The 112,132-nt window shown below is 67.7% G+C and carries 108 protein-coding genes, 1 tRNA gene and 1 pseudogene (2 of these 110 only partly in view); 68 read left to right on the top strand and 42 right to left on the bottom strand.

What is annotated here, in order from left to right; genetic code table 11:
* Positions 1 to 1,251, top strand: the 3' portion of a protein-coding gene (locus tag AC6EUH_RS03865) for a phosphoketolase family protein (protein WP_499737972.1). 1,170 nt of this gene lie to the left of the window's left edge; only the last 1,251 of its 2,421 coding nucleotides appear in the window; its start codon lies beyond the left edge, outside the window; it ends in the stop codon at positions 1,249 to 1,251.
* 22 nt (positions 1,252 to 1,273) lie between these two features.
* On the opposite strand, the gene AC6EUH_RS03870 is transcribed toward AC6EUH_RS03865, so the two are convergent.
* The 3 genes from AC6EUH_RS03870 to AC6EUH_RS03880 form a co-directional block, all read right to left on the bottom strand.
* Positions 1,274 to 2,056 carry a DUF429 domain-containing protein gene (locus tag AC6EUH_RS03870; RefSeq protein ID WP_499737868.1) on the bottom strand — a complete coding sequence of 261 codons (783 nt, stop codon included), beginning with the start codon at positions 2,054 to 2,056 and terminating at the stop codon, positions 1,274 to 1,276.
* Positions 2,057 to 2,101: 45 nt separating this feature from the next.
* Positions 2,102 to 3,427 (bottom strand): carboxylesterase family protein, encoded by a 1,326-nt coding sequence (locus tag AC6EUH_RS03875; protein WP_499737869.1) that lies wholly within the window; start codon positions 3,425 to 3,427, stop codon positions 2,102 to 2,104.
* Positions 3,428 to 3,581: 154 nt separating this feature from the next.
* Positions 3,582 to 4,070 (bottom strand): inorganic diphosphatase, encoded by a 489-nt coding sequence (locus tag AC6EUH_RS03880; RefSeq protein ID WP_056428296.1) that lies wholly within the window; start codon positions 4,068 to 4,070, stop codon positions 3,582 to 3,584.
* A gap of 153 nt (positions 4,071 to 4,223) precedes the next feature.
* Here AC6EUH_RS03880 and dacB point away from each other — a divergent pair, with 153 nt between their 5' ends.
* From dacB to AC6EUH_RS03955, 15 genes are all read left to right on the top strand, one after another.
* The gene (gene dacB, locus AC6EUH_RS03885) at positions 4,224 to 5,741 is read left to right on the top strand and encodes a D-alanyl-D-alanine carboxypeptidase/D-alanyl-D-alanine endopeptidase (RefSeq protein ID WP_499737870.1); all 1,518 of its coding nucleotides are present in this window, start codon (positions 4,224 to 4,226) and stop codon (positions 5,739 to 5,741) included.
* A 67-nt stretch (positions 5,742 to 5,808) separates the two neighbouring features.
* Complete coding sequence (locus tag AC6EUH_RS03890; protein WP_499737871.1) at positions 5,809 to 6,927, top strand: zinc-dependent metalloprotease; 1,119 nt, start codon at positions 5,809 to 5,811, stop codon at positions 6,925 to 6,927.
* A 125-nt stretch (positions 6,928 to 7,052) separates the two neighbouring features.
* Positions 7,053 to 8,090 (top strand): tRNA lysidine(34) synthetase TilS, encoded by a 1,038-nt coding sequence (gene tilS / locus AC6EUH_RS03895; RefSeq protein WP_499737973.1) that lies wholly within the window; start codon positions 7,053 to 7,055, stop codon positions 8,088 to 8,090.
* Positions 8,091 to 8,119: 29 nt separating this feature from the next.
* Complete coding sequence (gene hpt / locus AC6EUH_RS03900) at positions 8,120 to 8,671, top strand: hypoxanthine phosphoribosyltransferase (protein ID WP_056428288.1); 552 nt, start codon at positions 8,120 to 8,122, stop codon at positions 8,669 to 8,671.
* Between the two features lie 215 nt (positions 8,672 to 8,886).
* Positions 8,887 to 10,953 carry an ATP-dependent zinc metalloprotease FtsH gene (gene ftsH, locus AC6EUH_RS03905; protein ID WP_499737872.1) on the top strand — a complete coding sequence of 689 codons (2,067 nt, stop codon included), beginning with the start codon at positions 8,887 to 8,889 and terminating at the stop codon, positions 10,951 to 10,953.
* A gap of 9 nt (positions 10,954 to 10,962) precedes the next feature.
* Positions 10,963 to 11,604: a GTP cyclohydrolase I FolE gene (folE, locus tag AC6EUH_RS03910; RefSeq protein WP_499737873.1), complete on the top strand. Its 642-nt coding sequence runs from the start codon at positions 10,963 to 10,965 to the stop codon at positions 11,602 to 11,604.
* A gap of 11 nt (positions 11,605 to 11,615) precedes the next feature.
* Entirely contained in the window at positions 11,616 to 12,548 is a 933-nt protein-coding gene (gene folP / locus AC6EUH_RS03915) for a dihydropteroate synthase (protein WP_056428282.1), read from the top strand.
* Between the two features lie 15 nt (positions 12,549 to 12,563).
* The gene (gene folB / locus AC6EUH_RS03920; protein ID WP_056428277.1) at positions 12,564 to 12,932 is read left to right on the top strand and encodes a dihydroneopterin aldolase; all 369 of its coding nucleotides are present in this window, start codon (positions 12,564 to 12,566) and stop codon (positions 12,930 to 12,932) included.
* On the top strand, positions 12,929 to 13,456 hold the full coding sequence (folK, locus tag AC6EUH_RS03925; protein WP_499737874.1) for a 2-amino-4-hydroxy-6-hydroxymethyldihydropteridine diphosphokinase: 528 nt from the start codon (positions 12,929 to 12,931) through the stop codon (positions 13,454 to 13,456). The genes folB and folK overlap by 4 nt, the downstream gene beginning before the upstream one ends.
* Positions 13,456 to 13,977, top strand: coding sequence for a DUF3180 domain-containing protein (locus AC6EUH_RS03930; protein ID WP_499737974.1), 522 nt, complete (start codon positions 13,456 to 13,458; stop codon positions 13,975 to 13,977). Before folK ends, AC6EUH_RS03930 begins: the two co-directional genes overlap by 1 nt.
* Positions 13,958 to 14,470: a PH domain-containing protein gene (locus AC6EUH_RS03935; RefSeq protein WP_499737875.1), complete on the top strand. Its 513-nt coding sequence runs from the start codon at positions 13,958 to 13,960 to the stop codon at positions 14,468 to 14,470. The genes AC6EUH_RS03930 and AC6EUH_RS03935 overlap by 20 nt, the downstream gene beginning before the upstream one ends.
* Before the next feature lie 36 nt (positions 14,471 to 14,506).
* Complete coding sequence (locus AC6EUH_RS03940; protein ID WP_499737876.1) at positions 14,507 to 16,120, top strand: PH domain-containing protein; 1,614 nt, start codon at positions 14,507 to 14,509, stop codon at positions 16,118 to 16,120.
* Positions 16,113 to 17,021, top strand: coding sequence for a Rossmann-like and DUF2520 domain-containing protein (locus tag AC6EUH_RS03945; protein ID WP_056429261.1), 909 nt, complete (start codon positions 16,113 to 16,115; stop codon positions 17,019 to 17,021). The genes AC6EUH_RS03940 and AC6EUH_RS03945 overlap by 8 nt, the downstream gene beginning before the upstream one ends.
* Positions 17,022 to 17,035: 14 nt before the next feature.
* Positions 17,036 to 17,935: a pantoate--beta-alanine ligase gene (panC, locus tag AC6EUH_RS03950; RefSeq protein WP_499737877.1), complete on the top strand. Its 900-nt coding sequence runs from the start codon at positions 17,036 to 17,038 to the stop codon at positions 17,933 to 17,935.
* Between the two features lie 205 nt (positions 17,936 to 18,140).
* On the top strand, positions 18,141 to 19,634 hold the full coding sequence (locus tag AC6EUH_RS03955; protein WP_499737878.1) for a DHA2 family efflux MFS transporter permease subunit: 1,494 nt from the start codon (positions 18,141 to 18,143) through the stop codon (positions 19,632 to 19,634).
* Positions 19,635 to 19,743: 109 nt separating this feature from the next.
* On the opposite strand, the gene AC6EUH_RS03960 is transcribed toward AC6EUH_RS03955, so the two are convergent.
* The 3 genes from AC6EUH_RS03960 to AC6EUH_RS03970 form a co-directional block, all read right to left on the bottom strand.
* Positions 19,744 to 20,577, bottom strand: coding sequence for an alpha/beta fold hydrolase (locus AC6EUH_RS03960; protein WP_056428258.1), 834 nt, complete (start codon positions 20,575 to 20,577; stop codon positions 19,744 to 19,746).
* A gap of 80 nt (positions 20,578 to 20,657) precedes the next feature.
* Positions 20,658 to 21,284 (bottom strand): thymidine kinase, encoded by a 627-nt coding sequence (locus AC6EUH_RS03965; protein ID WP_056428255.1) that lies wholly within the window; start codon positions 21,282 to 21,284, stop codon positions 20,658 to 20,660.
* A 47-nt stretch (positions 21,285 to 21,331) separates the two neighbouring features.
* Positions 21,332 to 22,276, bottom strand: a complete 945-nt coding sequence (locus tag AC6EUH_RS03970) for an alpha/beta fold hydrolase (protein ID WP_056428252.1) — start codon at positions 22,274 to 22,276, stop codon at positions 21,332 to 21,334.
* An 84-nt stretch (positions 22,277 to 22,360) separates the two neighbouring features.
* Here AC6EUH_RS03970 and lysS point away from each other — a divergent pair, with 84 nt between their 5' ends.
* The 10 genes from lysS (at position 22,361) to dhaM (ending at position 33,346) form a co-directional block, all read left to right on the top strand.
* Entirely contained in the window at positions 22,361 to 23,893 is a 1,533-nt protein-coding gene (gene lysS, locus AC6EUH_RS03975) for a lysine--tRNA ligase (protein WP_056429259.1), read from the top strand.
* A gap of 2 nt (positions 23,894 to 23,895) precedes the next feature.
* Positions 23,896 to 24,084, top strand: a complete 189-nt coding sequence (locus tag AC6EUH_RS03980; protein ID WP_056428250.1) for a hypothetical protein — start codon at positions 23,896 to 23,898, stop codon at positions 24,082 to 24,084.
* Positions 24,085 to 24,221: 137 nt separating this feature from the next.
* Complete coding sequence (locus AC6EUH_RS03985) at positions 24,222 to 24,548, top strand: histone-like nucleoid-structuring protein Lsr2 (RefSeq protein WP_056428247.1); 327 nt, start codon at positions 24,222 to 24,224, stop codon at positions 24,546 to 24,548.
* 459 nt (positions 24,549 to 25,007) lie between these two features.
* Positions 25,008 to 27,500 carry an ATP-dependent Clp protease ATP-binding subunit gene (locus AC6EUH_RS03990; RefSeq protein WP_056428245.1) on the top strand — a complete coding sequence of 831 codons (2,493 nt, stop codon included), beginning with the start codon at positions 25,008 to 25,010 and terminating at the stop codon, positions 27,498 to 27,500.
* Positions 27,501 to 27,662: 162 nt separating this feature from the next.
* A complete protein-coding gene (locus AC6EUH_RS03995; RefSeq protein WP_499737879.1) occupies positions 27,663 to 29,795 on the top strand; it encodes a S9 family peptidase in 2,133 nt (710 codons plus the stop codon).
* Between the two features lie 171 nt (positions 29,796 to 29,966).
* Positions 29,967 to 30,476, top strand: a complete 510-nt coding sequence (locus tag AC6EUH_RS04000; RefSeq protein WP_056428239.1) for an amino-acid N-acetyltransferase — start codon at positions 29,967 to 29,969, stop codon at positions 30,474 to 30,476.
* A gap of 206 nt (positions 30,477 to 30,682) precedes the next feature.
* A complete protein-coding gene (locus AC6EUH_RS04005) occupies positions 30,683 to 30,901 on the top strand; it encodes a hypothetical protein (protein ID WP_156367527.1) in 219 nt (72 codons plus the stop codon).
* 143 nt (positions 30,902 to 31,044) lie between these two features.
* Positions 31,045 to 32,046, top strand: a complete 1,002-nt coding sequence (dhaK, locus tag AC6EUH_RS04010) for a dihydroxyacetone kinase subunit DhaK (protein ID WP_056428237.1) — start codon at positions 31,045 to 31,047, stop codon at positions 32,044 to 32,046.
* 2 nt (positions 32,047 to 32,048) lie between these two features.
* On the top strand, positions 32,049 to 32,675 hold the full coding sequence (gene dhaL / locus AC6EUH_RS04015; RefSeq protein WP_056429257.1) for a dihydroxyacetone kinase subunit DhaL: 627 nt from the start codon (positions 32,049 to 32,051) through the stop codon (positions 32,673 to 32,675).
* Complete coding sequence (gene dhaM / locus AC6EUH_RS04020) at positions 32,672 to 33,346, top strand: dihydroxyacetone kinase phosphoryl donor subunit DhaM (RefSeq protein ID WP_499737880.1); 675 nt, start codon at positions 32,672 to 32,674, stop codon at positions 33,344 to 33,346. Before dhaL ends, dhaM begins: the two co-directional genes overlap by 4 nt.
* A gap of 10 nt (positions 33,347 to 33,356) precedes the next feature.
* Here dhaM and AC6EUH_RS04025 read toward each other — a convergent pair whose 3' ends face one another.
* The 3 genes from AC6EUH_RS04025 to AC6EUH_RS04035 all read right to left on the bottom strand — a co-directional run bounded on the left by AC6EUH_RS04025 (position 33,357) and on the right by AC6EUH_RS04035 (position 35,478).
* The gene (locus AC6EUH_RS04025) at positions 33,357 to 34,055 is read right to left on the bottom strand and encodes a hypothetical protein (protein WP_056428231.1); all 699 of its coding nucleotides are present in this window, start codon (positions 34,053 to 34,055) and stop codon (positions 33,357 to 33,359) included.
* A gap of 24 nt (positions 34,056 to 34,079) precedes the next feature.
* Positions 34,080 to 34,577: a hypothetical protein gene (locus AC6EUH_RS04030; RefSeq protein ID WP_056428227.1), complete on the bottom strand. Its 498-nt coding sequence runs from the start codon at positions 34,575 to 34,577 to the stop codon at positions 34,080 to 34,082.
* Positions 34,578 to 34,641: 64 nt separating this feature from the next.
* Positions 34,642 to 35,478: an iron-sulfur binding domain-containing protein gene (locus AC6EUH_RS04035; RefSeq protein ID WP_326951972.1), complete on the bottom strand. Its 837-nt coding sequence runs from the start codon at positions 35,476 to 35,478 to the stop codon at positions 34,642 to 34,644.
* Between the two features lie 249 nt (positions 35,479 to 35,727).
* Between AC6EUH_RS04035 and AC6EUH_RS04040 the strand changes: the two genes are divergently transcribed.
* Positions 35,728 to 36,507, top strand: coding sequence for a hypothetical protein (locus AC6EUH_RS04040; RefSeq protein ID WP_056428225.1), 780 nt, complete (start codon positions 35,728 to 35,730; stop codon positions 36,505 to 36,507).
* Positions 36,508 to 36,626: 119 nt separating this feature from the next.
* Here the strand turns inward: AC6EUH_RS04040 and disA are convergent, their stop codons facing one another.
* A complete protein-coding gene (gene disA / locus AC6EUH_RS04045) occupies positions 36,627 to 37,703 on the bottom strand; it encodes a DNA integrity scanning diadenylate cyclase DisA (RefSeq protein WP_056428223.1) in 1,077 nt (358 codons plus the stop codon).
* Positions 37,704 to 38,171: 468 nt separating this feature from the next.
* On the opposite strand from disA, the gene AC6EUH_RS04050 reads away from it, so the two are divergent.
* Positions 38,172 to 39,785 carry a peptide chain release factor 3 gene (locus AC6EUH_RS04050; RefSeq protein ID WP_056428222.1) on the top strand — a complete coding sequence of 538 codons (1,614 nt, stop codon included), beginning with the start codon at positions 38,172 to 38,174 and terminating at the stop codon, positions 39,783 to 39,785.
* A 239-nt stretch (positions 39,786 to 40,024) separates the two neighbouring features.
* Positions 40,025 to 41,389 carry a GAF domain-containing serine/threonine-protein kinase gene (locus AC6EUH_RS04055; protein ID WP_056428220.1) on the top strand — a complete coding sequence of 455 codons (1,365 nt, stop codon included), beginning with the start codon at positions 40,025 to 40,027 and terminating at the stop codon, positions 41,387 to 41,389.
* A 45-nt stretch (positions 41,390 to 41,434) separates the two neighbouring features.
* Here AC6EUH_RS04055 and AC6EUH_RS04060 read toward each other — a convergent pair whose 3' ends face one another.
* Entirely contained in the window at positions 41,435 to 42,637 is a 1,203-nt protein-coding gene (locus AC6EUH_RS04060) for a PucR family transcriptional regulator (protein WP_056428217.1), read from the bottom strand.
* 99 nt (positions 42,638 to 42,736) lie between these two features.
* Between AC6EUH_RS04060 and AC6EUH_RS04065 the strand changes: the two genes are divergently transcribed.
* Complete coding sequence (locus AC6EUH_RS04065) at positions 42,737 to 43,807, top strand: ferredoxin reductase (protein WP_056428214.1); 1,071 nt, start codon at positions 42,737 to 42,739, stop codon at positions 43,805 to 43,807.
* Between the two features lie 13 nt (positions 43,808 to 43,820).
* A complete protein-coding gene (locus AC6EUH_RS04070; RefSeq protein WP_056428212.1) occupies positions 43,821 to 45,023 on the top strand; it encodes a fatty acid desaturase family protein in 1,203 nt (400 codons plus the stop codon).
* Positions 45,024 to 45,137: 114 nt separating this feature from the next.
* On the opposite strand, the gene AC6EUH_RS04075 is transcribed toward AC6EUH_RS04070, so the two are convergent.
* From AC6EUH_RS04075 to AC6EUH_RS04100, 6 genes are all read right to left on the bottom strand, one after another.
* Positions 45,138 to 45,710: a class I SAM-dependent methyltransferase gene (locus AC6EUH_RS04075; protein ID WP_499737881.1), complete on the bottom strand. Its 573-nt coding sequence runs from the start codon at positions 45,708 to 45,710 to the stop codon at positions 45,138 to 45,140.
* A gap of 79 nt (positions 45,711 to 45,789) precedes the next feature.
* Positions 45,790 to 47,940, bottom strand: coding sequence for a heavy metal translocating P-type ATPase (locus tag AC6EUH_RS04080; protein ID WP_499737882.1), 2,151 nt, complete (start codon positions 47,938 to 47,940; stop codon positions 45,790 to 45,792).
* Positions 47,941 to 48,024: 84 nt separating this feature from the next.
* On the bottom strand, positions 48,025 to 49,503 hold the full coding sequence (locus tag AC6EUH_RS04085; RefSeq protein WP_499737883.1) for a multicopper oxidase family protein: 1,479 nt from the start codon (positions 49,501 to 49,503) through the stop codon (positions 48,025 to 48,027).
* Entirely contained in the window at positions 49,503 to 49,832 is a 330-nt protein-coding gene (locus tag AC6EUH_RS04090) for an SHOCT domain-containing protein (RefSeq protein WP_499737884.1), read from the bottom strand. Before AC6EUH_RS04090 ends, AC6EUH_RS04085 begins: the two co-directional genes overlap by 1 nt.
* 124 nt (positions 49,833 to 49,956) lie before the next feature.
* Complete coding sequence (radA, locus tag AC6EUH_RS04095; protein WP_499737885.1) at positions 49,957 to 51,330, bottom strand: DNA repair protein RadA; 1,374 nt, start codon at positions 51,328 to 51,330, stop codon at positions 49,957 to 49,959.
* A 47-nt stretch (positions 51,331 to 51,377) separates the two neighbouring features.
* The gene (locus AC6EUH_RS04100) at positions 51,378 to 52,505 is read right to left on the bottom strand and encodes an FUSC family protein (protein WP_499737886.1); all 1,128 of its coding nucleotides are present in this window, start codon (positions 52,503 to 52,505) and stop codon (positions 51,378 to 51,380) included.
* A 253-nt stretch (positions 52,506 to 52,758) separates the two neighbouring features.
* Between AC6EUH_RS04100 and pstS the strand changes: the two genes are divergently transcribed.
* The 4 genes from pstS to pstB all read left to right on the top strand — a co-directional run bounded on the left by pstS (position 52,759) and on the right by pstB (position 56,906).
* Complete coding sequence (pstS, locus tag AC6EUH_RS04105; RefSeq protein ID WP_499737887.1) at positions 52,759 to 53,877, top strand: phosphate ABC transporter substrate-binding protein PstS; 1,119 nt, start codon at positions 52,759 to 52,761, stop codon at positions 53,875 to 53,877.
* Between the two features lie 150 nt (positions 53,878 to 54,027).
* On the top strand, positions 54,028 to 54,960 hold the full coding sequence (gene pstC / locus AC6EUH_RS04110) for a phosphate ABC transporter permease subunit PstC (protein ID WP_499737888.1): 933 nt from the start codon (positions 54,028 to 54,030) through the stop codon (positions 54,958 to 54,960).
* Positions 54,961 to 56,070 carry a phosphate ABC transporter permease PstA gene (gene pstA, locus AC6EUH_RS04115; protein WP_499737889.1) on the top strand — a complete coding sequence of 370 codons (1,110 nt, stop codon included), beginning with the start codon at positions 54,961 to 54,963 and terminating at the stop codon, positions 56,068 to 56,070.
* Between the two features lie 56 nt (positions 56,071 to 56,126).
* The gene (gene pstB, locus AC6EUH_RS04120; protein ID WP_056428179.1) at positions 56,127 to 56,906 is read left to right on the top strand and encodes a phosphate ABC transporter ATP-binding protein PstB; all 780 of its coding nucleotides are present in this window, start codon (positions 56,127 to 56,129) and stop codon (positions 56,904 to 56,906) included.
* Positions 56,907 to 56,936: 30 nt separating this feature from the next.
* Here pstB and AC6EUH_RS04125 read toward each other — a convergent pair whose 3' ends face one another.
* On the bottom strand, positions 56,937 to 57,953 hold the full coding sequence (locus tag AC6EUH_RS04125) for an inorganic phosphate transporter (protein WP_056428178.1): 1,017 nt from the start codon (positions 57,951 to 57,953) through the stop codon (positions 56,937 to 56,939).
* 1 nt (position 57,954) lies between these two features.
* A complete protein-coding gene (locus AC6EUH_RS04130) occupies positions 57,955 to 58,572 on the bottom strand; it encodes a DUF47 domain-containing protein (protein ID WP_056428177.1) in 618 nt (205 codons plus the stop codon).
* A 393-nt stretch (positions 58,573 to 58,965) separates the two neighbouring features.
* Between AC6EUH_RS04130 and arsA the strand changes: the two genes are divergently transcribed.
* Complete coding sequence (gene arsA, locus AC6EUH_RS04135; RefSeq protein ID WP_499737890.1) at positions 58,966 to 60,729, top strand: arsenical pump-driving ATPase; 1,764 nt, start codon at positions 58,966 to 58,968, stop codon at positions 60,727 to 60,729.
* A 53-nt stretch (positions 60,730 to 60,782) separates the two neighbouring features.
* On the opposite strand, the gene AC6EUH_RS04140 is transcribed toward arsA, so the two are convergent.
* Positions 60,783 to 61,016: a hypothetical protein gene (locus AC6EUH_RS04140; RefSeq protein WP_056428175.1), complete on the bottom strand. Its 234-nt coding sequence runs from the start codon at positions 61,014 to 61,016 to the stop codon at positions 60,783 to 60,785.
* A gap of 146 nt (positions 61,017 to 61,162) precedes the next feature.
* On the bottom strand, positions 61,163 to 61,903 hold the full coding sequence (locus tag AC6EUH_RS04145) for an aquaporin (RefSeq protein WP_499737891.1): 741 nt from the start codon (positions 61,901 to 61,903) through the stop codon (positions 61,163 to 61,165).
* A 45-nt stretch (positions 61,904 to 61,948) separates the two neighbouring features.
* Between AC6EUH_RS04145 and AC6EUH_RS04150 the strand changes: the two genes are divergently transcribed.
* The 5 genes from AC6EUH_RS04150 to AC6EUH_RS04170 are packed head-to-tail and all read left to right on the top strand — an operon-like array spanning position 61,949 to position 65,254.
* A complete protein-coding gene (locus AC6EUH_RS04150; protein ID WP_056428173.1) occupies positions 61,949 to 62,623 on the top strand; it encodes a metalloregulator ArsR/SmtB family transcription factor in 675 nt (224 codons plus the stop codon).
* 54 nt (positions 62,624 to 62,677) lie between these two features.
* Positions 62,678 to 63,100, top strand: a complete 423-nt coding sequence (locus AC6EUH_RS04155) for an arsenate reductase ArsC (RefSeq protein ID WP_056428171.1) — start codon at positions 62,678 to 62,680, stop codon at positions 63,098 to 63,100.
* A 33-nt stretch (positions 63,101 to 63,133) separates the two neighbouring features.
* Positions 63,134 to 64,126, top strand: coding sequence for a thioredoxin-disulfide reductase (trxB, locus tag AC6EUH_RS04160; RefSeq protein ID WP_056428169.1), 993 nt, complete (start codon positions 63,134 to 63,136; stop codon positions 64,124 to 64,126).
* A 31-nt stretch (positions 64,127 to 64,157) separates the two neighbouring features.
* The gene (locus tag AC6EUH_RS04165; RefSeq protein ID WP_499737892.1) at positions 64,158 to 64,835 is read left to right on the top strand and encodes an arsenate reductase ArsC; all 678 of its coding nucleotides are present in this window, start codon (positions 64,158 to 64,160) and stop codon (positions 64,833 to 64,835) included.
* Positions 64,832 to 65,254: an arsenate-mycothiol transferase ArsC gene (locus AC6EUH_RS04170; protein WP_056428163.1), complete on the top strand. Its 423-nt coding sequence runs from the start codon at positions 64,832 to 64,834 to the stop codon at positions 65,252 to 65,254. Before AC6EUH_RS04165 ends, AC6EUH_RS04170 begins: the two co-directional genes overlap by 4 nt.
* A 248-nt stretch (positions 65,255 to 65,502) precedes the next feature.
* Here the strand turns inward: AC6EUH_RS04170 and AC6EUH_RS04175 are convergent, their stop codons facing one another.
* Positions 65,503 to 66,159, bottom strand: coding sequence for a hypothetical protein (locus tag AC6EUH_RS04175; RefSeq protein ID WP_499737893.1), 657 nt, complete (start codon positions 66,157 to 66,159; stop codon positions 65,503 to 65,505).
* Between the two features lie 214 nt (positions 66,160 to 66,373).
* Between AC6EUH_RS04175 and AC6EUH_RS04180 the strand changes: the two genes are divergently transcribed.
* The 4 genes from AC6EUH_RS04180 (at position 66,374) to AC6EUH_RS04195 (ending at position 68,297) form a co-directional block, all read left to right on the top strand.
* A tRNA-Lys gene (locus AC6EUH_RS04180) sits at positions 66,374 to 66,446 on the top strand.
* Positions 66,447 to 66,568: 122 nt separating this feature from the next.
* Positions 66,569 to 67,078: a MarR family winged helix-turn-helix transcriptional regulator gene (locus AC6EUH_RS04185; protein WP_056428161.1), complete on the top strand. Its 510-nt coding sequence runs from the start codon at positions 66,569 to 66,571 to the stop codon at positions 67,076 to 67,078.
* A gap of 50 nt (positions 67,079 to 67,128) precedes the next feature.
* Positions 67,129 to 67,401 (top strand): hypothetical protein, encoded by a 273-nt coding sequence (locus AC6EUH_RS04190; protein ID WP_156367526.1) that lies wholly within the window; start codon positions 67,129 to 67,131, stop codon positions 67,399 to 67,401.
* Positions 67,398 to 68,297, top strand: coding sequence for a serine/threonine-protein kinase (locus AC6EUH_RS04195; protein WP_235500162.1), 900 nt, complete (start codon positions 67,398 to 67,400; stop codon positions 68,295 to 68,297). Before AC6EUH_RS04190 ends, AC6EUH_RS04195 begins: the two co-directional genes overlap by 4 nt.
* 30 nt (positions 68,298 to 68,327) lie before the next feature.
* Here the strand turns inward: AC6EUH_RS04195 and AC6EUH_RS04200 are convergent, their stop codons facing one another.
* A complete protein-coding gene (locus tag AC6EUH_RS04200; protein ID WP_499737894.1) occupies positions 68,328 to 69,500 on the bottom strand; it encodes a GGDEF domain-containing protein in 1,173 nt (390 codons plus the stop codon).
* Positions 69,501 to 69,681: 181 nt separating this feature from the next.
* On the opposite strand from AC6EUH_RS04200, the gene AC6EUH_RS04205 reads away from it, so the two are divergent.
* On the top strand, positions 69,682 to 70,701 hold the full coding sequence (locus AC6EUH_RS04205; RefSeq protein ID WP_499737895.1) for a PHP domain-containing protein: 1,020 nt from the start codon (positions 69,682 to 69,684) through the stop codon (positions 70,699 to 70,701).
* Between the two features lie 174 nt (positions 70,702 to 70,875).
* Here the strand turns inward: AC6EUH_RS04205 and AC6EUH_RS04210 are convergent, their stop codons facing one another.
* A complete protein-coding gene (locus tag AC6EUH_RS04210) occupies positions 70,876 to 73,836 on the bottom strand; it encodes an alpha-amylase family glycosyl hydrolase (RefSeq protein WP_499737975.1) in 2,961 nt (986 codons plus the stop codon).
* Positions 73,837 to 74,320: 484 nt separating this feature from the next.
* Positions 74,321 to 75,427 carry a lactonase family protein gene (locus AC6EUH_RS04215; RefSeq protein ID WP_235500161.1) on the bottom strand — a complete coding sequence of 369 codons (1,107 nt, stop codon included), beginning with the start codon at positions 75,425 to 75,427 and terminating at the stop codon, positions 74,321 to 74,323.
* Positions 75,428 to 75,492: 65 nt separating this feature from the next.
* Here AC6EUH_RS04215 and AC6EUH_RS04220 point away from each other — a divergent pair, with 65 nt between their 5' ends.
* A complete protein-coding gene (locus AC6EUH_RS04220) occupies positions 75,493 to 76,335 on the top strand; it encodes a putative protein N(5)-glutamine methyltransferase (RefSeq protein WP_056428153.1) in 843 nt (280 codons plus the stop codon).
* Here AC6EUH_RS04220 and AC6EUH_RS04225 read toward each other — a convergent pair whose 3' ends face one another.
* From AC6EUH_RS04225 to AC6EUH_RS04245, 5 genes and pseudogenes are all read right to left on the bottom strand, one after another.
* Complete coding sequence (locus tag AC6EUH_RS04225; RefSeq protein WP_056428150.1) at positions 76,336 to 76,809, bottom strand: YtxH domain-containing protein; 474 nt, start codon at positions 76,807 to 76,809, stop codon at positions 76,336 to 76,338.
* Between the two features lie 99 nt (positions 76,810 to 76,908).
* Positions 76,909 to 77,172, bottom strand: a complete 264-nt coding sequence (locus tag AC6EUH_RS04230; RefSeq protein WP_056428147.1) for a GlsB/YeaQ/YmgE family stress response membrane protein — start codon at positions 77,170 to 77,172, stop codon at positions 76,909 to 76,911.
* A gap of 361 nt (positions 77,173 to 77,533) precedes the next feature.
* Positions 77,534 to 77,674, bottom strand: a pseudogene (locus tag AC6EUH_RS04235) (aldo/keto reductase); the annotation flags it as partial.
* A 43-nt stretch (positions 77,675 to 77,717) separates the two neighbouring features.
* Positions 77,718 to 77,927 carry a dodecin gene (locus AC6EUH_RS04240; protein WP_056428140.1) on the bottom strand — a complete coding sequence of 70 codons (210 nt, stop codon included), beginning with the start codon at positions 77,925 to 77,927 and terminating at the stop codon, positions 77,718 to 77,720.
* A 110-nt stretch (positions 77,928 to 78,037) separates the two neighbouring features.
* A complete protein-coding gene (locus AC6EUH_RS04245) occupies positions 78,038 to 78,970 on the bottom strand; it encodes an SGNH/GDSL hydrolase family protein (RefSeq protein ID WP_499737896.1) in 933 nt (310 codons plus the stop codon).
* Between the two features lie 171 nt (positions 78,971 to 79,141).
* Between AC6EUH_RS04245 and AC6EUH_RS04250 the strand changes: the two genes are divergently transcribed.
* Positions 79,142 to 79,399 carry a metal-sensitive transcriptional regulator gene (locus tag AC6EUH_RS04250; protein WP_056428136.1) on the top strand — a complete coding sequence of 86 codons (258 nt, stop codon included), beginning with the start codon at positions 79,142 to 79,144 and terminating at the stop codon, positions 79,397 to 79,399.
* Positions 79,400 to 79,451: 52 nt separating this feature from the next.
* On the opposite strand, the gene AC6EUH_RS04255 is transcribed toward AC6EUH_RS04250, so the two are convergent.
* Entirely contained in the window at positions 79,452 to 80,162 is a 711-nt protein-coding gene (locus AC6EUH_RS04255; RefSeq protein WP_056428133.1) for a FadR/GntR family transcriptional regulator, read from the bottom strand.
* Between the two features lie 147 nt (positions 80,163 to 80,309).
* Here AC6EUH_RS04255 and AC6EUH_RS04260 point away from each other — a divergent pair, with 147 nt between their 5' ends.
* The 9 genes from AC6EUH_RS04260 (at position 80,310) to AC6EUH_RS04300 (ending at position 89,194) form a co-directional block, all read left to right on the top strand.
* On the top strand, positions 80,310 to 81,857 hold the full coding sequence (locus tag AC6EUH_RS04260; protein WP_499737897.1) for a four-carbon acid sugar kinase family protein: 1,548 nt from the start codon (positions 80,310 to 80,312) through the stop codon (positions 81,855 to 81,857).
* Positions 81,858 to 81,880: 23 nt separating this feature from the next.
* Positions 81,881 to 82,774 (top strand): NAD(P)-dependent oxidoreductase, encoded by an 894-nt coding sequence (locus AC6EUH_RS04265; protein ID WP_056428127.1) that lies wholly within the window; start codon positions 81,881 to 81,883, stop codon positions 82,772 to 82,774.
* Positions 82,775 to 82,888: 114 nt separating this feature from the next.
* Entirely contained in the window at positions 82,889 to 84,355 is a 1,467-nt protein-coding gene (locus AC6EUH_RS04270; protein WP_499737898.1) for a GntP family transporter, read from the top strand.
* Positions 84,355 to 85,230, top strand: a complete 876-nt coding sequence (locus AC6EUH_RS04275) for a class II fructose-bisphosphate aldolase (protein ID WP_499737899.1) — start codon at positions 84,355 to 84,357, stop codon at positions 85,228 to 85,230. The genes AC6EUH_RS04270 and AC6EUH_RS04275 overlap by 1 nt, the downstream gene beginning before the upstream one ends.
* 46 nt (positions 85,231 to 85,276) lie before the next feature.
* Complete coding sequence (locus AC6EUH_RS04280) at positions 85,277 to 85,669, top strand: DUF1304 domain-containing protein (RefSeq protein ID WP_499737900.1); 393 nt, start codon at positions 85,277 to 85,279, stop codon at positions 85,667 to 85,669.
* 135 nt (positions 85,670 to 85,804) lie between these two features.
* Positions 85,805 to 87,142, top strand: a complete 1,338-nt coding sequence (locus AC6EUH_RS04285) for an acyltransferase family protein (RefSeq protein WP_499737901.1) — start codon at positions 85,805 to 85,807, stop codon at positions 87,140 to 87,142.
* On the top strand, positions 87,139 to 87,483 hold the full coding sequence (locus AC6EUH_RS04290; RefSeq protein ID WP_056428114.1) for a GNAT family N-acetyltransferase: 345 nt from the start codon (positions 87,139 to 87,141) through the stop codon (positions 87,481 to 87,483). The genes AC6EUH_RS04285 and AC6EUH_RS04290 overlap by 4 nt, the downstream gene beginning before the upstream one ends.
* 114 nt (positions 87,484 to 87,597) lie before the next feature.
* Positions 87,598 to 88,380, top strand: coding sequence for a hypothetical protein (locus AC6EUH_RS04295; RefSeq protein ID WP_499737902.1), 783 nt, complete (start codon positions 87,598 to 87,600; stop codon positions 88,378 to 88,380).
* A 25-nt stretch (positions 88,381 to 88,405) separates the two neighbouring features.
* On the top strand, positions 88,406 to 89,194 hold the full coding sequence (locus tag AC6EUH_RS04300; RefSeq protein ID WP_056428110.1) for an SDR family NAD(P)-dependent oxidoreductase: 789 nt from the start codon (positions 88,406 to 88,408) through the stop codon (positions 89,192 to 89,194).
* Positions 89,195 to 89,202: 8 nt separating this feature from the next.
* On the opposite strand, the gene AC6EUH_RS04305 is transcribed toward AC6EUH_RS04300, so the two are convergent.
* Positions 89,203 to 90,693 carry a helix-turn-helix domain-containing protein gene (locus AC6EUH_RS04305; protein ID WP_499737903.1) on the bottom strand — a complete coding sequence of 497 codons (1,491 nt, stop codon included), beginning with the start codon at positions 90,691 to 90,693 and terminating at the stop codon, positions 89,203 to 89,205.
* 121 nt (positions 90,694 to 90,814) lie between these two features.
* Between AC6EUH_RS04305 and pxpA the strand changes: the two genes are divergently transcribed.
* The 6 genes from pxpA to AC6EUH_RS04335 all read left to right on the top strand — a co-directional run bounded on the left by pxpA (position 90,815) and on the right by AC6EUH_RS04335 (position 96,525).
* Positions 90,815 to 91,594, top strand: coding sequence for a 5-oxoprolinase subunit PxpA (gene pxpA, locus AC6EUH_RS04310; RefSeq protein ID WP_082492627.1), 780 nt, complete (start codon positions 90,815 to 90,817; stop codon positions 91,592 to 91,594).
* A 50-nt stretch (positions 91,595 to 91,644) separates the two neighbouring features.
* Entirely contained in the window at positions 91,645 to 91,890 is a 246-nt protein-coding gene (locus AC6EUH_RS04315) for an acetyl-CoA carboxylase (protein ID WP_056428100.1), read from the top strand.
* Complete coding sequence (locus AC6EUH_RS04320) at positions 91,887 to 93,242, top strand: acetyl-CoA carboxylase biotin carboxylase subunit (RefSeq protein WP_056428097.1); 1,356 nt, start codon at positions 91,887 to 91,889, stop codon at positions 93,240 to 93,242. The genes AC6EUH_RS04315 and AC6EUH_RS04320 overlap by 4 nt, the downstream gene beginning before the upstream one ends.
* The gene (locus tag AC6EUH_RS04325) at positions 93,239 to 94,150 is read left to right on the top strand and encodes a 5-oxoprolinase subunit B family protein (RefSeq protein ID WP_056428094.1); all 912 of its coding nucleotides are present in this window, start codon (positions 93,239 to 93,241) and stop codon (positions 94,148 to 94,150) included. The genes AC6EUH_RS04320 and AC6EUH_RS04325 overlap by 4 nt, the downstream gene beginning before the upstream one ends.
* Entirely contained in the window at positions 94,140 to 95,099 is a 960-nt protein-coding gene (locus AC6EUH_RS04330; protein ID WP_056428091.1) for a 5-oxoprolinase subunit C family protein, read from the top strand. The genes AC6EUH_RS04325 and AC6EUH_RS04330 overlap by 11 nt, the downstream gene beginning before the upstream one ends.
* A gap of 94 nt (positions 95,100 to 95,193) precedes the next feature.
* On the top strand, positions 95,194 to 96,525 hold the full coding sequence (locus tag AC6EUH_RS04335; RefSeq protein WP_056428090.1) for a purine-cytosine permease family protein: 1,332 nt from the start codon (positions 95,194 to 95,196) through the stop codon (positions 96,523 to 96,525).
* Between the two features lie 94 nt (positions 96,526 to 96,619).
* Here the strand turns inward: AC6EUH_RS04335 and AC6EUH_RS04340 are convergent, their stop codons facing one another.
* Both AC6EUH_RS04340 and AC6EUH_RS04345 read right to left on the bottom strand, forming a co-directional pair.
* The gene (locus tag AC6EUH_RS04340; RefSeq protein WP_056428089.1) at positions 96,620 to 97,663 is read right to left on the bottom strand and encodes an FUSC family protein; all 1,044 of its coding nucleotides are present in this window, start codon (positions 97,661 to 97,663) and stop codon (positions 96,620 to 96,622) included.
* A 205-nt stretch (positions 97,664 to 97,868) separates the two neighbouring features.
* Entirely contained in the window at positions 97,869 to 99,473 is a 1,605-nt protein-coding gene (locus tag AC6EUH_RS04345; protein ID WP_056428088.1) for an MFS transporter, read from the bottom strand.
* A gap of 411 nt (positions 99,474 to 99,884) precedes the next feature.
* Here AC6EUH_RS04345 and AC6EUH_RS04350 point away from each other — a divergent pair, with 411 nt between their 5' ends.
* Entirely contained in the window at positions 99,885 to 100,118 is a 234-nt protein-coding gene (locus AC6EUH_RS04350) for a hypothetical protein (protein WP_056428085.1), read from the top strand.
* 96 nt (positions 100,119 to 100,214) lie between these two features.
* On the top strand, positions 100,215 to 100,472 hold the full coding sequence (locus AC6EUH_RS04355) for a hypothetical protein (protein WP_056428082.1): 258 nt from the start codon (positions 100,215 to 100,217) through the stop codon (positions 100,470 to 100,472).
* A 104-nt stretch (positions 100,473 to 100,576) separates the two neighbouring features.
* On the opposite strand, the gene AC6EUH_RS04360 is transcribed toward AC6EUH_RS04355, so the two are convergent.
* Positions 100,577 to 103,057, bottom strand: coding sequence for an ATP-dependent DNA ligase (locus AC6EUH_RS04360; protein ID WP_499737976.1), 2,481 nt, complete (start codon positions 103,055 to 103,057; stop codon positions 100,577 to 100,579).
* A 97-nt stretch (positions 103,058 to 103,154) separates the two neighbouring features.
* Between AC6EUH_RS04360 and ku the strand changes: the two genes are divergently transcribed.
* Positions 103,155 to 104,195, top strand: coding sequence for a non-homologous end joining protein Ku (ku, locus tag AC6EUH_RS04365; protein ID WP_056428079.1), 1,041 nt, complete (start codon positions 103,155 to 103,157; stop codon positions 104,193 to 104,195).
* A gap of 32 nt (positions 104,196 to 104,227) precedes the next feature.
* Here ku and AC6EUH_RS04370 read toward each other — a convergent pair whose 3' ends face one another.
* The 7 genes from AC6EUH_RS04370 to AC6EUH_RS04400 form a co-directional block, all read right to left on the bottom strand.
* Positions 104,228 to 104,515 (bottom strand): DUF7218 family protein, encoded by a 288-nt coding sequence (locus tag AC6EUH_RS04370; protein ID WP_056428077.1) that lies wholly within the window; start codon positions 104,513 to 104,515, stop codon positions 104,228 to 104,230.
* Positions 104,516 to 104,517: 2 nt separating this feature from the next.
* Complete coding sequence (locus tag AC6EUH_RS04375) at positions 104,518 to 105,018, bottom strand: SRPBCC family protein (protein WP_499737904.1); 501 nt, start codon at positions 105,016 to 105,018, stop codon at positions 104,518 to 104,520.
* 223 nt (positions 105,019 to 105,241) lie between these two features.
* Entirely contained in the window at positions 105,242 to 105,520 is a 279-nt protein-coding gene (locus AC6EUH_RS04380; RefSeq protein WP_056428072.1) for an HPr family phosphocarrier protein, read from the bottom strand.
* A gap of 57 nt (positions 105,521 to 105,577) precedes the next feature.
* A complete protein-coding gene (locus tag AC6EUH_RS04385) occupies positions 105,578 to 107,638 on the bottom strand; it encodes a PTS fructose transporter subunit IIABC (RefSeq protein ID WP_499737905.1) in 2,061 nt (686 codons plus the stop codon).
* 2 nt (positions 107,639 to 107,640) lie between these two features.
* Complete coding sequence (locus tag AC6EUH_RS04390; RefSeq protein WP_056428066.1) at positions 107,641 to 108,627, bottom strand: 1-phosphofructokinase family hexose kinase; 987 nt, start codon at positions 108,625 to 108,627, stop codon at positions 107,641 to 107,643.
* Positions 108,624 to 109,427: a DeoR/GlpR family DNA-binding transcription regulator gene (locus tag AC6EUH_RS04395; RefSeq protein WP_499737906.1), complete on the bottom strand. Its 804-nt coding sequence runs from the start codon at positions 109,425 to 109,427 to the stop codon at positions 108,624 to 108,626. Before AC6EUH_RS04395 ends, AC6EUH_RS04390 begins: the two co-directional genes overlap by 4 nt.
* Positions 109,428 to 109,902: 475 nt before the next feature.
* Complete coding sequence (locus AC6EUH_RS04400; RefSeq protein WP_056428060.1) at positions 109,903 to 110,166, bottom strand: DUF6458 family protein; 264 nt, start codon at positions 110,164 to 110,166, stop codon at positions 109,903 to 109,905.
* 433 nt (positions 110,167 to 110,599) lie between these two features.
* Between AC6EUH_RS04400 and AC6EUH_RS04405 the strand changes: the two genes are divergently transcribed.
* Both AC6EUH_RS04405 and AC6EUH_RS04410 read left to right on the top strand, forming a co-directional pair.
* Positions 110,600 to 111,820 carry a beta-ketoacyl-[acyl-carrier-protein] synthase family protein gene (locus AC6EUH_RS04405; protein ID WP_056428058.1) on the top strand — a complete coding sequence of 407 codons (1,221 nt, stop codon included), beginning with the start codon at positions 110,600 to 110,602 and terminating at the stop codon, positions 111,818 to 111,820.
* Between the two features lie 9 nt (positions 111,821 to 111,829).
* Positions 111,830 to 112,132: the start of an alpha/beta hydrolase gene (locus AC6EUH_RS04410; RefSeq protein ID WP_499737907.1), read on the top strand. Its footprint extends 339 nt past the window's final position; 303 of the gene's 642 nt are visible here — the first part of the coding sequence; the start codon lies at positions 111,830 to 111,832; its stop codon lies beyond the right edge, outside the window.

Here is a 112,132-nt window from a genome sequence, read left to right on the forward strand (position 1 = left end):
CTCAAGCTGCCGGAGTATGAGGACCACGCGGTGGCGGTGGCACGGCCGGGAGTGGAGCGGGTCAGTGCCATGATCACGCTGGGCTCCTGGCTCCGCGATGTGATCAGCCAGAACCCGGAGACGTTCCGTCTGTTCGGTCCGGACGAGACCGCATCCAACCGGCTGCAGGACGTCTACGAGGTCACGGACAAGGTGTGGCAGTACCGGATCGATGAACTCGACGAACACCTTGCCCGGGCCGGACGCGTCATGGAGGTCCTCAGCGAACACCTGTGCCAGGGCTGGCTTGAGGGCTACCTGCTGACCGGGCGGCACGGCGTGTTCAGCTGCTATGAGGCCTTCATCCACATTGTCGACTCGATGTTCAACCAGTACGCCAAGTGGCTCAAGGTGCACCGGGAACTGGCGTGGCGCCGGCCGGTGGCCTCGCTCAACTACCTGCTGTCCTCGCACGTCTGGCAGCAGGACCACAACGGTTTCTCGCACCAGGATCCCGGCTTCATCGACCATGCCGTGAACAAAAAGGCCGAGGTCATCCGCGTCTACCTTCCCCCGGACGCGAACACCCTGCTCTCGGTGATGGAGCATTGCCTCGGCTCGCGGGACTACGTCAACATCGTGGTCAGCGGCAAGCAGCCCTCGCCGACGTGGCTGGGCCCCGCCGAGGCAGCGCACCACTGCCAGCGCGGCCTGGGGATCTGGGAGTTTGCCGGCTCCGAAATCCCCGGCGAGGAGCCCGACGTCGTGCTGGCCTGCGCCGGAGACGTGCCCACGGTGGAGACGGTCGCCGCGGCGGAACTGCTGAAGGCCGGTGCCCCGGGGCTGAAGATCCGGGTGGTCAACGTGGTGGATCTGATGCGGCTCCAGGATGCCAACGAGCATCCGCATGGCCTGACGTCACGGGACTTTGACGGGATTTTTACGGCGGACAAGCCCATCATCTTCGCCTACCACGGCTATCCGTCGCTGATCCACCGGCTGTCGTACCGGCGGACGAACCAGGACGGGCTGCACGTCCGCGGCTACAAGGAAGAAGGCACCACCACGACCGCGTTCGACATGGCCATGCTCAACGGGATCGACCGCTTCCAGCTCGCCATCGACGCAATCGACCGGGTGCCGGGCCTGGCGGAGAAGCATTCGCTGCTGCGCCAGGCGCTGCAGGACAGCCGCATCCGGGCGCACAACCACACCCGGGACCACGGCGAGGACTCGGAGGAAATCAGCGGCTGGACCCTCGGCGTCGAGTAGCCCCTGCTACAAGGGCGCCCCGCTACGGCCGGGTTCCGGGGAGCCCGTCCAGCCCGCCGGTAAGTTCGTCCAGCCCGCCGGCGGGCACGTGGATCCAGCCCTCAGTCACGGCCGCCCGGGCATGCCCGGCATCCGGGCGGAGCGTCGCGCCGATGGCCACGGCCCGCGCAGTGAGGGAGGCGATGAGCGCGTCGAACATGTCATCGGAGCCGGCCAGCTGCTCCCGGTGTCCGGCCAGGTCAAGCCACGGCGCAGCCGCCGTCAGGCCGTCCAGGATCTCGGCCAGCCGCTGCGCCTCGGCGCCGCCGCGCCCCTTGTAGCCGCGGGCCGGCAGACCCCAGGACTTCAGCGTCGCCGCCGGATACACCTCCGCGAGCCGGCCGCCGCCGTCCCTGGCCTGCGGTCCGTGAACCACTGCGATTTTGGCTTGGATGACGGCGCAGCGCATCGCGGGATGGGCCAGCCGGTCGGCGGAGACGCTCAGCGGGATCAGCCCGGTCCGGGCGGTGACGAAGCGGTCGGTGTCCCGGTACGCCAGCAGCCGGCGGCCCTCGATTCCGTCGTAGTCCAGCACGGGTTGCGGCTGAAAGGCCAGATGCCCGGCAAGGAAAGGCAGGAAGGCGTCGGGCCAGCCCACGGGGCAGTCGATCCCGGTCATGTCGCTGGCACCGAAGAGCCGCACGATCTCCGCGTCGCCGACGTCGAGGGCCAGGTGCTCCAGGCGGGCGGTGCCGTTGCCCCAGACGATGACGGCGGCCGCGGTTTTCCGGGTCGCCGCGGCAAGGTCGACGCCGAGTGTCCTCACCGCGTCCCGCCCCCGAAGGCAACCGGAACCATGACCGTCACCGGACTAAACCGAGTGGTACCGCAGGGTACCGGGCAGACCGCCGCGGCTGTCCAGGCCGTCTCCCGCGGCAAAGCGGGCCCAGACGGCGCGGAGGGCCCGGCCCTGGGCGTTGATTTCCTCCCATGAGGCACCCGCCAGCAGGCCGGCTCCCGCCCAGGTTTGCTTGTTTCCGAACAGGAGCGGCAGGTCCACGGTGTGCGCGGCGCCGTAGACGTTTCCCGGCGCCGCCCAGCTCAGCACGTAGCTGTAGGCCGTGCCGCCCGCTTGGGCGTGCCGGCGGGCGAACTTCCGGGCGGACCGGCCGTAGACCGCCTCCGTCACGGCCCAGTTGATGGCTTTGACCGCGGCGGCCCCGAGCACCGGGACCCTGGTCAGGAGGCTGACCGCGCGGTTGCGCGGCAGGAACAGCCGGGCTTCCTCGGAGGTGTGGCCGATCAGGACCTCGATCCCGGTGGCCGTGGCATTCCAGGCGTCGTCAATACCGGATTCCGGCGGCAAGGGGGCGTGCCCATACTGGGTGCCGAACGGCATGGCCGCGATCAGCCCGAACTTCCGGGCCACCTGCGATACGTGCCCTTCGATTTCGACGACGTCCATCGCCGGAGTGTCTTCGGTGACGGTTTCAGCGGCGATGCCCATGGCGGTGCTCATCTTTCCCCGGCCCCGGGCAATGCCCAGCGGTGCGCTTTGGATGATGGCGCGCTGGAAGAGGGCGGGGGCCTCCGGCGTCGCCATGAGGTGGGCGACGGCGTCGCCGCCGGCGGACTGGCCGAAGGCCGTGACCCGTCCCGGATCGCCGCCGAAGGCGCCGATATTGCGCTGGACCCAGCGGAACGCCTCAAGCTGGTCCAGCAGGCCGAGGTTCGCGGGCCGGCCGGTGCCGGTGGCGAGGTAGCCGAACAGGCCCAGACGGTACGTCACGGACACCACAATGACCCGGTTTTCCGCGACGAGTGCGCGGGGGTCGAAGATGGCGAGGTCGCCGGAGCCCGAGGTGTAGGAGCCGCCGTGGAGCCACACCATGACCGGGACGCGCTCGTTCGCGGTGAGGCCGGCCGGCATGGTGATCGAGAGCCGCTGGCAGTCCTCGCTGCCGGGGAGCTCTCCGTAGCGGGTGCCGAGGATGTCGTCCAGGAACGGGACCGGTCCCTGCGGGCAGGCCGGGGACAGGGCGGTGGCCGCCAGGACTTCGGTCCATTCGGGGGCGCTCGCGGGCGGCTGGAAACGCCCCGCCTTGGCGTAGGGGATTCCGGTGGCGCGCACCACGTCACCGTCACGCCATCCGGTGACCGGACCGCAGGGAGGGCTAAAAGCAGGGGCGACGTTCATGAGCCCACGATTTCATACATTCCTGACCCGGGACTGGCAGCCGCCGTCGTCGCTTAACGGCAACAGCACGGTTAACGGCAACACGGGGTCACTTACCGCCCGTATCCGTTGGCCGGATAAGCGGTAGGTGACCCCGCGTTGGAGTTGAAAAACGCTAGTGCGTGTGCGGGACGTAGCGCTTGATGGAGGCTTCGAGTTCGGCCTCGGCGGCGGCGCGGTCACCCCAGCCCTCGGCCTTGACCCACTTGCCGGGCTCCAGGTCCTTGTACCGGGTGAAGAAGTGCTCGATTTCCCTGATGAGGAACTCGCTGACGTCGCTGATCTCGTTGATGTGATCAAAACGGGCGTCGGCCGGCACGCAGAGGACCTTGGCGTCGCCGCCGCCGTCGTCGGTCATGTTGAACACGCCGATGGGGCGGGACTCAACGATGACACCGGGGTGCAGGTCGAAGTCCTGCAGCAGCACCAGGGCGTCCAGCGGATCGCCGTCTTCACCGAGGGTGTTTTCGAAGAAACCGTAGTGCGTGGGGTACTGCATGGAGGTGAACAGGACGCGGTCCAGGCGGACGCGGCCCGTCTCGTGGTCGACTTCGTACTTGACGCGTGATCCCTTGGGGATCTCGATGGTCACGTCATGCTTCATGGACTGCTCCTTGACGATTTCAGGGGGTTCGCGGCACCCGAGACATCCACAAAAAGCAGCGCCGGTGCCGCCGACTACTATTGAGGATATAGCGAGAGGCCCTGGTTTCAGGAACTAATGGGGACATTTCAGGACTAAAGGACCAGCAGCAGCATGAAACGCAGAACGAGCCCCGCGGGCACGGACCCGGTGACCGGGCCGCTGCGGCGGAGCCTTCCGCTGCTGCTCCAGACCCTGCTGGTCGTGGCGCTCGCGCTCCCCGCGGGCCTGGCCGTCGCACCGGGCTTCTTCGGCGCCCCAGCTCCCGCAACCGCGGGGCCGTCCGCCCCGCCCTGGCACCAGGTCCCCGGCACACTGTCCGCCGGCGGCGCCCAGAGCGGCGACCCGGACAGTATCGAACCGCTCACTGCCACGGCCCCCGTCCCGGAGCCCGGCTCCCTCGCGGCGCAACTCAACCAGACCCTGAAGGTCGACGGCGCCGGGAGCTTCACCGGAGTGGTGCAGGACGCCGCCACCGGGGAGGTCCTCTTCGACCGGTCCGGCGACGCTGTCCGCGTGCCGGCCTCCAACATGAAGCTCCTCACGGCCGTTGCGGCCCTGCGCACGCTAGGCCCGGATCGCCGCTTCAGCACCACGGCCGTGGCAGGCGACACCCCCGGATCGGTGGTGCTCACGGGCGGCGGAGACGTGCTCCTCGGCGCCGGCGAATCAGCCCCGGAGGCCGTGCTGGGCCATGCCGGGCTCGCCAGCCTGGCAAAGGCGACAGTCCGGGCACTGAAGGACGACGGCGTCTCAGTCCCCGTGAAGGTGCTGCTGGACGATTCCCTCTTCACCGGCCCCGCGCTGAGCCCCGCCTGGAGCCCGGAGGACGTTGCCGCCGGCGAGGTCGCTCCGCTGTTCCCGCTGGCACTGAACTCGGCCCGCTTCGACCCCGCCAAGACCACCGGTCCCCGGCCCCAGGACTCCGCGATGAGCGCCGCCAAGGCGTTTTCGGCCGAGCTTGCGGCCGCCGCCCCCGCGGCCGGGCTGACTGTCGCGCCGGGCGTCACGCGGGTTCCGGCCGGATCGCAACGCGACGGCGGGACGGCGGGCAGCGGCTCAGGCAGGGTCCTGGCCGAGGTGCAGTCCGCTACCGTCGGCCAGCAGGTGGACCTGCTCCTGCGCACCTCGGACAACTACCTCACCGAGGCGATCGGTCGCATGGCCGCCGTCGCTTCCGGCCGGCCCGGGAGCAACCAGGGCGCCGTCGCAGCCGTGCTGCAGCAGCTCGAACAACTGAAAATTCCCGCCGGCACACTGCGTGCCGCCGACGTCTCCGGACTGGCGCTCGCCAACCAGGTCTCCGCCCGGCAGCTCTCCGAAGTGGTCCGGGCCATCACCTCGGGCGCGGACACCCGGCTGCGTGCCGGCCTCGCCGGGTTCCCGGTTGCCGGGCTCACCGGAACCCTGGGGGACCGCTACCTGGACGCGGCGACGGCCCGCGGCGCGGGGTTCGTCCGTGCCAAGACCGGCACCCTGAACACGGTGATCGCGCTGAGCGGGTACGTGGTGGACGCCGACGGCCGGCTCCTGGTGTTTTCCTTCATCGGCAACGGCCTGACCCCCGGTGCGGCGAACAAGGCCGCGCTGGACCGCACCGCCTCCGTCCTGGCCGGCTGCGGCTGCCGCTGACGGGTCTGCGGCCGGCGCCCGACGAATTTAAGGCGCATTGTCCTGCCCTTGTGATCTGATGGAGCGTATGGAGTCCTCTGCCGGCGAGACATCAGCCCAAGCCCAAGCCCTCATCAACTGGGAGCTTGCCGCTTCCACCGCCGCACGGCTGACACCAGCCGGGCCCACCCTCAGCTCGGCGGAGATCGGCGCCGCCGTGGACAACCTGCGGCTCATGGCAGACATTTCCGTGCCGCACGTCCATGACATCACCGGGCTGGAGGCCGCCCGCGACCTGCGCGATTCCTCGGTCCTGGTGGTGGACCGCGCGTCCTGGTCCAAGGCCAACACTCAGAGCTTCGCCGTTATGCTCCAACCGGCGATGGAAAAGATGCTCGAGGGCCGCCGCGGCACCCTGAATCCCGGCGCGGCCAGCGTCAGCGGCGCCATCACGGGCAGCCAGCTCGGAGCCATCCTGGCCTTCCTTTCGAGCAAGGTACTGGGCCAGTACGACCCCTTCTCGGCGCTCGCCGAGAACTCCACGGCCCCCGCTGCCGGACGCCTGCTCCTCGTGGCGCCGAACATCATCTCCGTCGAGCGTGAAATCAACGTTGAACCAGAAGATTTCCGGCTCTGGGTCTGCCTCCACGAACAGACCCACCGGGTGCAGTTCGCCGCGGCGCCGTGGCTGCGGCACCACATGCTGGACGAGATCGAAAACCTCAGCGGCCAGTTGCTCGGCAACATGGACTCCCTGATGGAGCGGGCGTCCGCCGCGGCGAAATCGCTCAAGGACCGCACGGCGACCGGCGCAGCCCCCAGCCGGGGCGCCATCGTCGACCTGCTGCAGAACCCCGAGGAGAAGGCCGCCATCTCCCGGCTGACCGCGCTGATGAGTCTGCTCGAGGGGCACGCCAATGTGGTGATGGACGCGGTCGATGCCAGCATCGTGCCGTCCGTGAAGACCATCCGGCAGCGCTTCAACTCCCGGGCGAAGGACCGCGGCGTGATCGAGAAGTTCATCCGCAACCTGCTCGGGCTGGACGCCAAGATGCGCCAGTACAGCGACGGCTCAAAGTTTGTCCGCGAAGTGGTGGACGTGGCCGGCATGGAGGGGTTCAACAAGGTCTGGGAGTCCGCCGACCACCTGCCGAGCGAGGCCGAAATCCACGACTCCAGGCTCTGGCTCGAACGGATGGGGCACTGACTCCCGTGACTTCCAGTCCCGTCTCCAGCGGACAGCTCTCCGACGGACGGCATTCCAGCGGACAGCTATCCAGCGGACGGCGCCGGCCCGGCCGGCTCGCGCCGGTGGTCGGCACCGCGCGCAAAATGCTGCAGGACGCGCTGGCCGACGCAGGCTACCCGGAACGGGTCCTGGTCGCCTGCAGCGGCGGGCCCGACTCGCTGGCCCTCGCCGCCGTCGCCGCCTACTTCGCCCGCCGCGGACACGTGGACGGCCACCCCGTTACTGTCGGAGCCGTCGTCGTGGACCACCAGCTGCAGCCCGGATCCGCCGACGTCGCAGCTGCCGCGGCGGCCGCGCTGCGGGAACTGGGGCTCTCGCCCGTGCAGATCAGGACCGTCGACGTTGCGTCCACCGGGATGGGCCCGGAAGCGGCGGCCCGGGACGCCCGCCACGCTGCCCTGGAAGCTGCCGCCGACGACACCGGCGCCGGGGCCATCCTCCTCGGGCACACCCTCGACGACCAGGCCGAACAGGTGCTGCTGGGGCTCGCCCGCGGCTCCGGAACCCGTTCCCTGGCCGGCATGCGGCCCGCCCGGGACCGCCTGCTGCGGCCGTTCCTGGGACTGCGCCGCGCGGACACCCTCGCGATCTGTGAGGTTGAAGGCCTGGACCCCTGGCACGACCCGAGCAACGCCGATCCGGCGTTTGCGAGGTCCCGGACCAGGGTTGAGGTTCTGCCGCTGCTGGAGGAGAAGCTGGGGCCGGGGGTGGCCGAATCGCTCGCGCGCACCGCCGCCATCCTGCAACTTGACGCCGACTACCTCGAAGACGTGGCGGAAGGTACCTATGCCCGGCTCCGGGAACAATCCGGTGCCACCATCAGCCTCCCGGAGGGAACCCTGCGCGAACTGCCGCCGGCTATACGGTTCCGCGTCATCGCGAAAGCCGCGGCCGCCGTCGGAGGCCAGCAGCCCGGCTACCAGCGCCTGCTCGCCGCGGAAGCACTGCTCCGCCGGCAGGGGTCGGCAGGTCCCGTGGAGCTCCCCGGCGGGGTCAGCGTCTACCGTCTCTCCCTCGCCCAGCTCCTCGCCGAGGGGAAGCCGGGGCCCGAAGGGGTTCCCCGCGAAGCGGCCCGCTGTGGGAAGCTTGTATTCCGGCCTCAAAAACCGCCCCAAATATAGTCGCCCCCGCATCTACACAGGAGTTATTGGTGGATTCAAACGACGTCCAGTCAGATCTCAAGCATGTTCTGTATTCCAGGGAACAGATCCAGTCACGGATCACCGAACTCGCTGCCCAGATCGACAAGGACTACGAAGGCCGCGATCTGCTGATCGTAGGCGTGCTCAAGGGCGCCGTGATGGTCATGGCCGACCTCGCCCGTGCTCTTCACAGCCACGTGTCAATGGACTGGATGGCCGTCTCGTCCTACGGTTCCGGCACCCAGTCTTCCGGCGTGGTCCGTATCCTCAAGGACCTCGACACGGATCTCATGGGCAAGGATGTGCTGATCGTCGAAGACATCATCGACTCCGGCCTCACCCTGTCCTGGCTCAAGACCAATCTGGAGTCACGCGGCACGGCCTCGGTGGAAATCTGCACGGCGTTCCGCAAGCCGACGGCCGCGAAGGTCCAGATCGATGTCAAGTACGTCGGCTACGACATCCCCAACGAGTTCGTTGTGGGCTACGGCCTGGACTACGCCGAGAAGTACCGCAACCTGGACTTCGTCGGCACCCTGGCGCCGCACGTCTACGAATAGCGGCCCCCGCCAGGCGGGACAGGTCCGGCAGGACGGGCCCGGCGCAGTCCGGGCCGGTCCTCTCCTGTGCCCGCTACGCCCTCAGGGAACTTTTGATCCATTCCGTGCGTGACTTACAGCGACGGTGTATAGCTAGAACCTGACGCAGCACCCCACGCGCGCAGATCAGTCGCCGTGCAGCACTACCAGGAGGGACGGGGCCTGGCCCCGAACAGATGAAAGCTAAGAGTTTCTTCAAGGGCCCGGGCATCTGGATTGTCGTTGTTATCGGCATGCTCCTGCTGGCCTTTGCCACCCTATCCCCGGGCGGATCAACCCGGGTCGATACCGACAAGGGTCTGGCGCTGCTGACCGAGGGCGGCAAAGTCGAACAGGCCAAGATCTTCGATGCGGAAAACCGTGTGGACCTGGTCCTGAAGGAAAACTACCAAGTTGACGGCCAGGACAAGGGCAAGAACATCCAGTTCTACTACGTCAACGCCCGCGCCGAGAGTGTGGTCCAGGCCGTCACGGACTCCCGGCCGCCGAGCGGCTACACCGACCAGCCGGTCGAGAACAACTGGTTCGCCGGACTGTTCTCCCTCCTGATCCCGGTCCTCCTCCTGGGCGTCCTCTTCTGGTTCCTGCTTTCCCGGATGCAGGGCGGCGGCTCCAAGGTCATGCAGTTCGGCAAGTCCAAGGCCAAGCTGGTCAACAAGGACATGCCCCAAGTCACGTTCAGCGACGTCGCCGGCGCCGACGAAGCCGTCGAGGAACTCGAAGAGATCAAGGAATTCCTCCAGGAACCCGCGAAGTTCCAGGCCGTCGGGGCGAAGATCCCCAAGGGTGTGCTGCTCTACGGCCCGCCCGGCACCGGCAAGACCCTCCTGGCCCGAGCCGTAGCCGGCGAGGCCGGCGTTCCCTTCTTCTCGATTTCCGGTTCCGACTTCGTTGAAATGTTCGTCGGCGTCGGCGCCTCCCGCGTCCGCGACCTGTTCGAGCAGGCCAAGTCCAACGCCCCGGCCATCATCTTCGTGGATGAGATCGACGCCGTCGGCCGCCACCGCGGCGCCGGCATCGGCGGCGGCAATGACGAACGCGAGCAGACCCTCAACCAGCTCCTCGTTGAAATGGACGGCTTCGACGTCAAGACGAACGTCATCCTGATCGCCGCCACCAACCGCCCCGACGTCCTCGACCCGGCACTGCTGCGGCCCGGCCGCTTTGACCGCCAGATCTCGGTGGAAGCCCCTGACCTGATCGGACGCGACCAGATCCTGAAGGTCCACGCCAAGGGCAAGCCGATGGCTCCCGGCGTCGACCTGAAAGCCGTCGCGAAAAAGACTCCCGGCTACACCGGCGCGGACCTCGCCAACGTCCTCAACGAGGCGGCCCTGCTGACGGCCCGCTCCAACGCCAACCTGATCGACGACCGCGCCCTCGACGAAGCCATTGACCGAGTGATGGCCGGCCCGCAGAAGCGGAGCCGCGTTATGAAGGAACACGAACGCAAAGTCACCGCATACCACGAAGGCGGGCACGCCCTCGTGGCCGCGGCGCTGCGGAACTCGGCCCCGGTCACCAAGATCACCATCCTGCCCCGCGGCCGCGCCCTGGGCTACACCATGGTGGTTCCGGAGAACGACAAGTACTCCGTGACCCGCAACGAACTGCTCGACCAGATGGCCTACGCCATGGGCGGCCGGGTCGCCGAGGAGCTGGTCTTCCATGACCCGTCCACCGGCGCGTCCAACGACATCGAAAAAGCCACCGGGATCGCCCGCAAGATGGTCACCGAGTTCGGCATGAGCGAACGCGTCGGCGCCGTGCGCCTTGGCCAAGGCGGCGGCGAGCCCTTCCTGGGCCGCGACGCCGGACACGAGCGCAACTACTCCGACCAGATCGCCTACATCGTCGACGAGGAAGTGCGCCGACTCATCGAGGGCGCCCACGACGAGGCCTACGCGATCCTGATCGAGAACCGCGACGTCTTGGATGAGCTGGCCCTCGAACTGCTGGAACGCGAGACGCTTAACCAGGCCGAAATCGCCCAGGTCTTCACCAACATCCGGAAGCGCGATTTCCGCGAGATCTGGCTCTCCAAGGAGACCCGCCCGATCCAGGAGATCGGCCCGGTGGAATCCCGCATGGAGAAGGCCGAACGGGAAGCCCAGGAAGAAGCCAAGGAAGCCCGCCTTGAGGAACCGCTGGATACGTTCCCGCCGCACGCCCAGGGTGTCTCCGGACAGGAGCCGTTCCAGGGCGGTGTAACGGATCTCGGGCCCGACGGTCATCCCGGCTAGGCTTCTTCAGTGACTTCTTTCTTCAATGACGACGACGACGCTCCCGCCACCGATGATTTGGCGGCGGGAGGGTCCGCTCCCGGCACCGTTGTGGACCAGCCCCGGATCCAGGCGGCAGTCCGCGAGATCCTCCTGGCCATCGGCGAGGACCCTGACCGCAGCGGCCTCCTGGACACCCCGAAGCGGGTTGCCAAGGCCTACACCGAAATGTTCGCCGGACTGCACCACGATCCGGCGGAAATCCTTGCCACCACGTTCGACCTGGACCACGAGGAACTGGTCCTGGTCAAGGACATTCCGTTCTACTCCACCTGCGAGCACCACCTGGTGCCGTTCCACGGGGTGGCCCATGTGGGCTACATTCCCTCGCACGACGGGAAGGTCACCGGGCTGAGCAAACTGGCGCGGCTGGTGGACATGTTCGCCCGCCGCCCCCAGGTCCAGGAACGCCTGACCACCCAGATCGTCGAAGCCCTTGTCACCCACCTCAAACCGCGCGGCGCGATCGTCGTCGTCGAATGCGAACACCTGTGCATGTCCATGCGCGGCATCCGCAAGCCGGGCGCCAAGACCGTCACCAGCGCGGTGCGCGGGCAACTCCATGACCCGGCCACCCGCGCCGAGGCCATGAGCCTCATCATCGGAAGGTAAGAACACAGACTATGGATTCCCTCGCCGCAGCCCCTGGCACCGGACCCGCGACCTCGCCCCTGCCCGTACTGCGCAAGTCGCGCCCGGCAGCGCAATTCAAGGATCTCCCCACGGACCGGACGCTCGTGATGGGGATCCTGAACGTCACCCCGGACTCCTTCAGCGACGGCGGCAAGCACGCCACCGCGGACACCGCCATCGCCGCAGGCCTGCGGATGTTCTACGGCGGAGCGGACATCATCGACGTCGGCGGCGAATCCACCCGCCCGGGAGCGGTCGAGGTGGGCGTCGAGGAAGAGCAGCAGCGGGTCCTGCCCGTGATCCAGGCGCTGGTCAAGGCGGGCGCGCTGGTCAGCATCGACACGACACACGCCGTCACCGCCGCAGCCGCCCTGGACGCGGGGGCCGCGATCATCAACGATGTCTCCGGACTGACTATGGAGCCGGAGATGGCCGAACTGGTGGCCCGCAGCAAGGCCCCGTACATCCTCACGCACCGCCGCGGCAACGCCAGCACCATGGACTCCCTGGCCGAGTACGGGAACGTCGCGGACGAAGTAGCCGCGGAGCTGGCCGGTGTCCGCGACAAGCTGTACGCGGCCGGCGTCGCCCCGGACCAGATCATCCTGGACCCCGGACTGGGCTTCTCGAAGAACGAGGAGCAGAACTGGGAACTGCTCCAGCGCCTGGACGTCCTGCAGGCCATGGGCCACAGGGTCCTGGTGGCTGCCTCCCGCAAGCGTTTTCTTGGGAGCCTCCTCACCGTGGCGGGCAAGGCAGCCCCGCCGGCCGGACGCGACGACGCCACCGCCGCCGTGAGCGCCATCAGCGCCTACCGGGGCGCCTGGGCGGTCCGCGTGCACGACGTCGGCCCCAGCCTCGACGCCGTCAAGGTCGCCGCCCGCATGTCGCCGGCTCATCCGGCCGCCCCCGGCCGCAGCTGAACCGACAGACTACCCATGGACCAGATCACGCTGAGCGGCGTCACCGCCGTCGGCCACCACGGAGTGTTTGATTTCGAGCGGCGGAACGGCCAGCCGTTTGTGGTCGATGCCGTCCTGCACCTGGACTTCGGCCCCGCCGCAGCCTCCGACGACGTGCTGGACACCGCCCACTACGGCGAGGTGGCCGAGTGCATCCGGACCTGGATCACGGGGGAACCGCTGAATCTGATCGAGGCGCTGGCCGTCCGGATCGCCGAGGACGTGCTGCTGAAGTTCCCCGTCGCCGCGGTGGACATTACCGTGCACAAACCCAAGGCTCCGATCGAAGTCGAGTTCGGCGACGTCTCTGTCAGCGTCCGGCGGACCCGGCAGGACCAGCGATGAACTACACGCGCGCCGTGCTCGCGCTCGGCAGCAACCTGGGGGAGCGCAGCGACACGCTCTCGGCAGCCGTCGCGGACATCGTTGACCCGCCCGAGGTCCGCCTCCTGGCGATCTCACCGATCGTCCAGACCAAAGCCGTCGGCGGGCCGGCCGGCCAGCCGGACTTCCTTAACATGGTGATCGCCGTCGAGACCACGCTTGCGCCCCTTGAGCTGCTGCGGCACTGCCACGCGGTGGAACAAAAGCACCTGCGGGTCCGTGACGTGCACTGGGGCCCGCGCACCCTCGACGTCGACATCATCACTTACGGGGAGCTGGTCAGCTCCGACCCGGAGCTGACCCTGCCGCACCCGCGGGCGGCTGAGCGGGCATTTGTGCTGTACCCGTGGTCGCTCATCGACCCCGCGGCGGAACTGAACGGCGAACGCGTGGGGGAACTGGCCGCCAGGGCCGCTGACTTCGCCGACCTCGTGCCCTTCGACGGCTTCGAAAACCTCCACGGCGTGGCCGGAGCGGTGGAATGATGAAGCTGACCAACCCCCTGACGCTTATTGTGATCGGCTCGGCCGTGGGGGTCCTCGGCTGGCTCGCCGCCGTGCTCACCACCCGCTACGGCCTCAACACCCCGGTACTGCCGCTCAACGCACTGATCACGATGGGTGTGATCGTTGTGCTCACCCTCGTGCTGGGCATCAGGGTGCTGCGGTGGCGGAACGGCAACAAGAAGAAAATGCTGAACCCCATCCTGGCCGCCTGGACCTTGGTCCTCGCCCAGGCCTGCGCCTACACCGGCAGCGTGCTGCTGGGCTGGCACGCAGGGATCTTCGTTGACCAGCTGCGGCTCTGGAACCTGCGCAGCGACCAGGCCCTCGCCTGGCAGGCTGTGGCCATGGCCGGCGGCGGCCTGGTGATGATCGTGGTCGGCCTGATGGTGGAAAGGTTCTGCCGGATACCCCCCGAAGACGGCGAGGGTGAGTCGGCCCCGGGCCGCCAGGAAAAGCGTAAGCCCAAGTCGGAAGGCGAGTATGCGTACCGAGGCGATTGACCCTCCGGGCATCACGTGGCTGCGCGTCTCACCGAAGTACGTCACGGTGCGCCTTGCCGGCTGGGCGCTGGGCACCCTCTTCCTGGTGGCGGTGCTGTGCCTTCCGCTCGTTCTTGTCCTGAACGGCGTGTGGCAGACGTTCCCGCTCTGGCTGGCCGTCGCCATCCCTGCGGTGATGCTGCTCCTGGCCCTGTGGCGGCTCCTGCTCATTCCGCGCCAGGTGCGGGCCATCGGCTACGCCGAGCGTGAGGATGACCTGCTCATCCGCCGCGGCATCTTCTTCCAGCGCACCCTCGTGGTCCCCTACGGCCGCATGCAGTACGTGGACATCGGCGCCGGGCCCGTGGAACGCGGCCTGGGGCTGTGCACGCTGAAACTGCACACCGCCTCCGCCGGCACCAGCGCGGAAATCCCGGGCCTGCCCGCAGCGGAAGGTGCGCGGCTCCGCGAGCAGCTCTCCGCCCGCGGTGAAGCCCGCCTGGCCGGACTGTGACGGGTTCGCCGTGACGACCTCCGGTATGGGAGCTCAGTGAAGCCGGGTGCCGCCCCGGAGGCCTCTGCCGGCGCCGAGGCGGGAGCCCCCGACGGCGCGTGGCTTCGCGTGCACCCCGCGTCACCCTTCGTGCGCGGCTGGGTGGCGCTGGCCGCGATCGTCTTCTTCTTCTTCCGGGATACGTTCGAACGGGTGCTCCAGGGCGGCCCCCTGGTCGATGAACGGCTCGCGGACCGGGCCCCGTGGCTGCTGCTCGGCGGCGGCGGGGTGTTGCTGCTCACCGTCCTCGGCTACGTCCTGAGCTGGTACTTCACCCGCTATCAAGTGGCAGACGGATATGTCCGGCTGAACACGGGATTCCTCTTCAAACAGCAGCGCCAGGCCCGGCTGGACCGCGTCCAGGCCATCGACATCGTGCAGCCGCTGCTGGCCAGGATCTTTGGGCTGGCCGAGCTCAAGTTCGAAGTGGCCGACGCCGGGGAATCCGCGGTGCGGCTCGCCTACCTCCGTATGGACGAGGCGCGGCTGCTCCGGGCCGCGATCCTGGCGCGCGCTGCCGGTGCGGTGCAGGACCAGGCGCGCCCGGGGGAGGCCGCTGCGGAGGCCCCCGAACATGTTGTCCTGACCGTCCCGCCGCGGCGCCTGATCGGGTCGCTGCTCCTGAGCGAGCAGAGTATGTTCGTGGTCGTCGGCGGCGTCGTCTCCGTGGTGCTCTCCGCCCTCACGGAGAACCGCAGTTTCTACCTCTTCCTGATCCCGGCTGTGCTCGGCATGGTGGCCGCGTACTGGAACTCCATCAACCGGGGCTACAACTTCACCGCCGCCATTTCCCCGGACGGCATCCGGCTGCGGTACGGCCTGCTGGACACGCAGGCACAGACCCTGCCGCCGGGCCGGATCCAGGCGCTGCGGGTCAGCCAGCCCCCGCTCTGGCGGAATTTCGGCTGGTACCGGATCCAGGTCAACGTCGCCGGGTACGGCGCCGCGGGAAGCGACGGCGGGGGCTCATCCCGGACCACGCTGCTGCCGGTGGGGACCTTCCCGGACGTGCTCACCATGCTCTCCCTTGTCCTGCCCGATCCGGGCACCCCGGACCCGGTGGGGATCTTCAGGGCCGGCATCAACGGCCTCGCCGGCCCGGCGGGGGTTCCGGCAGATCCGGCTGCCCCCGCTCCGGCGGATCCCGGCGCGGACGACGGCGGTTTTGTCACCACGCCGCGGCGCGCCCGGCTGCTGGCACCGCTGGGATGGCGCCGCAACGGCTTCACCGCCACCGGCACGGCCCTGCTGATCCGCTCGGGCCGCTGGTGGCGCCACCTCGTGGTGGTCCCGCACCAGCGCACCCAATCCATGGCGCTGGAGCAGGGCCCCCTCGCGCGGCGCTTCCGCGTGGTGGACCTGGTCCTGCACACCACGGCCGGGCCGGTGTCCCCGCGGCTGGTCCAGGCCGGCCTGGACGAGGGGCGGGCGCTGCTGGACGCCCAGGCGGCCCGGGCCCGGACCGCGCGCAAACGGCAGACCAGCGAGCACTGGCTGGACCAAGTCCGGGCGCTCGCAGCCGACCCCAACAGCACCGGAGCGCCTAACAGCACCGAAGAACCTTCAAACACCGAAGAACCCAACAGGCAGGATGACCGGCAGCATGGCTAAACCAGGACGACTCGGCATCGGAATCGTCGGCGCAGGGAAGGTCGGAGCCGTCCTGGGGGCGGCGCTGCGCGGCGCGGAGCACGCCATCATCGGAGTCTCCGCGGTCTCTGACGCCAGCCGGGAGCGTGCGGAAACCCTGCTGCCCGGTGTCCCGGTGCTCGACGTGCAGGACATCGTCGAACGCGCCGAACTGGTGCTCCTGGCTGTCCCCGACGACGCCCTCGGCCCGCTCGTGGAGGGCCTGGCGAAGCTCGGCGCCTGGCAGCCCGGCCAGCTGGTGGCCCACACGTCCGGCCGTTTCGGCGTCGGAATCCTGCATCCCGTCCGGGCCGCCGGCGCCGTCCCGCTGGCGCTGCACCCTGCGATGACCTTCACCGGGATGAGCCTGGACCTTACCCGGCTGCTGGACTGCACCTTTGGCGTCACGGCGGATGCTGCAATGCTGCCCATCGCGCAGGCCCTCGTGGTGGAGATGGGCGCGGAGCCCGTCGCCATCGCCGAGGCAGACCGCACGCTGTACCACGCTGCCCTCGCCCACGGCTCGAACCACCTCGTCACCCTGGTGGCCCAGGCCTCGCAGCTGCTCCGGGAGGTCGGCGTCGAGGCCCCCGAACGTATGCTCGGCCCGCTGCTGCGCGCAACGCTGGAGAACGCCCTCGCCTCCGGCGAGTCGGCCCTGACCGGGCCGGTGGCCCGCGGCGATGTCGGAACCGTGGCCGCGCACGCTGGGTCGCTGCGGGAGCACGACGGCGGCGCCGGCGGCGATATTCTGGAGGCGTACCTGGCCATGGCCCGGGCGACGGCCCGGCGGGCCGGACGCCGGGGTCTGCTGAAACCGGACCAGCTCGATAGCATCACGCAGGCCCTCGAGGGCCCGGACCACGACGGCCCGCAACCCTAAGGAAGGTCCATACCTTGGCGATCCAACTCGTGACCACGGCCGCCGCGCTCCGCATCGAAAGCGCCCGGCTGATCAGGGAGAAGGGTGGCACCTCGCAGGGCCTCGTGCCCACCATGGGTGCCCTCCATGAGGGCCACGCCCAGCTGGCACGCACCGCCGTCGAGCAGAACGACGTCGTGGTGGCCAGCATCTTCGTGAACCCGCTGCAGTTCGGCGAGGCCGTGGACCTGGCACGGTACCCCCGGACCCTGGACGCCGATCTGGCGCTGTTGGACGCCGTGGGCGTGGACCTGGTGTTCGCTCCGGACGTGGACGAGGTCTATCCCGGCGGGGAACCCCGGGTCCGTATCAGCGCGGGTCCGATGGCCGAGAAATGGGAGGGGGCCTCCCGTCCCGGGCACTTCGACGGCGCCCTGACCGTGGTGGCCAAGCTGCTGCACTACGGGATGCCCGGCGCGACCGCCGGCCCGGAAGTGCCGGCCTACCGGGCGTACTTCGGCCAGAAGGACGCCCAGCAGCTGGCGCTCGTCCAGCGTATGGTCGCGGACCTGAACTTCCCCGTGGAGATCGTCCCGGTGCCGATCGTGCGCTCCGCCGACGGACTGGCGCTGTCCAGCCGCAACCGCTTCCTCTCCGCCGGGGAACGCGAGGCCGCGCTGGTGCTCTCGCGGGCGCTGCGGCTCATCGAGGAACGGGCCAACGCCCACCAGCCGCTGGATCTTGAGTCCGTGGAGGCGCTCGTCAGGTCCCGGCCGCTTGTGGAACTGGACTACCTGGACGTGGTGGATCCCCGCACCCTGGAACCGCTCGCGGAGAACTGCCGGGACACGCCGTTCCGCGGCGAGGGCCTGGCTCTCATCGCGGCCACGGTGGGCAAGGTCCGCCTGATCGACAACGTGCCGCTGGACTCCTAGGCCAACGCCGCCGCCATCAAGCAACGCGGGGTCAGATTCGGCCCATGCCGATGCCGCCCATGGACCGTAGCTGACCCCGCGTTGGATTTCAGGCCACAGGAAGTTTTCTCCACCGCCGGGAATTACCGCGGCGGATCGCAGGTTGGCACCTGATGCAGCGACGACGCTCGCTGACCCCACGCCACAACTCCCTGAGGGAACCCTTATGTCTACAGACGTCTCTTCCAAGCCCCCGGGCGATCCCGCGCCGGCCGCGCAGACTCAGGTCGCCGCGGAGGCTTCCGCCCGGCCGGCGAAGATGTCCCGGGAATCGGTGACCGTCATCGCCACCCTGCTGGTGGCGACCTTTGTGGTGATCCTGAATGAAACCATCATGAACGTCGCGCTGCAGCGGCTGATGGTGGATCTGGGGGTCACCGCCCCCACCGTGCAGTGGCTGTCCACCGGTTTTATGCTGACGATGGCCGTAGTGATTCCCACGACCGGCTTCATCCTCCAGCGGCTGTCCACCCGCGCCGTTTTTATGCTGGCCATGGGCCTCTTCTCCGGCGGGACGCTGCTCGCGGCGCTGGCTCCGGGGTTCGAAATCCTGCTGCTCGCCCGGATCGTCCAGGCCGGCGGCACGGCAATTATGCTGCCCCTGCTGATGACCACCATCCTCACCCTGGTTCCCGTGACGCGCCGCGGCTTCGTGATGGGCAACGTCAGCATCGCCATCTCGGTGGCGCCGGCCATGGGCCCCACGGTTTCCGGCCTGATTCTTGAGCACTTCTCCTGGCGCTTCATGTTCGTCTTCGTCCTCCCGATCGCTGTGGCCGCCTTCGCCATCGGCGCCAGATTCCTGACCAACATCGGCGAAAAGGAGAAGACCCGGCTTGACGTCCTGTCCGTGCTGCTGACCGTCCCCGCGTTCGGCGGACTGGTCTACGGTCTGAGCCAGATCGGCGGCGGCGAGGGCGGGCCCGGCTCGCCCGCCGTCATTGCGCTGGCCGTGGGCGTCATCGCCATGGTGGCGTTTGTGCTCCGGCAGCTGCGGCTGCAGAAGTCCGCGGCGCCCCTGCTGGACTTGCGCGCCTTCACTTTCCGGATGTTCACGGTGTCCGTGCTGCTCCTTGTGGTGGCTATGATCGCACTGTTCGGCGCAGTGATTCTCCTGCCGTTGTACCTGCAGGAAATCCGCGGGCTGACGTCGCTGGAAACAGGGCTGACCCTGCTGCCCGGCGGACTCGCGATGGGCCTGCTGGGCCCCTTCATCGGACGCCTCTTCGACAAGGTGGGCCCGCTGCCGCTGACCGTCACGGGCTCGTCGCTTCTGGTGCTGGCACTGTTCCAGTTTTCGCTGCTCGACGCCGACACACCGGTCGGGTGGATCATTGCCCTGCACGTGGGCCTCAGCCTCGGCCTGGCGCTGATCTTCACCCCCGCGTTTACCACCGGGCTGAACCCGCTGCCGCCCCACCTGTATTCACACGGCTCGGCCATCATGAGTACCCTGCAGCAAGTGGCCGGGGCCGCTGGAACGGCGCTGCTCGTCTCGATCTACGCGGTGGTATCCGCCGGTGCCGGCATGGTCGCGGGGATGCGCGCGGCGTTCCTGACCGCCTCGGTCATCGCCGTCGCCGCCGTCGTGCTGGCCGCCCTGATGCGGAAGACCACTGCAGTGGAACACCCCGCAGCGGAACACGCCGTCTCCCACTAGCCGCTTAATCCAACGCGGGGTCACCTCCCGCCCATAAATCCCGTTGGGATGGGCGCCAGGTGACCCCGCGTTGCTTTGGAGGCCGCGTAGTTCTGGCGCAGCCTTGTGCTTAGCTGGCGAAGAACTCGCTGAGCGCGGAGATGAGCTTGTCCGGTGCCTTGTTGACGCCGTCGTGCCCCATGCCCGGCAGGATGGTGTAGCTGGAGCCGGAGAGCACCTCGTGGATCTGGGCGCAGGCCACTCCGAAGTACGCCGGGCTCTTCTCCCCGACAATGATCAGGGTCTCCAGCGGCAGTTCCAGGAACGGCTCGGCCGGCATGTCGGCGGCGATGATGGCCTTGATCTCCCGGACGCCGGTCTTCATCAGTTCGCGCATCTGCTTGCCGATCGGAGTCCCCGCAGCAAGCTTGTTCGCCAGGGTCAGCATGGACAGCGGCATCCGGGACAGGGCGCTTCCGGTCTCGAGGCCCCTGAGCAGGACGGCGAGGGCGCGGTCGTCGTCGCCGGCCGCCGTCGCCTTCTCGTATTCGGCGGTCCAGTCCGCGGTCACGCTGTGGTTCACGGAGACGGCGGGGTCGTACACGGCGAGGCGCTCCACCGGGAGGGTCCGGGCGGCGTGCAGCGCCACCGCGCCGCCGAAGCTGTGCCCGAAAACGTCCGTGCTGGACGTGTGCTTCATCACCGCATCGAGGTCATGGATATCCACGTCCAGGGTGTAGTCCTCCGGCTGCGGCGAGGACGAGCCGCGGCCACGCCGGTTGAACGTGTGCACCGGGCGTCCCAGGGACGCACTGAGCTTCTGGGCGAAGCGTGTGTAGTCGGAGGCGGTCACCATCGAAGCCGGAACGACGACTACGCCGGAGCCCGCCGCGGCGAGTTCGGCACCCGTGCTGAAAAGCTCGATCGTTGCACCGTCGGGGGTTCTGATGTTCTCGCGGGTCATGCTCCGAGCCTAGCCGAGGCTGCAGCTACGGCGTAGTAGGGTACCGGCGCCGCCGGGAGGCTGCGCAGCTAACCGCCCAGCTAACCGCCCAGCCGCCCGCCGGAGACCTCCAGGTAGCAGGAGCCGCAGAGCGATTCGTACCAGACGTCCTGGCCGTCGATCGCGACCTGGTCCCCGTCGAAGACCACCTCGTCGCCCGCCCGGCGGGTGTTGAAAATGGCCTTGCGGCCGCAGCGGCAGATCGTCTTGAGTTCCTCGAGGGTGTGCGCGATTTCCAGCAGCCGCAGCGAGCCCGGGAACGCCCGCGTGCGGAAGTCCGTGCGGATGCCGTAGGCCAGCACGGGAACGTTGTCCAGGACGGCGATCCGGAAGAGGTCGTCCACCTGGTCCGGTTCGAGGAACTGGGCCTCGTCCACCAGCAGGCAGGCCACCGGCTGCGTGTCCACATGTTTAAGCAGAGCGTCGGGATCGTCCCCGTGGGCCTGGGCGGTGAACAGGTCGCGGGCGGAGGCCCCGGCCGGGATCAGGAAGTCCACCGAACGTGTCATGCCCAGGCGGGAGACGACGTCGGCGTCGCCCTTGGTGTCCACATCCGGCTTGGCCAGCAAGACCCGCTGGCCGCGTTCCTCATAGTTGAAGGCGGCCTGCAGCAGGCCCGTTGACTTGCCGGAGTTCATCGCGCCGAAGCGGAAGTAGAGCTTGGCCAAAAGGGTCCTTTCGAAGGGGTCGCCCACCGATTGTAAGGGCGCGCCCCTCAGCGGCCCAGCTTGAGCCGCCGCCTGCGCGCCGGGAGGCGCCGCAGTGTCCCTTCCCCGGCCAGAAGGTAGCGCGCAACGGCCCGGGGCAGCCGGATTCCGGGCCGCAGAGGGCTTTCGTGGAGCTGACCCGGCAGCACGGCGCACTCGATGGAAGGGACGGCGGAGGCGAGTTGCCGGCCCGTTTCGGTGAAGTAGTCCGGGCTCCAGCTGCCGCTCAGCATCAGCGTGGGGGTGGTCACGGCCGCGAAGTCGGCCAGTTCGGCGTCCTCGTCCAGCACCGCGCGCATCTCCGCGACGGCCGTGGGAAGCAGGTCGCGCATCTCGGCGCCCATGCTCGTCCGTGCGGAGAGGATGCTGAGCATCCGCAGCGCACCGAGCGGGAGCTTGGCCACGGGTCCGCCCACCTCAATGCCCTGGACCAGATGCGCCCAGGCGTCGTCCAGTTCCCCGGCAGCCACCGAACGCTCCAGCTCGGGCCGCCAGCGGTGGGTGAGGTTCCCGGAGAGGGACACGGCGGCGTCATAGGTCACCATTCTGCGGATCGGCAGCGTCCGGGCCGCCTGCAGGGCCACGAAGCCGCCATAGCTGTGCGCCACCACGTCGCATGAGTCCGTTTCCCGCATCACCGTAGCCAGGTCTCCAACCTCCATGGCCGCGGAGTACCCGGCCGGCTGCGGGGAGGAACCGGCACGCCCGCGCCGGTTGTAGCAGTGCACCGGACGGTCCAGCAGGCTGCTGATGTTCCGCGCGAACGGGCGGTACAGCGAGGCGGTGATCATGGTGCCGTGCACGACGACGATGCCCTGACAGGGTGCTTGACCGGTGGCTGGTCCTGCCGCCTGGGCTCCCGGCGCCGGAGCGGCCGGGTGCGCAGGCGGACGGAAAGTGTGCAGCTCGAGGTGCCCCTCGCCGTCGTCGGTGTAGATGGTCCGCGTCTCCACAGCCCCGAGTCTATTCCGCGGCGGCCTCGGCGTCCTTGGCGTGCGGGACCTGCCCCGGCAGAATCCCCGGTAAACTTGGGAATTGTGACTTCCCAAAACACCTCCGCCCCGAACACCGCCGCCGACTCCCACGACGCCAGCGAGCAGACGCGCATCCGCATGGAGAAGCGCGCCAAGCTGATCGAGCGCGGCATCGAGGCGTATCCGGTGGGTGTTGAACGCACACATTCACTGAGTGACATCCGCGAAAAGTACGCGCACCTCCAGGCCGACGAAACCACCGGCGACGTCGTCGGAGTGACCGGCCGCATTGTGTTCATCCGCAACACCGGCAAGCTGTGCTTCGCCACCCTCCAGGAGGGCGGCGTTGACGGCAAGGCCGTCCGCCTGCAGGTCATGCTGAGCCTGGCCAACATCGGCGAGGACGCGCTCGCCGACTGGAAGGCCCTCGTGGACCTGGGCGACCACGTTTTCATCAAGGGCGAGGTCATCTCCTCCCGCCGCGGTGAGCTCTCCGTTATGGCCGAGTCCTGGTCCATGGCGTCCAAGGCCCTGCGCCCGCTGCCGGTGCTGCACGCCGGCCTCAACGAGGAAACCCGCGTCCGCCAGCGCTACGTGGACCTCATCGTCCGCGACGAAGCCCGCGAAATGGTCTACACCCGGGCCGCGATCACGCGTTCCATCCGCGAAACCCTGCACCGCCAGGGCTACGTCGAGGTGGAAACCCCCATGCTGCAACTGGTCCACGGCGGCGCCACGGCCCGCCCCTTCGAGACGCACATGAACGCCTTCGACCAGAAGATGACCCTGCGGATCGCCACCGAGCTGTACCTCAAGCGCACCGTCGTCGGCGGCATTGACCGCGTCTACGACATGGGCCGCGTCTTCCGCAATGAGGGCGTGGACTCCACCCACAGCCCCGAATTCACCACCCTGGAAAGCTACGAGGCCTGGGCCGACCAGTTCGTCATGGCGGACCGGATCAAGGAACTCATCCTCGATGCCGCTGACGCCGCCGGCGTGGGCCGCGTCCTGCAGACCGAGGCCGGGGAGATCAACCTCGACGGCGACTGGGCGTGGATGGCGGTCTACCCGGGACTGTCCGACTTTGTGGGCCAGGACATCACCCCGGCGACCCCCGTGGCCGAGCTCCTGGCGCTTGCCGACAAGCATGAGGTCAAGGTCGACGCCAACTGGGACGCCGAGAAGCTCGTGGTGGAACTCTTCGGTGAGCTGGTGGAACCGACGCTGTTGAACCCGACGTTCGTCTACGACTACCCGCCGTCCGCCCAGCCCCTGGCCCGCCACCACCGCGAGGATGACCGCCTGATCGAAGCATGGGACCTCATCATCGGCGGCATGGAGCGCGGCACCGCGTTCTCCGAGCTGATTGACCCGGTCATCCAGCGCGACCGGCTCACCGAACAGTCCCGCCGCTCCGCCGCCGGCGACGTCGAGGCCATGCAGCTGGACGAGGACTTCCTCCGCGCCCTGGAGTATGGGGCCCCTCCGATGGGCGGGATCGGCCTGGGCATCGACCGGCTGGTCATGCTCTTCACCGGCGCCGGCATCCGCGAAACCATTCTCTTCCCGCTGCTGAAGCCCGAAGGACACTGATCATGGAGTACATCGCTGTATTGCTTCCCTCCGTGGTGGTGGGCCTGATCTTCTGGTTTGCCATGAAATCGATTTTCAATGCCGACAAATCGGAGCGCCAGGCCGAAGCGCGTGCCCAGGCGGAAGCCGAAGGAAATGCCCACGGGGCTGATACCCTCCGCAACGAGGGTCATTCCAACGGGCGTAACTAATAGCGGGCTATTCCCCCTTGGGTTTTCCTTTGGAAACTCTTTTTCGCTTTGACTCGTTGCCATAAAGCAGAGGATACTTTTAACCAGATACATCCTGCTTTTACTAAATGCTCGTCCTTTTGGAAAGAGAGTCATTAATGGCACAGAAAGTGAAAATCATCCTTGTCGATGATCTGGATGGGGGATCCGCGGACGAGACCGTCCGGTTCGGCCTTGACGGGGTCAGTTACGAAATTGACCTGTCGGCGGAAAATGCTTCAGAACTACGTGCCGCAGTTGAGCGGTTTGTAAGTCACGCGCGCAAGACCTCTAGTGGCCGCGCCACCCGGACCAAGATTGCGTCCGGCCGGAATCAGGACTCTGCCCAGATCCGGCAGTGGGCCCGCGATAACGGCTACGCGGTAAACAGCCGCGGCCGTATTCAGGCTGAAATTCAGGAAGCCTACCAAAAGGCGAATTCCTAGCATCCAGGCCCCGGACCGCTGCGCCGTGCGCGCGGCGTCGGAGCCCGCAGGACCAACAACAATGCCCCCGCCTTCGCACGGGGGCATTGTTGTGTGCGCGCAGATGCCGGTGGGCCGGGGCTGATGCGAGGTGGTGATACTTCGACTGGCTGATGCGCCGCCGCGTTCCGGCCCGGTTGCCGGCCAAAAACGCGGCCCGGAGCCGGGGACGTGCCGTATGTCGCCCGGCCCGGACGAAGCAACCGGGCAGGAGCGCAGCCGGGACCGGGCCGGTTCACACCCGCCCCTAGGCCCGCCTGGGTGCCCGCCGGTCCGTTGCCGCAGGGCATTCGCGGGACCGCGAACCGGCCCCGATGTGACGGGGCGACGGCGTCCCGGTTTCCCCTGTGGCGAACAAGCCCCAAATCTTGAACCCGGCCACGTAGCATCAAAGTACGTCGTAGCTAGGAGTGTGGCGAAATGTTTGAGCGATTTACGGACCGTGCCCGTCGCGTAGTTGTGCTTGCCCAAGAAGAGGCACGCATGCTGAACCACAATTACATTGGTACCGAACACATCCTCTTGGGTCTGATCCATGAAGGTGAAGGTGTTGCTGCCAAAGCCCTTGAGTCCTTGAGCATTTCGCTCGACGGCGTTCGCGAGCAGGTACAGGAGATCATCGGCCAGGGCCAGCAGGCCCCGTCCGGACACATCCCCTTCACCCCCCGCGCCAAGAAGGTCTTGGAACTCTCGCTCCGCGAGGCCTTGCAGCTGGGCCACAACTACATCGGCACGGAGCACATTCTGCTCGGCCTCATCCGCGAGGGTGAAGGCGTTGCCGCCCAGGTGCTGGTGAAGCTCGGCGCGGACCTCAACCGTGTCCGGCAGCAGGTTATCCAGCTGCTCTCGGGCTACCAGGGCAAGGAGAGCACCGGAGCCGGCGTCGGCCCCGGCCAGGCCGAAGGCACTCCTGCCGGTTCCGTCGTCCTGGACCAGTTCGGCCGCAACCTGACCCAGGCCGCGCGCGAGAACAAGCTGGATCCGGTGATCGGGCGCGAATCGGAAATGGAACGCGTCATGCAGGTCCTTTCCCGCCGCACCAAGAACAACCCCGTCCTGATCGGTGAGCCCGGCGTCGGCAAGACCGCCGTCGTCGAGGGCCTTGCCCAGGCGATTGTCCGCGGCGACGTGCCGGAGACCATCAAGGACAAGCAGCTCTACACGCTGGACCTCGGGTCCCTCGTGGCCGGCTCCCGCTACCGCGGCGACTTCGAAGAGCGCCTCAAGAAGGTTCTCAAGGAGATCCGCACGCGCGGCGACATCATCCTGTTCATCGATGAGATCCACACCCTGGTGGGTGCCGGTGCCGCCGAGGGCGCCATCGATGCGGCCTCGATCCTGAAGCCCATGCTGGCCCGCGGCGAGCTCCAGACCATCGGTGCCACCACGCTGGACGAGTACCGCAAGCACATCGAGAAGGATGCCGCGCTGGAGCGCCGTTTCCAGCCGATCCAGGTCAAGGAGCCCTCCGTCGCGCACGCGATCGAGATCCTGAAGGGCCTCCGTGACCGGTACGAGGCGCACCACCGCGTGACCATCACCGACGGCGCCCTCGCCTCGGCGGCGAGCCTCTCCGAGCGCTACATCTCGGACCGCTTCCTGCCGGACAAGGCGATCGACCTGATCGATGAGGCCGGCGCGCGGCTGCGCATCCGCCGGATGACCGCCCCGCCGGAGCTCAAGATCATGGACGAGAAGATCGCCGCCATGAAGCTGGAGAAGGAATCCGCGATTGACGCGCAGGACTTCGAAGGTGCCGCCTCGCTGCGCGACAAGGAGCAGAAGCTCATTGCCGAGCGTGCCGAGAAGGAACGCCAGTGGAAGACCGGCGGCATGGATGACATCTCCGAAGTTGATGAGGACCTCATCGCTGAAGTGCTGGCGAACTCCACCGGCATCCCGGTCTTCAAGCTGACCGAGGAAGAGTCCTCGCGACTGCTGAAGATGGAAGACGAGCTGCACAAGCGCGTTGTCGGCCAGAACGAGGCCATCAGGTCCCTGTCCCAGGCCATCCGCCGCACCCGTGCAGGCCTGAAGGACCCGAAGCGTCCGGGCGGTTCGTTCATCTTCGCCGGGCCTACCGGCGTCGGCAAGACCGAACTCGCCAAGGCGCTGGCCGAATTCCTCTTCGGCGAGGAAGACGCCCTGATCACCCTGGACATGTCCGAGTACTCGGAGAAGCACACGGTGTCGCGCCTCTTCGGTGCCCCTCCCGGCTACGTGGGCTACGAGGAGGGCGGGCAGCTGACCGAAAAGGTCCGGCGTCGTCCGTTCTCCGTGGTCCTGTTCGACGAAGTGGAAAAGGCGCACGCCGACCTCTTCAACTCGCTGCTGCAGATTCTGGAAGACGGCCGCCTGACCGACTCCCAGGGCCGCGTGGTGGACTTCAAGAACACCGTGATCATCATGACCACCAACCTCGGCACCCGGGACATCTCCAAGAGCGTTGCCACCGGCTTCCAGTCCGGCACGGACACGCAGACCGGTTACAACCGGATGCGGGCCCGCGTCACGGAGGAACTCAAGCAGCACTTCCGCCCCGAGTTCCTGAACCGTGTTGACGACGTTGTGGTCTTCCCGCAGCTGACCCAGGACGAGATCATCGAGATCGTGGACATGTTCGTTGGCCGCCTGGAGAAGCGGCTCAAGGACAAGGACATGGGCATCGAGCTCACGCCCGCCGCCAAGGTCCTCCTGGCCACCCGCGGTTACGACCCCGCGATGGGTGCCCGGCCGCTGCGCCGGACCATCCAGCGCGAGATCGAGGACCAGCTCTCCGAGAAGATCCTCTTCGGCGAACTCCACGCCGGCGACATCGTTGTGGTGGATGTGGACGGCGAAGGCGACGACGCCAAGTTCACCTTCGCGGGCAACGCCAAGCCACGCATCCCGGAGATCGCTCCGAGCGTCTAAGCAAGACGCAACGGCCCCGCCCGCTCCGCAAGGAGCAGGCGGGGCCTTTGCGTTAAACCCCCGCCCCCGTCCCGGCCCCGGCAACATTGCCTATCTGAAAGTAATGTTTCACTATTAGTGAACATAATGTGATCCGGCGCACAGTAGGTGTTGAATCGGTGCATGGCTTCCAACGATTCAGAGACCCTGAGCGAAAAACCCGAGACACCCTTCCATGACCTGGACCATTACCTCGCCATCCCGAGGGTGTCCGGGCTGGCGCTGAGCCCCGACGGCAGAAGGCTGGTCACCACGGTGGCCACACTCAACGCCAAGGGCACCGAATACGGCACAGCCCTGTGGGAACTGGACCCCGGGGGGCAGAAGCAGGCCCGCCGGATCACCCGCAGCGCCAAGGGGGAGGCCGGCGCCGTGTTCGCCGCCGGCGGCGACCTGTACTTCAGTTCCGCCCGCCCCGACCCGGAAACCCCCGAGGCAGACCCCGTGAACGCGCTGTGGATGCTGCCCGCGGACGGCGGCGAGGCCCGCGTGGTGCTCACCCGGGCCGGCGGCGTCAGCGGACTCCTGGCTGCGAAAGATACCGGCGCACTGTTTGTCAACGCCTCCGTGCTGGCCGGGTCCACGGACGAGGACAGCGACGAGGATCGCCGCAAGGCGCGCAAGGACAACAAGGTCGCCGCCATCCTGCACAGCGGCTATCCCGTCCGCTACTGGGACGCCGACCTGGGGCCGGCCCAGCCCAGGCTCTTCGCCGTCGAACCGGGCGAGGAGCAGGAGCCGGGCAGGCCCGCAACGGTTGACGCCGCGCCGCCGCTGAAGCTCCGCAACCTGACGCCCGACGCCGGGAGCGCGCTCCGCGACGCGGACGCCGTCGTCAGCCCGGACGGCAAAACGATCTACAGCAGCTTCAACAAGCCGCTCGCCCGCGCGAATTCACGCTCGATCCTGATCGCGATCGACGTCGCCACCGGCACCCGCACCGTCCTGCTGGATACCGAGGGCATGAGCTACTTCCCCGGCCCGGTGAGCCCGGACAACCGGACGCTCGTGGTCCTCAGCGAGAGCGACACCACGCCGGTCGCGGCCCCACAGGTCAAGTTGCACCTGCTCGACGTCCCGGGCAGCGTGTCCGGAGATGCGCCGGGCGACGCCGGCCTGACTCCGCTCGCCCACGACTGGGACCGCTGGCCGCACCCTGCCGCCTGGCTGCCCGACGGTTCGGCCGTGCTCGTCACCGCCGACGACGACGGCGCTTCGCCGGTCTTCCGGATCAGCGTGACCGGCAGCGGCGGTGCGGGCCAAGTGACCCGGCTGACCAAAGACACCGCCGCGTATACCGACGTCGTTGTCGCCCCGGACGGCGGCGCCGCGTACGCGTTGCGCAGCTCCTATGAATTCCCCGCGGAAGCGGTGCGGATCGACCTTGCCACTGGCGACGTCGTCCGTCTCCCTGCCCCCGCCGGGCGCCCCCACTACAAGGGCTCGCTGGAACGCGTCGAGACGACGGCGGCGGACGGGACCCGCGTTCCGGCGTACCTGGCCCTCCCCGAAGGCGCCTCGGCCGGCAGCCCGGTGCCCCTGCTGCTCTGGATCCACGGCGGGCCCCTCGGCTCGTGGAACGCCTGGACCTGGCGCTGGAATCCCTGGCTGCTGGTGGCCCGGGGCTACGCGGTGCTGCTGCCTGACCCTGCCCTCTCCACCGGCTACGGACAGCACCACATCCAGCGGGGCTGGGGCGAATGGGGCAAGGCTCCGTTCACCGACCTGATGGCCATTACCGACGCCGTCGTGCAGCGCCCGGACATCGACGAGACCCGCACGGCCGCCATGGGCGGCTCCTTCGGCGGCTACATGGCCAACTGGGTGGCCGGCCACACGGACCGCTTCAAGGCAATCGTCACCCACGCCAGCCTCTGGGCGCTGGACCAGTTCGGCCCCACTACCGACGCCGCGCAGTACTGGCTCAAGGAGATGACGGCGGAGATGGCGCTGGAGAACTCCCCGCACCTGCACGTGGAGAGCATCAGCACGCCCATGCTCGTCATCCATGGCGACAAGGACTACCGCGTCCCGATCGGCGAGGGCCTGCGCCTCTGGTATGAACTGCTCTCCAAGTCCCGGCTCGCGGCCGACGAGAACGGCGACACCGAACACCGGTTCCTCTACTTCCCGGACGAAAACCACTGGATCCTGCAGCCGCAGCACGCCAAGGTCTGGTACGGCGTTGTGGAGCACTTCCTTGCCAGGAACCTGCTCGACAAGGATCTGCCCGTGCCTGCGGAGCTGGGCCTCTAGGCTCCTCGCGTCGTCTCACCTCCGGCTCGGAGGCTGGGACATTTACCGCGTGCTCGCTCGTTCCTCGCTTAGACGCACGCTACGTCAATGTCCCAGCCTCCTCCGCCGTGTGCGTTGGGCACCTCGCCTGATCCTGATCGGAAGGACGTCCAGCCCCCGTAAGATTGGCCTGTGACTGAGACAATCCGCATCCGCCCTGCCCGCACGAGCGATGTCGGGGCGATCAAGACGCTGGTGGCGCCACTGGCCGACCAGCGGATCCTCATGGCCAAGGAAACCGTGGCCTATTACGAGAGCCTGCAGGAGTTCCGCATCGCAGAGTCCTCCGGCGGTGAAGTGATTGGCTGCGGTGCGCTGCACGTTATGTGGGAGGACCTCGCCGAGGTGCGTACGCTCGCCGCGTCGGACGCCTGGCGGGGGAGGGGCGTTGGCCATCTGCTGGTGGAGCGCCTGCTGGAGGACGCCCGTGCCCTGGGTGTCGCCCGCGTGTTCTGCCTGACCTTCGAGGTGGACTTCTTCAAGAAGCACGGGTTCGAAGTCATGGCCGACCAGACCGCCGTCGACCCGGTGGTGTATTCAGAGTTGCTGCGCTCCCATGACGAGGGCGTCGCCGAGTTCCTGGACCTGGCCCGGGTGAAGCCCAATACCCTCGGCAACACCCGGATGATCAAAACCCTGTAGTTAGACGGCGCCGAAAGCCGCAGAGAACGCCACTGCCGGGGGTCCGCTGGCATCCGGCAACTGCGCCAGAAGCCGGGCAGGCCGGGGTCTTCCCATCAATAAATTTGATGGATAAACTGATCCCGGTCCAGGGGGTGGACCGACCAACTTTCGGAGGCAAGAAATTGCACGATCGCGTCATTTTTCCAGATTTCTCCGCATTTCAAATGACTATCGCGGGCGCGGCCCCGGCGGCACCCGGCTCGGACCCGGGCTCCGGGGGACAGGCAGCCGAGGACCAGGCGCCGGCCCATCAGCCGGGCGCCGGATCCCGGTCCGGCCCCGCGCCCGGGTCCGATCAGGGCCGGCACCATGCGCCGCCGTTTTCCTGGCTGGGCGGCGACGCCTGGCCGAACTTCCCGTTGTGGGCGGATAAGCCCACCTGACGCACCCGCGGATCCGGGACGGCTGCTGTCAGAGAGAACCCCGGTTGCGCGTCAGAGGTTGTGAATCCGGAGCCTACCGCTGGCATGGGCCCCGGTAGTAGGGTTCAACCAAGCAGCCAGGACACCATCCAGGGAGCACAGCCATGAAGAAGCTCATCAATGATCCCCGCGCAGTGGTTGACGAGTCAGTGGAAGGCTTTGGGCTTGCCCATGCCGACCTCGTGACCGTCTTTGCGGACCCCAAGTACATCGTGCGCAAGGACGCGCCGGTGGCGGGGAAAGTCGGGCTCGTCTCCGGCGGCGGCAGCGGGCACGAGCCCCTGCACGGCGGCTACGTCGGGATGGGAATGCTCGACGCGGCGGTGCCCGGCGCCGTATTCACCTCGCCTACACCCGACCAGATCCTCCCGGCGACGCTCGCCGTCAACTCAGGCGCCGGCGTCGTGCACATCGTCAAGAACTACACCGGCGACGTCCTCAACTTTGAGACCGCTGCCGAACTGGCCCAGGCCGAAGGCGTGGACATCCGCACCGTGCTGGTCAACGACGACGTCGCCGTGCAGGACTCGCTGTACACCGCCGGACGGCGCGGCGTGGGCGGAACGGTCCTCGTGGAAAAGATCGCCGGTGCCGCCGCCGAGCGCGGCGACAACCTCGACGCGGTGGCCGCCATCGGCGACCGGGTCAACCAGAACGTCCGCAGCATGGGCGTCGCGTTGACCGCCTGCACGGTTCCGCACGCCGGGGCGCCCAGCTTCGTGCTGGAGGAAAACGAAATCGAGATCGGCATCGGCATCCACGGTGAACCCGGCCGGCACCGCATTGCGATGGAGAACGCCGACGGGATCACCGACCGCCTGCTGGAGCCTGTGGTCAGCGACCTCGGCCTGGCCTCCGGGGACAAAGTGCTCCTGTTCGTCAACGGCATGGGCGGCACTCCGCAGAGCGAGCTCTACATCGTCTACCGCCGTGCCGCGCAGCAGCTGGCCGGGCAGGGCATCACCGTGGAGCGCTCGCTGGTGGGCAACTACATCACCTCACTCGAAATGCAGGGCTGCTCCATTACCGTCCTGCGCCTCGACGATGAAATGACGGCGCTCTGGGATGCTCCCGTGCACACTCCCGCCCTCCGTTGGGGCGTCTGACCGTGGGACTGGATGTCAACTGGGCGCTGCGGTGGCTGGCACTTTCGGCCGACGCCATGGCGGAGCACAGGGAAGAACTCATCGAGCTGGACAGGCCGATCGGCGATTCGGACCATGGTGAGAACATGGACCGCGGCTTCAAGGCGGTGATGGTCAAGCTTGCCGAGGCGCCGCCGGAAACAGCAGGGGCGGCCCTGAAGCTGACCGCCATGACCCTGATGTCCAAGGTCGGCGGGGCCGCCGGTCCGCTATACGGCACGGCCTTCCTCCGGGCGGGCACGGCGCTGGGCGACGCCGCCGACGTCGACGCCGCCACCCTCGCCTCAGCGTTCCAGGCCGCAAGGGACGGAATCGTGGCCCGCGGAAAAGCCGAATCCGGCGACAAGACGATGGTTGACGCCTGGACTCCGGCGGTCGATGCCGCCGCGGCCGCCGCCGGAGACAGCGATGTGCGCAAGGTCCTGCTGGCCGCCGCGGAGGCGGCCGAGGCCGGGGCTGTCTCCACCGACCCGATGCTCGCCCGCAAGGGCCGCGCAAGCTATCTGGGGGAGCGGAGCATCGGCCACCGGGATCCGGGCGCCGTGTCCAGCGCCCTGATCCTGCGGGCCGCCGTCGGGGCGGCCGAATGACGGTCAAGCTCGTCGTCGTCTCCCACAGCGAAAAGATTGCCGACGGTGCCGTCGAGCTTGCCGTCCAGATGGCGCCCGACGTCCTGATCCTGCCCGCCGGCGGCACCGACGACGGCCGGATCGGCACCAGCCTCGAGCGCGTCATGGCGGCGCTGGAACAAGCTGCGGACGCCAACAGCGACGGCACGGTTGTCCTGACGGATCTGGGCTCGGCCGTGATGACAGCCGAGTCCGCCCTCGAATTCGTGGCCGATCCCTCCTCCGTGCTCCTGGCGGATGCCCCACTGGTCGAAGGGCTCGTTGCCGCCGCTGTGGCTGCCCAGGCCGGAGCCGACGCCGCGGGCGTGAAGGAGGCCGCGGAAGCGGTCTACCGGCCGCCGGCAGCGCCGCAGCATGCGCACGAGCACCGGCCCCCGGAAGCGACAGGGGACTTTGAACTCATCAACCAGGCCGGCATGCACGCCCGTCCGGCAGCGAAGATATCCGGTGGACTGTCCGGCATGGACGCCGAGGTGACCGTCAACGGCGCCGACGGTGCTTCGATGACCGAACTCATGATGCTCGGGGCGGGAAAAGGAACGATGCTTCACGTCGAAGCCAGCGGACCCGATGCCGTCAAAGCCGTCGATTATCTGCGGGGACTGATCGGGGCGGGCTTCGGCGAGCCCTAACGGACCGGTCTCACCCCGCGGCCTCATCGGCAGCGGCCAGATCCGGGACCGGCATGGCCTGCCGGGGTCCGCTCCACGCGATCCACCCGCCGGCGACGGCCATGAGCACGGCTCCGGCCGTCTGGGTCGGCAGGCTGCTCCCGGTTGTCGCCAGCCCCAGGACGACACCCGCAACGTAGAACACGACGGCGCCGCTCACCCAGAGGGCCCCGGCCCAGCGGGGGAGCACGCGGGAACGCCACACCGAGATTCCCAGCAGTACGTTGCCGACGAATGCGAGCAGGAGGCCGAGAAGGAACGCCCCTGTCATGGATCCGGGAAATTCCAGCAGCATCACGTCCTGGTTCCCGGCCAGGTACGCCTTGCCGATTGCAGGGGTGGCGAAGGTGGAAACCACGGCGGGTACCAGGAGCAAAGCCGTGCCGGCGACGGCGGTGACCATCGCGGCCAGCGCCAGCCGACCAATCCGGCTGTTGGCCAGGCAGCAGCCCAGGGCGAAAACCCCAAAGATCGCCATTATGGTGCCGGCGGTGCTGCCGAACAGGTGGCTGAACTGGTACGAGCCGGAACTGACAAACGTGGCCCAGGCAGCCGGGTCCTTCTCCTGGTCCGGCTGCGGCTCCAGCGCGGACCAGGCCGTGACAAGCCATGAGACCGGCAGTGCCCACAGCCCGGCCCGGATCCAGCGGCTTATGCACTTCTCGTTCACTCTGTGCTCCTCTCCCCGCGCGGGCTAACCGGCCTGCCGGAGCCCGTCCGCATCCAGCAGCACGCCGGCTGAGATGAATCTTCCGCATTGTTCGCCATACGGGTGCAAAACCTGGGGCGTGAAGGTCAGGGTCCGTACCGGCAGGGGCCGGCCGCGGGGGTCCGTGCCGCTGGATGTCACTGCGATGGGTGCCTCCGTGAGCGGATCCAGCCCGAGCATTCCCGTCAGCGTGCCGTCCGGTGAGGAGGTTGCCGAACAAGGCCGGTCCCCGCCGTCGGGCCCCGGTTCGCAGCCCTGGTCCACCGACGTGCTCCCGGGATAGAGCTCAAGGTCAGCCTCCGTGCACCGGCCGTCCTGGCAGGCCCTGAGCCGGAGGATCTTCACGGATCCGGCGTACTCCCGCGCGACGGTCAATGCAACCACCTGTGCCTGGCCAATCGCGGGGCATGCCGTCACGGGCTGGCACCCGGTGACCAGCAGTGCCGCGCAACCAAGACCCGCCAGTACCGCGAAGGTGCGCATGTTTCAGGGTAGTTCCGGGAGTCCCGTTCAGCTAGGGCCCGGCAAAGGACCAGGCGGGAAGGGGTCAGGCGGGAAGCTGGAAGCCGGAGGGCTGCAGTTCGGCCAGCCCGTCGCTAAGCAGCCCTGCCAGTGCGCGCTCCAGCTGTTCCGGGGCGGGGTTGAGCCGGTGCAGGGCAGCCAGCGGAATTCCGACCCCGGCGGGTTCGAAGCCAAGGTCCGCGGCCGCCCGCTGGAGCAGCTCCGGAGCCACCGGCGACTCGGCCGCGCGGAGCACCGCCATCACGGCTCCCCGCACCTGGCGGTCCGTGCCGTGCCACGACTGCCCCTTGGGCGTGTACGTCGGCGGCGGCTCCCCGGCCGCGAGCCAGGCGCAGGAGCCGCTGACCGGGCATTCCCGGCACTTCGGCGACCGCGCCGTGCACACCAGCGCCCCGAGTTCCATCACGGAGGCGTTCCAGCGGACGGAGGACCCGACGTCGTCCGGCAGCGTTTGCGCGGCGAGCCGCATCTCCGCGGCGTTCAACGACTGCGAAGGCAGCGCCGCGCCGGAAAACAGGCGCGCGTGCACCCTGCGGATGTTGGTGTCCACGACGGTCTCGCGGCGCCCGAAAGCGAAGGCGGCGACGGCCGCCGCGGTGTAGCTCCCCACCCCGGGCAGCTCCAGCAGTTCCGGGTACGTTCCGGGCACCTGGCCGCCGTGGTTGGCGCCGATGGCGACGGCGGCCGCGTGAAGCCGCAGCGCCCGCCGCGGATATCCCAGCCTGCCCCAGGCCCGGACCGCTTCGCCGGCAGGCTCCCGGGCCAGATCGGCAGGCTCCGGCCAGCGCCGCAGCCACTCCTCCCAGACCGGCAGCACCCGCACAACAGGGGTCTGCTGCAGCATGATCTCGCTGACCAGCACGCCCCACGGAGTACATTCAGCAGCCCGCCACGGCAAGTCGCGGGCGTTCGCCGCAAACCAGGTGGCAAGGGCCTTATGAACCGCGGGCAGCGGAAGGGCCGCCGGTGTGGCGTCCCGGCGCGCGGCAACCAGAGGGGCAGTGGGGGAATCGGCGAGAGCTTTGATGGATTCAGCGTAATAGATGAGGGCCACACTCCGCCCGCGGCGTGGGAGGGCGCCATACCCGGCGCGGTTCTCTAGCCTAGAAGGATGGGCAGGCACGACAATTCAGGAACTCGCGGTTCCCGGCCGGGGGCTTCCGGCAGCGGAGCAACCGCGGGGCGCAGCACGGCGGGCAATTCCGTGCGCAAGCCTGCCCGGAAACCTACCGGCAAGCCTGCCCGGAAGCCCGCGCAGAAACCGGCCCGGAAACCGGTCAGCCCTGTCTACCGCCGCCGCCGGCTGTTCGTCGGCGCCGCCCTGCTGCTGGTGATCGCCCTCGCCATCGGGGGATTCGCCGCCGTGTCGAGTCTCCTCAACTCCGGGCAGTCCTCCTCCGGCGGGGGGACTGGCGCGCCGGGCCAGGCAACCGGACCCGCCGCCGGACCGGGACCCTCGGCTTCCCCCACGGCTTCACCTTCGGCATCTCCGGAGGGGAACGGCTGCGAGCAGAACCTCGTGACCGTCACGGCCGCAACGGACAAGCCCGCTTACGCTGCCGGCGAGAACCCGCTCCTCACGCTCAAGGTAACCAACGGCAACAGGGTCCCGTGCAAGGTCAATATCGGGACTTCCCAGATGGAATTCCTCGTCACGAGCGGCTCAGACCGGATCTTTTCATCCACCGACTGCCAGGCGGACTCCACGGACCTTGTGAAGACCATCGCGCCGGGTCAAAGTGAGACGGCGAATTTCCCCTGGCAGCGCAACCGCACCGTGCAGGGGTGCGCCCAGATCGACGCCAAGCCGGGGGCGGGCGGCGCGTACTACGTCTTCACCGCACGGCTTGCCAACAAAACCAGTCCCAAAGCCGTGTTCCAGCTCAACTAACCCCCGTTGCTCCCCACCGGCACCCTCGCCTCACAAGTTCGGCCAGGGAACCCTGCCGGCGTGGGCCCAGATGCCGTCTTGAGGCTTCAAAAGGGGAGGTAAGAAGCACTCGACGGGGGTTAGAGGAAGCGGTCCAGCAGACTTGCCTCGGCCATCCGGCTCAGGCCCTCGCGGACCGTCCGGGCGCGCTGGTCGCCGATGCCGTCCACCGTCATCAGATCATCGATGGTGGCCGCCATCAGGAACTGCAGGCCGCCGAAGTGGTCCACGAGGCGGTCGGCCACGGCCTTCGGCACGGCCTTGAGCCCGGACAGCAGCCGGTAGCCGCGCGGCTGGACGACGGCGTCGAGGTTGGCTTCGCCGCCGGCGAAGCCAACAATCCCGGCGATTTTGCCCAGGTCGATCAGCTCGGTGGGCCCCAGGTTCACGAGCGACTTAACGGCGCGGTCGATGTCCTCGGCGGACGTGTCCGCGCCGGAGTAGTCGCGGATGATCACGTCACTGCCGGGACCGCGGCCCACGGTGAGTTCGTCCAGCTGGAGTGAGAGAAGCCGGCCGTCCTCGCCGAGTTCCAGCACGTACTGGGAGATCTCCTCGGAAATCCGGCGGACCATCTCCTGGCGCTGCAGGGTCACGGCAACGTCGCGGACGGTCACCATGGCCTCGATTTCCAGGGCCGACAGGGAACTGGTCACCTGGTCGAGGCGTGAACGGTAGCGTTCCAGTGTCGCCAGGGCCTGGTTGGCGCGGGCCAGGACCTTTTCCGAGCCTTCCAGGACGTGCCGTAGCCCGTTCACGTACAGGGCGATGATCTGCATGGACTGGCTGACCGAGATCACCGGGACGCCGGTCTGGATGGCAACGCGCTCGGCGGTCCGGTGCCGGGTGCCGGATTCCTGGGTTTCGATGCTGGAATCGGGCACCAGCTGGACGGCCGCGCGCAGGATGTTGCTGGCGTCCTTGTCGCAGATGATGGCACCGTCCATTTTGGCCAGTTCCCGCAGCCGGGTGGGAGAGAAGTCGATGCCGATGTCGAAGCCGCCGGAACAGATGGATTCGATGGTCCGGTCGATGCCCAGGACGATCAGTGCGCCGGTCCGCCCGCGGAGGATGCGCTCCAGGCCGTCGCGGAGCGCGGTGCCCGGTGCCACTCGGCCCAGCGTCGCCTTGAGTGAATCTTCAGGGCTCCGAGCCATAGATATTCCCTTCAAAGGTGCAGGCCGCGGCCTGCAGGTGCGCCGGTTTCCAGTGTTGCCGGCAGGATCAAAAGTACTCGGTTCCCCGCTCTCACCATAGTAGAGGTAAAGCAGGCCAAGTTCCGCACGGACAAGCCCCAAAGTGGTCCAAAAAGACCTTCGCGGGGGCGCCTCCGGAATGCCCCGGTAACTCCCTTTCCCGGAGGGGACTTTTGGACGCAGCTTCTTCGGCGCTGGCACCGCTTCGCGGCGGCGGCTTGGGCTGCGATAAACTTGAAGCCTTGGGGTGCGCCGCCGGCTGACCGGCGCCGCCCGCCCAAATCCAGCACAGCAGTCAGCCCAGTAGTCAGCACAGCAACCAGCACAGCAGTTACGCAGAACTCCCGGCAGGACAGCCCGCGACCCCTGCCAGCCGGATTCCCCCAGCCCGGGGCCGCAACCATTCAAAGCCGCAGCGAAAGTAGCACCGTGTCTCAAGAAGTCCTTAGCCCCGCCCGAGTCCAGGAGATTCACAAGCAGGCGGCCCGGCGTCGGACTTTCGCAGTCATCTCACATCCCGACGCCGGCAAGTCCACGCTGACCGAGGCGCTCGCGCTGCACGCGAAGGTGATCGGCACCGCCGGCGCCTCCAGCGGCAAGGCCAACCGCAAGGAGACGGTCTCGGACTGGATGCAGATGGAAAAGGACCGCGGCATCTCCATCAGCTCCGCGGCGCTGCAGTTCGCCTACCGCGACACCGTCATCAACCTCCTGGACACCCCCGGCCACGCGGACTTCTCCGAGGACACCTACCGTGTGCTGGCCGCCGTCGACTGCGCCGTCATGCTCGTGGACGCCGCCAAGGGCCTGGAAACCCAGACCATGAAGCTCTTTGAGGTCTGCAAGCAGCGCAACCTGCCCATCATCACCGTGATCAACAAGTGGGACCGGCCGGGCCTGGACGCACTGGCACTCATGGACGAGATCACCGAGCGCACCGGCCTCCAGCCCATGCCGCTGACCTGGGCCGTCGGGATCTCCGGTGACTTCCGCGGCGTCTGGGACCTGCGCAATGACCGCTTCGCCCAGTTCAAGCGCAACAACGCGGGCGCCAACATTGCCCTCACCGAATACTTCACCCCCGAGGAGGCCGCGGCCAGCCAGGGCGACGATTGGTCCAACGCCGTCGATGAAGCCGGACTTGTCATCGAGTCCAACCTAGAGTTCGACGTTGACGAATTCCACGCCGGCAAGGCCACCCCGATCCTCTTCAGCTCCGCCGCCCTGAACTTCGGTGTGAAGGAGATCCTCGACGCCCTGGTGGACTTCGCCCCGCCGGCCGCCCCGCGGCCCGACGTCGAGGGCGCCCCGCGGCCCGTCGATGCGCCCTTCTCCGGGTTTGTCTTCAAGGTGCAGGCCGGCATGAACAAGGCGCACCGCGACCACGTCGCCTTCATCCGGGTCTGTTCCGGCATCTTCGAACGCGGCATGGTGGTGACCCAGGGCCGGACCGGCAAGTCCTTCGCCACCAAATATGCCCAGCAGGTCTTCGGCCGGGAGCGCGAGGTCATTGACGAAGCCTTCCCCGGCGACGTGGTGGGCCTCGTCAACGCCTCCTCGCTCCGGGTGGGCGACAGCCTCTTCCTCGAGCACCCGGTCGAGTTCCCCGCCATCCCATTGTTCGCCCCGGAACACTTCCAGGTGGCCCGTTCCAAGGACCCCAGCCGCTTCAAGCAGTTCCGCCGCGGCATCGAGCAGCTGGAGCACGAGGGAGTCATCCAGGTGCTCCGCTCGGACATCCGCGGCGATCAGGCGCCGGTGCTGGCCGCCGTCGGCCCCATGCAGTTCGAAGTGGTGGAGGACCGGATGGCGCATGATTTCAGCGCGCCGATGCGGCTGGAACGCCTGCCGTATTCCATTGCCAGGATTACGACGGCGGACGCCATGCCGGCGCTGGCCACCGTGCCCGGCGCTGAGGTGCTGCTGCGCTCCGACGGCGAATACCTCGCCCTGTTCAACGACGTGTGGGCCCTGCGCCGGATCGAGAAGAACCACCCGGACCTGACGCTGGTGCCGATCGGCACGCACAACCCAGCGAAGTAGCAGCCGCCGCCCGCTGCCGGGCGGAATAATGGCCGGGCCCAAGGTCTTCCTGAACCGGGAAATCGCGGTACCATAAGTAACCTTGCTAATTATGCGGGCGCCGGATCTTCACGAATGCCGGTATTGGACTGATCTGCCTGACGCCATCGGCGGACCCCGCTACAAGGGACAACGAACACTACTTGACAGAGCTCATTTCAGAACCGGCGCGTTCCACGCCGGCCACCCCGAAGCATCGTATGGCACCCGGCTATCTGTTGAGCGGGCGGTACCGGATCTCGGACCTCGTTGGCAGGGGCAGCCAATCCTCCGTGTTCCGGGCCTATGACGAACTGCTGCAGCGCGATGTGGCGGTCAAGCTTTTCCGCAACGACGCCGACAATCTTGAACAGACCCGCCGGCAGGGTGAGGAAATCCGCATCCTGGCCGGAATGAGCCACCACGCGCTCGTGACGCTCTTCGACGCCGGAGCGGACCTGAGCGACCGGAACGACCCGCTCACGTACCTCGTGATGGAACTCGTTCGAGGGCAGGACCTGCGCCATCGCGGCGCCCAGGGTCCGCTCTCGACGGCGCACATGGCCCACATCGGCTATGACCTGGCGGACGGGCTCTCCTACATCCACCACCATGGAATCGTGCACCGGGACGTCAAGCCCGCGAACATCCTGCTCGTGGACTACAGCAACGATGATCGGCGCCCGCGGGCCAAGCTCACCGATTTCGGCGTCGCCGTCATCACCCGCAACGGCCCGGTGCCGGACGAAGGCGGAACCTCCGGCACCCCCGCCTACCTCAGCCCCGAGCAGGCGGCCGGCGACGTGGCGGGCCCGTCCAGCGACGTGTATTCGCTCGGCCTGGTGCTGCTCGAAGGACTGACCGGGAAGATGGCATACCCCGGCGCTCCCATCCAGTCCGCCGTCGCCCGGCTGCTTCACGACCCGCAGATCCCCGAGGAACTCGCTCCCATGTGGGTTGCGCTGCTGTCCTCCATGCTGGCCCGCGACCCGGCGCAGCGCCCCGCGGCCCGGGAAGTGTCACTGGCCCTGCGCCAGGAAGTCATCAACAGCGCCGCCCGCCACCGCAAGGACAACGCCCCGGGCGCAAGTGACGAAGAGGGGCGCCTGCGCGCCGTCGAGCGCTACCGGATCCTCGACACCCCGCCGGACGGTGCCTTCGACCGGATCGCGGGACTCGCGGCACGGATGTTCTCCGTGCCGGTGGCAATCGTCAGCGTGGTGGATCATGACAGGATCTGGTTCAAGGCCCACCACGGCACCGAGATCACACAGATCGGACGCGACCCGGGGCTGTGCGCTTCGGCGATCCTGCAGGATGACGTCTGGGTCATTGAAGACGCCGTCAGGGATCCCCGCACCCTCGCCAACCCGCTGGTGGCGGGCGAGTTCGGCCTGCAGTTCTACGCCGGAGTCCCGCTGCGCACGCCGGACGGCCACAACCTGGGCACGTTCTGCATCCTGGACCGGGAGCCGCGGACGTTCAGCGCCGACGACGTCCGGGCGCTGCAGGACCTGGCCGCCATCGTTATGAACGACCTGGAGATGCGGCTGCAAAGCCGGGAAGCGCTCCGCGGCACTGCCTAGGGCTCGAGGTTACCTAACGCTTCCGCTGCTTAATGCCTGCGCTGTCTAACGCTTCCCAGCGTGCAGCGCAAGCTCCATTTCAAAACGCGCCTTCGGATCCTCCAGGGTGTCGCCGAACAGCTCACGCAGCTGCGCCGCCCGGTACCCCACGGTCTGCGGGTGGATGCCGAGCTCTGCGGCCACCGGGCCGCGCTGGCCCCAGTGCCGCAACCAGGACAGCAGCGTCTCCGCGAGCCGCTCGCGCTGGGCCGGACGCAGCCCTTCCAGCGGCGCCAGGCGGCGGTTGGCCAGTTCGGCGATGGCGGAGGGCTCCGCGCCGAGGATCACCTCAGCCAGATGATCGTCAGCCCAGATCGGCGGATCCTCCGGACCGTCGCGGGGCGGCAGGACCGAGGCTGCAAGCACTGCCAGGCGCAGCGAATCCGGGACCTTCTCCCAGCCGCCTGCCGGCCCGACGGCGGCCCCGCGACCCCGCAGCGCCTTCTCCAGATCCGCCCGCGCGGACTTGGACTTCCGCGCCGGAACCAGGGCAACGGCGTCGGTCTCCCGTTCGATCACCAGCGTTCCCGGCCCCAGCCGGAGCCGCAGTCCCGCGGAGCGGTCCACCGGCAGGGTCACCACCACCATCCGGGGCGGCAGGGACCAGTCCGCCATGGCAGCCGTCTGGCGCAGGGCCGCCTCGTCGGCCTGTCCCAGCAGCAGCAGGTCCAGCAGTTCGGTGCGCCGGCGGTCCACTGCCCCGGCCCGTTCGGACTGTTCAAAGGCATACGCCTCGGCGCTGACCGCGGACAGCTCGTCGATGTAGGCCAGGATCGATTCGCCCAGGTCCACCACCACGGTCTGCCCCAGATGGTGCTCCACGGACACCCGGGACATCTCGCGGAAGGTCACGCGGGCGCCCATCCGGTAGGCGCTCAACAGCGCATCCATGCTCCTGCCCTGCCGGAATTCGCCGCTCCCCAGCCCTGCCACCAGCTGCCTGCTTTCCTCGGAAAGCGCGGGCAGCCGGGTCCCCGGCAACTGCAGGAAGCGGTCCAGCGCGGCAGCCACGCCGCGGCGCAGCCCGCGGCCGAACCGGCCTTCAATCGGCCTGGCGTAGGCCGGGACGAGCTGGGGCACGGCGTCGATGATCGCCTCGACGATGCCCGGCATCATGGGCCGGAGCACGTCGCTGACCTCGCGCGGCAGGGCCAGCCACGGCGGGTCGTAGGCGGGGGAGCCGGGGGCGCCGGCAGGGGAAGCGTTCATGGGGCTGAGTCCAAAAGTTGTTTCCGGGCAATAGTTTCTTCTAGTCGATCGTATGCCTTGGGTGAAGAAGTATGACCCGCTCTGACATAAGATTGATAAATGATCCGGCTCCGTAAGCTGGCGCGCGCCGCATCTCTACTGACCACCCCCCTAGCTCCAGAAGACATTCTGTCGCTGTTCAACCCTGTGTTTTCTGCCCGCCAATTGCGCGGCGTAGTCACCCGGGTGGTTCCAGAAACGGCCGATTCCGCCACCATTTTCTTCCGTCCCGGCCGCGGCTGGCAAGCACACCTTGCCGGCCAGTGGGCCCGTATTGGCGTCGAGCTCGACGGCGTCCGCCACTGGCGGTCGTACTCGCTCAGCGCCCCGGCCGGCAAGGACCCGGCCATCACCGTCAGTGACATGGGTGCCGTGTCCGGGACCCTCGTGCGCAACACCAAGCCCGGCGACGTGCTCTTCCTGGCGCCGCCGCAGGGCGACTTCGTCCTCCCTGAACACCCGCGGCCCTTGCTGATGCTCACCGCCGGCAGCGGAATCACGCCGGTGATGTCGATGATCCGCACCCTGGTCCCGCACCGCCCGGACTCGGACGTCGTCCTCATCCACACCGCCCGGACCCCAGCCGACGCCATCTTCCGCGAGGAGCTGGCCGAACTTGCGGACCAGTTCCCCAACTTCCGCGTGGTTCACTGGTTCACCGGCGAACGCGGCCGGCTGGACTTCACCTCCGTGGCCGGACTCGAACAGCTCTGCCCGGACTGGCGCCAGCGCGCCGCCTACGCATGCGGCCCCGAAAGCTTCCTGGACGACGCCGAGGCGCTCTGGGAGGCGGAGACCGCCACCGCGGAACCGTCGAAAGCCAGCCTCACCATCGAGCGCTTCAGCACCAAGCTTGCCGGTGGGGAAGGGCACGACGGCGGCCTGGTCACGTTCGAGGCGTCGGACCGCGAAGTCGAAGCCGACGGCGACACCCCGCTGCTTGACGTCGGCGAGGACGCCGGCGTCCTTATGCCCAGCGGCTGCCGCATGGGAATCTGCCACAGCTGCCTTATCCCCCTCCGGGCCGGCCAGGTCCGTGACCTGCGCACGGACGAAGTCCACGGCGAGCCCGGCCAACTAATCCAGACGTGTGTTTCGGCAGCCGCCGGACCCGTTAACCTCGACCTCTGAGGAGTACCAACGCATGACGATTGTTTCCGACAAGCCTGACGTTTCCGAGGAAGTACCCCAGGGCGGTAATGACTCTGCCAAGGTGCCCGCTGCCGTGAAGACGCGGCGCGGCGCCCTTGCCGAGACAGGCAGCCCCACCGTTCGGCCGCCGGCCGCCGCGCATCTCTCCGACGAGCAGGTCGCCGAGCTGGGCCGCGAGCTCGATGCCATCAAGGACGACATCCTTGCCAAGCGCGGCGCCAGCGACGCCGCCTACATCCGGCGCATGATCAAGATCCAGCGCGGACTGGAAATTTCCGGCCGCGCCGCGCTCCTGGTCAGCAAGAACAAGGCCGCCTGGGTCACCGGCACCACGCTGCTCAGCTTCGCCAAGATCCTGGAAAACATGGAGCTGGGCCACAACATCCTGCACGGCCAGTGGGACTGGATGCGGGACCCGGACATCCACTCCACCACCTGGGAGTGGGACTTCGTGACCCCGGCCCGGTCGTGGCAGCACACCCACAACGATCTGCACCACCGCTGGACCAACGTCGTCGGCAAGGACAACGACGTCGGATACAACCTGCTGCGGATGGACGCGGACCAGGAATGGAAGCCGTTCAACTTGGGCAACCCGCTCTACAACGCCCTGTTGGCCCCGGTCTTCGAGTGGGGCATCGCGATCTATGATCTCGAGCTGAACGACTACAAGGAGGGCAACAAGACCAAGGAGGCCCTCACCAAGGACCTCAAGGCCCTCGGCCGCAAGGCGCTCACGCAGTTCACCAAGGACTACGCTGCCACTCCCGCCGTCGCAATGCTGACCGGCTCCGGCAAGCAGGCGCTGTACGGCACGCTGGCAGCGAATGCTGTCCGCAATGTCTGGGCCCACGCGGTGATCTTCTGCGGACACTTCCCCGAGGGCACGGACACCTTCACCGAGGAAATGGTGGAAGGGGAAACCCGCGGGGACTGGTACGTGCGGCAGATGATCGGATCCGCCAACATCTCCGGTTCCAAGTTCATGCACCTCATGACCGGCAACCTCTCTCACCAGATCGAGCACCACCTCTTCCCGGACATTCCGTCCAACCGTTACGCCGAGGTGGCTCCCAAGGTGCAGGAAATCTGCAAGCGCTACGGCTTGCCGTACACCACCGGCCCCATCTGGAAGCAGGTCGGCTCCACTTGGGCAAAGGTCTTCAAGCTGGCGCTGCCGCCGAAGAAGGCCTGAGCGCGGCTCCAACCGGTTTGAATGATTGACGAATGGGGCGTCTGCCATCGCGGCAGGCGCCCCTTTTGTGTGCCCGGGCGGTCATCCGCAGCCAGGGCGCCCGCAACGGGGCGCTCAGGGCTTTCTGGCCGCCCCCAACACATGGGCCAGCCGCGGGTTGCCGGGAAGGACCGAAAAGCCGAAGCGGTCCAGGTCCTGCACGGCGAGGCCTGCCCCGGCGATCGCGGCGGCCGTGTCCCGGTTTGGGTGGCAGCCGCCGGCCACCCGGCTCCACAGCGGCGTGAGCAGGTCTTCGGCGGCCCCCAGCACGCGGTGTGCCGAGCGGACGTGCTCATAGAACAGCAGCAGGCCGCCCGGCCGCAGGACCCGGACAATTTCCGTCAGGGCGGCTGACTGGTCGGCCACGCTGCACAGCACCAGGCTCGAGACGACGACGTCGACGGAGGCATCCGCGGCCGGCAACGATTCCGCCACGCCGTCCTCCACCGTGACAGGCACCGGTGACTTGCCGGCCGCGGCCCGGGCCAGTCCCCGGAGCGTGGGGTCCGGTTCGAGGGCAAGCACGCCCGTTACCGCGGCGGGATAGAACGGAAAGGTTGCGCCGTAACCCGCCCCGATTTCGACGACGACGCCGCGCGCCGCCGCCACAAGCCTCCTGCGGTGGTCCGTGGCCCCGCGGGCGTCCATCCGCGGACCCACGCGCGCATAGGATCTCCCGAATGATGACTCGCGCGGGTTGCTCTCCGGCACGGGTGTCTCCTTCCGGTCAGCCGACGTCGGCCGGGTTGAGTTTCAGGCCCCGCAGCAGCTGGGCGTTAAGCGCCACCACGATCGTCGAAGCGGACATCAGCACGGCACCGGCGGCAGGGGAGAGGATAACCCCGGCGAAGGCCAGGACACCGGCGGCCAGCGGCACCGCGATGATGTTGTAGCCGGTCGCCCACACGAGGTTCTGCCACATCTTCCGGTAGCTCGCCCGTGACAGGTCCACCATGGACAACACTGCCCGAGGATCGTTCCCGGCCAGAACCACCCCGGCGGACTCCACCGCGACGTCGGTCCCGCCGCCGATCGCGATCCCCACCTCGGCCCGGGCCAGGGCGGGGGAGTCGTTGACGCCGTCGCCTACCATCGCCACCCTAAGGCCGCGCGCCTGGAGCTCGGCCACCTTTTTGTCCTTGTCCGCGGGCAGCACCTCGGCGAAGACCTCGTCGATCTGCAGTTCGGCGGCCACGGCCCGGGCCACCTGCCGGGCATCGCCGGTGATCATGGCAACCTTGATGCCCCGGTGCTGGAGCGCCGCGACGGCCTGTCGGGATTCCGGCCGGACCGCGTCCTCAAGGCTCACGGCGCCGATCACGGCAGCGCCGTCCACCACATGGAGCACCGCCGCGCCGCGGTCCCGCCAGGCGGCGGTGGCGGCGGCCAGGCCCGGAGGCTCTGCCGCCCCCACCTCCCGGAGCAGGGCCGGACCACCCACGCGGACCGTCCGGCCGCCCACCGTGGCGCGCACCCCGCGGCCGGTCAGGGAGGTGAAATCGCTCGCCTGGGGCACCGCCAGCCCGCGCCCGCGGGCAGCGGCCACGATTGCGCGCGCCATGGGGTGCTCGCTGTCCGACTCCGCCGCGGCGGCAAGGGCGAGCAGCCCGTCCTGGCCGGTTCCGTCAATGGCGGCAATGTCTTTCAGTTCCGGCTCGCCCTTCGTCAGCGTCCCCGTCTTGTCGAACAGCACGACGTCGACCGTCCGCATCCGCTCAAGCGCCATCCGGTCCTTGATCAGCACCCCGGCCCGGGCGGCCCGCTCCGTCGAGATCGCGATGACCAGGGGGATGGCCAGGCCCAGGGCGTGCGGGCAGGCGATCACCAGCACCGTCACGGTGCGCTCAACGGCGTCGGGCACGCTGCCCAGCAGTGTCCACACGATGAAGGTGATGACGCCCGCGCCGGCAGCGAAGTAGAACAGGAAGGCGGCGGCGCGGTCGGCGAGGGCCTGGGCCCGGGAGGAAGACGCCTGGGCTTCGGCCACGAGCCGCTGGATTCCGGCCAGGGCGGTGTCCTCGCCGATGGCTGTTACCTGGACGCGGAGGCTGTTGTCGGTGGCGACGGTCCCGGCCGTCACGGGGTCGCCGGGGGAACGCAGGACGGTCTTGGACTCGCCCGTGATCATGGACTCGTCGAATTCGGCCTGCCCCTCGATCACGGCCCCGTCCGCCGGCATCCGGCCGCCGGAGCGGACCAGGATGATGTCGCCGCTCCTGAGCTCGGACACCGCGACGGTCTCGGTTCCGGTTTCGGTGATGCGTTCTGCCTCGTCCGGCAGCAGCGCGGCGAGGGCATCCAGAGCGCCCTGGGCCGAGCCGAGCGCGCGCATTTCGAGCCAGTGTCCCAGCAGCATGATGTCGACCAGCAGGGCCAGTTCCCACCAAAAGTCGAGGTCGAAGCCGCCGATCCCCAGGGTGGTCACCCACGAGGCGGTGAAAGCCACCGTGATGGCCATGGCGATCAGCAGCATCATCCCCGGTTTGCGGCTTTTCAGCTCCCTGAGTCCGCCCTTGAGGAACGGCTGGCCGCCGTAGAAGAAGATGACCGTTCCCAGCACCGGAGGGATCCAGGCGGAGCCGGGAAACACCGGAGGCTGGTAGCCGAGCAGGTGCGCAAACATCGGACTGAAGAAGACCACGGGTACGGCCAGGGCCAGGGTCAGCCAGAACCGGTTCTTGAACATCGCCACACTGTGCCCGGCGTGCTGGCCCTGGCTGTGAACCAGATGCTCGTCGTCCGGCTGTGGGGCGGTGCCGGCTCCGGGCGCGCCGCGGGGCTGGTGCCCGTAGTGTTCTTCGTTCGGCCGGCCGTGTTCTGCTTTCGCCTGGTTCAGCTGCCCGCCGCCGACGGGGTGGCTGCTGTGCGGGTGTTCCATGATGCGCTCCCGTGGAGATCCATCGTCAGTTCGGATGAGGCAACCATACCCCCAGGGGGTATGCTTGACAAGAGGATTCACCCGTTAGTGGACCTCGATCACCCCCATCATTCCCTGGTCCTCGTGATCCAGGATGTGGCAGTGGTAGACCGATCGGCCACGGAAGTCGCGGAACGCGATCCTGACCGTGGCGCGGCTGTTCGCCCGCACGTTCACCACGTCCCGCATCACCACGGCGCCGGCGCCCTGACCGTTGTCCTCGATGAGCTGCATCGGCCACACGTGGAGGTGGAACGGGTGGTCCATGGGGCTGGTGTTGACCAGCGTCCATTCCTCGACCGTCCCGGCGGAGACGATGGTGTCCGTCCGGGCCTCGCTGTACTCGCGGCCGTTGATGCTGAACCGCATGCCGCCCATACCCCCGCCCATTCCTCCCGGGCCCGCGCCCATGGCCAGGATCAGCTGCCGGCGCGCGGCCACGGCTGCGGGGCGCAGGTCTTTCGGGGCAGGCCGGGCGGTCACGGCACCTGGCGGGGTTCCGGATTCGCCCTCGACCCGGAAGACTGCCAGGGCGGCAGACCCGCTGGCCGGGGTCCGCCGCCGTCCCATCATTCCCGGCATGCCGCCGCGGTTGTAGGGGAGGGTCTGCAGCACTGATTCGCCGGCGGCGGCGGTCACCAGCAGGTCCGCGCGATTGCCCGGCGCGAGCAGGAGTTCGTCCACGGGTTCGGGCGTGGCGGACCGTCCCGAATCCATGCCGAGCAGCTGCAGCTGCTGGCCGTCCAGCCGGAGCCGGAGGTAGCGGGCCACGCAGGCGTTGATGATCCGCCACCGTTCCCGTTCGCCCGGGCGGGCGGTGAGGAGCGGGTGGCTTTGCCCGTTGAGCAGGAGCAGTTCACCTTCCCGGCCCGCCATACGTTCCATCGGCGTCACCGCCGCGATGTTCCCGGCACTGTCCAGGGTGGTGTCCGAGACAATCAGAACCCGTTCGCTATTTACAGGGATGGCATCGGGCTCTTCGACGATGATCGCCCCGAAAAGCCCCGCGAAGATCTGCCCTGCGACCAGCCCGTGGTGATGGGGGTGGTACCAGTACGCACCCGGGGGGTGGTCCGCGGGCAACCGGTAGCTGTAGTCGAAGCTTTCCCCGGGCATGACCTCTACGAAGACGTTGTCGCTGCTGGCCTGCGGGGACACGTGCAGGCCGTGGACGTGCAGGTTGGTCGGTTCGTCGAGGCCGTTCACCAGCCTGATGCCGAGCTCATCACCGGGCCGCAGGCGGAGGGTGGGGCCCGGGACGGTGCCGTTGTAACAGAGTGCGCCGGCGGACCGGCCCCCGAGTTCCACCTGCCCGCGGGCGGCGTCGAGGGTGAGCTGCAGCCTGCCGTTCTCGCTGCGAAGCTCCGGGGGGCCCAGCAGATTGGGTCCCGGCCCGGTCAGCGCGCCGCCGAGCGGCTGCCGCGGGGAAGCCAGCGACCACCACAGCCCGGCGGCGCCGGCTGCCGTGGCCACAGTGCCCAGACCGCCCAGGAGCAGGGCGTCGCGGCGGCTGATGGGCCGCATTACGGCTCCTCGCCGAGGACTTTCAAATTTTCGCGGTACTGCTCCGCGGTGAGCTCGCCCCTCGCGAAGCGTTCATCGAGGATCAGGCGGGCCTGGCTCTTGCCGCCCGGCAAACCTGGACCGCCTTGGAACCCGGCGCCGCCCGGGGGAGTCCCCGGCGGGCCGTAGGGTGGTGCGCCGTAGGGAGGGCCGTAGGGACCGGCCCCGCCACGGCTTACTCCGCCGGTGAAGAGGCGGACCGCGAGCAGCACAAGCACCCCGATTCCGATCAGCAACAGCAGGCCCCAGAGCCACATCCAGCCGAAGCCGTCGCCGTAGTACCCCATCATGGCCAGTTCCCTTCGCCAGAGGCCGTCTTTTGCCCCATGATCCGCCGGATACCGGGCGGGGCATAGGGTCCTAAGTCGCCTTTCGGGCCGCGCGGGCACGCCGGAAGGAGGCCGCAACGAGGTCTCAGCTGATCAGAAGTCCCAGCGCTTCGGCCAGATGCCCGACTTCCCGCACCGAGAAGCCCGCCGGCACAGGGCCGGGGCCGTTCGGGCTCGCGGGGACGACGGCGTGGGTGAACCCCAGCCGGTGGGCCTCCTGGATCCGCTGGTTGATGCCCGGCACCGGGCGGACTTCGCCGGCCAGGCCCACTTCGCCGAAAGCGATGAGCCGCTGCGGAAGGGGTTTCTTGGACTTGGCCGATGCAACGGCCAGTGCGACCGCCAGGTCCGTCGCGGGCTCGCTGAGCTTCACGCCGCCCACGGTCGCCACGTAGGAATCGTCTTTGCTCAGCAGGCACCCGGCCCGCTGCTGGAGGACAGCCAGCAGCATGGCCACCCGCGAACTGTCCAGCCCGCTGGTTGCCCGGCGGGGCTGGGAGCTGGCGCTTTCGGCCAGCAGGGACTGCACCTCCGCGAGCAACGGCCGGCGCCCTTCGAGGGTCACCGTGACGCAGGTTCCGGACACGGGTTCCTTGGTCCGGGAGACGAACAGCCCGCTCGGATCGGCCAGGCCCACAATCCCGTCCTCGTTCAGGTCGAAGCAGCCGACGTCGTCGGTGGGGCCGTACCGGTTCTTGACCGCACGCAGCAGCCGCAGCCTGGAGTGGCGCTCGCCTTCGAACTGGCACACCACGTCCACGAGGTGCTCCAGCAGCCGGGGCCCGGCGATGGAGCCGTCCTTGGTCACATGGCCAACCAGCAGCGTGGTCATGTTGCGGCGTTTGGCTGCGGCGATCAGGGAGGCCGTGACCTCCCGGACCTGCGAGACACCGCCGGCGCTGCCTTCGACGTCGGCGCTGCTCAGCGTCTGCACGGAGTCCACGATCAGCAGGCGCGGCTCGAGCTTCTCCACCTGGCCCAGGGCCTGGCCAAGGTCCGTTTCGGCGGAGAGGTACAAGGACTCGGCGACGGCGTCGATCCGTTCCGCCCGGAGCTTGACCTGCGCGGCGGACTCCTCGCCCGTGATGTAGAGGACGTCCTGGGCGGTGCGGGCAAACTTCGCCGCGACGTCCAGCAGCAGGGTCGACTTGCCGACGCCGGGTTCGCCGGCGAGCAGGATCACTGCTCCGGGGACCAGCCCGCCGCCGAGGACACGGTCCAGTTCGTCCACGCCGGTGGGAAGGAAAGCCGCCGTGGTGGCGTCCACCTCGGAGATCCGGCGGGCCGGCTCCAGCACGGTGGTGGCCGCCGTCGTGCGTGCCACGGCGCCGCCGGTTTCCTCAACGCTGCCCCAGGCCTGGCACTCGCCGCAGCGGCCCACCCACTTGGCTGTGGTCCAGCCGCACTCCGCGCATTTGTAGCCCGGCGCCTTGGAAGTCCGGGAAGTCTTGGTAGCCATTGCTCCACACTATCCGCGGCATACGACAACCACGGTCGCCACGGCAGTTACAGCGGCGGGAGGATGTCCCGGGCTTCGCGCGAGTCGACTCCTGCCGCTTCGAGCAGGTCCACCATCAGGGGGCGGAACAGCATCACCACCGTTTCGCCCTCGAGCCGCTGCACGTCCAGCAGCCGCGGATGCAGCCGGCCGGCGATTTCCCGCAGGTCCGCCCGGGCGGTCCGCAGGTGCGAGCGGCGGACGCCGTCGTGCACTTCCGCAAGGCCCAGGGACAGTTCGTCGACGGCGTCGGCCGTGTCCTGCAGGACGTCGGCGATGTTCTGGGTGGCCTCGTCGGACAACGCCGCATGGTTGATGGCGCTGGTCAGGCGGCGGGCAAAGACGCGGCTGTTGCGCAGCGCGAGGTCGATGTAATCCAGCGACTGTTCCATCTGGTCCAGCTCCTCCCGGTGCCGGCGGTAGGCGGGCGCCAGCGTGGCCACCTCGCCGGAGGCCCGCAGCGACTGCCGCATGGCATCGACCAGCGGCTGGCAGTTCCGCCCCCGGATAAGCGCATGCCAGGCCTGGGTGGAGTCGCTGTAGCTCAGCGCGGAGGCGCATTCGCGCAGCACCTCGCTGAGCTCATGCAGGAGCTTCTTGACGTCACTGCGGGGTTCCCGGCGCGGGTCCTTCGGTACCAGGATCGTCACCAGCAGGGCGAACACCCCGCCCACGATGGCATCGATGCTGCGGGTGAACGGCCCCCCGGCCGGCGCCGGCAACAGCACCACCAGCAGGGACTGCAGCCCCAGCTGGGTGGTGAAAATCGTGCCGCTGTCCAGGAAGCGGGCCAGCAGGATTGAGAACAGCAGCACGACGGCGGCCTGCCAGATTCCGGCGCCCAGCCAGTGCAGCAGCAGGTCCCCGACCACGATGCCAAGGGTGCACCCCAGACCGACTTCAATCACGCGGCGCAGCCTGGGGTCGCGGGAAAAGCCCAGGGAGATGAGGGATGATGTGGCGGCGAAAAGCGGGCCGCTGTGGCCCAGGACGTACTCGGCGAACGCGTAGGCGCCCACGGCGCAGGCGGTCATCTGGATGGCCGGCACCAGGGAGTTCCGGCTCCGGACCAGGCCGGTGCGCACCCGTCGGCGCAGGAACCGGGTGCTTGCGGAGAGTCCAGGGGCGGGGGCCATGCGCTCCAGTCTATTTGTTCGGTCCTCGAGCGCCGGCCGCGCCACAACCCCTACGGATGTGACGCAGCTAACGCAAGAGGGAACCGGCGGATGTAAGCCAATGTCACGGCATCGTTAACCATTCGTTCACCTTGAACGGTCATTCTCTTCATCTGGGGCACCTACCTTCAATAAAGGTACAAACCGTACGCATCCCCTGCCCGGCCTTCTCCGGCCCGGCACGCATAGAAAATCCCTGGAAGGGGTACATCTAGTGAAGGCACTCCGCTTCGGCCGCCACGCGGCAATCGCTGTCATCGCAGCTGGCGCTCTCGCGCTGACCGCCTGTGGTTCTGACAACGCAACGGGCACCGCTCCGGCGACCCCCGCCGCCTCGGGCCCCAAGGCCACCGGCACGCTGACCGGTATCGGTTCCTCCGCACAGGGTGCGGCCATGGACGCGTGGAAGACAAACTTCGCCTCGGCCAACCAGGGTGCCACTGTGCAGTACTCCCCGGACGGCTCCGGCGCAGGCCGCAAGGCACTCCTGGACGGTTCCGCCCAGTTCGGTGGCTCCGATGCCTACCTCAAGGACGAAGAGTACGCCAGCTCCACCACCCAGTGCGGCCCCGACGGCGCCATCAACATCCCGGTCTACATTTCCCCGATCGCCGTGGCCTTCAACCTGCCCGACATCAAGGAACTGAACCTCGACGCCCCCACCGTTGCCAAGATCTTCCGCGGCGAAATCGCCAAGTGGAACGATCCGGCGATCGCTGCCATGAACCCGGACGCCAAGCTGCCGGACCTCAACGTCACCCCGGTGAACCGCTCGGATGACTCCGGCACCACCTCCAACTTCACCGACTACCTGGCCGCTGCGGCCCCCGAGGTCTGGACCGACAAGGCCTCCGGCGTGTGGCCGGCGTCGCTGAAGGGCGAGAACGCCAAGGGCACCTCCGGTGTGGTCAAGACCGTCACCGACACCCCGGGCGCCGTGACCTACGCCGACGACTCCGCCGTCAGCGGCAAGCTCGGCGTCGCGCAGATCAAGGTGGGCGAGACCTTCACGAAGATCTCCGCCGAGGCTGCCGCCAAGGCAGTCGACGCCGGCAAGCCGGTTGAGGGACGCAACGCCAACGACCTCTCCATCAAGCTGGACCGTGCCACCACGATCGAGGGCGCCTACCCGATCGTGCTCGTGTCCTTCCACATCGTCTGCTCCACCTACGACAGCCAGGAAACTGTTGACCTGGTCAAGGCATTCGAGAACTACGTGGTCTCCGAGACCGGTCAGCAGGCAGCCGCTGACGCCGCAAAGTCCGCACCGCTGTCCAAGGAGCTGCAGGACAAGGCAATGGCTTCCATCGAGGCCATCAAGGTCAAGTCGTAGGGAATCCCTTGCGCCACAAGGCATAGTGGAAACACCAGCCTGACCCAGGTTCCCTGTTCCGATCAGACGGTCACCGACCGTCAGCCCGGGGCAGGGAACCTGAGCGTTTTGTCCGAAGAACCAAAAGTTTCGAAGCCGAAGGATCATGAAGTGACCACCACCTCCCTGACCTCGTCCCGGGGCGCAGGCCGCGCCGGAGACAAAGTCTTTTCCGGAGCCACCTTGGCCGCAGGGTGCCTCATCCTGGCCGTGCTCTTCGGAGTGGCGCTCTTCCTGGTTGTCCAGGCATTCCCCGCCCTGACGGCCTCGCCGGACATGATCAAGGGCGGCGAAGGCTTCTTCGCCTACATTTGGCCGATCGTCATCGGCACGCTCATCGCGGCCACCATCGCCCTGGTGATCGCGACGCCGATCGCGATCGGCGTCGCGCTGTTCATCTCGCACTTCGCCCCCCGGCAGCTCGCCTCGGGCCTGGGTTACGTGGTGGACCTGCTGGCCGCCATTCCCTCCGTGGTCTACGGAGCCTGGGGCGCGGCGTTCCTGGCCAAGGAAATCTCGCCGGCTTACAACTGGCTGGCCAGCAACATGGGCTGGCTGCCGATTTTCCAGGGCCCCGCCTCCGCCACAGGCAAGACCATCCTCACCGCGGGAATCGTGCTGGCCGTCATGATCCTGCCCATCATCACCTCCCTGACCCGAGAGATCTTCCTGCAGACCCCCAAGCTGCATGAGGAAGCCTCCCTGGCGCTCGGAGCCACGCGGTGGGAAATGATCAAAATGGCGGTCCTGCCGTTCGCCCGCCCCGGAATCATCAGCGCCGTCATGCTGGGCCTGGGCCGTGCGCTGGGCGAGACCATGGCCGTTGCGCTGGTGTTGTCCTCCGGCGCCCTCACCGCGAGCCTGATCCAGACCGGCAACCAGACCATCGCCGCCGAGATTGCGCTGAATTTCCCCGAAGCCAGCGGGATTCAGGTCAGCACTCTGATCGCAGCAGGCCTCGTCCTGTTTGTCATCACCCTCGGCGTGAACATGATTGCCCGGTGGATCATCACCCGGCACAAAGAATTCTCGGGAGCCAACTAAATGACCGCAACCCTGACCCCCGTCAAGAAGCGCTCGGCCCTCACCAAGGGCCAGTTGCCCAAATGGGCCCCCTACCTTGTCCTGGCCGTGGCCCTGGTGCTCAGTGCCGCCATCATGGCACTGATCGGTTTCCACGCCTTCGGCTGGGGCCTCGTCTCCGCCATCCTCTTCGCGGCCGGCCTCGTCGGCTGGAGTGCAGCAGTTGAAGGCAGCCGGAAGGCCAAGGACAAACTGGCCACGTGCCTCGTCGTCGGGTCATTCCTGATCGCCCTGCTCCCGCTGGTCTCCGTGATCTGGACGGTGCTGGTGAACGGCCTTCCCGGCCTCACGGACCCGGGCTTCCTGACCACCTCGATGAACGGCGTCACGGGCGCCTTCGACAACAAGAGTGTCGAGGAGGGCGCGCCCGTCGTCGGCGGCATCTTCCACGCGCTGATCGGCACCCTGCTCATCACGCTGGTGGCAACCATCATTTCGGTGCCCATCGGCCTGCTGACCGCCATCTACCTGGTGGAATACGGCAACGACCGCCCCCTGGCCCGCTCCATCACCTTCTTCGTGGACGTCATGACCGGCATCCCCTCGATTGTGGCCGGCCTGTTCGCGGCCGCGTTCTTCTTCGCCATCGTGGGGCCGGGCACCAAAACCGGTGCCGTCGCCGCCGTCGCGCTGTCCGTGCTGATGATTCCCGTGGTGGTTCGCTCCAGCGAGGAAATGCTGAAGATCGTCCCCAACGAACTCCGCGAGGCCGCCTACGCCCTCGGCGTCCGCAAGTGGCGCACCATCCTCAAGGTGGTCATCCCGACGGCGATTTCCGGCATCGCGTCCGGCGTCACCCTGGCGATCGCCCGCGTGATCGGCGAGACCGCGCCGATCCTCGTGACCGCCGGCTTCGCGACCTCGATCAACTACAACGTGTTCAGCGGCTGGATGGCCTCGCTGCCCACGTTCATCTACACGCAGATCCTCAACCCGACGTCGCCGTCCAACCCGGATCCGTCCTCCCAGCGCGCCTGGGGTGCGGCCCTGGTGCTGATCATCCTGGTGATGCTGCTCAACCTGATCGCCCGCCTGATCGCCCGCGCGTTCGCCCCCAAGACCGGCCGCTAGCCCGGCGCCGGCCGCCCAACTCTTCAGCCCGTTTCCCCAGCAAGTGAAGGAAAATCATGTCTAAGCGCATCGACGTCAAGGACCTGAACGTCTACTACAGCAAATTCCTGGCCGTTGAAGACGTCAACATCAACATCGACGCCAAATCGGTCACGGCTTTCATCGGTCCCTCCGGCTGCGGCAAGTCCACCTTCCTGCGCACCCTGAACCGTATGCACGAGGTCATCCCCGGCGCCCGGGTGGAAGGCGAGGTGCTCCTCGACGGCGACAACCTGTACGGGCCCGGCGTGGACCCGGTGACCGTCCGCTCGCAGATCGGCATGGTGTTCCAGCGGCCCAACCCGTTCCCCACCATGTCCATCCGGGACAACGTGCTGGCCGGCGTGAAGCTGAACAACCAGAAGATGTCCAAGGGCGAGGCCGACGCGCTGGTGGAGCGCTCACTGCGGGGTGCCAACCTGTGGAATGAGGTCAAGGACCGGCTCGCGAAGCCCGGCTCGGGCCTGTCCGGCGGGCAGCAGCAGCGCCTGTGCATTGCCCGCGCAATCGCCGTGGAGCCCCAGGTGATCCTGATGGACGAGCCCTGCTCCGCCCTGGACCCGATCTCCACACTCGCCATTGAGGACCTCATCAATGAGCTCAAGGACCAGTACACCGTGGTGATCGTGACCCACAACATGCAGCAGGCCGCCCGAGTGTCCCAGAAGACTGCCTTCTTCAACATCGCGGGCACCGGGAAGCCGGGACGCCTGATCGAGTACGGCGACACCCACACCATGTTCAGCAACCCGACTGAAAAGGCCACGGAAGACTACGTCTCCGGCCGCTTCGGATAGGCGGCTCTACTCCGATGAGTCGCTAAGTCGCTAGAGGTCCTTGAGCGGTGACACGGACAGGGCCAGCACGAACGCCACTGCCGCGGTGGCAAGCGGTGTGAGCACCCAAAACAGCAGCACCCGGATAACCACCTTCCGGTTGGTGGCGGGGAACCGCTGGTTGGAACCGGAGCCCAACACGGCCGAGGTGACCGTGTGCGTGGTGGAGATGGGCCAGTGCAGTCCGATCGCGCCCACCAGCAGGATCGCCGAGCTGAACAGCTGGGCCACGGAACCGCGCAGGGGATCCATCCGGATCAGCCGGTAGCCCATGGTGTACGAAATGCGCCAGCCGCCGGCCAGGGTCCCGGCCGTCAGCAGGACCGCGGTGAACAGAGCCACCCAGACCGGCAGCTCGCCGCCGTCGGACAGTCCGGACGCCAGCAGCGCCAGGATCAGGACGGCGCTGGTGCGCTGGCCATCCTGCAGGCCGTGGGCGAACGCCACGGCGCCCCCGGCGATGCTCTGGGCGCTCCGCGCGCGGCTGTTCACGACGTTCGGCGGCGTATACCGCGCGGCCCACGTCGCGGGCCAGACCAGCAGGTAGGCGCCGACGAAAGCAATCAGGGGTGAGAGCAGCAGCGGAAGCGCCACCTGGAAGAGCAGGGACGTGTCAACGCCGCCGACGGGGTTCCCGCCGACGGCGACGCTCGCGACACCGGCGCCGGCCAGCCCTCCCACGAGGGCATGCGTCGAGGACGACGGGATACCCCGCCACCAGGTGTAGATCCCCCACAGCACGGCACTGACGAGACCCGCCACGAGGATGACCAGCCCGTTCTCTCCTGGCGGCAGCTGCACCCAAGTCCGGCTGACGGCGAGGGCCAATGCGGCGCTCAACCCCGCCCCGATGAAGTTGAAGAACCCGGCCAGCAACACCGCAACCGTGGGGGTGAGGGCGCGGGTCCGCACGGCCAGTGCCACCGACGCGGAGGCGTCCCTGAAGCCGTTCAGGAAGGCGAATGCCCCGGCGAAAACCACCACCAGGGCAAACAGGAAGATGGTCACGTCAGGATTCCTTGACGATGATGCTGCCCACCTGGGTCGCGATCCGGCGCATGTCCCTGGTGACTTCCACCAGCTGGTCGGCGATGTCCCGGTTGCGGGCGTACCGCGCCGACTTCATTTCACTGAGCATGTCCGCCACCCAGACCCGATGGGACCGCTCCGCGCGCTTGGCCAGCCGGAGGACCTCGATCCAGTAGTCCTCGAGCTCGTCCAGGTTGTCGAGGTTCCGCATGGCATCGACGGTGAGCTCAGCCTGCCTGCTGATGATCTCCAACTGGTCCGCGGCGCGCTTCGGCAGGCGGTCCAGCTTGTAGAGGGACACCAGGTCGGCGGCGGCATCAAGCTTTTCCATCGCATCATTGAGGTGCCGGGACAGGGCATACATGTCCTCGCGGGGTAGCGGGCTCACGAAAGTGGTCCGCATATGGGTCAGCAGGGCGAAGTGCAGCTCCGCGCATTTGGCCTCGTGGTTGTGCATGTCCTCCACCAGCCGGGCGTTCTCACTGGCCGGTGCGCCAAGGATCTCCGAAAGGGTGCCTGTGGCGAGCACAATCTGGCGTGCCAGCTGGGCAAGGAGATTCAGCCCGGCGGGTTCCTGTGGGAAAAGGCGCAGCTTCACGTGTGGTTACCGGTCTTCGGGAAGGAGGTGCACGGGAGTTTTCTGCCGGGCGTGTGACGTGGTGATGACCCGCGCATGTGCATTACTTTACCGTCCGCCCTGAGAGTGCCGGGAAACCACCCGGGTGGCCCCTCGGAATATGACGGCGGACCGGTGCGCCGTCTCCAACGTAACCCTCACCGACCCTATCTTGCATCGAAAATGATCGATATGCTGTGATGGTGCCACGCTCAAGGCCTCGTATGGATTCAGTGACGACCACCTGGGCGAATGTGGCACTGCGTCCCGGTGCTGGATCGAGCCGCTGCAAGTTCAAGGAGAACCACATGCCTGCCAACCGAACCTACGAATCCGCTCTGTGCAGCGCCACCACGAGCTGCTGCTAGGTCCGGCGTGAAATTTCTCGAGAACCCTCCACGGTTCGTTTTCTTCACAGGCAAGGGCGGTGTTGGCAAGACCTCGGTGGCCTGTGCGACTGCCCTGACCCTGGCAAAGGCCGGCAAGCGGGTGCTGCTGGTCAGCACCGACCCGGCGTCGAATGTCGGACAGGTCTTCGGCGTGACGATCGGAAACGCCGTCTCTGCCATCCCGGATGTTCCGGGTCTCTTTGCGCTGGAGATTGACCCGGAGCAGGCAGCCGAGGCGTACCGGGAACGGATCATCGCACCCGTCCGCGGCCTCCTGCCCGAGTCGGAGCTGGCTGGGATCGCCGAGAGCCTGTCCGGTTCCTGTACCACTGAGATCGCTTCATTCGACGAGTTCACCAACCTGCTCGCCGACGGTGGGTCCTACGGCGAGTATGACCACATCGTCTTCGATACCGCGCCGACCGGCCACACGATCCGGCTGCTCCAGCTGCCCGGTTCGTGGACCGATTTCCTGGCTGCCGGCAAGGGAGACCCCTCTTGCCTCGGCCCCCTCTCCGGGCTGGAGAAGCACAAACAGGTGTACGCCAAGGCGGTCCAGGCCCTCACGGACCCGGCAAGGACCCGGCTTGTCCTGGTCAGCCGTGCGCAGACCTCGTCCCTGAGCGAAATTGAGCGGACCTATCTCGAACTCAACCAGATCGGGATCGGTGGCGGGTACGTCGTCGTCAACGGCGTCCTCCCGGTAGCCGCAGGGGACGAGTACCTGGCGCGGACCTTGCGGGCCCGGGAGGCTGCTGCCATCGCGGCCATTCCCGAGGCCGTCGCCTCACTTCCGCGCGACATATTGGATCTGAAGCCGGGCAATATGGTCGGCATCCCGGCACTCGAGTCCCTGTTCGCGGCCACTTCCGACGCCGATATCACTGATGATGCCGCGCTGGTCCCCGAAATTGAGGGCCTTCCGCTGGCCGCCCTGGTGAACGAAGTGGAACTCGACGGCCACGGCCTCGTGATGTGCATGGGCAAGGGCGGGGTCGGGAAGACCACCGTCGCTGCCGCCATTGCGGTCGCCCTGGCCAAACGCGGGCATGCGGTCCACCTCACCACGACCGATCCCGCAGCCCACCTCACCGAAACTCTCCATGGTTCCATTCCGGGCCTGACGGTCTCGCGCATCGATCCGGAAGCGGCAATTCAGGAGTACAGGGCCCATGTGATGGAGACAAAGGGCCGGAACCTGGACGATCACGGGCGCGCGGCCCTCGCCGAGGACCTGTTGTCGCCCTGCACCGACGAGGTGGCCGTGTTCCGGCAATTCTCCAAGGTGGTCCAGGAATCCCGCCGGCACTTTGTCGTGATCGACACGGCACCGACCGGCCACACCCTGCTGCTCCTGGACGCCACCGGTTCATACCATCGGGAGATCGCCCGTCAGGTCGGCGGCACCATGGGCTTCGTGACGCCCCTTATGAGGCTTCAGGATCCGGCGCAGACCAAGGTTGTTCTTGTCACGCTGGCCGAAACGACGCCCGTGCTCGAAGCCGAAGAATTGCAGGGTGACCTGGAGAGGGCCGGAATCCATCCGTGGGCCTGGGTCATCAATAACTCGATTGCGGCCGCGCACCCGGAGACGCCGTTCCTGCGGGCCCGCGCCGCAAGCGAAATGGAACAGATGACGAAGGTGCACACCCTGGCGGACAGGGTGGCTCTCATTCCGCTGCTGCCCGAGGAGCCCGCCGGTGAAGAGAAGTTGTCGGCCCTGACCGCCCTCAGCTCCCTGCCTGCCTGACGTGGATCCAGCTCCCGCCGACCTTTGTGCGGCGGGGGCTGTGACCCGTTCGGCTAGCCGTCCGGGCGCTGAGCCATCAGGGCTTCGATGTCCCGGGCAGTGGCGTCAAGTCTGGCGATCGTGTCCCGTTGGATCGACCGCAGGTACTCGGCATCCGACTCGCCGTCCTGCACCCAGTTCTCGTCGCCCGGTGAGTCCATCGCTTGGCGCGTGTTGGCGGTTGCCGTCCGGATATTCTCCAGCATCGCACGCAACCGGGCCTCGGTGGCGGGGGTCTCGGCATTCATGGTGTCCTCCTTGGTCGCCTTCGCGTCGTCATCTCCCAGCGACTACCTTCGCCGCCGCCGTGCTTGCAGCACAAGTACTAAAGGACCCGTGTGCGCCGTTCGATCAGCGCGGTGTCCCTCCATTCGCCTCCGGCTGCAGGCGAAGCCTACGCGCTGGCCTTTTCGGAGCGGCGCGGAAGGACGACGTCGTCCGCGGCGCGGGGTGCGGAGGGGAACAGAAGCAGGAGGAGCCCCAGGCCCACGGCCGCGCCGGCCAGCTGCGCCATGACGAATGCCGGAACGGAGGACGGCGCGATGCCCGCGAAGGTGTCGCTGAAGATGCGGCCCACCGTCACCGCCGGGTTCGCGAACGACGTCGAGGACGTGAACCAGTATGCGGCCCCGATATACGCGCCCACGGCCGGCGCGGCGAGGGCGCCGCGGGACGTGGCTGCGAGGGCGAAGATCAGCAGGACAAGCCCGGCGGTTGCCACAACCTCCCCCAGCAGGTGCCCCGTGGTTGCGCGTTCTTTGGCGGAGATGGAGGTGCCCACCTCAAACATGGCGTTCGCGAGCACGCTCCCGCCCGCCGCGCCGACGAGCTGGGCAGCCACATAGGTGCCCAGCTCGGAGAGGGTCAATCCGGACCCGCTGCGCCGGCCCAGGATCCAGTCGGCGAGGGAGACCACGGGGTTGAAATGCGCGCCGCTCACCGGTCCGAGCATCAGGACCAGGACCGTCAGGCCCAGCACGGTGGCGGTGCTGTTCTGGAGCAGCTGCAGGCCTACATCGGTGGGGGAGAGCTGCTGTGCAGCGATCCCGGAGCCAACGACGATGCAGACGAGCAGGCTGGTGCCGAGCAGTTCGGCGATGGCACGGCGCCAGAGGGGCGGCTGGTTGGAAGTCATGGAAACAGCTTGACGGAAAGAATTAACTCAGTCAAAATTGAATCAATGAATATTGATGCAGTGAACGATTTTCGGGCGCGGGTAGCCAAACATGCGGCCCTCGCCGACCCGGCGCGGCTGCGCATCGTTGACCTGCTGACACTGGGGGACTTGTCCCCGACGGAGCTGCAGGCAGAGCTGGGGATGCCGTCGAACCTGCTCTCCCACCACCTGCGCGCGCTGGAAGAGGCCGGGCTGGTGATCCGGCGCCGTTCCGAAGCGGACAGGCGGCGCAGCTACATCCGGCTTGCCCCCGGCGCCCTGGAGGGTCTGGTGCCGGGGGTGGAACACGGTGCGCGCCGCGTCCTGTTTGTCTGCACTCGCAACAGTGCACGGTCCCAGCTGGCCGCCGCGCTCTGGCGGCAGGTCAGCGAGATCCCCTCGCTGTCGGCGGGAACGCATCCCGCGGACCGCATCGCCCGGGGTGCCGTCGAGGTCGCCCGTCGCCACGGCATGGACCTCGCAGACGTTGCTCCGCGCAAGCTGGAGCAGGTGGCGGGGGAGGGGGACTTCGTGGTGACCGTGTGTGACAACGCGCATGAGGAGCTGGGTGGTCTGGGCGGCGTGCATTGGTCAGTGCCGGATCCGCTGCGCCTGGGTACCGAGGAAGCCTTTGAACAGGCTTTCCAGGACATCGCCCACCGGATCAATGACCTTGCCCCGCGCGTGCTGACTGCCTAGCTTTCCGAATATGCCCGCTCTTACCGAGACCCAACTGATTCCAGGAGAAAACCCGTGAGTACCGAAACCGCCAAGAAGCCTTCCGTCCTGTTCGTCTGCGTCCACAACGCCGGCCGCTCCCAGATGGCCGCCGCCTTCCTCACCACCCTGGGCGAGGGGCGGATCGATGTCCGCTCAGCCGGTTCGCAGCCCGCCGACCAAGTCAACCCGGCCGCCGTCGAGGCCATGGCCGAACTCGGCATCGACATGTCCGCCGAAATTCCCAAGATCCTCACCACCGAGGCCGTCAAGGAATCCGACGTCGTCATCACCATGGGCTGCGGCGACACCTGCCCGATCTTCCCCGGCAAGCGCTACGAGGACTGGGAACTCGAGGACCCGGCCGGCCAGGGCGTCGAGTCCGTCCGCCCCATCCGCGACGACATCAAGGCCCGCATCGAGGGCCTCATCGCCTCCCTCGTCCCCGCCGCCAAGTAACCTGCACCCCAACCGACCGCCTAGGAGCATACCGTGAGCGCTGACACCGGAAACACCGAACAGCTGATCATCATCGGGTCCGGCCCCGCCGGCTACACGGCGGCGATCTACGCCGCCCGTGCCGGACTGAAGCCGCTCGTCATCGCCGGCGCGGTCACGGCCGGCGGTGCCCTGATGAACACCACCGAAGTGGAAAACTTCCCCGGCTTCCCCGGCGGCATCCAGGGCCCCGAGCTCATGGACGGCCTCCAGCAGCAGGCCGAGAAGTTCGGCGCGCAGGTGGTGTTCGACGACGTCACAGAGGTCCAGCTCGCGGGCCACCTCAAGCGTGTGGTCACGGCAGCCGGTGAGACGCACGAGGCGCCGGCCGTCATCCTCGCCACCGGCTCCGCCTACAAGGAGCTCGGCCTGCCGGAGGAGAAGAAGTTCAGCGGCCACGGGCTCTCCTGGTGCGCCACGTGCGACGGGTTCTTCTTCCGGGACCAGGACATCATTGTGGTCGGCGGCGGAGACTCAGCCATGGAGGAAGCGACGTTCCTGACCCGCTTCGGGAAGACCGTCACGGTGGTGGTCCGCAAGGGCGAGCTTCGCGCCTCGCGCATCATGGCGCAGCGGGCCAAGGACAACCCCAAGATCAGCTTCGCGTGGAACTCTGCCGTCACCGCGATCCACGGGGACACCAAGGTCACCGGCGTCACCCTGACCGACACCCGCACCGGCGAAGCCCGGGAACAGGCCGCCACCGGCATCTTCGTTGCGATCGGCCACGTCCCGCGCACCGAACTGCTGCACGGCCAGGTGGAGCTCGACGCCGAGGGCTACATCAAGGTGGATTCGCCCACCACGGTCACCAACCTCTCCGGTGTCTTCGCGTGCGGGGACGCCGTGGACCACCGCTACCGGCAGGCCATCACGGCCGCCGGGACCGGCTGCGCCGCCGCCCTGGACGCCGAACGCTACCTCGCGGCCCTCGACGACGCCGACAGCATCGCCACCGCCCTCGTCGAGGAACCCACCCACGCCTGACCCGGTCCGCCGAGCACACTGGAGAGCTGACATGATTGACCACCCTGAACGCGGCACGGGCCTGCAGGACAACACCGAGCTCCTGCACCGGATCAGCGCGCGCCTGGCCGACCGGTTTGCCGGCGTGTTCGCCGCGGAGACGGTGGAGCGCTACGTCTTCGAGTCCTACACGGCGCTGGCCCGGACTGCGAAGATCAAAACGTACCTGCCCTCCACCACGGAACACTTCGCGATCGACCGGCTCAGTGCCCTGGCCAAATCCAAGGGCGCCGTCGCGTCCGAGGTCCCCGAAGTGCTGTTTGTCTGCGTCCAGAACGCCGGCCGGTCCCAGATGGCCGCCGCCCTGCTCACCGTCGAGGCCAAGGGCAGGATCCATGTCCGGTCGGCCGGCTCCCTCCCGGCGGCCGAGCTGGACCCCGCGGTCGTCGCGGCGATGTCCGAAATGGGCCTGGACCTCACCAAGGACTACCCCAAGCCCCTCACCGACGACGTGGTGCGCGCCTCCGACGTGGTGATCACGATGGGCTGCGGCGATTCCTGCCCGATCTACCCGGGCAAACGCTACGAGGACTGGGAGCTGGCAGACCCGGCCGGCCTGCCCGTTGCAGCCGTGCGGATCATCCGCGACGAGATCCACGAGCGGGTCAAAGGACTGACGGCCTCTCTGCTCAACACCCCCTACTCAGACAAGGAAGAACCAAACGCATGACCCAGACGACGAAAAAGCCCAGTGTCCTGTTCGTCTGCAGCAAGAACGGCGGAAAATCCCAGCTCGCCGCCGGACTGATGAACCAGCTCGCTGGCGGGACCGTCACGGTGCACTCCGCCGGGACCAAGCCCGGCACTGCGCTGAACCCCCAGTCCGTGGAGTCGCTGGCTGAACTCGGCATCGACATCACCGGCGAACACCCCAAGCCGGTTACCGGCGACGTGCTGGACGCGGTCGACGTCGTGATCGTCCTGGGCAACGAGGCAAAGGTCGACGCCCCTGAGGGTAAACGGCTCGAGCTCTGGGACACGGACGAGCCCTCCGAACGCGGCATCGAAGGCATGGAACGCATGCGCCTGGTCCGGGATGACATCAAGGCCCGTGTCCAGAAGCTGTATGCGGAGCTCACCGGGAACTGACCGTACCGCGCCGGTTCAGCCCGTGCAGTCGGCTTCGGCAGTTGCTCTCACGGGGTGGTCAGGGCATGAAAATGGTGCCGAACCGGATACGCCTCTCGGCGGTAGGCCGCTCTAGGCGGCTAAATGTTGAAGCCCGGGGGTTTCGCGGTTCGGCACCGCTTTTAGTTTTCTACGTGGCCGGGGACAAGTCAACATTGACAGTCCGCAGGAGGCATGCGTGCCGGGGGAGAGGCGGCGCGCGATGAGCTTCAGTCCAGCTCGCCCAGCCGCCACGCGTTGGCGGCGTGCTCGAGGTCCTCGGCGGTTTTCACCAGGAGGTGCGAATTGCGGGTGAGCTTGCTGGCGTGGCCCTCGTTCCCGTGCTCGGCGCCGTCGGCGAGGGTGGCCTGTCCGAGCGCCACCACGCGGCAGAACGCGGCGGAACGCTCCAGCGCGACGTCGAACTCGCCGTCGAACGCGCCCGAGAGGATGGCGTCCGCCATCGACTTCATCTCGTCGGCTCCGGGCGGCTCGGCGGCGCCGGCGACGACGTGCGAGACCTGGGCGGTGTCCTTGCCGGCCTTGAAATACACGGAGATCCGCTCGGGGTCCTGGATGGTGGCGGCGCGGAGGGCGTATAGCCGCCAGAGGGCTCCCGGAAGGGAGCGTGCCGGGCTTTCGGCCCACATTTCGGCGATGGCCTCCAGGCCCTGCTCGTCGGCGAGCTTCACGAGCCGTTTGGTCACCACGGGGTCGTCGCTGTCGCGGCCTCGGCGCACCAAGGCCTGCGCGGCGAGATGGGCCGCTTCGGAGACGCGGGCGGGATCGGCCCCGCCCGCAAAGGGCTCAAAGTCAATGGGGGCGAAGGGCTTCGGCTTGTGGTGCCGGGGCGGTCCGGGGGTGCTGGATCCTGCTTGCTCGCTCATGCCACCACGCTACTCCAGTGCTGTCGGGGAATCGAGCGTGCAGCCCGCCGGTTGCCGGGTCCCAGCTGCAACCGCCGTGACGGCCGACGGCGTCGTCCCCGCCCCGTGCGAAAAACCGGTCCCGGTCTGGGGTACAGTATTAACGTCCAGAAATGGACTGGGCTGATCGGCCCTCGAATGGCGGATTTATCCGTTGTTTTAGGGCATTCGGCTGGGGCCTTTAGCTCAGTTGGTAGAGCATCGGACTTTTAATCCGTGGGTCGTGGGTTCGATCCCCACAGGGCCCACTCTTTTAGCGAAGAGCGGGAAAACCCCGGCATCCTGGCGACAGGGTGCCGGGGTTTTTTGTTGCCCCGAAACCGCCGAAAACGCATGATGATCTAGTTATCAGTTCGGCTAGGATTGCCGGATGAACGCGAACAGCCCCACCGGATCCGGGTACTGGTATGGACCCGACGACAGGCTCGACCCGCCCGGCGCGGTCCTCCAGGCGCTTCGCGAGTACCGCAACGTGGAAGTTGCCCGTCGGCGCTCCACGAGGGATTCCATGGGGATGGGCGAGACGGACCTGTTGGCGCTGCGATATCTGCTGCGTGCCCAGGCCGCGGGCGAGCAGGCGGGGCCCAAGGACCTCAGCCGCATCCTCGGAATCACCACCGCCTCCACCACGTCATTGATTGACCGGCTCGTGAACAGCGGCCATGTCCGCCGCGAGCCCCACCCCACGGACCGGCGCTCGCTGGTGATCGTCCCCACGGGGGCCACGGATGCCGAGGTACGGGCCACGCTGGGGGACATGCACCGCCGCATGATGGCCGTAGCGGAGGAGCTCAGCGACGAGGAAGCGCGGACCGTGGTCAGGTTCCTGCGGCGAATGAGTGAGGCTATTGCCGAGCCGACGGACCACGGCGGAAATTAACCTCAGCGGCAACTAGCTAGTCTGACTAGTTATATGTATGCTTACCAACTATGTCTGAGATTCGTTTTTCCGCCGGCGCAGTGGCCGCAATGGCGCCAGCTGCTGCACCGGCCACTGCGCCCGCAGCGCTCGGCGCGGCCGCGCCGAGCCACTGCGGGATGCCCATGGAGTGGAAGGCCCCGGCTTCGGCCACCATGTCCGTGTACTCCTTCGCGCCGGCCGATGCCGCGGCAGAGCTGCCGCCGCTCTGGCGCTGCGGTTGCGGCTTCCAGCTTGACGGAATCGTGCACACGTCCGGCATCCTGTCCGAGCTCAGCCGGTGACACCGCACTCCGGGGTAGCCCTGGCGGAGCGGCCCGCCGCCACGGCCCCTGTGGTCGCCGCCGCAGGACTCGATGCCAAACTGCTGGCCCTGCCGGATGCCCCGGCGGGGCGATTCGCCGTCCATGAACTGCTGGGCCGGGGCGCCACCGCTACGGTGTTCCGCGGGACGGACCTCCTGGACGGCCGGCCCGTCGCCATCAAGGTCGCTGAGGGCCCTGACCCGCGGCAGACGGAACGGATCCACGCCGAGGCGCGCATCCTGGCGTCACTGGACCACCCCGCGATCGTCACGTTCATCGCCGAAGGCGTCGTTCCGGCGGGTGACCAGTGGGCAGGCCGCCCCTTCCTCGTTGAGGAGTATGTCTACGGCGGAAGCCTCGCCGAGCGGATCCGCAGTGGCGCTGCCGACACCGGCGACGTGGCCCGGTGGGCGGAGTCGGCGCTGTCCGGGCTTGCGCACATCCATGGGCGCGGGCTGGTTCACCGGGACATCAAACCCGCCAATATCCTGGTCAGCGAACTGCGGCGCTCCGCGGTCCGGATCGCGGATTTCGGCATCGCCACCCCCGCCGGAGTCGAGCTGGAGCCGGGCGATTCCTCCGGCACCGTGCACTACATGAGCCCGGAGCAGGCCGCCGGCCGGCACCCGGGTGCGCCCGGCGACATCTATTCCCTGGGGCTCGTGCTGCTGGAGTGCCTCACCGGGGCCAAGGCGTTCCCGGGGACCCCCGTGGAATCCCTGGTGGCGCGGACCCTTCGCGATCCCGAGATTCCGGCCGGCGTCGGCGCGTCCTGGGTGTCGTTGCTGGCCGCCATGACCGCCATGGATCCCGCGGCGCGCCCTTCGGCCGCTGCGGCCGGAAGGCTCGCAGCAAAGCTTCCGCGCCCTTCCTGAGTTCCCGGGCAGATCAAAACTCCGGGCAGCTCAGCCCGCTTGGGTGCCTGCCCCGGTAAATCCGATCACCGCCCGGTTCCGGCCGGCCGCCTTCGCGTCATACAGGGCCCGGTCGGCTTCCCGGAGGAGGCGCTGCAGCCCCGCGTTCCGGTCCCGTGCGTCGACGACGCCGAAGCTCGCCGTCGGCGCGTCCACACCCTGGGGCAGGGAACTTTTTTCGGCCAGCGCGGCGTTGATCCGGTCGGCGATCCGGACGGCTTCTTCCGCGTCGACGCCATCGAGCAGCAGGGCAAACTCCTCGCCGCCGTAGCGGCCCACCAGGTCCGCGTCCCGCACGGCCGAGCGGCATGCCTCGGCGAAAGCCTGGATGACGCCGTCGCCCGCGTCATGGCCGAACCGGTCGTTGACTGCCTTGAAGCGGTCCAGGTCCGCCATGACAATCGCGGTGTCGACGCCGGCCGCGAGGTTGGCCCGGAGCCGGCGGTGGGCCTGGTGCATAAACTCCCCGCGGTTTAGCAGCCCGGTCAGCCCGTCGCGGTAGGCCAGCTCCTGCAGGTCCTCGGTCCGGCGGGCGTAGTTCAGCGACGTGATGCTGGAGGAGACCACCACCAGCAGGACCATGGCCATCAGCAGGGTCACGCCGGTGCCGAAGAGCACCTGGAACAGCGGATCCGCGGGGCCCAGCACGGCCAGCCCGACGGTCCGGCTCAGGTAGTAGGCGGCACAGCCGGCCGTTGCGACGGCGAGGGACCGGACCAGGTGCCAGGACTCGGCCCGCTCGCGCCACAGCTCCACGGAGGCCAGCCCGATCGCCATCCCCATCAGGGCCAACAGGACAATGCTGCCGATCGGGGCGTTGTCCGTGTGCCGGACGGCGACGTCAATGGCGACGGCTGCCGTCGCCGGAATCCCCAGCAGCCAGGGCCGGTTCCTCCGGCCCGCCAGCGAGCGGGTGCCTGCCCAGACGCAGCCGGAGCCCAGCACCATCACACCGTTGCCCACACTGGGAGCCCAGGCCACTTCCTGGACCTCGCCCATGAAGTAGAAGACGGCGGCCAGGAAGAAGGAGGCGACAGCGCCGCACCACCATCCGGCAAAGGGCGCCCGGCTCTTGCGGTAGGTGTCGAAGTAGAAAAGGACCAGCATGGTCAGCGTCATCACGGCGAAGACCACCATGAGCGTGGACCGGTCGAGCAGCACCATAATTCTGAAGATTCCCAGCTGCCAGGCCGGACCTCCCCAAGGACCGCCGGCGTAGTTCCCGGCCGGATCAGGCCCCGGCCGGGACAAGTCTCTCAGAACGAAGGCCCCGCTGCCCAAATCGGCGCGACATCCGGACACGTCGGGGGGTCCGCGGCCCGCGGATGGGGTGGAAGATGGTGCCATGGATGCCGTCGACGCCCTCAATGAGATTGCCTTTTGGCTTGAACGCGAGCTCGCACCGACGTTCAAGATCCAGGCGTTCCGCAAGGCTGCCGGGATCATCGCCGGCCTGGACGCGGAGGAACTGGCTGCCCGGGTCCGTGATGGCCGGCTGAAAAGGACCAAAGGGATTGGCGACCGGACCTTCCAGGTCATCCGGGAGGCGCTGGACGGCGGGGTGCCGGAGTACCTGAGCGGCCTGCGGAGCCGGGGGGACCAGCCTCTGGTGCCGGGAGGGCGCGAGTTGCTGGCCTCGCTGCGCGGCGACCTGCACAGCCACAGTGACTGGTCCGACGGCGGATCCCCGATTGAGGCCATGGTGGGCGCCGCCAGGCTGCTGGGCCGCGAGTACCTCGCGCTGACTGATCATTCACCCAACCTCAAGATCGCCAACGGGCTGAGCGCCGCGCGGCTCGCGGAACAACTCGACGTCGTCTCGGAGATCAACGCCGACGACGGCGGCTTCCGCCTCCTGCGCGGCATCGAGGTCGACATCCTCGAGGACGGCACCCTGGACCAGACCCCGGAGATGCTGGACCGGCTGGATATCGTGGTCGCCAGCGTGCACTCGAAGCTTCGCGCCGACAAGCGCACCATGACCCGCCGGATGCTCGGCGCCATCGCGGACCCGCACACCAACGTGCTCGGCCACTGCACCGGCCGCCTGGTTCAGGGCGGCCGGGGCACACGGCCGGCGTCGGAGTTCGACGCCGAAGAGGTCTTCGCGGCCTGCGCCGAGAACAACGTCGCCGTCGAGATCAATTCACGGCCCGAACGCCAGGACCCGCCCGGCGCCCTCATTCAGGTGGCCCTCGACGCCGGCTGCCTGTTCAGCATCGACAGCGACGCCCACGCCCCGGGCCAGCTCGATTTCCTGCAGTACGGTGCCGAGCGGGCTGAACGCAACGGCGTGCCGGCGGCCCGGATTGTCACCACCTGGCCCCTGGACCGCCTGCTGGACTGGGCCTCGGCGGGGCGCTGAGGGCCGGCCGCAGGCCAGCTTCCGCGGGACATGCGCCCCGGCCGCTCCGAGTGCTGGACATAGTGCTGATATGCCCAGCCCTGGGTGCGGGGAGCGGACATGTCCCGCGGTCCGGGTTGAATACCCGCGCACCCAACCGGACGTCGGTCCCTTCCGGGTTGGTGGCGGCGCTGATCAGCCGGCGTTGATGAGATGGCTGAAGTGGTCGTACCGGAAGGTGATCTGCCCGCCGTCGTGCGTGATGCTGACGTTGCCGCCGCCGGGGGCGCCCCCGGCCCCATAGTTTTCTGTCCAGGAGCGGTTGAGGGCAGCTTTGAACCCGTAGCTGCCGGCTGGCAGGGTGGTGGTCAGCTTCCAGACCAGGTCAGTGGGATCCAGGATCAGCTGGGCCGCGTCACAGTCCGGCATCCAGTCGCCCGCGCAGCCAAGCTCCGAGTTCATGTCACCGGCAGCCGCGACGGCCCCCGGTTGCTGTGAGGCGTACACGGCGCTCAGCAGGTGGGTGCTGTTGTCGTAGCGGAAGGTCACCGGGCCGCCGGGGTGGTCCAGAGTGATGTTGTTTCCGTTGAGCGTTCCGCCGGCGCCGTAGTTCTCGTCCCAGGATCCGTTGAGGGCTGCCTTGAATTCGTAGCTGCCGGCGGGCAGGACCGCGGTGAGCCGCCAGATCTTGTCCGCCGGATCCAGCGTCATGTGGGCGGCCCCGCAATCCGGCTGCCAGTCACCCGGGCAGCCCATTTCCGAGTTGAGGCTCCCGGCGACGGTGACCGAGGAAGGCTGGGGAAGCTCCCCGGCCACGACTGTGCGGGTCCCGCTGGTCACCTCGCCCACGCCCGGAACGTCCATCAGGGCCCGGTAGCGGAGCTGGGTGCCGTCCGCCAGGGCCAGCGCGCCCAGGTCGTCGACGGCGGTGTAGGCGGGGGAGGAGCTGTCCTGACCGATTTCCGACCAGTCACCGCCGCTGATGCTGCGCTCGAACCGGACCGTGTAGTCGGCCTTTTCCGGGCTGGCGGCTGCAGTGATTTCGACCTTGCCCTGGACGCTGCTGCCCTCCTTGGGGGACACCAGGCTCAAAACCGGCGCCGGGACGGTGCCGCTGCGGGGCTGGCTCACCGAGGTGTGCGACCCGTTGTCCAGCACGACGGCGCGGTACTCCACGGCCGTGCCGGCGTCCAGCGCGGAGACGTCGTGGAAGACCTGGTACGGCGCCGTGTCATCCGTGCCGATCGGGGCCCATTTGCCGCCGGCGGTGCGGGCCTGGAAGGTGACCTCATAGAAGGAGCTGCCGTCGACGTCGGCCGCTACCCGTACGCGGCTGTTGTCCGCGGCAGACGCCGCCGGCTCCTGCAGTGTCACGGCGGGTGCCGCCTTGGAATGCGGGATGCGGCCCGCGGACTCGTAGACAACGGCGGACAGCGGCGGGACCGTGACCGTGAGCTTCCCGTCCGCGGCGGTCTTGACCTCGGCGGCCGCTTCTCCGTAGATGCGGTTGTAGCTGCGCTTGGCCACGTAGGTTGGAACCGCTGCCGTCCGGGCCTGCTTGCTGTTGTTGACGGCAACCACGTACTCGCGCTGGTCCTTGGCGTCGGTACGGGAGAAGGCGTAGATGCCCGGCCCGTCGGAGGCGTAGCGGTTCTGGTGTGCGCCGTTGCGCAGCGCCGGATGTTCGGTGGTCAGGGTGGCGAGCTCACTGATCCCGCGGTACAGCGGGTGGGCGGTGGTGAAGTTGTCGCCCGCGTGCGTGGCGTCGGTGCCGAGCAGATCGTCATCGAGGTAGTCCGGGACCCTGCTCGCGAACATCGTCTGGCGGGCGTCCTGGTCTCCGCCGGGGCCGGTGAAGCCCTGTTCGTCGCCGTAGTAGACCACGGGGTTGCCGCGGGAGAAGTACATCAGCTCGTGGGCGAGCCGGTCGCGGGCGACGCGTTCGGCGTCGTCCGCGTCCGGGTTGTCCGCGGTGATGAAGCTGCCGATCCTGCCCATGTCGTGGTTACCCAGGAAGGTGGGCAGTTCGTAGACGTTGGAGTCGGCGTCCGTGTACCAGTCGTCGCCGGCGAAGAAGGTCTCCAGTTCCTTGGCGCCCTGGCCGCGGGAGGCGAAGTTGCGGGCCGCATCTTGGAACGGAAAGTCGAGCACGGCCTGCATCTTGTTGCGGGTGGTGAACTGCGAGGTGAAGCTCTTGGAGGTGTCGAAGACCTCGCCGAACATAAAGAACTCGTCCTTGCCGTGCGCCTTGGCGTAGTCGAGGACCCGGGGGCCGAACTGCTGCCAGAACTCGTCGTTGACGTGCTTCATGGTGTCGATCCGGAAACCGTCCACGCCGAAGTCGCCGATCCACTTCTCGTAGATGTCGGCCATGCCGTTCACCACCTTCGGGTGTTCGGTGAAGAGGTCGTCGAGGCCGAAGAAGTCGCCGTAGAAGGAGTTTTCGCCTTCAAAAGTGGTGTCGCCGCGGTTGTGATAGAGCGTCGGGTCGTTGAGCCAGGCCGGGACCTTGAGGTTTTCCTCGCCGGGCGCCAGCTTCGGCGTGTAGGGGAAGGACTTCGCCGCGTCCAGGGCCGGGAAGCTGCCCGTTCCGGCGTAGTCGCGGTCATCGAACGGGACCCCGGCGGCGGTCAGGTAGGGCGCGGCGTCCTTGGACTTGTAGGCCGCACGGTCGCCCTCTTCGTAGCCGATCACATCCGCGGTGTGGTTGGTGATGATGTCGAAGTAGACCTTCATGCCGCGGGCGTGGGCCTCGTCGATGAGCGACTTGAGCTCCTCGTTGGTGCCCAGGTGCGGATCGATCTGGGTGAAGTCGGTGACCCAGTAGCCGTGGTAGCCGGCCGACTTGTCCTCCGGCTGGACCGCCTTGTTCTTGAAGCTCGGGGTCAGCCAGATCGAGGTGGTGCCCAGGCCCTGGATGTAGTCGATCTTGTCCCGCAGGCCTTTGAGGTCCCCGCCGTTGTAGAAGCCTTTCTTCGTCGGGTCGAAGCCCGACACCATCGGATCCGGGCCGAGGCCGCCGCCGTCGTTGGCGGTGCTGCCGTTGTTGAAGCGGTCCGCCATCACGAAGTAGAACCGTTCGTCGGTCACCGGGCCGCGGAGCGAGTGGGCTGCCGACGGATCGTCCGGGGCGGGCGTGGCCTGGGCGGCCGGCATCGGGATCACGACGGCGGCTGCCGCAGTAACGATTGCCGCCGCCACGGCGGTTCCGGTGCGGAGGAACGCGGCACGCCACTGCCGCTGGCTGGGTGCGGGCTTTTTGCCCGCGCTGGTACTGCGGATTAACACGATGGGGAACCTTCCGGTAAGCGACGTTGCCTCGACGAAGGGATGGATGCGGGAGACCGGCTACTGAGAGCCAAGTCACAACTGTAAGCGCTTGCATGGAAGTTATTCCAGCGAATGGTCAGAAAATCTTCGAGACGCTAGCGCGGGACATGCCCTCTGGATGCGGTGAGGGCTGGACATAGTGCCCTTGTGCCCAGTGTCGGCTGCGTGGACTGGGCATGTCCCGCGGCCAGGGTTGCTGCGCGGGCCCGTCCGTGTACGCCCCAGGGGGACATGCCCTCCGGATGCCGTGAGGGCTGGACATAGTCCTGTTATGCCCGTTCCTTGGCGTGAGGGCTGGGCATGTCCCTCGTTATCGCGCTGCGGGGACCAGCGCGGTCGGAGACGCCAGCGCCACCCTGCCCACGGACTCTCCGGGGAGACCGCTGACCGGATCAAGCGGGTAGGTCATCACGTTCCCGGAGCGTTCGTGCGCCACATGCAGCCAGCCGTTCCGGACCAGATGATGCCGCGGCCAGTCGCCGCCGCTGGGGACATCGGCCAGGGGCCGGAGGGCACCGCCGTCACTGTCCACATCGAGCACGCTGATCCGGTTGGAGCCGCGGACCCCGACGTAGGCGTGCCTCCCGTCCGGGGAGAGGGCAATCTCTGCCGCGGAGTCCCCGGGAAGGGCGCCGGCGCGGGTAGCCGGGGCCACCCCGGCCAGGCTGAAGATGCCGGACTCGCGGGAGCGCTGCACCACGGCCACTTCGATCGAATATTCGGTCACCACCAGCACGCTCCCGCCGGGGTGCTGGACGAGGTGCCGGGGGCCGCTGTCCCGGGGGAGTGCCAGCTCGTGGTCCAGCTGCAGCCCCTGCGAGGGCGCGTAGTTCCAGACCCGCAGGAGGTCGTGCCCCAGATCGGTGGTCATCAGCCTGCCGTCGTCGAGCGTCAGGCTGGCGTGGGCGCGGCTGGGACGCCCGGGGATCATCGAAGCGGCGGCCGGAATCCGTGCCATGATGCCGCCGTCGTGGTCCAGTTCGTACAGCAGGACCTGTCCATCGCCCCAGCAGGTCACCACGAGGAACCGGCCCCGCGGGTCGACGGCGACATGGCAGGCCGCCTCTCCGGCCGGCCAGTCCCGGCCGGCCGGGGCCAGGCCGAAGCCGCCGGACCGCCGGTATGCCCGTACGGTCCCAGCCGCCTCGCCCACCGCGTAGACCACATCCCGGGTGGGGTGCACGGCGAGGAACGACGGCGATGGGGCCGCGGCGGCGACGCCCAGCCAGCTCAGCGTTCCGTCAGCACGGGCGCGCAGGGCCCCGATCCCGGTCCCGCGGCCGCCGCCGTCCGTGGTGTAACAACCGGTCCAGATCAGCTCGTCCGGCGGTACTGCGTCTGACAATGCGGCGTCTGACAATATCGCGTCTGCCGGAACCGGCAGCGACGATCCGGAGGACATACTGTTCGTGGACATGGTGCCATCCTGCCATTTCGATAGCATGAGATTCCCGGCGCGATGAACGGAAGGGGGTCTGCGACATGACGGGCCCTCCCGCGTCCAGTCCCACGGTCATCACGAGGCTCAGGGCAGCCGGTTGCGTCTTCGCCGAGGAGGAGGCCCGGCTGCTCTGCGGCGCTGCCACAACGCCGGACCACCTCGACGTCCTGGTGCAGCAGCGGGTATCCGGCCTTCCGCTCGAGCACGTCCTGGGTTGGGCTGAATTTTGTGGACTACGGATCGAAGTGGACACCGGAGTGTTCGTGCCCCGCCGGCGCACCGAATTCCTGGTCCGTGAGGCTTCGAGGCTCGTGAAACGGTCCGGCCGCGCAGGCAGCACCGGACGGGCGCCGGTGGTCGTCGACCTGTGCTGCGGCTCGGGGGCGGTCGGTGCCGCGCTCGCGGCGCAGGCCGGGCCCCTGGAGCTGCACGCTGCCGACGTCGACCCGGCCGCGGTACAGTGCGCGGCCCGCAACGTCATGCCGCTGGGCGGCGAGGTTCACGTCGGGGACCTGTACACGGCCCTCCCGGAGCGGCTGCGCGGGCGGGTTTCGGTCCTCGCCGTCAACGCCCCGTATGTTCCCTCGGCCGAACTCGGCACCATGCCGCGGGAAGCCCGCCTGCACGAGCCGCGGGTTTCCCTCGACGGCGGTGTAGACGGGCTTCAGATCCAGCGGCGGGTGGCCGCCGGGGCGCCGCGATGGCTGGCTCCCGGCGGCTACCTGCTGATCGAGACGAGTCCGCGGCAGGCGCCGCAGACCGTCGAGTTGTTCCGGCGCAACGGACTCACCGCCCGTGTGGCCCGCTCCGGGGAGCTGGACGCCACGGTTGTTATCGGAACACCGATGCTTGATGGGGCCGAGCGACGGCGGTCCCCGGAGTAGTTAGGACTCCTTGTCGGGATCGACGTTGGTTGCGGCTCCGGCGCGGGTGGCCCCGCCTTCGTCGGACCAGTCCTGGCCGTGCTGGTCGGACAGTGCAGGGTCCGAGTCGACGTCGGCCGCCCCGGCTGCGACGGACGTCCCGAGGTTGACGGTCTCCGGATGGGTGCTGTGCGCGGGGATGCCGCCGTCGGCTGCACTCCCGTCACCTGTTGTCCCCGTCGGGGGCGTGTCGCGGCGGACCGCGGCGCCGATCACAGTTCCGGCCCGCCGGGCGGCTTCGCCGAGCTGCTCGGATACCTCGGGTGCCTTTTCCTTTACCGCTTCGGTCGCCGCGGCCACCTTGTCCTGGACCGGCTGGCTTTCCCAGAGGGCCGCCGCCCGCGTCTTGAGCTTCTCGTAGGCGGCCCGTCCGGACCGCGATCCGAGAACGTAGCCTGCTGCGATTCCTGCTCCGAAAAGAAGTTTGCCTTTCATGCGGTACTCCTGTTCCTCGATGGTGCCGGGTAAAAAGTGGGGGTGTGCCAAAAAACCGGCCCCGGGAAAATTCCCGGGACCGGTTTCCGGTCGTCAGCTTTAGCGGGCTGAACGCTTGGTGATCATGCCGTAAACGAGCAGGACGATGATCGCACCGCCGATGGCCAGGAGCCAGGACGACAGTGAGAAGAACTCGTTGACGCCAACGCCGAAGATCGCGTTACCGATAAAGCCGCCCAAGAAGGCGCCGACCACGCCGAGCAGCAGCGTGATGAGAATGCCACCGCCCTGCTTGCCCGGGAGGATTGCCTTAGCGATTGCGCCGGCGATGAGGCCCAGAATCAGAAATGCGAAAAAACCCATTTTTATCGTTCCTTCTTCTTCAGTGAGGAGGCACCCGGGTTGCCGGGTGCGCTTCATCCTTCTTCCCCAATACTAATCATGCTTATTATCAAAGAGCCATTCGGCCGGGAGTGAAAACTCCTCGTGGCGGGTAATTTCTTGGTTCGTCGTCCCGTTTTTTGGCTGGCGTGATCGTCTCCTTGCGGCGGGGCCGTACGCGGACGTCAATGAATTCGCCGGTCACCACGCATAGTCCCCCGGTGCCGTCCGGTGTCCCGGGAAGATTTCATCGAGCCGCCGGAGCGCGCCGGAATCGAGCGCCGGGTCCATGGCGCGGAGGGCGGAATCGAGTTGGGCCTGGGTGCGGGGGCCCACAACCGGCGAAGAAGTTGATGCCCGCGCCCGGCGCCGAGTCCATGATGGCGCGGGCATCCGCTTCCCCGGTCTGGGGGCCGACGTCCATGGTTCCGAGGCAGGGCCGGGAAATTCTTGGGCCGGAGCGGCCCAAGTGCGTGTACTGCACGCGGAGTTCTTCGGCGACGGAACGTGCGTGCCGGCGTCGGACGTTAGCGTTCCAGCCGGAATCCGAGCTTGATGGTCACTTGCCAGTCGGCGACAGCGCCGTTCTCGAGGTGTCCGCGGATTTCCTTGACCTCAAACCAGTCCAGGTTCCGCAGGGTCTTGGCCGCCTCGGCGATGCCGTTGCGGACGGCGGCATCAACGCCCTCGTTGGACGTTCCGACAATTTCAGAAATGCTGTAAGTGTGATTAGACAACTTCGCTCCTCGTGATCGCCATCGATACCCGGCGGTGGGCCGTTCCTGCAGATTAGCCGACAGATCGCAGCGGGACTAGGGCCGGAGGCCGTCCCTCTGAATGGTGCGCCTCAGGATCCGTAGACCGGCCCCGGCTCGGGGCGCTTGGGCGCCAGCGGCGGGGCGTCGGAGCGTTTCCGGACCCGGCGGATCATCCAGGGCAGCAGGTAGGTGGTGAACCAGGCGAGGTCCCCGGCCTTGCTGTCCCGCCAGCTGGCGGCAGGCATGGGCTTGGGCTCCAGCGGCGTGAGGGTGTGGGCCACGCCCAGGGATTCCAGCACCATGGCCGCGATGGTGTGGTGCCCGATCGGCGAGAAGTGCAGCCGGTCGGGGTCCCACATCTGCGGGTCGGCAAGTTGGCGCAAGGTCCAAAGATCAGCGATCACCCCGTGATGGCGCGCCGCGATGGTCCGGATGTTCTCGTTGAAGACGGCCACCCTGCCCCGGTTGTGGCCCAGCAACGGTGTATCGCGCCAGTCGGGACCAGTGAACAGCACAATGGTGGCCCCGGTGGCGCTGAGCATGCCTACTGCGGCGTCGAGGTCGGCGGCCAGCCGGTCGGGATCGCTCCGGTGGAAGACCAGGTCGTTTCCGCCGGCTGAGAGCGTGACCAAGTCCGGCTTGAGTGCGATCGCGGGCCCCAGCTGCCGGTCGAGGATCTGGCGCAGGAGGAGGCCGCTGACGGCGAGATTGGCGTACCGGAAATCCGTTCTTCCCTCGCTGAGTTCCTCGGCGATGCGGTCCGCCCAGCCCCGCATGCCGCCGGGGCTCAGCGGCTCCGGATCCCCAAGGCCCGCCGTGAACGAATCCCCCAAAGCGACATAGCGGCTCCACAGCCCCGGGTTCCACGCTGCACGCGAATGGATGTCCCGCCGCGGGCCGAACGCCACGCCGTGCTCCGGTCCCTGCCTCGGCGCGGGGACCCGTGCGCCGGCCTGGCCGGCGCCGGGATCCAGGAATCCGGCGGCGTTCACACTTTTAGCAATACGCCGAATATTCAGCATCCACTAGGTCCTTAGGTCCCTAGCGGTGCAGAACCACCCCGCAGGAGGCCCCGCCGGGGCCCCTGATGCCCGGGCAGCGGCGGCAGTGGGCGGCATCATACCCTATGGGGTATCGGTAATACATAGGGGGGTATATCATGGAATGAACCCTGTTGATCCCGGAGGAACAAAATGGAACTCGATCCCACTGACATGAAGCCCGTCATCAATCGCCTTCGCCGCGCCCAGGGGCAGCTCGCCGCCGTGACCCGGATGATCGAAGAGGGCCGTGACTGCAAGAGTGTTGTGACCCAGCTGGCTGCCGTGTCCAGCGCCCTGGACCGGGCCGGATTCTCGATCATCGCCACGGGCCTGCAGCAGTGCATGCAGCAGGAGGACCCCACCTTGGACCGGGCCGAGCTCGAGAAGCTCTTCCTCTCGCTGGCCTAAGCCCCGCCTGGCGCAGCCAGGCACCCCGCCCCCGGGCCATCCGGACCGCCAGTCAGGCCGGCCGGTCCGCCAGGACGTAGGTCTTGAGGTCATCCAGCGTCTGCTGCATGTGGGCGTCCATTGCATCCCGCGCCTGGTGCGGGTCCCGTGTGGCCAGCGCATCCGCGATTTTCTGGTGCTCGCCGATCGCATGTGCCTGAATGTCGCGCACCTCGGACGTCTGGGTCCGCCGTTTTTCCAGCACCCGGTGCAGCGGGGCGAACAGGACGGCCACAAAAACATTCTCCGAGGCGCGCAGGATGAGGTCGTGGAACGCGAGGTCGGCCGCCACAAACGCGGCCACATCGTGCTTTTCGTGCGCCACGCGCATCGATTCCAGCTGCCCGTAGAGGGCCTCCAGGTCGGCGTCACTGATCCTGACGGCCGCCAGCTCGCAGGCGCCTGACTCCAGCATCCGGCGCAGCTCGATCAGCTGCACGGCGGCAGCCGCGTCGTTCTTCCCCTCCGAGGCCGCCCGGAGGACTGCCTCCAGGGAGGCCCATCGGCTCAGCGGGTTCACAAAGGTCCCGCGGCCGCGCTCCACGCTGAGGATCTGCTGGGCTTCGAGGGTCTTCATCGCCTCGCGGACCGTCATGCGGCTCACCTCATGGCGGGCGCTCAGCTCCAGCTCGCCGGGGACCGATGTGCCCGGCGGGAATTCGCCGGCAATGATACGGTCCAGCAGTTCGTCAGCGACCACGCCGACCAGCGATTTCCTAGCCACTTTTCCCCATCTGCTGTCACCGAGTTGCTCCTGGTGGACAAGTCTACTTGCGCGTCGTTGTGCCGTATGCCACACTAGCATTCAGATGTTAGATGTCAGACATCTTACAAATTTGTTCCGCAGCAGAGTTCCCACAATGGAGTGCAAGTGCCCTTTGAATCAGAGCTTTTCGAAGCCGATGTGCTCGCCGCCTTTCCGGCGGAGGTCCGGATTCCCGCCCGGACCGTCGCCGAAGCCGTGGAGGCCCAGTCCGCGTCCGCCCCCCGGATCCTGGTAGTGCTCGACGACGACCCCACCGGTACGCAGTCCGTCGCGGACCTGCCGGTCCTCACCCGCTGGGAAGTCGCCGACTTCACCTGGGCTTTCAACCACCGCATCAACGGCCGCCGCCAGGACGCGGTCTACGTCTTGACCAACACCCGCAGCCTCGACCCGGCCGAAGCTGCCGCCCGCAACGAGGAAGTGGTCCGGAACGCCCTCGCGGCGGCCGCCCTCGAAGCCGACGGCGCCGATCCAAGCAGTGCGGGGCTGCGCCTGGGGTTCGTCAGCCGCAGCGACTCCACCCTCCGCGGCCACTACCCGCTGGAACCGGACACCATCGCGGCCACCGTCGCCGCTGTCACCGGCGAGGTGACGGACGGCGTCGTGATCGTCCCCGCATTCCCCGACGCCGGTCGCGTGACGATCGGCGGCGTGCACTACATGCGCGGCACCGGCGAGGACGCCGGCAAGCTCACTCCGGTGGCCGAGACCGAATTCGCCCGGGATGCGAGCTTCGGCTTCGCGAATTCCGAACTGGCGAAGTACGTCGAGGAAAAGTCCGAAGGCCGGTTCCCGGCGGATTCGGTGATCGTGCTGGACCTGAACACCATCCGAGCCGCCGGGCCGGACGGGGACCCCCTGGCCTCGGCCAAAGCCATTGCGGACGCCATCGAGTCCGCCGCGGATTCCACCCCGATCGTCGCCGACATTGTGACCGAAAACGATCTCCGCGCACTGGCCCTGGGCCTGGAGGAAGCCGAACGCCGGGGCAAGAAGCTCCTGTACCGGGTGGGTCCGCCGTTTGTCCGGGGGCGCATCGGCCAGGAAATCCGCGCCGAACTCAGCGGCGAGGAAGCCTACGCGGGCCTCACGCCCTCCGACGCCGGCGGCCTGATCGTCGTTGGTTCGCACGTCGGCGTCACCACCCGCCAGCTCAAGGCCCTCGTCGAACAGCACAGCGCGGCGCGCATCGTGGAAATCGACGTCGAAAGGCTGCTGAGCGGCGGGGCCGAGGAGTACCTGGACGGCATCGTCCGGACCGTCGCGGAGGCCCTGCGCAGCGCCGACGTCATCCTCCACACCAGCAGGCTGCTCATCAAGACGGACGACGCCGCCGCGAGCCTGCGGATCGCCCGCACCGTGTCCGCCGCCGTCGTCGCCGTGGTGAACCGGACCCTGAAGACGTTCCCGCCGCGCTTCGTCATCGCCAAGGGAGGCATCACGTCCTCGGACGTCGCCGCCCACGGCCTGGAGATCCGGCACGCGATCGTCCGCGGGCCCATGCTCCCGGGCATCGTCAGCCTGTGGGAGCCGGTGGACGGACCCGCAAAGGGCATCCCGTACATCGTCTTCGCCGGCAACGTGGGTGACGACCAGTCCCTGGCTCAGGTCACCCGCAAGCTCAGCAACACATTCTCCCCAGCTGCCCCCTAACCCCTCATTCAACGGAGAAACCCATGAACTACAAAGTCACTGTCCTCGGCCTGGGCGCCATGGGACTGCCCATGGCCGCACGGCTGGCAACCCGGCTGACCGTCCACGGCTTCGACATCGCCGAGCCGCGGCTGAAGCTCGCCAAAGAGGCCGGCATCAAGACCTTCTCCTCCGCCCGTGAGGCCGCCGAGGGCGCCGACGCGCTGCTGCTGGCGGTCCGCAACGGCGAACAGCTGGACGACGTCCTCTTCGGCGGGAACGGCGTGGCCTCCGTACTGAAGCCGGGCGCCGTCGTGATCCTGGGCAGCACCGTGGGCACCGAAGCCATTCCGGCCACCGTCGCCCGCCTCGCGGAATTCGGCGTCGCCCTCGTCGACGCCCCGCTCTCGGGCGGACCGAAGCGCGCCGGCGAAGGAGACCTGCTGATCGTGGTCGGCGCCGAACCGCAGGCGCTGGAAACGGCACGCCCGGTCCTGGAACTGCTCGCCTCCACCCTGACCGTCGTGGGCGACAAGCCCGGCGACGGGCAGGCCCTCAAGACCGTCAACCAGCTGCTCTGCGGCATCCACATCGCCGCGGCGGCTGAGGCAATGGCCCTGGCGGACGCCCTCGGCCTGGACCAGGCCAAGACCCTCGCAGCACTGGAGGCCGGGGCCGCCGGTTCCTTTATGCTCTCCAACCGCGGGCCCCGCATCCTGGAGGCCTACACCGAAAACGGCGCGGAGGTCCTCAGCCGCCTGGACATCTTTGTCAAGGACATGGGCATCGTGGGCAAGGCCACCCGCGCCGCCGGCCTCGCCGCCCCGGTGGCCGCCGCCGCCGAGCAGCTGTACCTCCTCGGCCAGGCCCAGGGGCTCGCCGCCGCCGACGACTCCGCCGTCATCAGGGTCGTCGCCCCCACCAAGCGCACCGCCTAGCACCCGCTCCCGCCTCAGATTCCCCAAACTCGACGACGGCGGATCCCCCCTTTCCGCCGTCGTCGGCGAAACACCGGTCACTGGCTGCAGTGACGTCAAAGGAGACACCCCCACATGAATCCCCTGATCAACTCTTTGATGGTGCGGGCGGCCGACGTCCCCGTCATCAAACCGGCCGTGGAGCTCGGCACTCCGCTGCTGCTGACCATTGCCGCCATCGGCATTGCGATTTTGCTGGTCATGATCATCCGCTTCAAGATCCAGGCGTTTGTGGCGCTGCTGACGGTCAGCATCCTGGTCGCCGTGGCATCCACCATCCCGCTGAAGGACGTCTTCACCGTCGTCGCCACCGGTGTCGGCGGCACCATGGGCAAGGTCGCACTGCTGATCGCCCTCGGCGCGATCCTCGGCCGCATGATCGAGGTCTCCGGCGGGGTGCAGTCGCTTGCCGACCACTTCACCGCCAAGCTCGGCGCCAAGCGCGTCGCTGTCGCCCTCACCGGCGTCGGGTTCCTCGTCGCCATCCCGGTGTTCTTCGAGGTCGGCGTCATTGTGCTGGTGCCGATCGTCTACGCCTTCGCGAAGATCGCCAACGTGCATCCCATCAAGTTCGGCCTGCCGATGGCCGGCATCATGCTGGCCATCCACGTGGCCGTACCGCCGCACCCGGGCATCGTCGCCGGAGCCGGCGTCTTCGGCGCGGACATCGGACTCATCACCCTCATCTCGCTGATCATCTGCGTCCCGCTGGGTTTCCTGTCCTACTGGGTGGCGTCCATCATGAACCGCAAGGAGTACGAACTCCTGCCCGGAGTCAAGGCCCAGCTCGACGAATTCGGCTCCAAGGACATCATCCATGAAGGCCATGAGGGCAAGGACCACCACGTCGTCGCGCCGCCGCGTCCCGGCCTGATCATCTTCCTCATTGCCGCCCCGATCGTCCAGATCCTCGTCGGCACCGTCGGCACGCTGACGATCGACAAGCAGAGCTACTGGTACGGCGTGGCAGCGTTCGTCGGCAACCCGTTCTTCGCACTGCTCGTCGCCGTCGCACTTTCCTTCTTCCTCCTGGCCGTCCGCCGCCAGTGGTCGCTGCGAGAAACCGGCGAAATTTTCGAAGGCGCGCTCCCGCCCATCGCCTCCATCCTCATGGTGGTCGCGGCCGGCGGCGTGTTCGGCGAAGTGCTGCGCACCTCGGGCATTGGGGCGGCGCTCTCGGAGACTCTGGACCAGCTGGGCCTGCCCCTGATCGTCCTCGGCTTCATCATCTCGCTGGCCCTCCGCGCCGCTCAGGGTTCCGCAACAGTGGCCATCGTGACGACCGCCGGGCTGCTCACTTCCGCCGTGACGGCCGGCGGCTACACCCCGGCGCAGACCGCCGTGATCGTCATTGCCATCGGCTTCGGCGCCCTTGGGCTGTCCCATGTGACCGACGCCGGTTTCTGGACTGTAGTGCGGTACTACGGACTCACCGTCTCGGACGGACTCAAGACCTGGACCGTGCTCACCACCGTCCTCGGCCTTGCCGGCTTCGCCCTGACCTTTGTGGCCTGGATCCTGGTGGGAGGCCTGAGCGCCTGATGCGTGCCCGTCTCGATCAGCTGGTAGTTTCAGCCCTCCAGCAGGGATCGGCCGTTCCGGCCTTCACCTGCTACGACTTCACCACGGCGCTCGCCGTGGTGGCAGCGGCGGAGGACGGCGGACGCGGCGCCATCCTGCTGGTCTCGCCCAGCACTGCGGCCACCGCCAAGGGCCTGCGGCTGGTCGCGGCGCTCCGGGGCCTCGCCGACTCGGCCGCGGTCCCGATCGCCGTCCAGCTCGACCATGCCTCCGATCTCGCGGTGATTGCCGACGCCGTTGCCGCCGGGGCCGACTCTGTCCTGGTGGACGGATCGTCGCTGGAGTACGAGGACAACATCGCCCTGGTCCGTGCCGCCCGCGCCATGCTGGACGGCTCCGGCTCAGCGGAGACCGTCATCGAAGCCGAACTCGGCGGCCTCGCCGGCGACGAGGACCGGGCCTTCGGTCCCGGCGCCGCAGGCAGCGCCCCGGCGGCCGGCACGGCCGGACTCACAGACTCCGCCCAGGTGGAGGACTTCGTGGCCCGCACCGGAGCCCAGTTGCTGGCCGTGGCCGTGGGCAACGTCCACGGCCGGTACCAGGGTGAACCCGAGCTGCGATGGGACGTGCTGCAGGACATCGCAGTGCGGACCCGTGTCCCCCTGGTGCTGCACGGCGCCTCCGGAATCCCCGCGGCCGAGCTGGTCAAGGCCGCCGCCATGAACGTGGGCAAGGTCAACTTCAACACCGAGCTCCGCACCGGCGTCCTGGAAACCCTCGAGGCACGCACGGGCACGCACCGCAGGGATGGCGAGAACCTCCAGGGTTTGCTGGCCGAATGGGACAATTCGGCCGGGACTTTCGCGGCCACGGCGCTGGCCACCCTCTCGCGCTGACTCACCACAACCGCTCCGAAATCGGGGGGAGGCTAGGATCAGGAACATGATCCTGGCCTCCCTCGTTTTTGCGCTGCTTGCGGCCCTGCTACACGTGTATATCTTCATCATGGAGTCCATTACCTGGACGCAGCCAGCCACGTGGAAGCGCTTCGGCGTTACCTCGCAGGCGGACGCCGACACCACGCGGCCGCTGGCCTACAACCAGGGTTTCTACAATCTCTTCCTCGCCGCCGGCGCCCTGGCCGGTACCGGCGCCATCGCCCTCGGGCACCCTGCGGTCGGATGGACTCTGGTCTTCAGCAGTTGCGGATCCATGCTCCTGGCCTCGATCGTTCTCGCCATGAGCGGACGCAAGTACCTCCGTGCGGCCGCCACGCAGGGCGCGACGCCGCTGCTCGCCGTCGCACTCGGTGTGGTGGGGCTGCTGACTGCCTGAACCCGACGCCCTGAACCTGAAATATGCCCAACGGTACTGGCCGAGGGCGCCTGCAAGGCCGACAATGAAGGCACACAGAGCGGCGTTGGCGCCCAACAGCCCTGGCAGGGCGTTGGCAGGTTCCTTAGGGGCGCAATGGTTCCACGGCAGCGGGCAGGGAGCGGACAGGCGGTACGGCCCGACCGCGACCTGGTGATCGACCTCGCCAGGTTCTTCTGCCTTGCACTCGTGGTGGTATCGCACACCATGATGGTGAGCCCGGTGCTGCATCCCGACGGCACCGTGACCTCCGACAACACCCTCGGCAACCAGCGCTGGTTCGAACCTGTGGTCTGGGTCCTGCAGGTCATGCCGCTCTTCTTCGTTGTCGGCGGCATGACCGGCCTGCAGTCCTGGCGCCGCCTCCGGGCCCGGGGCGGCAACACCTTCGACTTTATGCAGGCGCGGATGCTGCGGCTCATACGCCCCGCCGCTGTCCTGCTTGCCATCATGTTCACCGGGCTCTGGGCTGCGCGGCTGACCGGGGTGGACCCGCAGGTCATCCAGCTCTCGGTTTCCGGGGCAGGCATGCCTTTGTGGTTCCTCGCCGCCTACCTCGCGGCGCAGCTGAACCTCCCGCTCCTGGCGCGCCTGCACGCCCGGGCGCCCTGGCTGACCCTGACGGGACTCACCGCGTTAGTGGTGGCGGTGGACTGCCTGCGGGGGATGATGCCGACGCTGGCCTACCTCAACATGGTCTTCGTCTGGTGCGCCGTGCAGCAGCTCGGATTCTTCCTCGCCGACCGGGGCCCGCTTGCCCTCGGCCGGCCCGCACTGGCGGGCATCATCCTGGCAAGCAACCTGCTCCTGGGGCTCCTCGTGTGGCTGGGGCTGTACTCCGGGAACATGCTGGTGAACCTCAACCCGCCCAACCTCACCCTCCTGCTCCTCGGGTGCTCGCAGGCCGCTGCCCTGCAGCTCTTCCGGCCGGTGCTGTCCAGCATCGCGGCGATGGTGCCGGTGCGGCGGTTCATTGGGCTGGCCGGACGGAGGTCCATGACCGTCTACCTCTGGCACCTTCCCATGCTCGCGGCACTGTCCGGGGTGCTGCTGCTGACCGACTTTCCCCAGCCGGCAGGCGGAACCGCCGCCTGGTGGTGGGGCCGGCCGCTGGTGCTGCTGGCCGTGATCGGCCTGCTCCTGCCGGTGCTGGCGCTCTTCGGCCGCCTCGAAGAACGCCCGACGTCGGCCGCAATCGCACGGTCCCGCCCGGCGGCCGCCGTGGTGACGGCCGCCGTCGTCGTCTTTGTCCCGGTGGCCGACGCAGCGCTCAACGGACTGACCCTGGGACTGCTCGGCGGGGGAGCGGCGTGCTTCGCGCTCGCCGTCCTGCTGCTGGGCCGGATTCCGGCCCGGCTCGTGTCCGATCCGGGCCTCGGCGGATCTGACCCGCCATTGCCACACCCGCCATTAAGTGCCAATGTCGAACCATGACGGAGAACTCGGCAGTCACGGAAGACACGTTCAGTCCGAACGTGTCCACAACCCGGAATGATGAGCTGCACCACTATGAGCTCCACGTCGGCGGCCAGCTGGCCGTCCAGATCCGCTTCATCGACGAGCCGGGGCATGTGGACTTCATCCACACCGATACGGAGGAGAAATTCCAGGGCCAGGGACTCGCCAAGGTGCTGGCCCACTTCGCCTTGGACGACGTGGTGGCATCCGGCAAGCGGATCATTCCCAACTGCCCCTTTATGTACCGGTACCTGCGCAAGCACGACGCGTACAACCAATACATCGACTGGCCCGAGCAGCCCCCGGCCGGGGCCTGAGGCCGCAGCGTGCGCCTTGGAAGGCCGCTCTGCTTGTGACCGGAGCAACAACGCCGTAAAGTTCTAGCAGAGTTATGCAGTTGGCTCTTGGACGTGTCCCTTTTGGAGAACCCCGTGAACCATAAACTGCGTGTGCTTGTCCGTGTGGATGTCGATCCCGGACACGTGACCCTCGAGGTCACCGGCTGCCTCACCCAATCAGATTTCCCCGCACTGCTGCACATTATTCGGCGGGCGGGCCGGCTCGGTGCAGGTTCCAACGTCATCATTGACCTTCATGGCTCGTCCCACCTCGACCCGGAAATCCTCCTGCAGCTGAGGTCCATCGCCGACGCCAGCGCGGCTGCGCCGGGAACCGGCGACGGGACTGCTGCCGGACAAGTGCCCTTCCGCATCACGTTGGCGGAACCTGCGGACCTGCCGATCTGCCTGATGCACGTGGGATCCGACGGCGAGGTCCTCGCCGGCCTCGAGGGCGAGCTCGCCGCGGTCCCGCTGCCCGACGCCGCCGCTGAGTCCCTGACCGTCGGCGTCGCGGGCGTTTCCCCGGGATTCCCCGCGGGTACTCCGGCCGGCCTTCCCGCTGGCGGGACGCTGAATCCAGGACTGGACGAGGCCTGCAGCCCCATCCCTGACGAGCTCAACACCATCAACGGCCTGGCGCTCTCCGAATACTTCGAAGGGACCCTGGATCCCGCCGCCACCGTCCGGGCACTCTCCGACGTGGCACTGGGCCAACTGGCCGATGCCCTCTATCGGCACCTGGACACCAGCAGCCCGTCTTTCGGTGCGCATACCTGGTACGAGCTGGCCACCGAAGAGCTGCAGAACCGGCACCTGGGCGACGGAAACGGTCCCGCGGAGGGCGAACTGGCCGCCGGTCCGGCCCTGGCCTGAGACCGGCTCGTATTAGGCTGTCGCCATGACTGCACCTGCACCCGTCCCGGCACCGGCTGGCACCACCGCCCTGATCACCGGAGCAACCGCCGGAATCGGCGCGGAATTCGCCCGCCAGCTTGCCGACCACGGGCACAACCTGGTGCTGGTGGCCCGCGACGCCGCCCGGCTGCAAACCAAGGCGGAGGAGCTGGAGAAACGGTATGGCATCAGTACCGAGGTGATCTCCGCTGATTTGACGGACGACGCCGGGGTGGCCGCCGTCGTCGCCCGCCTCACGGATCCGGCGCGCCCAGTGGAAATCCTGGTCAACAATGCGGGGACCGGCCTGCTGCGTTCTTTCGAGGAGAACGACATCGCGGAGGAAACCCGGCACCTCAAGCTGCACGTCGAGACCGCCATGCAACTGACTCACGCCGCGCTGCAGGGCATGCTCAGCCGGCATTCCGGCCGGATCATCAACGTCGCCAGCGTGGCAGCGTTCCTTCCCCGGGGAAGCTATTCGGCGGCAAAAGCGTGGCTTGTCAGCTTCAGCCGCTGGGCCAACCTGGCCTACGCCAAACGGGGCGTGACCGTGACAGCGGTCTGCCCCGGCTTCACCCATACCGAGTTCCACGACCGGATGGGCATGGACAAGACGGTAACCCCGCGCTGGATGTGGCTGCAGGCCGAACAGGTGGTGCGTGAGGGCCTCGCTGACAACGAAAGGGGCAAGGCCGTCTCCGTCCCGACCAGGCGCTACAAGGTGCTGACCGCGGCCGCCCGGATCCTCCCGGACCGGCTCGTGGCCGGACCGCCCCGCCGCCCTAAGTAGCACCGGTGTCAGGGCTCGTCGTCGGTGATCCGGACGGCCAGCATGCACGTTGTCAGCCCGTCCAGGGTGTCCAGGCGGACGTTGAGCAGCCGCGACATCAGCGCCAGCCGCTTGCTCAGCGTGTTCCGGTGGATGTACAGCGCCTGGCAGACCCTGGATGGCTGGGCATCATGGTCTAGGTAGGCGCGCAGGGTCGGCATCAGCCGGCCGTTGTTGGCCTGGTCATAGGTGCGCAGCGGTGCGAGCAGATTTTCCGCTGCGGCGTGGGCGCCGCTGCCGGCGGTGGCCAGCACCAGGGACTCGATGCTCATCGGGGCGGCCATGGCGGGACCCGTGACCTGGCGGACCAGCCGTTGCGCATGGGCGAGGCCGAGCCGCAGCTCATCCACGCTGCCCAAGGGACCCTTGATAACGAGGGACAGCCCGGGCACCACCTGCCGGAGAGAGTCCAGCAGCCGGGCTGGAATGGCGTCCCAGTCCGCGGCGGTGTCCGTCCGGGCCTGCGCGAGGGCGTAGAACGAGCCCCGATACGTGAAGACGTGGGCGTTGTTCAGGTGCTCCTGTACGGCCAGCCGGATGCGCCAGGCATGCGGCAGTTGAGCCTTGTCCGGCTCGGCCACCACCAGGAAGGTGGGGGCGTGCGGGTCCAGGCCGGTGGCGCGGAAGGTCCGGGTCAGCTCCTTCAGGGCCACACCCTGCCAGTCCTCCAACTGTTGCATCAGCCGTTCCAGCTTGGCCTGGTGCGGGGCGCTGACTTTGAACGCACTATTGAGGTGCATGGCGAGGATGGATGACGCCGGTCCGATGAGGGTGGCGAGCGGTTCCCCGGTGGTCCCGCCCCGGACCACCAGCTGAAAATGCTCCGTGCCGCCGGTGGGCAGCGCGAAGCTGGCCCCGGAGGTTCCCCGCGCATCAAGACGGAGGTCTTCCGCCGTCCAGCGTGAGCTGGCGGGCCACCAGCTGATCAGGGCGCCGGTGGTGTCAAAGACGGCACACTGGCCCTCTGCCGCGGCGGCCACTTCCGCCAGCACGGCCCGGAGCGATCCGCCGGACCGCGCGGCTCTGGCACACAGGTCGGCCAGCTCCCACGATTGACGGGTCAGGGCAAACCGCTCGGCTTCGAGGACACTTGTGACGAAGCGCTGCAGCTGCAGGGCGGGAACAACACTGGGAACCTCCAACAGGGGAATCGCGTGGGTCCTCGCAGCCTCCACCAGCGGCGAGGGTATCAGCCTGTGCGCAACTCCCGTGACGAAGGCGATGGCGCAAACAGGGACGCCTGCCAGCCGTTCGACGTAGGCGTCCCACGTCCGTTGGTCGAAGAAATTGAAACCGATCCCGTGGGTGATCAGCAGGCAGTTGGCGCCCAGGAACGGGGTGGGGTCAAGGAACTCCGCCGGGGCCGTGTAGCTGATGGACGTCGCCAGGCGCTTCGCCGTGGACGGCGTATGCAACCTGAGTTGCAGCGAGTCCTCCGCCAGCAGATCCGAGACTCTCATGACGCCTTCCCCGGGCCCCGTTGCCCTCCGAACGGTGGTGTGCAGACTGCACACCTGCTGCCAAAGATAGTGGACATTTGCCCACTATGTAAGGGATGGGGCAGTCCCTAATGTTGAACGCATGAACAATGTTAATGTGGGCAATGTCACAGCCGCTGCTGAACGAAATAGCGGCGGGGAAAATAGCATCGAGATCAATTCGGACATGGGCGAAGCGTTCGGGCTGCACAGCTTCGGAAATGATCTGGCGCTGATGGAAATCATCGATGTGGCCAACGTGGCCTGTGGTTTCCACGCCGGCGACCCGGACACCATGGAAGAAACCGTGGCCGCAGCCAAAGAGCACGGCGTGCGGATCGGCGCGCACCCGGGCCTGCCGGACCTGACCGGATTCGGCCGCCGGGAAATGAAACTGACCCCGGCCGAAGTTGAGTCCATCATCCTTTACCAGACGGGCGCACTGGTGGGCTTCCTGAAGAAAGCCGGACTGGAACTCAACCACATCAAACCCCATGGCTCCCTCTACGGGATGCTCTCACGGGATCCCGAACTGATGCGGTCCGCAGCGAAGGTCGCCGCGCTGTACGGAGTTCCGATGTTCGGGCTCGCCGGAACGGCGCACGAAAGCGTCTGCGCGGAAATGGGAGTGCCGTTCGTTGGCGAACTCTACGTGGACCTGAACTACAACCCCGCGGGCCACTTGATCATCCAGCGCCGGCCCGAGGCCACGGACCCCGCCAAGGCTGCTGAGCGCGTCCGTAGGGTCCTCGACGACGGGCTCGTGGAAACCTCGGACGGCTCAACCGTCCACATCGACTTCACCAGCATCTGCGTCCACTCCGATGCCGCCAATTCCCCGGCCGTGGCCGAGGCCGTGCGGGCGGCCCTGGGCGGACGGTAGCCAATGACCTGTCATGTACTGCCCCTAACACCTCAACTGAAAGGCACACCATGTCACACCAAGTCACCTCGCCGCTTCCCGGAGTTTTCTACCGCAAGCCCGGCCCCGACAAGGACCCCTATGTGCAGGAAGGCGACCACGTCGAGGCGGGCCAGACGATCGGCGTCGTCGAAATCATGAAGCAGTTCAGCGAGGTCAAGACCGAAGTGTCCGGGAACCTGGTCAAGTTTGAGGTGTCGGATTCAGGCACCGTCAATCCGGGCGACGTGATCGCAGTAATAGAGGAAAAACAATGAAGAAACTGCTCATCGCCAACAGGGGTGAGATCGCAGTACGGATTATCCGCACCGCCCGCGAACTGGGGATCCACACGGTGGTGGTGGCCAGCGAGCCCGACGTCGACGGGCTGGCGGCGCGCCTTGCGGACGAATACGCGGTCATTGGCCCAGCCCCCGCCAGCCAAAGCTATCTGGACCACGGCGCCGTCCTCAAAGCGGCCGCCGACTTCGGCTGCGACGCCGTGCACCCCGGCTACGGGTTCCTGTCCGAAAACGCCGCCTTTGCCCGTGCGGTCATTGACGCGGGACTCATCTGGGTGGGCCCGTCCCCGGAAGCCATCGAGCTGATGGGGGACAAAGCACGGGCCAGGCAGGCGGCCGAGGATGCGGGCGTTCCCACCCTGCGCGGAACGCACGGAGAAGCCCCCACCGGCGACGCCCTGCTGGAGATCGCTGCCGAGATCGGTTTCCCCCTGGTGGTCAAGGCGGCCGCTGGCGGCGGCGGGCGCGGAATCCGGCTCGTGACGCGGGCGGAGGACCTGGCCTCGACGGTGGAGGTGGCCCAGGCCGAAGCGGCGGCCGCGTTTGGCAGCGCCGCCGTCTACCTGGAAAAGTTCGTGGAACGCGCCCGCCACGTTGAGGTGCAGGTGCTGGGCGACGGCACTAACGTGGTCCATCTCGGGGACAGGGACTGCTCCATGCAGCGGCGGCAGCAGAAAATCCTGGAGGAAGCGCCCGCCCCTGACCTGCCGGACGCCGTCCGCCGGCACATGCTGGAGTCCTCGGTGGAGCTCGCCCGGCAGTGCCACTACAAGGGCCTCGGAACGGTCGAATTCCTGTACGACGCAGTCAACCACGAGGTCTCCTTCATCGAGATGAACACCCGTCTCCAGGTGGAGCATCCCGTCACCGAAATGGTCACGGGCCTTGACCTGGTCCGGGAACAGCTGCTGATAGCTTCCGGGGAGCCGCTGCGGATGCGCCAGGAAGACGTTGTTTTCCGCGGGCATGCCTTCGAATTCCGGCTCAACGCCGAAGATCCGTCCAAGGGATTCATGCCCAGTCCGGGCCTGCTGGAACGCCTGGACTGGCCGGGCGGTCCCGGGGTCCGTATCGACTCCGGGTTCGTCGCCGGGTCCTCGGTCATGCCCTTCTACGACTCGCTGCTGGCGAAGATTATCGTCTGGGACGAAACCCGGGACGAGGCAATCGGCCGGTCCATCCGCGCCCTCGACGAAATCACCATCGAGGGTGTGTCAACAACCATTCCGCTGCTGAGCGCCGTGCTGCACCGGCCGGAACTGAAGTCCGTGGAGCACCACACCAAGTTCATCGAAACCTGCCCGGAGATCCTGGGGGACCTGTCATGAGCGATACCCTGGGCGCAGGCTCACTCAAAGGGACGGCGCGCTACACCTGGGGCGGCGACGAGTTCCTGTTCGTTGAAATCTCGGAGGCGATGAGCCTGGCCGCGAACTTCAAATCCAACTCGATGGCCACCAGGCTCGGCGACCGGGCGCTGGCTGGTGTCACGGAAATCTGCCCCGCCAACGCGTCCCTGCTGGTCCGTTTCGACCCCGATGTGCTGGACGCCGCAGAGCTGGAAGCAACCATGCGCGAGATCGAAGTGGAGGTGGACAACACCGCCCACCCGGTGCTGAACACGCGGCTGATCGAGGTTCCGGTCTGGTACGACGATCCGTACACGCGGGAAACCGGTGCCCGCTTCCGCAGCGGTCACCAGCGGCCCGAGGGGACCGACCTGGACTTTGCGGCCGAGGTCAACAACCTCTCCGGCGCCGCCGAGTTCATCAGGCGCCATCACAGCAGCCCGTGGCTGGTTTCCATGGTCGGGTTTGTCGCCGGCCTGCCGTTTATGTTCCAGATGGTGCCGCGTGAGCAGCAGTTGGAGGTACCGAAGTACCTCAGCCCGCGCACGGACACACCTCCCCTCACAGTCGGTCATGGCGGCTGCTTCGCGTGCATCTACTCCGTCCGCGGCGCCGGCGGCTACCAGATGTTCGGCATCGCGGCTGCCCCGATCTTCGACCCCGCGCAGTCCTTGGCCGACTTCAAGGACTTTATGGTCTTCTTCAAGCCGGGCGACATCGTCAAGTTTCGGCCGGTCGATGAGGACGAATACAAGAGCATCAAGGACCAGGTGGAGGCAGGCACCTTCGTCTACAAGCAGGTGCCGGTCACCTTTGACCTGGCTGAGGCCCTCGATGATCCCGAGAGCTACAACACGAAGCTATTGGAGAACCTCAATGACTCTTGAGATCTTGGAACCCGGCCTGTCGACGACGGTCCAGGACCGGGGACGATTCGGCCACTACAACGTGGGGATTCCGCAGGGCGGGTCCATGGACCAGCTCTCCGCGGAAATCGTGAATGCCCTGGTGGGCAACAGCGCTGAGGAAGCGGTGCTGGAATGCACGTATCTGGGCCCGAAATTCCGCACCTCCGCCCCCGCGGTCGTTGCCGTGGGAGGTGCCCCGGTGGAGGTTAAAGTCAACGGGGCCACCGTCTCGCAATGGGAAGCCATCGAACTCGCCGCAGGGGACGAAGTTTCCTTCGGCTTCCTCCAAGGCGGTACACGCTATTACGTGGCCGTCCGCGGCGGCATCGATGTGCCCCTTGTCCTGGGCAGCCGCTCCACCTACGCCCTCGGCGCCCTCGGCGGCTATAAAGGGCGCAAGCTCGCCGCGGGCGACGAGGTCCCGGTCGGCGATACCGCATCCGGGGAGGTCCTCGCCGGAATCGCCCCCGAGCTGCGCCCGGCATTTCCGGGCGAAACGGAGATCAGGGTTCTTCTGGGCCTCTACGACCACCGGCTCACCGACTCCGGTCTCGCAACCCTGCTGGATTCGACCTGGACGCTCACCCCGGTGGCCGACCGGACCGGCCTGCGGTACAGCGGGCCGGCCGTCGAATGGAAGGCCCGGGAGCAGCCTTTCGGCGCTGGTTCCGATCCTTCGAACATTGTCGACGCCGGATATGCGGTGGGTTCCATCCAGATCCCCGGAGGCAAGGAACCCATCGTCCTGCACCGCGACGCAGTGTCCGGGGGAGGCTATGCCATGGTCGCAACCGTCATCAGCGCGGACATGGACCAGCTTGCCCGCAGCGCACCCGGCACCAAGACCCGGTTCGTAGCCGTGACCATGGAGGAGGCCGTCGCGGCCCGTGCGGAAGGAAAAGCCCTCCGCCGTTCCATCTGGGGGTAGCCAACGCCCCGCAGTCCCGTGGCTCCCGCCACCAGTTCCATAAATGCATCACTACAACACCAGAGGTGTCGCCTTGTCGTACTCAAATCTAGTAATGCCCGCGGATCAGCGGGTCGGCAAATGGTCGCTGACAATGGCCTGGTGGGCCCTGTTTTCGGCCATGTTCTGGATCTACGTGGCCGTCGCCTCGGCAGGTGCCGTGGGGGTGCCGAACACCATCATCGGCATGGTCCTCACTATCGCCACCTACGGGCTCATCAACCTGGTGCTCTCGCGCTACGCCGCCCGGACCGGACTGACCGTGAGTGTCTTCTCCCGCACCCTGTTCGGGCTGCTGGGCTCGGCGCTTGCGTCACTGATCTTCGCAGCGACGGCCATCTACTACGCCGTCTTTGAAGGTTCCATCATCGCCGTCGCTTTCCACGAGTACTTTGGCGGCGACATCCTGATCTGGTACGCCGCGGTGGTGATCTATGCCATTCCCCTGGCGGTCGGTGGCGTCCAGCACTGGCTGGACCGGCTCAACGGCTTCCTGCTCCCGTTCTATTTCGCGGGGCTCGTTGCCGTGGTGATCGCCGCGACGGTGCTCCAAGGAGTCCCCACCAACTGGATCGGCGAGGCCGCGGCCAGCTCCGCGCTGCCCGGCTGGCTGACGTCCTATCTGATCTACATGGGGGTGTACATCATGATGATGTACACCTTTGACTACGCCCGGATGGGCAAGCGCGAGGACCGGAGGTTCCTGGGCAGCGTCACCTTCGGCTGGGTGTTCTATGCCTTCACCTTCGGCCTGAACGGCCTCGTCGGCATCTACATCATGAGTGCCTGGGGACTCGAGGCCTCGGAGACGGGTGTGGTCACGGCCTTCATTTCGTCGCTGGGAATCTGGGGCGTGCTGGTCATCTTCATCTCGCAGACCCGCATCAACACGGCCAACTACTTCCTCGCGTCGACAAACCTCTCGGCCTTCGCCCACCGGGCGTTCGGCCTGAACCTGCCACGGTATGTCTGGGTGATCGTCTCCGGCATCCTGGCGTACCTGCTGATGCTCACGGATGTGCTGAGCTACCTGCTGAAGGCGCTCGCCTGGCAGGGAGTCTTTGTCACGGCCTGGGTTGCGATCGCACTGACGTACATCGCCATCAACTGGAAAGAGGAGCGGTACCTTCCGGAAGTCCGGCCGGGGCGGCTGAAGCCAGTGACAGCCGGAGCCATCGCATGGGTGATCGCCTCCGCCGCCGGCATCCTGCTGACCGAGCAGACAGCGCTGCCCGTGGTCTCGCAGCTCACCCCGCTGATCACCATGGCACTCGCAGGCGGCTTGTACTACGCCGCGTACAAGCTCTCCCCGCCTCCGGTCATGGACGGGCAAAAGGACCTGACGCCGGAGGAGCACGCCGAGCTCCTGGCCGCCGAACCGCAATAGCCGGCCCGCCCGCTGCGGCCGCTGCGGCCGCTCCCGCCGGGTTCCGCGGAAGGGGGAGCGGCCGTGCGGCCTGCCGCTCCGGCGGCAGGGGCCGTCACCGCCGTCGGCGGATCAGCACGACGACGAGTATGCCCGTCAGGGCGCCCAGCAGGGTTTCGGCGGCGCGCTCGGTCACCAGAATGTAGGGGTCGGACGGTGCGGCCAGCTGTGTGATCAGCAGGATCACGGGAGTGAAGGACACCATAGCCAGCCCGTAGTGCCTGGTCATGAAGAGTTCCGTGGTGAATTGCAGTCCTATCACCAAGAGGGCCAGGACGGCGGCCTCGTGCCCGGGGAAAGAACGGAGGGGGGAGAAGTCCCACGGGAACAACACCACAGCAACCACCACAAGGCCCGCCAGGGTGCCAACAATCCGGTGCAGGCCGCGGTGCACACTGCTTGGCATATCCGCCCCCGCCAAGGGGACGGCGGCGGCCGCCATGGCCCAGTGCGGGTGCCCGCTTCCGCTCAGGACTCCGACGGAGCCGGCCGCGCCGACGGCGGTAAGGTACCGGCCGGCATGGATCCAGGCTGACCGGCGCCTGGCCCCGCGCAGGGCAGGGACATCACGTTCCGCGCCGCGTTCCCACGCCCTGCCCCGCACCCAGCCGCCGAACCCCACGACCATGGACCAGGCGGCCGACAGGGCGCCGATCAGGACCGCCGTGTGCCAGTGCACCGTTGTGGGAACGGAGGCGCAGGCGCCGAGTGCCAAAATCCCGAAGAACGGGCCGGCGGGCTTCAGCGCGACCTTGTCCGCGAAGAGGGAACCCGCTGCTGCCAGCAAGGTTTCGGTGACGACGAGCACCCAGGAATGGAGCTGGTCTATTGAAAGGAAGACACCGACTGCCAGCCCGCCGACGAGCAGGAAGGCCGCCTGGCCCTGGTGCGTGAGGCGCAGTTGATGCGGCTCGTTCCGACCGTACATGCCGGTCAGGGCACCGAACACCGCATAGATCATCAGCTCCGGGCGGCCCGCGGCGAGGAGTGCGAGGGACGGGACGGCGACTCCGACGGCAACGCGCGCTGCCGAGGCGTGGTCCCTGTTGGCCGGTGCCAGGCTGTGAAGCGTGCGGAAATGCGCGCCGAGGGATTGCATGGTGCCTCCAATTTTTCAGGCTGGGACCGGACGGGACAGGTGCAGGGCCTGCAACCGGACACGCCTAAGGCCTGCCTTGTGTGGTTCCCCCAACGGGTAATCACACAAGGCAGGCCTCAACGGGCGGGACTTTGCTACAGAGCCTGGGTTAGCCGGCCGGGCTCAGGATGAACCGGACCGGGCTGCCAGAAGGGCAAGCTCAGGCTTAGACAGGAACCTTTTCGGTGTCCCGCGGTGCCGTCGGATCAGCACCCGTACCGGCGGTTGTGGTGAAGGGCATGTCCATCTCCACGAGGTCGATCAGCGGGTTCTCGTCCTGGTTCGCAACGATTTCCTTGGCCTCGGCCTGCGTGTCCACGCTGGGCATGGAACCCGGCAGCGGGCGCTGGGCCGATTCCTTCAGGAAGTAAATCGCGACTGCACCGATCGCCGAGGTGGCCATCAGGTAGTAGGCGGGCATCATGTCATCGCCGGTGGCGCCGATGAGGGCGGCAACGATGAAGGGCGTGGTGCCGCCGAAGATGGCTACGGAGAAGTTGTACGCGATGCCCATGGCGCCGTAACGGCTCGCCGTCGGGAACTGCGCCGGCAGGGCCGAGGCCAGGTTCGCCACGTAGAACGTCACCGGGAAAGCGATCAGGCCCAGGCCCAGGAGGGTGGACCAGATTTCTCCGACGCCGATCAGCATAAACGCCGGGGCGGCCAGGACCACGGTGCTGAGCGCACCGATCCACAGCACGGGGCGGCGGCCAATCCGGTCGGACAGCTTCCCCGTGAGCGGAATGCAGAGGCTCATGATGACCAGCACGGGGATGGTCAGCAGGGTGCCGTGCACCGGATCGTAGCCCTTGGACTCGGTGAGGTACGTCGGCATGTAGGACGTCAGGGCATAGCCTGCGGTGTTCGCGGCTGCCACCAGGATCATGGCGACGATCAGTGAACGCCAGTAGGCCTTCACGATGCCCACCGGGCCCTTGGATGCGGCAGCGTCAGAGGCAGCAGCGTCCTTGGCGACGTTTTCCTGGGCGTCCAGGGTGGCCTGGAACTGGGGGGATTCCTCGATCTTGTTACGGAAGTAGATCGCGATCAGGCCCAGCGGGCCGGCGATCAGGAACGGGATCCGCCAGCCCCACTCCTCCATGGTGCTCTGGCCGAGGGTCAGCTGCAGTCCGGAAACCAGTGCGGCGCCGAGGGCGAAGCCGAGGTAGCTGCCCATGTCCAGGAAGCTGGCGAAGAAGCCGCGGCGCTTGTCCGGGGAGTATTCGCTTACGAAGGTTGTGGCACCGGCGTACTCGCCGCCGGTGGAGAATCCCTGCACGAGCTTGAGCAGCACCAGCAGGGCCGCAGCCCACATGCCGATCTGCGCGTAGCCGGGCAGCAGGCCGACGGCGAAAGTACTGGCAGCCATCAGCATCAGGGTCCAGGCGAGGACCTTCTGGCGGCCCACCTTGTCGCCGAGCCAGCCGAAGATGACTCCGCCGAGGGGGCGGGCAATGAAGGTGGCGGCAAACGTTCCCAGCAGGAACAGCGTCTGAACGCTCTTGTCCGCCTCAGGCAGGAACACCGGTCCCATGGTGGTGATCAGGTAGCCGAACACGCCGACGTCGTACCACTCCATGGTGTTACCCACGATGGTGCCGCCGAGTGCCTTCTTGAGCATCGGCTTGTTGACGACGTTGACGTCGGACTCTTTGAGCCGACGCCGCGTACGCAGCTTAGGTTTCTTCGCACCCGAGGGTGCGGCTTGGTTGGTTCCGCTGGCGTTCAAAACGCCTGCTGAAGAGTCGGTCGTGCTTCGGTCTTTGGGCATTTGGGCCGCTCCTATGGAGGTCATTTGCTTGCGACTTGTAGCTGCCCCGCTCTGGGCAGGCTTTCAATTTTACGTGATTTCTATGGTGTTTCCGAGTTTCGTGCCGTATCATCCGGTGTTTCGACCCCGATCAGGGGTGAAATGGCGGATATCTTTTCCGCCATTTCGCCGCGCCAATGCTGGGAAACCCCGGCCTCCAGCGTGGCCGCCGCAAAATTTTTCCCCGCGGCGCGGCCTCGAGCCGGTTTTCCGGCCCAAATCAGGCTTCCCGGGACGGGGCCGTCCCACTCCCGGCTGACCCTCCGAGACCTCGCTGCACCGCGAAAAAGGGGGTACCCACGGGATCAGGAATGCGCTTAGGGTTGAAGTCAGCGCAGCACTGATCACCAAGCCGCACAAGGAGAACAGTCCATGACTGGCAAAGAGACCGAGAAGAGCACCAACAGCGGGGCCGAAGGGGACGGCACGTCCCAGCCCAAGGAGGGGCAGGGGAAAGGCATCAAGTCGCGCCTCACCGACGCCCAGAAGGAGATGCTCGCCAGCAAGTCGCGGGGCGGCGCCGGCTCACAAAGTGTTGGCCACAGCCACAAGCCCACGCACGTCAGCGGCAAGCAGGGTCCGACGGAAAAGAAAGTCCGCTGGTAGCCCTACAGACAACGCAAGGCCGCCGACCTACGATTGTTGGACACTTCATTTCACAGCTTATTTCGACGGCGTAATTCGACAGCGGAAGGAAGAGCAATGGCGGAACACCAGTTCGGAGACGACATCAATCCCGAGGTTGCCAGTCATCTGGCGGAGTCCATGGATGAGGCGCCCGGCCCGGAAACCAAACGCCCCGCCCCGCCTTCCGCAGCCGGGGGGCAGCAGTGGCCGGACGGCAACGGCAAACACCGCCACCCCAAGGAACACGACGTCAAGCACGGCCGGCTGGCTCAGGGGGCCGCGGTGAACGCGGTTCACCGGATCACCCCGCCGGACACCCCGCACTCCTCCTGACCGCCGCCCGCGGTCACGGGTCGGCGCTACAGGCCGGCGGCATTAATCCGGTCGGCATCAGCCCGGGTCAACCCGCAACGGTTGGCCCGGGCTTTTCGCTGCCCTCAGCCGTCCTCCACCACCACGTCCCCCGGCTCCTTATCCAGCCGCCATCCGCGCCAGACCGGATGCCGGAGCTTGCCGCTGCCGGTCCATTCCCCGTAGGTGACCTCGCCGACCAGTCTGGGGCTCACCCAGTGAGCGTCCGAGGCGTCGGCTGCCGGCACGTCGCTGAACGGCGAGGTCTTCCGCGGCAGCGCATCGAGCTGCTGGCGCAGTTCCAGTAGCTCGCGGGCACTGAAGCCACTGCCCACCCGTCCCACGTAGCGCAGCCTGGATCCGTCCGGGATCCCCAGCAGGAGAGAGCCCACGGACTGCCCGCGCTCGCCCTTGCCCGGCCGCCAGCCGCCGACCACCACCTCCTGGGTGCGCTCGAACTTGAGCTTGAGCCAGGACCTGCTGCGCTGCCCGACGTAGCGGCCGTCCGTGCGCTTGGCCATCACGCCCTCGAGCCCCAGCTCCTCGGCACTTTCCAGGATGTGCCGGATATCGCCGTCGATCAGCCCGGAGAGTTCCACCGGGCAGTCGGAGGGGGTGAAAAACGCTTCCAGCCCGGTCCGGCGCTTGCTGAGCGGGAGACGGCGGAGGTCCTTGCCATGCTCGGCGAGAAGGTCGAACAGCATCAGCCGCACCGGCGTCGACGCCCGCGCCTTCGCGACGTCGGCGGCCCTCGTAAGCTTCATCCGCCCCTGCAGCAGCCCGAAGTCGGGACGCCCCGACGGGCCGACGGCGATGATCTCGCCGTCGGCGATGAAATCCTGCTCCGGCCAGCAGGTGCGGTCCGTCAGCTCCGGATACGCGGCGGACATGTCGTTGCCGTTGCGGCTGATCAGTCGGATGGACTTCGCGTCCCCGACGATCAGGGCCCGCACCCCGTCCCACTTGAGCTCAAACTGCCAGTCCTTGTCCGGGAGGTCGGAAATGCTCCCGGCGCTGGCCAGCATCGGCTTGAAGTCCTCAGGAACCAGGGTGGCGGGCTGGCCACCGGCCGGCGCTGTGGCGGCATCCGCTTCATCGTCCTGCGGCGGGGCGGTCCGCCCCGCCTTCGAGTCCTTCGCGGCGAGGGGGTCCATCAGATGGATGAGCCACTGGTCGTCGCCCCGGCCGGTGTGGATCAGGGCGAACCTGCGGGCGCCGCCCAGCCCGCCGTCGTCCTGTCCGGTGAGGGTGGCAATCACTTCCTTGCCCGCCATCCACTTCTCGCACTCGTAGTACCCGTGGTCCCAGATGCTGATGGTCCCGGCGCCGTATTGGCCCTTGGGGATGGTGCCTTCGAAGTCGGCGTAGTCCATCGGGTGGTCCTCGGTCTGGACCGCGAGGTGGTTCTTCGTCTTGGACGTGGGGACACCCTTGGGCAGCGCCCAGGACACCAGCACGCCGTCGCGCTCCAACCGGAAATCGTAGTGCAGCCGGCTGGCGTGGTGTTCCTGGATAACGAACTTCTCCCGCAGCGTGCCGTCGCCGGGTTCCGCTCCTTCCGCGCCTGCACGGTGGCGCTCGGCCGTGAACGGCTCCGGGGTGGACGCCGCGTCCCGCTTGGCGCGGTACGTCTCCAGCCGCGGATCGGTGTCACCGCCGTCGCCGGTTGCCGCCGCGGCGCCGGGGCCGTCCCGCTGGGGACCCGGCTGGGCTCCCGGCCGCTTGCCGGAGATGACGGCGAAGGGATCTTTGCCGGACTTCACCCGCTGCAGGACCTCCTGGTAGTCGAGCTGGTGCAGGGACGGCGAGCTGAGTTCGCGCCAGGTCCGGGGTGCCGCCACCGTGGGCCGGAGCCGGCCCCGCAGGGAATAGGGCACGATAGTGGTCTTTGCGGCGCTGTTCTGGCTCCAGTCCACCAGGACCTTGCCGGTGCGCAGCGTCTTCTTCATGTCACTCACGGCAAGCTCCGGGTGGTCGGCCTCCAGTGAACGTGCCAGTTCGTGGGCGAACTCGGAGATCTGCTCCGAGCTCTGTGTGCCGTCGAGCGCGGCGTACAGGTGGATGCCCTTGCTCCCGCTGGTCACGGGTACGGGCTCCAGTCCCACGTCCTCCAGGATGGTGCGGGCGAGCTTCGCCACCTCAACACATTCGGCCAGCCCGGCCCCTTCGCCTGGATCCAGATCCAGCACCAGCCGGTCCGGAGGCATCTGGTTGCCGTGGGAATCCACGCGCCACTGAGGGACATGGATCTCGAGGGCCGCGATCTGGGCGAGCCAGGCCAGGGTGGCCGGATCATTGACCAGCGGGTACTGGATGGTGCGGTCCTTGTGGGTGATGGACGCCCGCGGCACCCACCCCGGCGTCGAATGGTCCAGGTTCTTCTGGAAGAACATCTCGCCAGGGGCATCGGCGGTCCCGACGCCGTGCACCCAGCGTTTCCGGGTGGCCGGGCGGTTCGCCGCAGCCGGAATCAGGACCGGCGCCACCGCGGCGTAATAGGCCAGGACGTCGGCCTTCGTGGTGCCCGTCTCCGGATACATGACCTTGTCCAGGTTGGTGATAACCATTTCGCGGCCGGCAACCCGGACACGCTCCCTGCCGCCGGCCGGCGTGGTTTCAGTCAAAGGTCTTCACCTGCCTGCAACTGTGATGTTCACTTGATCCATGAGAGCCATCTGGAAAGGCGCGATAGCGTTCGGGCTGGTCAACGTGCCCGTCAAGGTCTATAGCGCGACCGAAGACCACGACATCAGCCTCCACCAGGTCCACAATGCCGACGGCGGCCGGATCCGGTACCAGCGCCGCTGCGAGGTCTGCAGCAAGATCGTGGACTACGAGGACATCGACAAGGCCTACGAGGACGACGGGCGGACGGTGGTCCTCAGCCGCGAGGAGCTGAAGTCCATCCCGGCCGAGAACAGCCACGAGATTGACGTGGTGCAGTTCGTGCCGGCCGAGCAGCTGGACCCGATGACGTTCGAGAAGAGCTACTACCTTGAGCCCGACTCCAAGTCGCCCAAGGCCTATGTGCTGCTGCGGCGGGCGCTGGAGGACACCGACCGGGTGGCCATCGTCCAGTTCGCCTTGCGGGACAAGACCCGGCTGGGGGCCCTGCGGATCCGCGGAGACGTCCTGGTCCTGCAGTCGTTGCTCTGGGCCGATGAGGTACGGGAGGCCAGCTTCCCCGCGCTCGAAACCACCATCCGCATCTCCGCGCAGGAACGCGAGATGTCCGCGGCGCTGGTGGACTCGATGGCGGCGGACTTCGAGCCGGACCAGTTCACCGACGACTACCAGCTGCAGCTGCGCCAGCTCATCGAGGCGAAGCTGGAGAAGGGGGAGTCCCTGGACACCGAGGAGACCTTCGGCGTCGCGGCGGCCGAGGCCGGCAGTGGCGAGGTGATCGACCTGATGGAGGCGCTCAAGCGGAGCCTGGAGAAGAAACGCGGGGGAGGGGCAGTGTCCGGAGCGGACTCCGCCAAATCCACCGGGAAGCCCACCGCCGGATCCACTGCCAAATCCGCCGCCAGGCCCGCCGCGAAGTCGACGGCGGCCAAGGCCGCGCCCAAGTCGGCCTCCCGGGCCGCTCCCAAAGCCGGCACGAAAACCACCGCCAAAACCACCGCGAAAACCGGCGGCACGAAGGCATCCCCGAAGGCTGCCGCCGCGAAGACTGCCGATGGGGCCGCACGCAAGGAGGCCTGAGCGGGAGCCGGTCCGGCCGGCGGCCACCGGGATCAGGAGTTCCTGAGCGCGGAAATGAGCTCGCTTTTCTTCTTCGCCGAGTAGCCTTTGAGGCCGATCTCCTTGGCGCGCGCCTTCAACTGGGGGACGGTCCAGTCCTCGTAGTCACCGGCATTCCCGCCCTTGCGGCCCACGGCCGACCGGCCCTTCTTGGCGGCGGCGTTGGAGATGCGGGCGGCCTTCTGCTTCGACGCCCCGTCCTCCAGCAGCTCTTCGTAGAGTTCCGGATCCTTGATGCTGGGGCTCTCGGCGCCCCGCGGGCCGTTCTTTTTCGTGGGCACGGCTACCTCCCTGGCTGGATGTCGGGGCCGCCGGTGGTGTCTTCCACTTCGCCCCGGGCCACCGAGGACCGCCATTCGCCGGTTTCGATGCCGCGGGATTCGATGAACTCTTTGAAGCGGCCGAGGTCCGCGGTGACCTGGCGGCTGTCCGCACCGACGGCCGAGCCGGCCTTTTCCATGAGCCCCTCGGGCTCCCACTCCAGTTCCACGTTGACCCGGGCGCGCTCGGCACCGAGGGGTTCGAACGTCACGGTCCCGGCGTTGCGCGGCTTGTCCGTGCTGACCCAAGCGATTTTCCGGTCGGGCGTCTGCTCGGTGATCTGGGCGAAGTATTCGCGACGGACGCCGGCGATGTCGGTGCGGAACTGGAGGGAGGTCTCGTCGATCTGTTCGACGGCCGCGACCCCTTTCATGAACTCGGGAAAGGTTTCGAACTGGGTCCATTGGTTGTACGCGGTGGACACGGGAACGTCGACTTCGATGCTGTGCTGCACGGTTGCCACGGGGCGTCTCCTTCGGCCGGGAACTGGTCCTGCGGCAGCCCACGGGTGGTGGTGCCGTGGTTTCCAAACTAGCGGCGCGGCCGGGCCGTGACAAGCAGTTACTAAGTTTGCTGAGGAATTTCCCGGGAACCCCCGAGGGTGCCGGAACGCAGAAGCCCGGCCGCACCCTCTTCAGGGTTCGACCGGGCCTCGGAGCCGGTGGCAGCGTCGCCGGACGGTGACGCTATTCGGCGTCGTGGTCCGTTTCGAGGATCTGGACCAGACGCTCCAGGGCGGCGTCGGCGCCATCGCCCTCGGCGCGCAGCACCACAACTTCGCCGTGGGACGCGCCCAGGCTCATGAGGGACAGGATGCTTGCGGCATCCATGGCCTCGTCAACGGGTTCGCCCAGGCGGGCAATGGTGATTTCGAGATCGAACTCGCCTGCAGCCTCGGCAAAGATCGCGGCCGGTCGGGCGTGCAGCCCGACGCGGCTGGCAATGGTGGCGTTACGTTCGGTCATTGTTGCTCCTTGGTTTCAGCTTGGGGAATATCAGCCAGGAAGGTTTTTCTGGACGGCTCAGGCGGCTACGGGAACCTGTTCCACCGTATCAACCGGCTTCTTGACTGCGTAGCGCTTGAGCCCGATGATTGCGAAGGCCGTGACGACGGTTCCGGCTGCGATGGCGACAACGAACATCAGGAAGTTGTCGATCGCGAAGAAGACGAAGATTCCGCCGTGCGGGGCCTTCGATCCCACCCCGGCTGCCATGGAGATGGCGCCCGTCACGGCGCCGCCGAGCATGCTGGCGGGGATGACGCGGAGCGGGTCCGCGGCGGCGAACGGGATGGCGCCTTCGGAGATGAAGGACGCTCCCAGCAGCCAGGCCGCCTTGCCGTTTTCCTGCTCTGCCAGGCTGAAGAGCTTCTTGTTCAGCACGGTGGAGGCGAGTGCCATGGCCAGCGGCGGGACCATGCCGGCGGCCATGACGGCTGCCATGATCTGCCACGGGGCCTGGTTGGCGACAGAGGCGGCGCCGAGGCCGGCGACGGCGAAGGAGTAAGCAACCTTGTTGACCGGTCCGCCGAGGTCGAAGCACATCATCAGGCCCAGGATGACGCCGAGGGCGATGGCGCTGGCGCCGGTGAGGCCGGCAAGGAAGTTGTTGAGCCCGGCGGTGATCGAGGCAATGTAGGCGCCCAGGAAAACGAACAGAATGCCCGATGCCACGAACGATGCCACGAGCGGGATAATAACCACCGGCATCAGGCCGCGCAGCCAGCGGGCCACATTGAGCTTTCCGATCGCGTGTGCCACATAGCCGGCGATCAGGCCGCCCACAATGCCACCAATGAATCCGGCACCCATAAAGACGGCAACGGCGCCGGCGACGAAGCCCGGGGCAATGCCGGGCCGGTCAGCGAGGGCGTACGCGATGTAGCCGGACAGTGCAGGGACGAGGAAGCCCAGTGACAGGGCGCCGATCTTGAACATCACGGCACCCAGGTAGGCGCCCAGCGGGCCCCAGGCGAGTTCCGGGTATTCGGTCGGCAGATTGGTGAGGCTGTTCTCCGCCAGGATCTTGTCCGCGAAAGCGGTGATGTCATAACCGCCCAACAGGAAGCCGAGGGCGATCAGCAGGCCGCCGCCTGCCACGAACGGGATCATGTAGCTGACGCCCGTGAGCAGCGCCTTCTTCAGTCTGGTGCCGAAGTGCTCGCCCTTCTCCTCGGCCTCCTGCTGCGCCTGGTCCTCACCGAAGTGCGGGACGCGGCGGGCGTTGGGGTTGTCCGCAGCGGCGAGGGCCTCCTGAACCATCTTGTCCGGCTCGTCGATGCCACGCTTGACCGGCGCGTTGATGACCGGCTTGCCGGCGAAACGCTCCTTGCCGCGCACATCCACGTCCACGGCGAAGATCACGGCGTCGGCGGCGGCGATCACGGCGGGGTCCAGCGCCTTGGCGCCGGAGGACCCCTGCGTCTCCACCTGCAGGTCGACGCCGACTTCCTTTGCCGCGGCCACAAGCGAATCGGCGGCCATGTAGGTGTGGGCGATGCCGGTGGGGCACGCGGTGACGGCGACCAGGCGCTTGGGACGGGCCGCTTCGGAGGGGGCCGGTTCGCCGTTTGCGTCGGCGGTTGCGCCCGCAGTGACGCCGGTGGCGGCAGCTGCCGCCGGCGCCGCCGGCTTGTCCGCGAGGGCGCCTTCCACGAGCTCAACCACCTCGGCCTCGGAGCCGGCGGCGCGCAGGGCCGCGGTGAAGTCTTTTTTGATCAGGGAGCGGGCCAGCTTGGAGAGTAGCTTGAGGTGCTCCTGGTCCGCGCCTTCGGGGGCCGCGATGAAGAAGATCAGGTCCGCGGGACCGTCCTTGGCGCCAAAGTCCACCGGCTGGGAGAGCCGGGCCATTACGAGCGTCGGTTCGGTGACCGCCGTCGAGCGGCAATGCGGGATGGCGATGCCGCCCGGGACGCCGGTGGCGGTCTTGGATTCACGGGCGAAGGCGTCGGCGAAGAGGCCTTCAACTTCTGTGGCGCGGCCGTTGGCTGCAACTTTGCCTGCCAGGTGCCGGATCACGTCCTCGGGCGAGCTGCCCAGGTTCTGGTCGAGCTCGACCAGTTCGGTAGTAATGAGCTGAGTCACTGTCAATCCTTCCGGAGGGCCGTGATGGTTACGGCATCGGGGGTGGTTTGGTGGACTGCCGGGACTGTGGAGCCCGGCAGGGAAGCGGCGGCGGCACCGTGGGCCACGGCCTGACGGAGGCAATCGGCCGGGGCGGCGCCCTGGCCGGAGGCGAGCAGGTAGCCGGCCAGCGAGGAATCGCCGGCGCCTACCGTGCTCACCGCAGTGACCGGCGGATGCGTGGCCAGCCACGCGCCGTCGGCCGTCACAAGCACCGCACCCTTGGACCCGAGTGTTGCCAGCACGGCACCCACCCCGGAACGCACGACGGCGGCGGCGGCAACCGCGGCTGCCTCCGGATCCGCTTCGAGTTCCTCGGCGGACTTGTTGGTGGCGAATCCGGCTGCGGCGGCCAGTTCCACCAGTTCCTCGGCGTTGGGTTTAAGGAGATCCGGTTTCCCCAGCGCATCGCCGGAGATCGCGGCGGCGAGCGGTTCGCCGGAGGAATCGACGGCGATGAGGGGAGCCTCGTTGCCGTGATCCATGGAGCGCAGCCGCCGGGTGACGGTGGCGTAGAAGTCGGCCGGGACCCCGGGTGGGAGTGACCCGGCCAGGACAACCCAGCTGGCGCCGCGGGAGCGGTCCAGCAGCAGCCCGATCAGGGCTTCCTGCTGGTCTGCGCTGAGAACCGGGCCGGGTTCGTTGATTTTGGTGGTGACGCCGCCGGGCTCGGTGAGCGCCACGTTGCTGCGCAGAGGCTCGCCGATCGGGAGGGCGGCGAAGGGGACGTCGCCTGCCCGGAGCCCAGCGAGGACGGGGTCCGCTTCGGCTCCGGGGAGCACGGCGACTGTTGTCATGCCGGAGGCGACGAGGGCGCGGGAGACGTTGACTCCCTTGCCGCCGGATTCCTGCCGGACGGAGACGGCCCGCTGGACTTCGCCGCGGAGCAGGGGTCCGGGCAACGCCACGGTGCGGTCCAGGCTCGGGTTGGCGGTCAGGGTGACGATCATGCGACCACCACCTCCACTCCGGCGTCCGCGAGGGCGTCGGCCAGGTCCGGGCTGGGTTTCGTGTCAGTGATCAAGGTGTCCAGATCTTTCAACGAGGCGAACTGGACCAGGGTTTCGGCGTCCAGCTTGGAGGAATCAGCCAACACCACTATGCGGCGTGCTGATTGGACGAAGGCAGCCTTGACAGCGGCTTCTTCAGGATCGGGAGTGCTCAGCCCGAAGGCTGCGTGGATGCCGTTGGTGCCAATGAAGGCGATGTCCGGGCGGATCCGGCGGGCGGCTTCGACGGTGGACTGGCCAACGGCGGCCTGGGTCAGTCCGCGGACCTTCCCGCCCAGCAGATGCAGGGCGATGCCGGGTTCGGCGGACAGCCTGGCCGCGATGGGCAGGGAGTGGGTGATGACCACGAGCTCCGGGACGGGGCCCGAGATCGCGGTGGTTGCTGCCGTCCGGGCGGCCAGGAGCTCCGCGAGGGACTCGGTGGTGGATCCGGCGTCGATCAGGACGCTGCCGGTGCCGTCCTGCGGGATGAGCGCCAGGGCGGCCTCGGCGATCCGGATCTTTTCCGGCTGCCGCTGGTCGGTCCGGACCAGGATGCTCTCCTCGTTTGTGCTGAAGCGGTCCGGGGACACCGCGCCGCCGTGGACCCGGCGCACACTGCCGGCGGCTTCGAGGGCGGCGAGATCCCGGCGGACCGTCTCGGTGGTGATGCTGAAGCGCTCGGCGAGGTCCGTGACGCTGGCGCGGCCACTGGCAGTGATGAGCCCAACAATCAACTGTTGGCGTTCCTCGGCGAACACTGGCTCTCCCTTGTGTCAGTACTGCGGGCCTTCCTGCCACTTCCGTGATAGCCATCACATGCGGTGGAGTTGATTGACTTTATCTTTGAATCTGTTGGTTTGTCAATGGAAAACAACATGAACGCAGAAAAGTCACCCTGGCCCCCGGGGGACATGTCCGGTCTTCGCGCCGGAGAGTGGACATGTGGGGACTATGTCCAGCCGGGGTCTGAATCGCGGGGCATGTCCGCATCGGGTGTTCACGGGCTCCCGGGGGGACATGCCCACTCTTCGCGCCGGGGAGTGGGCAGGTGGGGGTTATGTTCACCCGTGGCAGCAGGCGTGGGGCATGTCCATCCTCGTGGGTTTGCGGGCTCGGGGGACATGTCCAGTCTTCGCGCCGGGGAGGGGGCAAACGGCAGACGCCGGGCCAGACCTCCTGGAGGTCCGGCCCGGCGTCGGGATTGTTCGTTGGGCTCACTGCGGCCCGCCGGGACTAGATGCCGGCGTCGCGGCTCTCGTTCCGGGTGATGGTTTCGCCGGTGTTGGGGTCCACGACGGAGCGGGTTTCGCTCACCCGGCGGGTGCGGCTGCGTCCCGGGGAGGCCAGGACCAGGGATGCGATCAGCCCGATCACGCCCACCGCCATCAGGATGTAGCCCACCATGGTCTGGTCCACGTTGGGGATCAGTCCGGGGGCGATGGCCCAGGCCAGGATGGCGCCCAGGGCGATAAGGAAGATGGAGGAACCGATTCTCATGACTTGCTCCTTGTGTCCGGTGGGACGGATAGGCATTGCTAAGCATGCTGTCCACCGTCACGCTACAGCCCGGTGTGTGTAGTTTCAACGATTCGCGTTGCGCCACTCCGGCAGTTTCCGCACGTCAAAGTCTTTTCCGCGGCGGTTTTGGACAACCGCGGCGCGGATCCGGGGTGCGGTTGTCCGATTCCGTGGCGGATTCACAGTCGCGACACCGAGGCGGCCCCGGGCGCAGGATCCCCGTACTCTTAAAAGGTGCATCGCGGCAGCCCCGCGCCTGCCGTCCCCCCGCAAGCCGTCGCCACACGCCCTTCCCGCCCGCCACACGCCCCGCCCGCAAGCCGTCACTTCCCGCTCGCCACACGCCCCGCACACCCGCCGACCCTGCAGTCCCCGCGGGCCGCCCGAAGGGCCTCACAGAATGCCGGTACCCATGCCTGAAGTTTCTCCCAGAGTTGTTGTCACCGGACTCGGTGCGGTCACCCCTGTGGGCGGGACCGCGCCCGAGACCTGGGCCGCGCTGCTGGCCGGACGTTCCGGAATCGCGGCGCTGGAGGAGGACTGGGCGCAGGGCCTCCCCGTCCGCATGGCCGGCCGGGTGGGCGTTGACGTCGCTTCGCAGCTCACCACCCCCGAATACAAGAGGATGGACCGCTGCGGGCATCTGGCCCTGATCGCGGCCCGGGAAGCGTGGGCACAGGCCGGCCGTCCCGAGGCTGACCCGGAGCGGCTGGCTGTGGTGATCGGTTCCGGCTACGGCGGCCTGGACACCACCCTGGAGCAGGCCCGGACGCTGGATGCCAGCGGCCCGCGCAGGGTATCCCCGCATACCCTCACCCGGATCATGGTCAACGCGCCGGCGGCCTGGGTGTCCATGGAGGTAGGCGCCAAAGGCGGGGCCAGAACCCCGGTGAGCGCCTGCGCCTCCGGGGCCGAGGCCATCTCGCAGGCGGCCGACATGATCCGGGCGGGGGCGGCCGACGTCGTCATCGCCGGCGGCGTGGATTCCTGCATCAACGGCCTGATCGTCAGCGGGTTCGCGCAGATCCGGGCGCTGTCCACCCGCAACGGGGACCCGCAGTCCGCGTCCCGGCCCTTCGACCGGGACCGGGACGGATTCGTGCTGGCCGAGGGGGCCGCGATCCTGGTCCTGGAGCGTGAAGACCACGCCCGGGCCCGCGGGGCCGACATCCTAGGCGTCGTGGCCGGGACCGCGGTGACATCCGACGCCGTCGACATCGTCGCTGCTGATCCCGCCATGCAGCGCCGGGTTATGGAAAAGGCGATCGCGGCGGCCGGACTTGGCGCCGGGGACATCGGCCTGGTCCACGCCCACGCGACGTCCACGCCCGTGGGTGACCGCCTGGAGGCGGAAGCCATCAATGCCGTATTGGGGAACCAGGTTCCCGTCACGTCGACCAAATCCCTCACCGGGCACCTCCTCGGCGGAGCCGGGGCGCTCGGCGCCATCGTGATGATCCAGGCCCTGAAGACCGGGGCGGTCCCGGGCACCAGCAACCTTGGCGAGCCCGACGCCGGGATCGACCTTAACCTCATCCGGGCCACAGTGTCGGGCCAGCCCGCGAAGGCGGGCATAGCCAACGCCTTCGGTTTCGGCGGGCACAGCACCGCGCTGGTGATCACCGAAAGCTAGGCTGTTCCGATGGAGACAGTCGTCTGGTCCAAGCCGGAACACGAACGCCCCGGCACGCCGCTGCTGGTGATGATGCACGGTTACGGCAGGGATGAGTCCCGGATGGCGAAGCTGTTCGACTCCCTGCCGCCCGCATTCACCTGCGCCGCGCTGCGCGGGCCCAAGGAAATCGGGGACGGCTACGGCTGGTTCCTGCTGGACTACTTCCTGACCCATGACCTCGCCGACGTCATCTCCTCCACCAACGCGGTCTTTGACTGGATCGAATCCGTCAAGGCGCAGCACAGCAGTGTCAGCCTGTTCGGCTACTCG

Source organism: Arthrobacter sp. 001422645 (assembly GCF_059816125.1).

What these genes read in the sequence shown, in the direction of transcription:
- AC6EUH_RS04400 (WP_056428060.1), bottom strand. Translation starts at nt 110,166, where the DNA reads ATGAGAATCGGTTCCTCCATCTTCCTTATCGCCCTGGGCGCCATCCTG.
- folP (WP_056428282.1), top strand. Translation starts at nt 11,616, where the DNA reads ATGGATTCCCTCGCCGCAGCCCCTGGCACCGGACCCGCGACCTCGCCC.
- AC6EUH_RS04080 (WP_499737882.1), bottom strand. Translation starts at nt 47,940, where the DNA reads ATGGAACACCCGCACAGCAGCCACCCCGTCGGCGGCGGGCAGCTGAAC.
- AC6EUH_RS04220 (WP_056428153.1), top strand. Translation starts at nt 75,493, where the DNA reads ATGACGGGCCCTCCCGCGTCCAGTCCCACGGTCATCACGAGGCTCAGG.
- tilS (WP_499737973.1), top strand. Translation starts at nt 7,053, where the DNA reads ATGCTGCAGGACGCGCTGGCCGACGCAGGCTACCCGGAACGGGTCCTG.
- AC6EUH_RS04355 (WP_056428082.1), top strand. Translation starts at nt 100,215, where the DNA reads ATGGCGGAACACCAGTTCGGAGACGACATCAATCCCGAGGTTGCCAGT.
- AC6EUH_RS03875 (WP_499737869.1), bottom strand. Translation starts at nt 3,427, where the DNA reads ATGAACGTCGCCCCTGCTTTTAGCCCTCCCTGCGGTCCGGTCACCGGA.
- AC6EUH_RS04075 (WP_499737881.1), bottom strand. Translation starts at nt 45,710, where the DNA reads ATGGACGCCCGCGGGGCCACGGACCACCGCAGGAGGCTTGTGGCGGCG.
- folK (WP_499737874.1), top strand. Translation starts at nt 12,929, where the DNA reads ATGAACTACACGCGCGCCGTGCTCGCGCTCGGCAGCAACCTGGGGGAG.
- AC6EUH_RS03945 (WP_056429261.1), top strand. Translation starts at nt 16,113, where the DNA reads ATGGCTAAACCAGGACGACTCGGCATCGGAATCGTCGGCGCAGGGAAG.
- AC6EUH_RS04090 (WP_499737884.1), bottom strand. Translation starts at nt 49,832, where the DNA reads ATGATGGGGTACTACGGCGACGGCTTCGGCTGGATGTGGCTCTGGGGC.
- AC6EUH_RS04055 (WP_056428220.1), top strand. Translation starts at nt 40,025, where the DNA reads ATGGCACCCGGCTATCTGTTGAGCGGGCGGTACCGGATCTCGGACCTC.
- AC6EUH_RS04340 (WP_056428089.1), bottom strand. Translation starts at nt 97,663, where the DNA reads ATGCAATCCCTCGGCGCGCATTTCCGCACGCTTCACAGCCTGGCACCG.
- pstA (WP_499737889.1), top strand. Translation starts at nt 54,961, where the DNA reads ATGACCGCAACCCTGACCCCCGTCAAGAAGCGCTCGGCCCTCACCAAG.
- AC6EUH_RS04145 (WP_499737891.1), bottom strand. Translation starts at nt 61,903, where the DNA reads ATGACTTCCAACCAGCCGCCCCTCTGGCGCCGTGCCATCGCCGAACTG.
- dacB (WP_499737870.1), top strand. Translation starts at nt 4,224, where the DNA reads ATGAAACGCAGAACGAGCCCCGCGGGCACGGACCCGGTGACCGGGCCG.
- AC6EUH_RS04360 (WP_499737976.1), bottom strand. Translation starts at nt 103,057, where the DNA reads ATGGTTATCACCAACCTGGACAAGGTCATGTATCCGGAGACGGGCACC.
- AC6EUH_RS04265 (WP_056428127.1), top strand. Translation starts at nt 81,881, where the DNA reads ATGAACTACAAAGTCACTGTCCTCGGCCTGGGCGCCATGGGACTGCCC.
- AC6EUH_RS04190 (WP_156367526.1), top strand. Translation starts at nt 67,129, where the DNA reads ATGTCTGAGATTCGTTTTTCCGCCGGCGCAGTGGCCGCAATGGCGCCA.
- AC6EUH_RS03890 (WP_499737871.1), top strand. Translation starts at nt 5,809, where the DNA reads ATGGAGTCCTCTGCCGGCGAGACATCAGCCCAAGCCCAAGCCCTCATC.
- AC6EUH_RS04390 (WP_056428066.1), bottom strand. Translation starts at nt 108,627, where the DNA reads ATGATCGTCACCCTGACCGCCAACCCGAGCCTGGACCGCACCGTGGCG.
- AC6EUH_RS04315 (WP_056428100.1), top strand. Translation starts at nt 91,645, where the DNA reads ATGTCACACCAAGTCACCTCGCCGCTTCCCGGAGTTTTCTACCGCAAG.
- pxpA (WP_082492627.1), top strand. Translation starts at nt 90,815, where the DNA reads ATGAACAATGTTAATGTGGGCAATGTCACAGCCGCTGCTGAACGAAAT.
- AC6EUH_RS04185 (WP_056428161.1), top strand. Translation starts at nt 66,569, where the DNA reads ATGAACGCGAACAGCCCCACCGGATCCGGGTACTGGTATGGACCCGAC.
- dhaM (WP_499737880.1), top strand. Translation starts at nt 32,672, where the DNA reads ATGACGGTCAAGCTCGTCGTCGTCTCCCACAGCGAAAAGATTGCCGAC.
- AC6EUH_RS04380 (WP_056428072.1), bottom strand. Translation starts at nt 105,520, where the DNA reads ATGACCGAACGTAACGCCACCATTGCCAGCCGCGTCGGGCTGCACGCC.
- AC6EUH_RS04085 (WP_499737883.1), bottom strand. Translation starts at nt 49,503, where the DNA reads ATGCGGCCCATCAGCCGCCGCGACGCCCTGCTCCTGGGCGGTCTGGGC.
- AC6EUH_RS03930 (WP_499737974.1), top strand. Translation starts at nt 13,456, where the DNA reads ATGAAGCTGACCAACCCCCTGACGCTTATTGTGATCGGCTCGGCCGTG.
- AC6EUH_RS04070 (WP_056428212.1), top strand. Translation starts at nt 43,821, where the DNA reads ATGACGATTGTTTCCGACAAGCCTGACGTTTCCGAGGAAGTACCCCAG.
- AC6EUH_RS04060 (WP_056428217.1), bottom strand. Translation starts at nt 42,637, where the DNA reads ATGAACGCTTCCCCTGCCGGCGCCCCCGGCTCCCCCGCCTACGACCCG.
- AC6EUH_RS04335 (WP_056428090.1), top strand. Translation starts at nt 95,194, where the DNA reads ATGCCCGCGGATCAGCGGGTCGGCAAATGGTCGCTGACAATGGCCTGG.
- AC6EUH_RS04030 (WP_056428227.1), bottom strand. Translation starts at nt 34,577, where the DNA reads ATGCGCACCTTCGCGGTACTGGCGGGTCTTGGTTGCGCGGCACTGCTG.
- AC6EUH_RS04100 (WP_499737886.1), bottom strand. Translation starts at nt 52,505, where the DNA reads ATGGCCCCCGCCCCTGGACTCTCCGCAAGCACCCGGTTCCTGCGCCGA.
- AC6EUH_RS04040 (WP_056428225.1), top strand. Translation starts at nt 35,728, where the DNA reads ATGGGCAGGCACGACAATTCAGGAACTCGCGGTTCCCGGCCGGGGGCT.
- AC6EUH_RS03955 (WP_499737878.1), top strand. Translation starts at nt 18,141, where the DNA reads ATGTCTACAGACGTCTCTTCCAAGCCCCCGGGCGATCCCGCGCCGGCC.
- AC6EUH_RS03960 (WP_056428258.1), bottom strand. Translation starts at nt 20,577, where the DNA reads ATGACCCGCGAGAACATCAGAACCCCCGACGGTGCAACGATCGAGCTT.
- AC6EUH_RS04215 (WP_235500161.1), bottom strand. Translation starts at nt 75,427, where the DNA reads ATGTCCACGAACAGTATGTCCTCCGGATCGTCGCTGCCGGTTCCGGCA.
- AC6EUH_RS04175 (WP_499737893.1), bottom strand. Translation starts at nt 66,159, where the DNA reads ATGAGCGAGCAAGCAGGATCCAGCACCCCCGGACCGCCCCGGCACCAC.
- AC6EUH_RS03990 (WP_056428245.1), top strand. Translation starts at nt 25,008, where the DNA reads ATGTTTGAGCGATTTACGGACCGTGCCCGTCGCGTAGTTGTGCTTGCC.
- AC6EUH_RS04345 (WP_056428088.1), bottom strand. Translation starts at nt 99,473, where the DNA reads ATGCCCAAAGACCGAAGCACGACCGACTCTTCAGCAGGCGTTTTGAAC.
- AC6EUH_RS04210 (WP_499737975.1), bottom strand. Translation starts at nt 73,836, where the DNA reads ATGCCGGCCGCCCAGGCCACGCCCGCCCCGGACGATCCGTCGGCAGCC.
- AC6EUH_RS03980 (WP_056428250.1), top strand. Translation starts at nt 23,896, where the DNA reads ATGGAGTACATCGCTGTATTGCTTCCCTCCGTGGTGGTGGGCCTGATC.
- radA (WP_499737885.1), bottom strand. Translation starts at nt 51,330, where the DNA reads ATGGCTACCAAGACTTCCCGGACTTCCAAGGCGCCGGGCTACAAATGC.
- AC6EUH_RS04205 (WP_499737895.1), top strand. Translation starts at nt 69,682, where the DNA reads ATGGATGCCGTCGACGCCCTCAATGAGATTGCCTTTTGGCTTGAACGC.
- AC6EUH_RS04165 (WP_499737892.1), top strand. Translation starts at nt 64,158, where the DNA reads ATGATTGACCACCCTGAACGCGGCACGGGCCTGCAGGACAACACCGAG.
- AC6EUH_RS04200 (WP_499737894.1), bottom strand. Translation starts at nt 69,500, where the DNA reads ATGGTGCTGCTCGACCGGTCCACGCTCATGGTGGTCTTCGCCGTGATG.
- AC6EUH_RS04300 (WP_056428110.1), top strand. Translation starts at nt 88,406, where the DNA reads ATGACTGCACCTGCACCCGTCCCGGCACCGGCTGGCACCACCGCCCTG.
- disA (WP_056428223.1), bottom strand. Translation starts at nt 37,703, where the DNA reads ATGGCTCGGAGCCCTGAAGATTCACTCAAGGCGACGCTGGGCCGAGTG.
- AC6EUH_RS04290 (WP_056428114.1), top strand. Translation starts at nt 87,139, where the DNA reads ATGACGGAGAACTCGGCAGTCACGGAAGACACGTTCAGTCCGAACGTG.
- AC6EUH_RS04245 (WP_499737896.1), bottom strand. Translation starts at nt 78,970, where the DNA reads ATGCTGAATATTCGGCGTATTGCTAAAAGTGTGAACGCCGCCGGATTC.
- AC6EUH_RS03995 (WP_499737879.1), top strand. Translation starts at nt 27,663, where the DNA reads ATGGCTTCCAACGATTCAGAGACCCTGAGCGAAAAACCCGAGACACCC.
- AC6EUH_RS04005 (WP_156367527.1), top strand. Translation starts at nt 30,683, where the DNA reads ATGACTATCGCGGGCGCGGCCCCGGCGGCACCCGGCTCGGACCCGGGC.
- AC6EUH_RS04225 (WP_056428150.1), bottom strand. Translation starts at nt 76,809, where the DNA reads ATGAAAGGCAAACTTCTTTTCGGAGCAGGAATCGCAGCAGGCTACGTT.
- AC6EUH_RS04325 (WP_056428094.1), top strand. Translation starts at nt 93,239, where the DNA reads ATGAGCGATACCCTGGGCGCAGGCTCACTCAAAGGGACGGCGCGCTAC.
- AC6EUH_RS04230 (WP_056428147.1), bottom strand. Translation starts at nt 77,172, where the DNA reads ATGGGTTTTTTCGCATTTCTGATTCTGGGCCTCATCGCCGGCGCAATC.
- AC6EUH_RS04350 (WP_056428085.1), top strand. Translation starts at nt 99,885, where the DNA reads ATGACTGGCAAAGAGACCGAGAAGAGCACCAACAGCGGGGCCGAAGGG.
- AC6EUH_RS04250 (WP_056428136.1), top strand. Translation starts at nt 79,142, where the DNA reads ATGGAACTCGATCCCACTGACATGAAGCCCGTCATCAATCGCCTTCGC.
- ftsH (WP_499737872.1), top strand. Translation starts at nt 8,887, where the DNA reads ATGAAAGCTAAGAGTTTCTTCAAGGGCCCGGGCATCTGGATTGTCGTT.
- AC6EUH_RS04320 (WP_056428097.1), top strand. Translation starts at nt 91,887, where the DNA reads ATGAAGAAACTGCTCATCGCCAACAGGGGTGAGATCGCAGTACGGATT.
- dhaK (WP_056428237.1), top strand. Translation starts at nt 31,045, where the DNA reads ATGAAGAAGCTCATCAATGATCCCCGCGCAGTGGTTGACGAGTCAGTG.
- folB (WP_056428277.1), top strand. Translation starts at nt 12,564, where the DNA reads ATGGACCAGATCACGCTGAGCGGCGTCACCGCCGTCGGCCACCACGGA.
- AC6EUH_RS04150 (WP_056428173.1), top strand. Translation starts at nt 61,949, where the DNA reads ATGAATATTGATGCAGTGAACGATTTTCGGGCGCGGGTAGCCAAACAT.
- AC6EUH_RS04065 (WP_056428214.1), top strand. Translation starts at nt 42,737, where the DNA reads ATGATCCGGCTCCGTAAGCTGGCGCGCGCCGCATCTCTACTGACCACC.
- AC6EUH_RS04330 (WP_056428091.1), top strand. Translation starts at nt 94,140, where the DNA reads ATGACTCTTGAGATCTTGGAACCCGGCCTGTCGACGACGGTCCAGGAC.
- AC6EUH_RS04275 (WP_499737899.1), top strand. Translation starts at nt 84,355, where the DNA reads ATGCGTGCCCGTCTCGATCAGCTGGTAGTTTCAGCCCTCCAGCAGGGA.
- AC6EUH_RS03985 (WP_056428247.1), top strand. Translation starts at nt 24,222, where the DNA reads ATGGCACAGAAAGTGAAAATCATCCTTGTCGATGATCTGGATGGGGGA.
- AC6EUH_RS04280 (WP_499737900.1), top strand. Translation starts at nt 85,277, where the DNA reads ATGATCCTGGCCTCCCTCGTTTTTGCGCTGCTTGCGGCCCTGCTACAC.
- AC6EUH_RS03935 (WP_499737875.1), top strand. Translation starts at nt 13,958, where the DNA reads ATGCGTACCGAGGCGATTGACCCTCCGGGCATCACGTGGCTGCGCGTC.
- AC6EUH_RS03880 (WP_056428296.1), bottom strand. Translation starts at nt 4,070, where the DNA reads ATGAAGCATGACGTGACCATCGAGATCCCCAAGGGATCACGCGTCAAG.
- AC6EUH_RS04270 (WP_499737898.1), top strand. Translation starts at nt 82,889, where the DNA reads ATGAATCCCCTGATCAACTCTTTGATGGTGCGGGCGGCCGACGTCCCC.
- AC6EUH_RS04140 (WP_056428175.1), bottom strand. Translation starts at nt 61,016, where the DNA reads ATGAATGCCGAGACCCCCGCCACCGAGGCCCGGTTGCGTGCGATGCTG.
- ku (WP_056428079.1), top strand. Translation starts at nt 103,155, where the DNA reads ATGAGAGCCATCTGGAAAGGCGCGATAGCGTTCGGGCTGGTCAACGTG.
- pstB (WP_056428179.1), top strand. Translation starts at nt 56,127, where the DNA reads ATGTCTAAGCGCATCGACGTCAAGGACCTGAACGTCTACTACAGCAAA.
- AC6EUH_RS04285 (WP_499737901.1), top strand. Translation starts at nt 85,805, where the DNA reads ATGGTTCCACGGCAGCGGGCAGGGAGCGGACAGGCGGTACGGCCCGAC.
- AC6EUH_RS04305 (WP_499737903.1), bottom strand. Translation starts at nt 90,693, where the DNA reads ATGAGAGTCTCGGATCTGCTGGCGGAGGACTCGCTGCAACTCAGGTTG.
- AC6EUH_RS04405 (WP_056428058.1), top strand. Translation starts at nt 110,600, where the DNA reads ATGCCTGAAGTTTCTCCCAGAGTTGTTGTCACCGGACTCGGTGCGGTC.
- AC6EUH_RS04170 (WP_056428163.1), top strand. Translation starts at nt 64,832, where the DNA reads ATGACCCAGACGACGAAAAAGCCCAGTGTCCTGTTCGTCTGCAGCAAG.